This window comes from Mesorhizobium sp. M0106 (assembly GCF_040322715.1).
Taxonomy (GTDB): domain Bacteria; phylum Pseudomonadota; class Alphaproteobacteria; order Rhizobiales; family Rhizobiaceae; genus Mesorhizobium.
On sequence record NZ_JAMYUA010000003.1, the window covers coordinates 1 to 113,431 of the forward strand.

At 62.6% G+C, this 113,431-nt stretch carries 107 protein-coding genes (1 of these 107 cut by a window edge); 62 read left to right on the forward strand and 45 right to left on the reverse strand.

Annotated elements, in window-relative coordinates:
- Positions 1-249: 249 nt before the first annotated feature.
- The gene (locus tag NKJ55_RS03525) at positions 250-1,578 is read right to left on the reverse strand and encodes a DNA polymerase IV (RefSeq protein WP_352448685.1); all 1,329 of its coding nucleotides are present in this window, start codon (positions 1,576-1,578) and stop codon (positions 250-252) included.
- A gap of 68 nt (positions 1,579-1,646) precedes the next feature.
- Here NKJ55_RS03525 and NKJ55_RS03530 point away from each other — a divergent pair, with 68 nt between their 5' ends.
- Positions 1,647-2,222, forward strand: a complete 576-nt coding sequence (locus NKJ55_RS03530) for a GNAT family N-acetyltransferase (RefSeq protein WP_352448686.1) — start codon at positions 1,647-1,649, stop codon at positions 2,220-2,222.
- 286 nt (positions 2,223-2,508) lie between these two features.
- Positions 2,509-3,849 (forward strand): hypothetical protein, encoded by a 1,341-nt coding sequence (locus NKJ55_RS03535; RefSeq protein ID WP_352448687.1) that lies wholly within the window; start codon positions 2,509-2,511, stop codon positions 3,847-3,849.
- A gap of 193 nt (positions 3,850-4,042) precedes the next feature.
- Here the strand turns inward: NKJ55_RS03535 and NKJ55_RS03540 are convergent, their stop codons facing one another.
- A complete protein-coding gene (locus NKJ55_RS03540; RefSeq protein WP_352448688.1) occupies positions 4,043-4,342 on the reverse strand; it encodes a DUF3572 domain-containing protein in 300 nt (99 codons plus the stop codon).
- A 172-nt stretch (positions 4,343-4,514) separates the two neighbouring features.
- On the opposite strand from NKJ55_RS03540, the gene NKJ55_RS03545 reads away from it, so the two are divergent.
- The 8 genes from NKJ55_RS03545 to NKJ55_RS03580 all read left to right on the forward strand — a co-directional run bounded on the left by NKJ55_RS03545 (position 4,515) and on the right by NKJ55_RS03580 (position 13,084).
- Positions 4,515-4,931, forward strand: a complete 417-nt coding sequence (locus NKJ55_RS03545; protein WP_348625950.1) for a response regulator — start codon at positions 4,515-4,517, stop codon at positions 4,929-4,931.
- A gap of 33 nt (positions 4,932-4,964) precedes the next feature.
- Positions 4,965-6,338, forward strand: a complete 1,374-nt coding sequence (locus NKJ55_RS03550; RefSeq protein ID WP_352448689.1) for a PleD family two-component system response regulator — start codon at positions 4,965-4,967, stop codon at positions 6,336-6,338.
- A gap of 462 nt (positions 6,339-6,800) precedes the next feature.
- Positions 6,801-7,535, forward strand: coding sequence for a FadR/GntR family transcriptional regulator (locus NKJ55_RS03555; protein WP_023679986.1), 735 nt, complete (start codon positions 6,801-6,803; stop codon positions 7,533-7,535).
- On the forward strand, positions 7,532-8,719 hold the full coding sequence (locus NKJ55_RS03560; protein WP_352448690.1) for a PLP-dependent transferase: 1,188 nt from the start codon (positions 7,532-7,534) through the stop codon (positions 8,717-8,719). Before NKJ55_RS03555 ends, NKJ55_RS03560 begins: the two co-directional genes overlap by 4 nt.
- A gap of 29 nt (positions 8,720-8,748) precedes the next feature.
- Positions 8,749-10,026: an ABC transporter substrate-binding protein gene (locus NKJ55_RS03565; protein ID WP_352448691.1), complete on the forward strand. Its 1,278-nt coding sequence runs from the start codon at positions 8,749-8,751 to the stop codon at positions 10,024-10,026.
- Between the two features lie 214 nt (positions 10,027-10,240).
- The gene (locus NKJ55_RS03570; RefSeq protein ID WP_352448693.1) at positions 10,241-11,164 is read left to right on the forward strand and encodes a carbohydrate ABC transporter permease; all 924 of its coding nucleotides are present in this window, start codon (positions 10,241-10,243) and stop codon (positions 11,162-11,164) included.
- The gene (locus NKJ55_RS03575) at positions 11,164-12,012 is read left to right on the forward strand and encodes a carbohydrate ABC transporter permease (RefSeq protein ID WP_352448694.1); all 849 of its coding nucleotides are present in this window, start codon (positions 11,164-11,166) and stop codon (positions 12,010-12,012) included. Before NKJ55_RS03570 ends, NKJ55_RS03575 begins: the two co-directional genes overlap by 1 nt.
- Positions 12,013-12,016: 4 nt before the next feature.
- The gene (locus NKJ55_RS03580; protein WP_352448695.1) at positions 12,017-13,084 is read left to right on the forward strand and encodes an ABC transporter ATP-binding protein; all 1,068 of its coding nucleotides are present in this window, start codon (positions 12,017-12,019) and stop codon (positions 13,082-13,084) included.
- Positions 13,085-13,151: 67 nt separating this feature from the next.
- Here NKJ55_RS03580 and rpmG read toward each other — a convergent pair whose 3' ends face one another.
- From rpmG to NKJ55_RS03625, 9 genes are all read right to left on the reverse strand, one after another.
- Positions 13,152-13,319, reverse strand: a complete 168-nt coding sequence (rpmG, locus tag NKJ55_RS03585; RefSeq protein WP_006201775.1) for a 50S ribosomal protein L33 — start codon at positions 13,317-13,319, stop codon at positions 13,152-13,154.
- A 322-nt stretch (positions 13,320-13,641) separates the two neighbouring features.
- Entirely contained in the window at positions 13,642-13,917 is a 276-nt protein-coding gene (locus tag NKJ55_RS03590) for a YybH family protein (RefSeq protein WP_352448696.1), read from the reverse strand.
- Positions 13,918-14,060: 143 nt separating this feature from the next.
- Entirely contained in the window at positions 14,061-14,522 is a 462-nt protein-coding gene (locus tag NKJ55_RS03595) for a YqfO family protein (protein WP_352448697.1), read from the reverse strand.
- A gap of 110 nt (positions 14,523-14,632) precedes the next feature.
- Positions 14,633-15,808: an MFS transporter gene (locus NKJ55_RS03600; protein WP_352448698.1), complete on the reverse strand. Its 1,176-nt coding sequence runs from the start codon at positions 15,806-15,808 to the stop codon at positions 14,633-14,635.
- A gap of 16 nt (positions 15,809-15,824) precedes the next feature.
- Positions 15,825-16,559: an NUDIX hydrolase gene (locus NKJ55_RS03605; RefSeq protein ID WP_352448699.1), complete on the reverse strand. Its 735-nt coding sequence runs from the start codon at positions 16,557-16,559 to the stop codon at positions 15,825-15,827.
- 72 nt (positions 16,560-16,631) lie between these two features.
- On the reverse strand, positions 16,632-17,084 hold the full coding sequence (locus tag NKJ55_RS03610) for a DUF983 domain-containing protein (protein WP_023679976.1): 453 nt from the start codon (positions 17,082-17,084) through the stop codon (positions 16,632-16,634).
- Complete coding sequence (rnr, locus tag NKJ55_RS03615; RefSeq protein ID WP_502904449.1) at positions 17,084-19,390, reverse strand: ribonuclease R; 2,307 nt, start codon at positions 19,388-19,390, stop codon at positions 17,084-17,086. Before rnr ends, NKJ55_RS03610 begins: the two co-directional genes overlap by 1 nt.
- A 6-nt stretch (positions 19,391-19,396) precedes the next feature.
- Positions 19,397-22,012 carry a type I DNA topoisomerase gene (gene topA, locus NKJ55_RS03620; RefSeq protein ID WP_352448700.1) on the reverse strand — a complete coding sequence of 872 codons (2,616 nt, stop codon included), beginning with the start codon at positions 22,010-22,012 and terminating at the stop codon, positions 19,397-19,399.
- Positions 22,013-22,459: 447 nt separating this feature from the next.
- Positions 22,460-22,837 carry a COG4315 family predicted lipoprotein gene (locus tag NKJ55_RS03625; protein WP_352448701.1) on the reverse strand — a complete coding sequence of 126 codons (378 nt, stop codon included), beginning with the start codon at positions 22,835-22,837 and terminating at the stop codon, positions 22,460-22,462.
- Between the two features lie 187 nt (positions 22,838-23,024).
- Between NKJ55_RS03625 and NKJ55_RS03630 the strand changes: the two genes are divergently transcribed.
- A complete protein-coding gene (locus tag NKJ55_RS03630; RefSeq protein ID WP_352448702.1) occupies positions 23,025-23,771 on the forward strand; it encodes a cytochrome c biogenesis CcdA family protein in 747 nt (248 codons plus the stop codon).
- A 67-nt stretch (positions 23,772-23,838) separates the two neighbouring features.
- On the opposite strand, the gene NKJ55_RS03635 is transcribed toward NKJ55_RS03630, so the two are convergent.
- Positions 23,839-24,732, reverse strand: a complete 894-nt coding sequence (locus NKJ55_RS03635) for an SDR family oxidoreductase (protein WP_352448703.1) — start codon at positions 24,730-24,732, stop codon at positions 23,839-23,841.
- A 128-nt stretch (positions 24,733-24,860) separates the two neighbouring features.
- On the opposite strand from NKJ55_RS03635, the gene NKJ55_RS03640 reads away from it, so the two are divergent.
- On the forward strand, positions 24,861-25,808 hold the full coding sequence (locus NKJ55_RS03640) for an AraC family transcriptional regulator (RefSeq protein WP_352448704.1): 948 nt from the start codon (positions 24,861-24,863) through the stop codon (positions 25,806-25,808).
- A 129-nt stretch (positions 25,809-25,937) separates the two neighbouring features.
- Complete coding sequence (glmU, locus tag NKJ55_RS03645) at positions 25,938-27,299, forward strand: bifunctional UDP-N-acetylglucosamine diphosphorylase/glucosamine-1-phosphate N-acetyltransferase GlmU (RefSeq protein ID WP_352448705.1); 1,362 nt, start codon at positions 25,938-25,940, stop codon at positions 27,297-27,299.
- A gap of 1 nt (position 27,300) precedes the next feature.
- On the opposite strand, the gene NKJ55_RS03650 is transcribed toward glmU, so the two are convergent.
- Positions 27,301-27,654, reverse strand: coding sequence for an ADP-ribosylation/crystallin J1 (locus NKJ55_RS03650; protein ID WP_352448706.1), 354 nt, complete (start codon positions 27,652-27,654; stop codon positions 27,301-27,303).
- 228 nt (positions 27,655-27,882) lie between these two features.
- On the opposite strand from NKJ55_RS03650, the gene glmS reads away from it, so the two are divergent.
- Complete coding sequence (glmS, locus tag NKJ55_RS03655) at positions 27,883-29,706, forward strand: glutamine--fructose-6-phosphate transaminase (isomerizing) (RefSeq protein WP_352448707.1); 1,824 nt, start codon at positions 27,883-27,885, stop codon at positions 29,704-29,706.
- Positions 29,707-29,786: 80 nt separating this feature from the next.
- Entirely contained in the window at positions 29,787-30,539 is a 753-nt protein-coding gene (locus NKJ55_RS03660; RefSeq protein WP_023680026.1) for a DUF502 domain-containing protein, read from the forward strand.
- Here the strand turns inward: NKJ55_RS03660 and recG are convergent.
- Positions 30,491-32,599 carry an ATP-dependent DNA helicase RecG gene (gene recG, locus NKJ55_RS03665; RefSeq protein WP_352448708.1) on the reverse strand — a complete coding sequence of 703 codons (2,109 nt, stop codon included), beginning with the start codon at positions 32,597-32,599 and terminating at the stop codon, positions 30,491-30,493. The two genes, NKJ55_RS03660 and recG, sit on opposite strands and share 49 nt — an antisense overlap.
- A 91-nt stretch (positions 32,600-32,690) precedes the next feature.
- Between recG and NKJ55_RS03670 the strand changes: the two genes are divergently transcribed.
- From NKJ55_RS03670 to NKJ55_RS03695, 6 genes are all read left to right on the forward strand, one after another.
- A complete protein-coding gene (locus tag NKJ55_RS03670) occupies positions 32,691-32,978 on the forward strand; it encodes an FAD assembly factor SdhE (protein WP_023680023.1) in 288 nt (95 codons plus the stop codon).
- Positions 32,979-32,991: 13 nt separating this feature from the next.
- Positions 32,992-36,489, forward strand: coding sequence for a transcription-repair coupling factor (gene mfd, locus NKJ55_RS03675; protein WP_352448709.1), 3,498 nt, complete (start codon positions 32,992-32,994; stop codon positions 36,487-36,489).
- 180 nt (positions 36,490-36,669) lie between these two features.
- The gene (locus tag NKJ55_RS03680; protein WP_352448710.1) at positions 36,670-38,043 is read left to right on the forward strand and encodes a class II 3-deoxy-7-phosphoheptulonate synthase; all 1,374 of its coding nucleotides are present in this window, start codon (positions 36,670-36,672) and stop codon (positions 38,041-38,043) included.
- A gap of 149 nt (positions 38,044-38,192) precedes the next feature.
- Positions 38,193-38,612 (forward strand): GFA family protein, encoded by a 420-nt coding sequence (locus tag NKJ55_RS03685; protein ID WP_352448711.1) that lies wholly within the window; start codon positions 38,193-38,195, stop codon positions 38,610-38,612.
- 76 nt (positions 38,613-38,688) lie between these two features.
- Entirely contained in the window at positions 38,689-39,048 is a 360-nt protein-coding gene (locus NKJ55_RS03690; protein ID WP_352448712.1) for a diacylglycerol kinase, read from the forward strand.
- A 101-nt stretch (positions 39,049-39,149) separates the two neighbouring features.
- Positions 39,150-39,737, forward strand: a complete 588-nt coding sequence (locus NKJ55_RS03695; protein ID WP_352448713.1) for a hemerythrin domain-containing protein — start codon at positions 39,150-39,152, stop codon at positions 39,735-39,737.
- 3 nt (positions 39,738-39,740) lie between these two features.
- On the opposite strand, the gene NKJ55_RS03700 is transcribed toward NKJ55_RS03695, so the two are convergent.
- Positions 39,741-40,328, reverse strand: a complete 588-nt coding sequence (locus NKJ55_RS03700; protein WP_352448714.1) for a DedA family protein — start codon at positions 40,326-40,328, stop codon at positions 39,741-39,743.
- Positions 40,325-40,888, reverse strand: a complete 564-nt coding sequence (locus tag NKJ55_RS03705) for a DUF1003 domain-containing protein (RefSeq protein WP_023680015.1) — start codon at positions 40,886-40,888, stop codon at positions 40,325-40,327. The genes NKJ55_RS03700 and NKJ55_RS03705 overlap by 4 nt, the downstream gene beginning before the upstream one ends.
- Positions 40,889-40,971: 83 nt before the next feature.
- Here NKJ55_RS03705 and NKJ55_RS03710 point away from each other — a divergent pair, with 83 nt between their 5' ends.
- The 5 genes from NKJ55_RS03710 (at position 40,972) to gltX (ending at position 47,572) form a co-directional block, all read left to right on the forward strand.
- Positions 40,972-41,685: a DNA-3-methyladenine glycosylase I gene (locus NKJ55_RS03710; RefSeq protein WP_352448715.1), complete on the forward strand. Its 714-nt coding sequence runs from the start codon at positions 40,972-40,974 to the stop codon at positions 41,683-41,685.
- A 65-nt stretch (positions 41,686-41,750) separates the two neighbouring features.
- A complete protein-coding gene (locus NKJ55_RS03715; RefSeq protein WP_352448716.1) occupies positions 41,751-43,433 on the forward strand; it encodes an NAD+ synthase in 1,683 nt (560 codons plus the stop codon).
- Positions 43,434-43,460: 27 nt separating this feature from the next.
- Positions 43,461-43,874 carry a GNAT family N-acetyltransferase gene (locus tag NKJ55_RS03720; protein ID WP_352448717.1) on the forward strand — a complete coding sequence of 138 codons (414 nt, stop codon included), beginning with the start codon at positions 43,461-43,463 and terminating at the stop codon, positions 43,872-43,874.
- A gap of 389 nt (positions 43,875-44,263) precedes the next feature.
- The gene (locus NKJ55_RS03725) at positions 44,264-46,069 is read left to right on the forward strand and encodes an ABC transporter ATP-binding protein (RefSeq protein WP_352448718.1); all 1,806 of its coding nucleotides are present in this window, start codon (positions 44,264-44,266) and stop codon (positions 46,067-46,069) included.
- A 129-nt stretch (positions 46,070-46,198) separates the two neighbouring features.
- Positions 46,199-47,572 carry a glutamate--tRNA ligase gene (gene gltX / locus NKJ55_RS03730; RefSeq protein WP_352448719.1) on the forward strand — a complete coding sequence of 458 codons (1,374 nt, stop codon included), beginning with the start codon at positions 46,199-46,201 and terminating at the stop codon, positions 47,570-47,572.
- Here gltX and NKJ55_RS03735 read toward each other — a convergent pair.
- A complete protein-coding gene (locus NKJ55_RS03735) occupies positions 47,490-48,701 on the reverse strand; it encodes a DUF2865 domain-containing protein (protein WP_352448720.1) in 1,212 nt (403 codons plus the stop codon). The two genes, gltX and NKJ55_RS03735, sit on opposite strands and share 83 nt — an antisense overlap.
- 27 nt (positions 48,702-48,728) lie before the next feature.
- The gene (locus NKJ55_RS03740; protein ID WP_352448721.1) at positions 48,729-48,944 is read right to left on the reverse strand and encodes a hypothetical protein; all 216 of its coding nucleotides are present in this window, start codon (positions 48,942-48,944) and stop codon (positions 48,729-48,731) included.
- A 23-nt stretch (positions 48,945-48,967) separates the two neighbouring features.
- On the opposite strand from NKJ55_RS03740, the gene NKJ55_RS03745 reads away from it, so the two are divergent.
- Complete coding sequence (locus tag NKJ55_RS03745) at positions 48,968-49,588, forward strand: DUF1287 domain-containing protein (RefSeq protein WP_352448722.1); 621 nt, start codon at positions 48,968-48,970, stop codon at positions 49,586-49,588.
- Positions 49,589-49,600: 12 nt separating this feature from the next.
- Here the strand turns inward: NKJ55_RS03745 and NKJ55_RS03750 are convergent, their stop codons facing one another.
- The gene (locus NKJ55_RS03750) at positions 49,601-51,925 is read right to left on the reverse strand and encodes an NADP-dependent malic enzyme (RefSeq protein ID WP_352448723.1); all 2,325 of its coding nucleotides are present in this window, start codon (positions 51,923-51,925) and stop codon (positions 49,601-49,603) included.
- A gap of 398 nt (positions 51,926-52,323) precedes the next feature.
- Between NKJ55_RS03750 and NKJ55_RS03755 the strand changes: the two genes are divergently transcribed.
- Both NKJ55_RS03755 and NKJ55_RS03760 read left to right on the forward strand, forming a co-directional pair.
- Positions 52,324-53,724: a selenium-binding protein SBP56-related protein gene (locus tag NKJ55_RS03755; protein ID WP_352448724.1), complete on the forward strand. Its 1,401-nt coding sequence runs from the start codon at positions 52,324-52,326 to the stop codon at positions 53,722-53,724.
- Positions 53,725-53,748: 24 nt separating this feature from the next.
- Positions 53,749-54,414 carry a hypothetical protein gene (locus NKJ55_RS03760; RefSeq protein ID WP_352448725.1) on the forward strand — a complete coding sequence of 222 codons (666 nt, stop codon included), beginning with the start codon at positions 53,749-53,751 and terminating at the stop codon, positions 54,412-54,414.
- 141 nt (positions 54,415-54,555) lie between these two features.
- Here the strand turns inward: NKJ55_RS03760 and NKJ55_RS03765 are convergent, their stop codons facing one another.
- Positions 54,556-55,335 carry an SDR family oxidoreductase gene (locus NKJ55_RS03765; RefSeq protein ID WP_352448726.1) on the reverse strand — a complete coding sequence of 260 codons (780 nt, stop codon included), beginning with the start codon at positions 55,333-55,335 and terminating at the stop codon, positions 54,556-54,558.
- A gap of 119 nt (positions 55,336-55,454) precedes the next feature.
- Here NKJ55_RS03765 and NKJ55_RS03770 point away from each other — a divergent pair, with 119 nt between their 5' ends.
- A complete protein-coding gene (locus tag NKJ55_RS03770) occupies positions 55,455-56,276 on the forward strand; it encodes a UDP-2,3-diacylglucosamine diphosphatase (RefSeq protein ID WP_502904450.1) in 822 nt (273 codons plus the stop codon).
- 127 nt (positions 56,277-56,403) lie between these two features.
- Positions 56,404-57,621 (forward strand): MFS transporter, encoded by a 1,218-nt coding sequence (locus NKJ55_RS03775; RefSeq protein ID WP_352448727.1) that lies wholly within the window; start codon positions 56,404-56,406, stop codon positions 57,619-57,621.
- Here NKJ55_RS03775 and dgcA read toward each other — a convergent pair.
- Entirely contained in the window at positions 57,592-58,575 is a 984-nt protein-coding gene (gene dgcA, locus NKJ55_RS03780) for an N-acetyl-D-Glu racemase DgcA (RefSeq protein ID WP_352448728.1), read from the reverse strand. The genes NKJ55_RS03775 and dgcA overlap by 30 nt on opposite strands.
- A 78-nt stretch (positions 58,576-58,653) precedes the next feature.
- Between dgcA and NKJ55_RS03785 the strand changes: the two genes are divergently transcribed.
- From NKJ55_RS03785 to NKJ55_RS03800, 4 genes are read left to right on the forward strand one after another with little or no spacing between them, the layout of a single operon-like run.
- Positions 58,654-59,838, forward strand: a complete 1,185-nt coding sequence (locus tag NKJ55_RS03785; RefSeq protein ID WP_352448729.1) for an ABC transporter permease — start codon at positions 58,654-58,656, stop codon at positions 59,836-59,838.
- Between the two features lies 1 nt (position 59,839).
- Positions 59,840-60,658: an ABC transporter ATP-binding protein gene (locus tag NKJ55_RS03790; protein ID WP_352448730.1), complete on the forward strand. Its 819-nt coding sequence runs from the start codon at positions 59,840-59,842 to the stop codon at positions 60,656-60,658.
- A gap of 13 nt (positions 60,659-60,671) precedes the next feature.
- Entirely contained in the window at positions 60,672-62,045 is a 1,374-nt protein-coding gene (locus tag NKJ55_RS03795) for an MlaD family protein (protein WP_352448731.1), read from the forward strand.
- A gap of 37 nt (positions 62,046-62,082) precedes the next feature.
- Positions 62,083-62,736: an ABC-type transport auxiliary lipoprotein family protein gene (locus NKJ55_RS03800; protein WP_051406244.1), complete on the forward strand. Its 654-nt coding sequence runs from the start codon at positions 62,083-62,085 to the stop codon at positions 62,734-62,736.
- A 41-nt stretch (positions 62,737-62,777) separates the two neighbouring features.
- On the opposite strand, the gene NKJ55_RS03805 is transcribed toward NKJ55_RS03800, so the two are convergent.
- Both NKJ55_RS03805 and NKJ55_RS03810 read right to left on the reverse strand, forming a co-directional pair.
- Positions 62,778-63,233 carry a macro domain-containing protein gene (locus tag NKJ55_RS03805; RefSeq protein ID WP_352448960.1) on the reverse strand — a complete coding sequence of 152 codons (456 nt, stop codon included), beginning with the start codon at positions 63,231-63,233 and terminating at the stop codon, positions 62,778-62,780.
- A gap of 131 nt (positions 63,234-63,364) precedes the next feature.
- The gene (locus NKJ55_RS03810; RefSeq protein WP_352448732.1) at positions 63,365-69,751 is read right to left on the reverse strand and encodes an apolipoprotein A-IV repeat region-like domain-containing protein; all 6,387 of its coding nucleotides are present in this window, start codon (positions 69,749-69,751) and stop codon (positions 63,365-63,367) included.
- Between the two features lie 288 nt (positions 69,752-70,039).
- Here NKJ55_RS03810 and NKJ55_RS03815 point away from each other — a divergent pair, with 288 nt between their 5' ends.
- The 3 genes from NKJ55_RS03815 to NKJ55_RS03825 all read left to right on the forward strand — a co-directional run bounded on the left by NKJ55_RS03815 (position 70,040) and on the right by NKJ55_RS03825 (position 71,937).
- Positions 70,040-70,408, forward strand: a complete 369-nt coding sequence (locus NKJ55_RS03815) for an Hpt domain-containing protein (protein ID WP_292660938.1) — start codon at positions 70,040-70,042, stop codon at positions 70,406-70,408.
- A gap of 97 nt (positions 70,409-70,505) precedes the next feature.
- Positions 70,506-70,826 (forward strand): 2Fe-2S iron-sulfur cluster-binding protein, encoded by a 321-nt coding sequence (locus NKJ55_RS03820; protein WP_023674833.1) that lies wholly within the window; start codon positions 70,506-70,508, stop codon positions 70,824-70,826.
- A gap of 82 nt (positions 70,827-70,908) precedes the next feature.
- Entirely contained in the window at positions 70,909-71,937 is a 1,029-nt protein-coding gene (locus NKJ55_RS03825; RefSeq protein ID WP_352448733.1) for an NAD(P)/FAD-dependent oxidoreductase, read from the forward strand.
- 26 nt (positions 71,938-71,963) lie between these two features.
- Here the strand turns inward: NKJ55_RS03825 and NKJ55_RS03830 are convergent, their stop codons facing one another.
- Entirely contained in the window at positions 71,964-73,445 is a 1,482-nt protein-coding gene (locus NKJ55_RS03830) for an MDR family MFS transporter (RefSeq protein ID WP_352448734.1), read from the reverse strand.
- Between the two features lie 201 nt (positions 73,446-73,646).
- On the reverse strand, positions 73,647-74,264 hold the full coding sequence (locus NKJ55_RS03835; protein WP_352448735.1) for a DUF922 domain-containing Zn-dependent protease: 618 nt from the start codon (positions 74,262-74,264) through the stop codon (positions 73,647-73,649).
- Between the two features lie 96 nt (positions 74,265-74,360).
- On the opposite strand from NKJ55_RS03835, the gene folP reads away from it, so the two are divergent.
- The 3 genes from folP to folK are packed head-to-tail and all read left to right on the forward strand — an operon-like array spanning position 74,361 to position 76,077.
- Positions 74,361-75,206, forward strand: a complete 846-nt coding sequence (gene folP / locus NKJ55_RS03840) for a dihydropteroate synthase (protein WP_352448736.1) — start codon at positions 74,361-74,363, stop codon at positions 75,204-75,206.
- A 3-nt stretch (positions 75,207-75,209) separates the two neighbouring features.
- On the forward strand, positions 75,210-75,569 hold the full coding sequence (folB, locus tag NKJ55_RS03845; protein ID WP_023674838.1) for a dihydroneopterin aldolase: 360 nt from the start codon (positions 75,210-75,212) through the stop codon (positions 75,567-75,569).
- A complete protein-coding gene (gene folK / locus NKJ55_RS03850; protein ID WP_352448737.1) occupies positions 75,553-76,077 on the forward strand; it encodes a 2-amino-4-hydroxy-6-hydroxymethyldihydropteridine diphosphokinase in 525 nt (174 codons plus the stop codon). Before folB ends, folK begins: the two co-directional genes overlap by 17 nt.
- 24 nt (positions 76,078-76,101) lie before the next feature.
- Here folK and NKJ55_RS03855 read toward each other — a convergent pair whose 3' ends face one another.
- Together NKJ55_RS03855 and NKJ55_RS03860 are read right to left on the reverse strand one after the other, a co-directional pair.
- Positions 76,102-76,650 (reverse strand): DUF924 family protein, encoded by a 549-nt coding sequence (locus tag NKJ55_RS03855; RefSeq protein WP_352448961.1) that lies wholly within the window; start codon positions 76,648-76,650, stop codon positions 76,102-76,104.
- 20 nt (positions 76,651-76,670) lie between these two features.
- Positions 76,671-78,506 carry a monovalent cation:proton antiporter-2 (CPA2) family protein gene (locus NKJ55_RS03860; protein WP_352448738.1) on the reverse strand — a complete coding sequence of 612 codons (1,836 nt, stop codon included), beginning with the start codon at positions 78,504-78,506 and terminating at the stop codon, positions 76,671-76,673.
- A 132-nt stretch (positions 78,507-78,638) separates the two neighbouring features.
- Here NKJ55_RS03860 and NKJ55_RS03865 point away from each other — a divergent pair, with 132 nt between their 5' ends.
- Positions 78,639-78,788: a hypothetical protein gene (locus NKJ55_RS03865; RefSeq protein ID WP_352448739.1), complete on the forward strand. Its 150-nt coding sequence runs from the start codon at positions 78,639-78,641 to the stop codon at positions 78,786-78,788.
- 63 nt (positions 78,789-78,851) lie between these two features.
- Here NKJ55_RS03865 and NKJ55_RS03870 read toward each other — a convergent pair whose 3' ends face one another.
- The 4 genes from NKJ55_RS03870 to NKJ55_RS03885 form a co-directional block, all read right to left on the reverse strand.
- Positions 78,852-79,406 carry a hypothetical protein gene (locus NKJ55_RS03870; RefSeq protein WP_352448740.1) on the reverse strand — a complete coding sequence of 185 codons (555 nt, stop codon included), beginning with the start codon at positions 79,404-79,406 and terminating at the stop codon, positions 78,852-78,854.
- 86 nt (positions 79,407-79,492) lie between these two features.
- A complete protein-coding gene (locus NKJ55_RS03875; protein WP_352448741.1) occupies positions 79,493-80,587 on the reverse strand; it encodes a YcjF family protein in 1,095 nt (364 codons plus the stop codon).
- Positions 80,584-82,062 carry a YcjX family GTP-binding protein gene (locus tag NKJ55_RS03880; RefSeq protein WP_352448742.1) on the reverse strand — a complete coding sequence of 493 codons (1,479 nt, stop codon included), beginning with the start codon at positions 82,060-82,062 and terminating at the stop codon, positions 80,584-80,586. Before NKJ55_RS03880 ends, NKJ55_RS03875 begins: the two co-directional genes overlap by 4 nt.
- 62 nt (positions 82,063-82,124) lie before the next feature.
- Entirely contained in the window at positions 82,125-82,628 is a 504-nt protein-coding gene (locus tag NKJ55_RS03885) for a SixA phosphatase family protein (protein WP_352448743.1), read from the reverse strand.
- Positions 82,629-82,887: 259 nt separating this feature from the next.
- Between NKJ55_RS03885 and dksA the strand changes: the two genes are divergently transcribed.
- Positions 82,888-83,304, forward strand: coding sequence for an RNA polymerase-binding protein DksA (gene dksA, locus NKJ55_RS03890; protein ID WP_023674847.1), 417 nt, complete (start codon positions 82,888-82,890; stop codon positions 83,302-83,304).
- A gap of 83 nt (positions 83,305-83,387) precedes the next feature.
- On the opposite strand, the gene NKJ55_RS03895 is transcribed toward dksA, so the two are convergent.
- Positions 83,388-84,140, reverse strand: coding sequence for a hypothetical protein (locus NKJ55_RS03895; protein WP_352448744.1), 753 nt, complete (start codon positions 84,138-84,140; stop codon positions 83,388-83,390).
- Between the two features lie 203 nt (positions 84,141-84,343).
- On the opposite strand from NKJ55_RS03895, the gene cckA reads away from it, so the two are divergent.
- Positions 84,344-86,917, forward strand: coding sequence for a cell cycle histidine kinase CckA (cckA, locus tag NKJ55_RS03900; protein WP_352448745.1), 2,574 nt, complete (start codon positions 84,344-84,346; stop codon positions 86,915-86,917).
- An 83-nt stretch (positions 86,918-87,000) separates the two neighbouring features.
- Positions 87,001-87,711: a purine-nucleoside phosphorylase gene (locus NKJ55_RS03905; RefSeq protein ID WP_352448746.1), complete on the forward strand. Its 711-nt coding sequence runs from the start codon at positions 87,001-87,003 to the stop codon at positions 87,709-87,711.
- A gap of 49 nt (positions 87,712-87,760) precedes the next feature.
- Here the strand turns inward: NKJ55_RS03905 and NKJ55_RS03910 are convergent, their stop codons facing one another.
- Positions 87,761-88,156, reverse strand: coding sequence for a hypothetical protein (locus tag NKJ55_RS03910; RefSeq protein WP_352448747.1), 396 nt, complete (start codon positions 88,154-88,156; stop codon positions 87,761-87,763).
- Between the two features lie 300 nt (positions 88,157-88,456).
- Here NKJ55_RS03910 and urtA point away from each other — a divergent pair, with 300 nt between their 5' ends.
- The 6 genes from urtA to NKJ55_RS03940 all read left to right on the forward strand — a co-directional run bounded on the left by urtA (position 88,457) and on the right by NKJ55_RS03940 (position 94,644).
- Positions 88,457-89,767, forward strand: a complete 1,311-nt coding sequence (gene urtA, locus NKJ55_RS03915; protein WP_352448748.1) for an urea ABC transporter substrate-binding protein — start codon at positions 88,457-88,459, stop codon at positions 89,765-89,767.
- 100 nt (positions 89,768-89,867) lie between these two features.
- Positions 89,868-91,484: an urea ABC transporter permease subunit UrtB gene (gene urtB / locus NKJ55_RS03920; protein WP_352448749.1), complete on the forward strand. Its 1,617-nt coding sequence runs from the start codon at positions 89,868-89,870 to the stop codon at positions 91,482-91,484.
- Positions 91,481-92,713: an urea ABC transporter permease subunit UrtC gene (gene urtC, locus NKJ55_RS03925; protein ID WP_352448751.1), complete on the forward strand. Its 1,233-nt coding sequence runs from the start codon at positions 91,481-91,483 to the stop codon at positions 92,711-92,713. Before urtB ends, urtC begins: the two co-directional genes overlap by 4 nt.
- A 7-nt stretch (positions 92,714-92,720) precedes the next feature.
- A complete protein-coding gene (gene urtD / locus NKJ55_RS03930; protein ID WP_352448752.1) occupies positions 92,721-93,467 on the forward strand; it encodes an urea ABC transporter ATP-binding protein UrtD in 747 nt (248 codons plus the stop codon).
- 70 nt (positions 93,468-93,537) lie between these two features.
- The gene (gene urtE, locus NKJ55_RS03935; RefSeq protein WP_126041867.1) at positions 93,538-94,233 is read left to right on the forward strand and encodes an urea ABC transporter ATP-binding subunit UrtE; all 696 of its coding nucleotides are present in this window, start codon (positions 93,538-93,540) and stop codon (positions 94,231-94,233) included.
- Positions 94,234-94,443: 210 nt separating this feature from the next.
- The gene (locus NKJ55_RS03940; protein WP_023674857.1) at positions 94,444-94,644 is read left to right on the forward strand and encodes a hypothetical protein; all 201 of its coding nucleotides are present in this window, start codon (positions 94,444-94,446) and stop codon (positions 94,642-94,644) included.
- Between the two features lie 45 nt (positions 94,645-94,689).
- Here NKJ55_RS03940 and NKJ55_RS03945 read toward each other — a convergent pair whose 3' ends face one another.
- The 9 genes from NKJ55_RS03945 to NKJ55_RS03985 form a co-directional block, all read right to left on the reverse strand.
- On the reverse strand, positions 94,690-95,496 hold the full coding sequence (locus NKJ55_RS03945; RefSeq protein ID WP_352448753.1) for a DUF72 domain-containing protein: 807 nt from the start codon (positions 95,494-95,496) through the stop codon (positions 94,690-94,692).
- Between the two features lie 28 nt (positions 95,497-95,524).
- Positions 95,525-95,995, reverse strand: coding sequence for a GNAT family N-acetyltransferase (locus NKJ55_RS03950; RefSeq protein ID WP_352448754.1), 471 nt, complete (start codon positions 95,993-95,995; stop codon positions 95,525-95,527).
- On the reverse strand, positions 95,992-96,402 hold the full coding sequence (locus NKJ55_RS03955; RefSeq protein WP_352448755.1) for a DUF302 domain-containing protein: 411 nt from the start codon (positions 96,400-96,402) through the stop codon (positions 95,992-95,994). Before NKJ55_RS03955 ends, NKJ55_RS03950 begins: the two co-directional genes overlap by 4 nt.
- Positions 96,402-99,323 carry an excinuclease ABC subunit UvrA gene (uvrA, locus tag NKJ55_RS03960; protein WP_352448756.1) on the reverse strand — a complete coding sequence of 974 codons (2,922 nt, stop codon included), beginning with the start codon at positions 99,321-99,323 and terminating at the stop codon, positions 96,402-96,404. The genes NKJ55_RS03955 and uvrA overlap by 1 nt, the downstream gene beginning before the upstream one ends.
- Positions 99,324-100,017: 694 nt before the next feature.
- Complete coding sequence (locus NKJ55_RS03965; protein WP_352448962.1) at positions 100,018-100,314, reverse strand: hypothetical protein; 297 nt, start codon at positions 100,312-100,314, stop codon at positions 100,018-100,020.
- A gap of 93 nt (positions 100,315-100,407) precedes the next feature.
- A complete protein-coding gene (locus NKJ55_RS03970; RefSeq protein WP_352448757.1) occupies positions 100,408-101,013 on the reverse strand; it encodes an ATP-dependent Clp protease proteolytic subunit in 606 nt (201 codons plus the stop codon).
- Between the two features lie 26 nt (positions 101,014-101,039).
- Positions 101,040-101,564, reverse strand: coding sequence for an SRPBCC family protein (locus tag NKJ55_RS03975; protein ID WP_352448758.1), 525 nt, complete (start codon positions 101,562-101,564; stop codon positions 101,040-101,042).
- On the reverse strand, positions 101,561-101,875 hold the full coding sequence (locus NKJ55_RS03980; protein WP_352448759.1) for an ArsR/SmtB family transcription factor: 315 nt from the start codon (positions 101,873-101,875) through the stop codon (positions 101,561-101,563). The genes NKJ55_RS03975 and NKJ55_RS03980 overlap by 4 nt, the downstream gene beginning before the upstream one ends.
- A gap of 82 nt (positions 101,876-101,957) precedes the next feature.
- Positions 101,958-102,347: a cupin domain-containing protein gene (locus NKJ55_RS03985; protein WP_352448760.1), complete on the reverse strand. Its 390-nt coding sequence runs from the start codon at positions 102,345-102,347 to the stop codon at positions 101,958-101,960.
- 208 nt (positions 102,348-102,555) lie between these two features.
- Between NKJ55_RS03985 and NKJ55_RS03990 the strand changes: the two genes are divergently transcribed.
- Both NKJ55_RS03990 and NKJ55_RS03995 read left to right on the forward strand, forming a co-directional pair.
- Entirely contained in the window at positions 102,556-103,068 is a 513-nt protein-coding gene (locus tag NKJ55_RS03990; RefSeq protein ID WP_352448761.1) for a single-stranded DNA-binding protein, read from the forward strand.
- Between the two features lie 123 nt (positions 103,069-103,191).
- A complete protein-coding gene (locus NKJ55_RS03995) occupies positions 103,192-103,617 on the forward strand; it encodes an OsmC family protein (protein WP_352448762.1) in 426 nt (141 codons plus the stop codon).
- An 8-nt stretch (positions 103,618-103,625) separates the two neighbouring features.
- On the opposite strand, the gene NKJ55_RS04000 is transcribed toward NKJ55_RS03995, so the two are convergent.
- Positions 103,626-104,255, reverse strand: a complete 630-nt coding sequence (locus NKJ55_RS04000; protein ID WP_352448763.1) for a MarC family protein — start codon at positions 104,253-104,255, stop codon at positions 103,626-103,628.
- A gap of 74 nt (positions 104,256-104,329) precedes the next feature.
- A complete protein-coding gene (locus NKJ55_RS04005) occupies positions 104,330-104,860 on the reverse strand; it encodes a hypothetical protein (protein WP_352448764.1) in 531 nt (176 codons plus the stop codon).
- A gap of 86 nt (positions 104,861-104,946) precedes the next feature.
- Here NKJ55_RS04005 and NKJ55_RS04010 point away from each other — a divergent pair, with 86 nt between their 5' ends.
- Together NKJ55_RS04010 and gyrA are read left to right on the forward strand one after the other, a co-directional pair.
- Complete coding sequence (locus NKJ55_RS04010) at positions 104,947-105,774, forward strand: helix-turn-helix transcriptional regulator (RefSeq protein ID WP_352448765.1); 828 nt, start codon at positions 104,947-104,949, stop codon at positions 105,772-105,774.
- A gap of 148 nt (positions 105,775-105,922) precedes the next feature.
- Positions 105,923-108,733, forward strand: a complete 2,811-nt coding sequence (gene gyrA / locus NKJ55_RS04015) for a DNA gyrase subunit A (RefSeq protein ID WP_352448766.1) — start codon at positions 105,923-105,925, stop codon at positions 108,731-108,733.
- Positions 108,734-108,786: 53 nt separating this feature from the next.
- Here gyrA and NKJ55_RS04020 read toward each other — a convergent pair whose 3' ends face one another.
- The gene (locus NKJ55_RS04020) at positions 108,787-108,939 is read right to left on the reverse strand and encodes a hypothetical protein (RefSeq protein WP_352448767.1); all 153 of its coding nucleotides are present in this window, start codon (positions 108,937-108,939) and stop codon (positions 108,787-108,789) included.
- A gap of 194 nt (positions 108,940-109,133) precedes the next feature.
- Here NKJ55_RS04020 and coaD point away from each other — a divergent pair, with 194 nt between their 5' ends.
- The 7 genes from coaD to tgt all read left to right on the forward strand — a co-directional run.
- Positions 109,134-109,634, forward strand: coding sequence for a pantetheine-phosphate adenylyltransferase (gene coaD, locus NKJ55_RS04025; protein ID WP_352448768.1), 501 nt, complete (start codon positions 109,134-109,136; stop codon positions 109,632-109,634).
- A gap of 75 nt (positions 109,635-109,709) precedes the next feature.
- On the forward strand, positions 109,710-110,300 hold the full coding sequence (locus tag NKJ55_RS04030; RefSeq protein WP_352448769.1) for a peptidylprolyl isomerase: 591 nt from the start codon (positions 109,710-109,712) through the stop codon (positions 110,298-110,300).
- 29 nt (positions 110,301-110,329) lie between these two features.
- A complete protein-coding gene (locus NKJ55_RS04035; RefSeq protein ID WP_352448770.1) occupies positions 110,330-110,842 on the forward strand; it encodes a peptidylprolyl isomerase in 513 nt (170 codons plus the stop codon).
- Positions 110,839-111,237 carry a hypothetical protein gene (locus NKJ55_RS04040; RefSeq protein ID WP_352448771.1) on the forward strand — a complete coding sequence of 133 codons (399 nt, stop codon included), beginning with the start codon at positions 110,839-110,841 and terminating at the stop codon, positions 111,235-111,237. The genes NKJ55_RS04035 and NKJ55_RS04040 overlap by 4 nt, the downstream gene beginning before the upstream one ends.
- Before the next feature lie 12 nt (positions 111,238-111,249).
- The gene (gene queA, locus NKJ55_RS04045) at positions 111,250-112,335 is read left to right on the forward strand and encodes a tRNA preQ1(34) S-adenosylmethionine ribosyltransferase-isomerase QueA (protein WP_352448772.1); all 1,086 of its coding nucleotides are present in this window, start codon (positions 111,250-111,252) and stop codon (positions 112,333-112,335) included.
- Positions 112,325-112,594, forward strand: a complete 270-nt coding sequence (locus tag NKJ55_RS04050) for a hypothetical protein (RefSeq protein WP_352448773.1) — start codon at positions 112,325-112,327, stop codon at positions 112,592-112,594. The genes queA and NKJ55_RS04050 overlap by 11 nt, the downstream gene beginning before the upstream one ends.
- Before the next feature lie 8 nt (positions 112,595-112,602).
- Positions 112,603-113,431 carry the 5' portion of a tRNA guanosine(34) transglycosylase Tgt gene (gene tgt, locus NKJ55_RS04055; protein ID WP_352448774.1) on the forward strand. 302 nt of this gene lie beyond the right edge of the window, so 829 of the gene's 1,131 nt are visible here — the first part of the coding sequence; it begins with the start codon at positions 112,603-112,605; its stop codon lies beyond the right edge, outside the window.

The window sequence follows — 113,431 nt, forward strand, 5'->3', positions numbered from 1 at the left end:
CTCAAAGGCCGGACATATGGACGCAAGCGATCGAAAACGACGCAAAACAACCGTTGCAGGCAGGGCGCCGTCCACATATGGATCCCAGGGTCTCCGCGACGTCGCTTCGCTCCTGCTCCGCCCTGGGATGACGAAGACGTGGTGGCTTATCGCTAATCGCAACCTTGGAGATTGGCAGCCCGATCGGCAGGCTCCCATCCACAGCCCTTTCAGGCTCTGTCAAAGAACCAAAACCTCTGTGCAGAGGAACTAGTCCTCGACCGGTTCGGGCGGATGGGCATCGCGGCCCTTGCCGAAGGTGTAGCCAGTTTCCACCGCCCTGCGGCCGAACTTGCCGCGCAGCGTGTCGATGGCGCCTTCGGCCATGGCGCGCTTGCGTGACTGGACGTCGACCAGATCGGGCGGGTCCGCCCGGTCATCGTCGGAGAGATCGCTGACGCCAATGCCGAGCAGCCGGTATTTCGTGCCATCCGCTTCCTTGCGCAGCAGCTCGAGCCCGGTCTGAAAGATGCGGTCGGCCAGCCGGGTTGGATCGCCGAGCTGGCGATTGCGCGTGCGGATCCTGAAATCCTGCGTCTTCAGCTTGAGGACGACGGTGCGTCCGGCAATTCCGGATTTCTTCAGCCGGGCCGAGACTTTTTCCGACAGCGCCCTCAGCACCGAAACCAGTTCGTCGACGGAGGCGATGTCGGTATCGAAAGTGGTTTCCGCCGAGACGCTTTTCGCGTCCTGGTCGGGAACGACGCGACGGTCGTCCTCGCCGCGCGAAAGCCGGTAGAGCCGGTCGCCCATGACGCCGTAGCGGCGCATCAGATCGCCACGTTCCACACGCTGCAACTGGCCGATGGTGCGGATGCCGTCGCGCTCGAGCGTGGCGGCAAAGGCCTTGCCGACCCCCCAGATCAGCGTCACCGGCTGCTCGGCCAGGAAGCCGATAGCCTCGGCCTCGCCGATCACCGAAAAGCCGCGCGGCTTGCGGAAGTCCGATGCCACCTTGGCCAGGAACTTGCAGTAGGAAAGACCGGCCGAAACGGTGATGCCGATCTCCTTTTCCACGCCGAGTGCGAAGCGCGCCAGGACCACCGCAGGCGGCAGGCCATGCAGGCGCTCGGTGCCGGCGAGGTCGAGAAAGGCCTCGTCGATCGAGAGCGGCTCGACCAGCGGCGTCAGCGCCTGCATCATGGCGCGCACCTCACGGCCGACGCGGACGTATTTTTCCATGTCCGGCGGCAGGACCACCGCTTCCGGGCAGGCTTCGAGCGCCTTGAACATCGGCATTGCCGAGCGCACGCCGTGGATGCGGGCAATGTAGCATGCGGTGGAGACGACGCCGCGCTTGCCGCCGCCGATGATCAATGGCCGGTCCTTCAACGCCGGGTTGTCGCGCTTTTCGACCGCCGCGTAGAACGCGTCGCAATCGATATGGGCAAGGCGCAGCCGGTAGAGCTCCGGATGGCGGGCGAGCCGTGGACTGCCGCAGCGCTCGCAACGGCGTGCCTCGCTGCGCTGAAAACTCAGGCAGTCGCGGCAAAAACCGTGTTCGGGATTGTTGACAGGGGCCGCCATCGCTGCGAACATAAAGAGAACAAATGCAATGGTACGTCAGGACGGACGCCACGACAAGGCGGTGGGCCGGGAGAGAGCTCATGAATACGACCATAGCGCCGCTAGTGCCCGAGCTTTGGGCGGATTTCGAAGATCTTTTCGGTAGGCAAGGCGCCTGCTACGGCTGCTGGTGCACACATTTCCGGCTGTCGCCCGCAGCGCGCCGCGCGAGCAACCGGGAGCGCAACAAGGACCACATCAAGGCGCGGATCGAGGCCGGACCGCCGCCCGGCCTGCTGGCCTTGGAAGGTGGTCAGGCGATCGGCTGGATGCAGATCGGCCCGCGCGCCGACGTGCCCGAATGGAACAACCAGGGCAGGGGGTCGGCGCCGATCGACCCCGCCGACGCCAGCGATCCGGGCGTCTGGGCGATCTCCTGCTTCTTCATCCGGACCAAGGCGCGCGGCAGGGGCGTGTCGCACCGTCTGGTCGCGGGCGGCATCGAGTTCGCCCGCCAGAACGGCGCGCGGCTGATCGAAGCCTGCCCGATCGATCTATCGAAGGATTCGCGCTCGATCGGGCTGTTCGTCGGCTCGTCGCGGGTCTTCGAAAAGGCCGGGTTCCAACGGTTGGTCGAACGTAAGCCGGGCCGGCCGCTGGTGCGGCTGGTGCTTTAGGCAATGCCGCGGTCGACATCGATCCGTCCGGCTCGCCTTGCGGTTGTGATAGTAATTCCCTACGAAATGAGAAAGGGCAGAAAAGCGTGTCCTGCCAGTCGTCTTTGTTCTCGCGCTCAGCGCGCCTGCCTTCGGCCAAGCGGTCGACAGGCAAGGCGCGAAGCAGCTTTCCGACGATCTGGCGCACTACATCGGCAAGAAGCTGTTCGATATCGGGTTCGTCAAAATTTCAGTCGACGGCGATGCCTACAAGCTCGCTTTCGACTTCAAGCCAGTCACGGATTTGATGGCAAAGCAGCAAGCCTTCAAGTTCGACGTCACGCCTTACTTCGTTCTGGCGAAGCCGCGCAAAGATGGACACTGGGACGTTTCGGCGGACGTGTCCCCGAAGGGGTCTGTTGATTTCGTCGGTCCGGAGGGGCCGCAGCACATCGACTTTTCCATTTCAAACAACAAGTTCACCGCTATCTATGACCCCGATCTGGCGGCCTTTGTGAACGCCTCGGGTTCCACTTCGGGCGTCACGATGAGTGTAAAAAGCCCGCTGCAGAATGTGGAAGCCTCTGCGGATGGCGGCGCTGGCAGCATGAGCGCGACGAAATCAGCGAATGGCGGCATAGATTTTGCGTATTCACAGACAATGACCGCCTTTGCCGAAACCGTCAGACTGGACGATCCCAAGAGCGGTCTGAAATTCTTATACAATGTCAAATCGCCGCACGCGGCGGTGGATGCGACGGGCAAGGGCATGCGGACAAAGCCGCTGCTCGACCTGCTTGCTTTCATTGTGGCGACTGATGATGCAGCCAAATTCAAGGCGGATGAGGCGGAGTTCAAATCGCTTCTGACGGCAGCACTGCCATTGTGGGAGCGGATCGACGGCACCTACGGCTTCAAGGACTTTGTGGTGGAGAGCCCGGTGGGCAAGTTCGGTGCGACGCAACTGAATACCGCCGTCGGCATGGACGGCATCGCCAAGGACGGCAAGATCAACTACGCGTTCAAGGTTTCCGGCCTGACAATACCACAGCAGGTGCTGCCCAGCTGGAGCGTTGCGTTGCTGCCGACGGATATCGACCTCAACTTCGGCGGCGCCAACATCGATCTGGACAGCATGGCGAAGAAAACCATCGAAACCCTTGATTTCAGCAAGGATCCACCGCTGCCGGCAGATTTCGGCAACCAGATCTCCGCCGATTTCCTGGCCAAGACGCCAAAGGCCATTCTCGGACACAGCACGATCAAGAACGGCAACATCGAGATTGCCATGGAAGGTGAAATGACGTTCCCCGGCAAGAAGCCCGACGCGAGCATGACCATCGATGTCGCGGGCTATGACAAGATCGTGGAGGCCCTGCAGACGGCGGCCAAGACCGAACCGGAAGCGGCACAGTATTTTCCGTTCGCACTCGCTGTCAAAGGGTTCGGCAAGGCACTGCCGGATGGTCGACTGGAATGGGTCGTCAACGCTAAGGCAGACGGTTCGGTCACGGTCAACGGCGCCATGCTGAAGCCGGCCGATGCCGTTCAGGACAACCCCATCATGGACCCAAGCAAGGCTACCGTTCCGGATCATGGCTCGGGCGAGAATGACAATGGCGGGGCAGGGGCGAAGTTGAAACCCTAAGCGCCGAGCTTGAGCGGTTCATCGTTTCACGGAAACGCTGAACCGCTCCATGTCTTTGTTTTTTGCGCAATTCCGGACGGAAAACCGTTTCACACTTTTCCTGGAATTGCTTGTCTTATGACTTTCGCTGCCGGCGTCAAAGCCCGAGTGCACTCACGATTTTCGCCGCGGCGATCTGTCTCGGGATCGCCGCTTATATCGAATGCTCATGATTGTCGTCGCCGAGCGGCAGCGCCCGCAATGCCTTGCCGACTGCGGCGGGCGGCGTTCCGGTCTCCTCGGAAAAACGCATCAGCGTCGGCTCGTGGGCAAGGATGAACTGCAGCACGCCGGCCAGGAATCCCGGCTCGCCCGCCGCCTGGCGGATGGAATGGGCTTCGATGCCGGTGATCGCCAGGAAGCGGGGCAGAAGTTCCGGATCGGCGGCGACGAAGCCCAACGCCTTTACGGCAATGGTTTCCGCTTCCTCGCGCATTGACGCTGCGTTTGCCATCGCTACCTTCCTTCATGGGCGGAATCGTTCTGTTTTCGCAGTAGCGGCAAGTGTCGCCGGCAGCAAGCTCGCCGACCTGGAATCCGAACGCTTTTAGGGCGGCCGGTTTCCGTTTCGTCAATCATATTGCCGTATAGTGGGAACAGGTTTGGTGCGTGCCGACAAGGGGCGCATGACGGCACCCTTCGAGTGGAAGGCCAGCCGGGACGGGAAATCGATGCCAAAGAAGGTTATGATCGTCGAAGACAACGAGCTCAACATGAAGCTCTTTCGCGACCTCATCGAAGCGAGCGGCTATGAGACGGTGCGCACACGCAACGGCCTGGAAGCGCTGGATCTGGCGCGGCAGCACAGGCCGGACCTCATCCTGATGGACATCCAGCTGCCGGAAGTGTCGGGCCTCGAGGTCACCAAATGGCTGAAGGAGGACGATGATCTCCACGTCATCCCGGTCATCGCCGTCACCGCCTTCGCGATGAAGGGGGACGAGGAGCGCATTCGCCAGGGCGGCTGCGAGGCATATATCTCCAAGCCGATCTCGGTGCCGCGTTTCATCGAAACCATCAAATCCTACCTGGGCGATGCCTGATGTATCTTTCCAGCCGAGCCGGAGCTTTGTGAAATGACCGCGCGGATCCTCGTCGTCGACGACATCCCAGCAAATGTCAGGCTGCTGGAGGTTCGGCTGCTCGCCGAATATTTCGAGGTCCTGACCGCCACCAACGGGCCGGACGCGATCGAGATCTGCGAGAACGGCAAGGTCGACGTCGTGCTGCTCGACGTGATGATGCCCGACATGGACGGGTTCGAGGTCTGCCGGCGGCTGAAGGGCGACCCGGCGACATCGCACATCCCTGTCGTGATGATCACCGCGCTCGACCAGGTTTCGGACCGGGTGCGCGGCCTCGAGGCCGGCGCCGACGATTTTTTGACCAAGCCGGTCAACGATCTGCAGTTGATGACGCGCGTCAAGAGCCTGGTCAGGCTGAAATCGCTGACCGACGAGCTGCGGCTGCGCGCCTCGACGACACGCAATATCGGCATCGAGGAGCTTTTGAGCCGCAACTTCGCTGCCGACGATGCGGTGCCGAAGGTGCTGCTGGTCGACGAGCGCAAATCCTCGTTCGAGCGCATCCAGAAGATGCTGCGCGGCAGTGCCGATCTCGACGTCGCCAACGATCCGCATGCCGGCTTCTTCCAGGCCGCCGAGCAGCCGTATGAATGCGTGATGATCTCGACGGCCTTCGCCGATTTCGACCCGCTGAGGCTCTGCTCGCAATTGCGCTCGCTCGATCGCACCCGTTTCCTGCCGATCATCCTTCTGGCGGACGAGGGCGAGGAGGGGCGTATCATCCGCGGCCTCGAACTCGGCATCAATGATTATCTGATGCGGCCGATCGACCAGCAGGAGCTGACCGCGCGGCTGCGTACGCAGGTGCGCCGCAAGCGCTACAACGACCAGCTTCGCGCCAGCGTCACCCAGACCATCGAGATGGCGGTGACCGATGCCCTGACCGGCCTGCACAACCGGCGCTATCTCGACAGCCATCTGCAGACGCTGTTCGACCGCGCCGTGGCACGGCGCCGGCCGCTGTCGGTGATGATCACCGATCTGGACCGCTTCAAGAGCATCAATGACGCGCATGGCCATGACGGCGGCGACGACGTGCTGCGCGAATTCGCGCGGCGGCTGCGCAAGAATGTGCGCGGCATCGACCTAGCCTGCCGCTTCGGCGGCGAGGAGTTCGTCGTGGTGATGCCGGACACCGACGGCGCGGTGGCCGAAAAGGTCGCCGAGCGCATTCGCGCCGAAATCGCCCAACTGCCGTTTCCCGTCGGCGCCGAAGGCAAAGCCGTCGAAGTCACCGTCAGCGTCGGCGTTTCGTCGGTGCTGAAAGGGGTGGACACGGTCTCCGCGCTAATGAAACGCGCCGACCTTGCGCTCTACGAAGCCAAGAGCGGCGGCCGCAATCGCGTCGTCGCCAAGGCGGCTTAGCACCGAACACCAATTGCCGGGTCAACGCGACAAGGTTACGAATTTACCTTAATCCAAGCGATTTGCGAGGGTTGGTTAAGAAACGGTTGATTTCCATAAGTTGTTGCGCAAATGTGCAGCCCTTAGACGTAACCGGCACGAGGCTAGATCGCCGGTTCGACCCGAAGAATACCCCATGATGCTCAGGTCCGCCGCATCTCCTGGGTCCGTGGGGTCGGCCGGCCGGCGCTGGCACATAGTGGCCTCCTCGTACCGCTGCCAAACGCCGGCCGGCCCCCAATTTTCAGAACACATCAGGATTCTACGCCAAGACCCGGAAAACGCTTGGTTTTTGTTGCGGCAGCGACAGCGCGCCCTTTGAAATAGCCGGCTGGCAGGGCGTATGCGCCCGCAGTCGATTGACAGGGCCTGTCTTCTATGCAGAAATTGGTTGGACCATTGAGCCATTTGGGACCCGTTGGCATGACCGAATTCGGCCTTTCCCCCATACAGGCAACTGCTCGCGACGACGCGGTGCTCAAGGCGCTGGCCGGCTTTGTGATGCGGGAAGCCCTCGGGCCCGGCCAGAGACTGCCGACCGAACGCATCCTCGCCGAGCGCCTCAAGGTGAGCCGCAACACCGTGCGCGAGGCGTTGACGCGCTGGGAAGGGCTCGGCCTGGTCGAACGGCGGCAAGGCAGCGGCACCTATCTCAAGGGAGTGGTCTCGCTGGACATGCTGCACATGCCGCTGACGCTGGCCGGCGGCAATGATTTCACCAGCCTGATGCAGACGCTGGAAATCCGCCGCGCGCTGGAAGCGGAAGCCGCCGCCCTGTGCGCCGTCCGCGCGGGCCAGGCAGATCTCGTCGAGATCGGGCGCAAGCTCGACATTATGGAGCAGGCCTTCCACACTCGCGCCGGGATGTCGGCGGAGGAGGACTGGGAATTCCACCAGTCGATCTACCGCAGTTCCGGCAATCCGCTGTTCGAGCAGATCATCGCCGCCATGCACGAACTGTTCCATCGTTTCTGGGAGCATCCGCTCGGCGTGCGTGATTTCGGCCACGCCAGCTTTCCTTACCACCGCACCATCTACGAACGCATCGCCGCGCACGATCCGGAGGGGGCCCGGGCCGAGGCGCTCAAGCTGATCGCCACCGTCGAGGACGATCTGAAGCGCGGCGCGGCCAAACTCGAACTTTCAGGCCAGAAATGAGCGATCATCCCGCCGGTTTCGAAAACGACTATCTCGCCGAGGCAGCGACGCTTCTCGCCCATGACGAGCCTTTCCCCGGCGGCGCGGTGGTCCCGCCGATCTACCAGACTTCGCTCTTCACCTTCGCCAACTATTCCGAGATGGCCGACACATTCGCCGGCAGGCGACGTCAGCCGATCTATTCGCGCGGCGACAACCCGACGGTCATGGAGTTCGAGGCGCGTGTCGCCGCTCTCGAAGGCGCGGGGGCCGCGCGCGGCTTTTCCAGCGGCATGGCGGCGATCAGCGCCACGGTGCTTGCTTTCGTCGGTGCCGGTGAGCGCATGGTTGTCGTGCGCAATTGCTACGGCGATGCCTACCGGCTGTTCGAACGGCTTTTGCCACGGCTCAACATCAAGGTCGACTATGTCGACGGTTCGGATCCGGACGCGGTCGCGGCAGCACTTCCCGGCGCCAAGCTGCTCTACCTGGAAAGCCCGACGTCGATGATGTTCGAGCTCCAGGACATAACCCAGCTGGCGCGGCTGGCCAAAGAGCAGGGCATCATCACCTCGATCGACAATTCCTGGGCGACGCCGGTGTTCCAGAAGCCGATTTCGCACGGTGTCGACCTGGTGCTGCATTCGGCCTCGAAATATCTCGGCGGCCACAGCGACACCGTCGCCGGTGTGGTGGCCGGTTCGGCCGCCCATATCCGACAGATCAACGAGCAGACCTATTCCTATCTCGGCGGCAAACTTTCGCCTTTCGAGGCCTGGCTGTTGCTGCGTGGCCTGCGCACATTGCCGCTGCGGTTGCCGCATCACATGAAGAGCGGGCTGACCATCGCCGAACGGCTGAAAGCGCATGACCATGTCGAGCGGGTCAACCACCCGGCCTATTCCAACCATCCAGGCAAGGCGACGCTTGCCGGCTATGCCGGGCTGTTCTCGTTCGAAGTGACGGAAGACGTCGACATCCCGGCTTTCGTCGATGCCCTGAAACTCTTTCGCATCGGCGTCAGTTGGGGCGGCCATGAGAGCCTGGTCGTTCCGGCAAAGGCCTCGCTCGAGCAGACGCCGGGCCTGAATTCGATGGCGCGCTTCGGCGTCAGCCCACGAACCATCCGCTTCAGTGTCGGATTGGAAAGTGTCGAAGACCTGTGGGCGGATGTTGCCCAGGCCTTCGACAGAGCAAAAAGATAAAGGAGCCGTTCAAAATGGGAGTGCTGAACATGAAAAAACTGAGCATTCTTCTTGGTGCCGTCGCGGGTCTGGCGATTTCCGCCGGCAGCGTGCTGGCCGATTCCACGGTCAAGATGGTCGAGGTCATCACCAGCCCGCCGCGTACCGAATTCCTCAAGAAGCAGATCGCCGAATTCGAGGCGGCCAATCCGGGTGTCAAGGTCGAGCTGGTATCGCTGCCCTGGGGCCAGGCGTTCGAGAAGTTCCTTACCATGGTGCAGGCCGGCGACACGCCCGACATCGTCGAGATGCCGGAACGCTGGATGGGTCTCTATGCGACCAACGGCCAGCTCGAGGATCTCGGGCCATACATGGCCAAATGGGACGATGCCAAAACGCTGGGCGAGCGTGCCAAGCAGTTCGGCTCGACGGTCGATAACAAGCAGTACATCATCCCTTACGGCTATTACCTGAACGCGCTGTTCTGGAACAAGAAGCTGTTCAAGGAGGCCGGCTTGGACGGTCCGCCGGCGACGCTCGATGAATTCGTCGAGGACTCCAAGAAGATCTCGGCGATACCGGGCAAATACGGCTACTGCCTGCGCGGCGGCCCGGGCGCCTTCAACGGCATGCATATGTTCATGAACATCGCCGCCGGCAAGGGCGGCTATTTCAACGAGGACGGCACCTCGACCATCAACGAGGAAGGCTCGGTCAAGGGCCTGCAGATGCTCGCCGACATGTACAAGAACGGCCTGGCGCCGAAAGATGCGGTGAGCTGGGGTTTTAACGAGACCGTCACCGGCTTCTACAGCGGCACCTGCGCCATGCTGAACCAGGATCCCGACGCGCTGCTCGGCATCGCCGACAAGATGAGCGCCGACGACTTCGCCGTGGCGCCGATGCCGGTCGGGCCGAGCGGCAAATCCTATCCGACGCTCGGTTATGCCGGCTGGGCGATGTTCGCCAATTCCCAGCACAAGGACGATGCATGGAAGCTGATGGCGACGCTGTTGTCGCCCAAGGACAATCTGGAATGGGCAAAGGAAGTCGGCGTCATTCCAATCCACAACGGCGCCGACCAGGACGCCCACTTCAGGACCGAGCAGTTCAAAGGCTGGTTCGAGGAACTGAACAACGGCGACAAATACGAGATGGTGACGCCTCCGACGCATTTGGAAAATCTCGGCAATTTCGTCGACCAGGTGGCGATCAAGAATTTTCAGGAAGTGCTGCTTGGTCAGAAGGCGGCCAAGGACGTGGCCGACGAATGGGCCAAGTTCCTGACCAAGGAACAGCAGGACTGGCTGGCCAAGAACAAAAAATAGCTTTTGTTCCTTCTCCCCGTTCACGGGGAGGGGGTGTCACGACGTGACGAATGAGGGGCGGCGCCAATCCGTCGTGGCTCGTGTTGCCTCTCATCCGCCTGCCCGTCCTCCGCAGCAGCTGCGCTGCAGCTGCGGAGGGTGGACCGGCATCTCCCCGTAAACGGGGAAGGCGCTGTCGCCAGCCCGTGCTTACCCAGGAGACGATCAAGTACCAATGACCTATGCCGTGTCCGAAATCCGATCCGCCGGCAGGCCACGAAAGAAGCGGCTATCCCATGCCGCGATCGAGCCTTGGCTCTATCTCAGCCCGGCGATCGCGCTGCTGGTCGTCGTGCTCCTGGTGCCGCTGGTTATCGGTGTCGGCTACTCGTTCCGCAAATTCTCCGCTTTCAAATCCGAATATGTCGGGCTTGGGCAGTATCAGGCGATGCTGCCGGATCCCGTGCTCGGGCAGGCGCTCGTCAACACGCTGTGGTGGACGGCAGCCAGCCTGTTCTTCCAATTTTTCCTTGGACTTGGCTTGGCGCTGCTGCTCGATACGCCGTTCCGGGGCAGAAAGATCGTGCAGGCCGTGGTGTTCCTGCCTTGGGCGGTACCGTCCTTCCTCTCGGGCCTGACCTGGGCCTGGCTGTTCAACCCGATCATCGGGCCGCTGCCGCATTGGCTCTACGCCTTGGGGCTGAAAGCCGAGCCAACCAACGTGCTCTCCGATCCCTCGACAGCCATGTGGGGGCCGATCGTCGCCAATGTCTGGTTCGGCATTCCCTTTTTTGCCATCACGCTTTTGGCGGCGTTGAAGTCGATCCCGTCAGAACTGCATGAGGCGGCGGCGATCGACGGCGCCTCGCCGTGGCAGCGCTTCACCAAGGTGACGCTGCCGTTCCTGGCGCCGACCATCGTCATTACCGTCATGCTGCGCACCATATGGATCGCGACATTCGCCGACCTGATCTTCGTCATGACCGAAGGCGGGCCTGCCGGTTCGACCGCCACAGTGCCGGTCTATATCTATGTCAGCGCGTTCAAGTCGCTGGACAAAGGCTATGCCTCCGCAGTGGCGGTCCTGCTGCTTGTGCTGCTCATTGTCTATGCGGTTGCGCTTATCGGCATCCGCCGTTCGCTGGTGAGGCACGTCTGATGATTGCCGGACGCTCCGTCTCCTCGCGCATTCTCGGCGGCATCGGCCTTTACGGCGCCATCGCCGCCTATATGGCCTTCGCGCTGTTCCCGATCTTCTGGACGTTGAAGATCTCGGTCACGCCGGAGCGGCTGCTCTATTCCGAAGGCATCACTTTCTGGCCGTCGCAAACGACGCTGCAGAACTTCGTCACCGTGCTCGAAGCCACCGATTTTCCGCGCTATTTCCTGAACAGCGTTATCGTTTCGGTGTCGACGGCAGCCTTCGTAACGGTCATTGCCACGCTGGCCGGCTACGCCATTTCGCGATTTTCCTTCCGCGGCAAGGCGACCCTGGCCATCCTGCTTTTGCTCACCCAGACTTTTCCGCTGGTGATGGTCATTCCGCCGATCTACCGCATCATGGGGCAGATCGGCCTCATCAACAGCCTGACCGGCCTCGTCATCATCTACACCGCGTTCAATACGGCCTTTGCGACCTTCCTGATGCAATCTTTCTTCGACGGCATCCCGCGAGACCTGGAAGAGGCAGCCATGATCGACGGCTGCACGCGCCTGCAGGCGATGCGCAAGGTGATCGTGCCGCTGACGCTGCCCGGCATGGGCGCGACGCTCGGCTTCGTCTTTACCGCCGCGTGGAGTGAGTTGCTGTTTGCGCTGATGCTGATTTCCAGCGACGACCAGAAGACTTTCGCGGTCGGCCTGCTCACCTATATCGGCAAATTCGCGGTCGACTGGGGACAGATGATGGCTGCTTCCATCCTGGCGCTGATCCCGGTCTGCGTCTTCTTTGCCTTCCTGCAACGCTACCTCGTCACCGGCCTTACCGCCGGCGCCGTCAAGGGATAGATCGATGGCCTCCGTTACACTCGACAAAGTCCGCAAAGACTATGGAGCCGTGCGCGTTCTGCACGCGGTCGATCTCGAAATCGCCGACGGCGAGTTCGTCGTTCTGGTCGGCCCGTCCGGCTGCGGGAAATCGACACTGCTGCGTATGATCGCCGGGCTGGAGGAGGTCTCCGACGGCGAAATCCATATTGGTGAGCGCCTGGTCAACGACATTGCGCCAAAGGACCGCGACATTGCCATGGTATTCCAGTCCTACGCGCTCTATCCGCACATGGACGTATCGAAGAACATGGGTTTCAGCCTGATGCTGAGAAAGGCCGGCAAGCCGGCGATCGATGCAAGGGTGGACAGTGCCGCCAAGCGGCTCGGGCTCGATGCGTTTCTGCAGCGCCTGCCGCGGCAATTGTCTGGCGGCCAGCGTCAGCGCGTCGCCATGGGCCGTGCCATCGTGCGCGACCCGAAGGTCTTTCTCTTCGACGAGCCGCTTTCGAACCTCGATGCCAAGCTGCGCGTTCACATGCGTGCCGAGATCAAGGCGCTGCACCAGCAATTGAAGACCACTTCGGTCTATGTCACCCACGACCAGACCGAAGCGATGACAATGGCCGACCGCATCGTCGTCATGCATGACGGCCTCGTCCAGCAGGTCGGTGTGCCGCTCGATCTGTACGACCGGCCGGTCAACATGTTCGTCGCCGGGTTCATCGGCTCGCCCGGCATGAATTTTCTGCCTGCCGTGGTTGAAAAGGGCGCCAAGCCGGATGCCATCCTGGCCGACGGCCAGAAGCTGAGGCTGCCAGACGGCCTGCCGCTCAGGGATGGCGATACGATCACCGTCGGCTTGCGGCCCGAGCATATCCGGCTCGCCGACAATGGCGCGCTGAAAGGCGAGGTGGGTGTCGTGGAGCCGCTCGGCCTGTCCACCCAGTTCTATGCCAGGCTTGCCGGCCAGCAGGTCTGCGTGTTTGCCATGGGCCGGGCCAGCGTGAAGCCGGGTGAGGCCGTGCGCCTGTCGGCTGATCCGGCATCGCTCCATCTGTTCGATCCGGCAAGCGGCGATCGCATCGGCTAATCCTGCATCCCGAAATGAAAAACGCCGCCCGGAAGGCGGCGTTTCGGTACTGCGAGAGAAAACCCGATTACTTGATCTTGGTTTCCTTGAATTCGACGTGCTTCTTGGCGACCGGGTCGTATTTGCGGAACGACAGCTTGTCCGTCTTGGTGCGGCTGTTTTTGCTGGTCACGTAGAAGAAACCGGTGTCGGCGGTCGACAGAAGCTTGATCTTGATGTTTGCGGCTTTGGCCATGATGTTCGTCCGTTAAATGTTCGTGGAGTTTTGGCCGCTGGAGCACGGGGAAAACACCCGGACGCGGGAAACTTGCCGCGACACATAAAGAACGCGCCCGGAAAGTCAACCCTTGTCCAGGTTCTGTGTCGTAAGCAGATGAGTTGTCCGGATTAGGTGGCACATGAGTTGTCCGGGTTTGTTGCCAGCCGATGGAGGCTGGGGACGAAGCGGACATTGATGTGCTACCAAAACCCGACAATTTGATTGGGTGCCGACAGCCGCGGGAGGCTCCTGTGTGCCTCCGGCCGTCCTCCGGGTGGCGTCTCAGTTTGAATGCTGGCTATGAGTATCGAGCGATGGACGGCTGATCGATCACCCAAAGCCAGTTCCCGTCACCTTGCCGGCGAGCGATTTCCGCAGTAACGGTGCCATCGGCAAGGCGCGTGGAAGTGAGCGCCAAATCCCTGTTGATGATAGCCGGACGCTGATCTCCGAGATCAAACTTTCGTCCCGCTGCCACCAACTTGGCGTAAAATCGGCGGATGGCATCTCTGCCGCAGGCCAACCGCCCGTTGCCGGTATCGAGGATGGCACCGGGTTCGTAAAGAGCAGCCATTCCTTCCGCGTCTCCGCTTGCTCGCGAGAAACCAATAGCCGCGCCAGGTCCTGGGGATCGCTTGCCGGTTTGCGGTCTGCTTCATCATTCATCGGCAGGCTTCCTGACAGCCAAATTCAAACCGAGAGACGACCAGGTTCCGGTCACTCCGCCGCGACGGTTTCCGGTTGCAACGCCTTCTTCCAGTCTCCCGTCGTGTTCCACCAGCGGTTCGGGTTGGCGCGGTCGTCGAGACCCTTGGAGCGGCTGGCAAGCAGTGGCTGAATGCGGATCACCGGTTCCTGATAGCTGTGAACCTGATAAATCGCTTCGATGACGCGTGCGGCGAGCTTCTGGTCGTCGGGCAGTTCGAACGACACCTCGACAGTGCCCGACCGCCTGCGCAATTCCGTCTCGGCGCCGGCGGCGGCACCTTCAAGCGGCCGGTAGCGTTCGATGCCGTCCGCCGACTGGAAAGCATTGCTGTCATATTTGCCCATTCCGAGCGGTACGATCGCGACCACCGCCTCCATGATGCGGTCGACATCGGCTGCCGGTGCCTGAAAGGTCACCAGCAGCAGCAATTCCATCCGCAGCGATTTCGTTTCAAAGCCACTGTCGATCATCCGAGGTCTCCCTGCTAATGCACTTTGGGGGAGCATATACTCGAGCCCTCCTGACATGGTTGTGTCAGTAGTTGGTCAGCAGTGGGAGCGATGTCGGCAGCTGGGCCGACTCAGAGGATTTTGCGGAGCAGCCTGGTGCCGACCAGCACGATATAGCAGGCGAAGAACAGGCCGAGCGCCCAACCGAAGCCCGACGGCCCGAAAGCGTCCATGCCGATGCCGATTGCCTGCGGGCCAAGCACCATGCCGACGCCGTAGCAAAGCACGAAGGCGGCGTTGGCGGAGGCCAGTTCGTGGCCGGAAAGCTGGGAGCCGAGGTGAGCAAGACCGATTGTATACATAGCGGCGACCACACCGCCCCAGATGAACAGAAGCGCTGCCATCAAATGCCAGTTCTGCGCGAAGAACGGCATGAAGACCGTGCCGGCAAGCCCGACAGTGGCACAAGCCATCAGCAGATAGCGGCGGTCGCTGACGCGGTCGCTGATCATGCCGATCGGGATCTGCAACAGCACATTGCCAAGCCCGATCATGGTGAGCAAAAGGGCGGCGTCCGCCTCTGAGTAGCCGATGCGGCTACCGTAGACCGGGAACAGTGCAAAGCCGCCGGTCTCGACCGCGCCGAACACCAGCACGGCGGCGGTCGCCGTCGGCACCAGCCAGATGTAACGCAGGAAATTGCTGGTTTCGCCGTCGGAGACGATCGTTGGGCTTTCGTTGCGCGCCGCCAGAACCGGTATGGCAGCCAGTGTTACCAGCGCGATGGTGACGCCGAAGGGCAGGAAACCGCTGCTGCCGAGATGGGCGAACAGCCATGGCCCGGCGGCAAAGCCGAGAGACAGCACCGTGGCATAGATGCCGAGGACCAGTCCGCGCCGGTGTGGCGGCGCCGAGGTGCTGATCCAGAATTCCGACAGGATGAACAGCACCGTCAGCGCGATATGCAGCAGCACGCGCAGCGGAAACCACATCCAGAAAGCTGGCGCGAAATGGAAACCGACAAAGGCCAGCGCCCCGGCGGCGATCATGGCAAGCATCGTCCAGGCAACCCCGAACCGCATGGCGAGCGGAGTGGCGAGCGGCGCGCCGGCGATCGAAGCGAGGCCGGCGACCGCGGTGTTGAGACCGATCATCGACGCGGAATGGCCACGCGTTTCCAGGATCACACTGAGCAGCGGCATGCCAAGGCCGATGGCAATGCCGACGACGCTGATCGACGAGATCGCCGCGACCATCGGCAGCCAGTGTACGCGTTCCTTGCCCTGCGGCTGGATATCGACTGTCATGGAATGCCTGGCTGCTCTAGAGAATTTCGCGGACGAAGCGATTGCGGACAAGCCGGTAGAACGGCACGGGACCGCCGGGGCTCAGCAGCGGATCCCGGGCGAGCCGGGTTTCCAGCTCCTCCAGGACCGTGCGCGTGATGTCTGGAATATCGGCTTGCCGGGCCTTGGCCAGCGGCAGCCAAACGACGTCTTCCAACTCGTCGGTCGGACCGCCACCCGGCAGTTCAACGGCGACATCGTCGCGCCATGCGGCGAGAAAGCGCGTATCGAAGCGGCGCACCCGGTTGGGCGGGGTGATGGCGCGTGCGACGAAGCGCAGCGCTTGCAGTGATGGGATGACGCCGTGTTCGACAAAGCCCTGCCAGTCGCGCCTGGCGGTTACGAACACGCCTTTTTGACCGATCAGCAGGCCGGCCTCCTCATAGGTTTCGCGGATTGCCGACAAGGCAATGGCGCGGGCGCGAGCCGGGCTGGTGCGACCGATGCCAGCGGTCAATCTCGCCTCTTCCTCGGGATGAAGTGCGGTGGCTGTCGAGATGCGGCTGTCGGCCGGATCGGTGCGGCCGCCGGGAAACACGAATTTTCCCGGCATGAAGGCATGACCGGCGTGGCGGCGACCCATCAGCACCAGGAATTCGTCGCCTTTGCGGTCGAGCAGGATCAGCGTCGCGGCGTCGCGCGGGCGTATAGGCTTGGCCTCGAGCGCGATCCGCTCAACCTTGTCGACTTCCGCCTTGGTCATAACGTCCATGCGGTCGACCTAGCGGAATCTTCTCCGATGCGAAAGTGGCGTCCAGCCATGCCGATTGCGCCAGCCTCGGTTTCAAGCCTCGGGATGCGACTCGATCAGATCTTCTTCACCGCCAAAGCCGTGCATATAAAACGCCCATTGCAGGCCGATGACAGCGCCCTTGACCGGCTGCAGCAGGACGACGGCCAGAATGATGGTCAATGGCACCCAGATGGCGATGTGCTGCCAGGTAGACAGCGTCGAGGTCGCCTCGACACCCATGAAGGCCCCGAGCACGATGTGGCCGACAATGACGACCACGAGATAGGCCGGCAGGTCGTCGGCGCGATGGTGGTGGAGCTCCTCGCCGCAATGATCGCATTTGTCGACGGTCTTGACGAAGGCGCGAAACAGCTTGCCCTCGCCGCAATGCGGGCAGCGGCCGAGCATGCCGCGCTTCATTGCCGTCCATAGCGGCCGGGCGGTCCGGCCCGAGTGATGTTCGCCACCGAAAATCCGTTCTTCCACCTGCAGTTCTGTTGGCATTACCGTCTCCTGCCGCGCGAGCCTGGACGCGATTGCAACGCCCGGGCGCGGCCTTTGGCCTTTTGGAACGACCGTTTGGAGCCGGGCAGCGGCTTTGGCTCGGTCAGCATCTCGAAACGCATCGCGCCGGCCATCGGCGCCACCTCGATCAGGCGAACCTCGACGCGATCAGCAAGCTGATAGCCCTTGCCGGTGCGTTCTCCGAAAAGCGATCGAGCAGTTTCGTCGTATATATAGTAGTCGCCGCCCAGGGTTGAAACCGGAATGAAGCCATCCGCGCCGTACTGCGGCAATTGGACAAACAGGCCCGATTTGGTGACGCCCGAGATGCGGGCGTCGAAACGGTCGTCGATGCGCTCGGCGAGATAGGCGGCGATCAGCCGGTCGACCGTGTCGCGCTCGGCGGCCATCGCGCGCCGCTCGGTCGCCGAAATCAGGGCCGAGACCTCTTCCAGCCGCTCCGCCTCGTCCTGCGTCAGGCCCCCCGGACCAAGGCCGAGTGCGGCAATCAGCCCACGATGCACGATGAGGTCGGCATAGCGACGGATCGGCGAGGTGAAATGCGCGTAGCGCTTCAGGTTGAGGCCGAAATGGCCGATATTGGCGGGCGAATATTCGGCCTGGCTCTGCGAGCGCAGCACCACTTCGTTGACCAGCCCCTCATTGTCGGCGCCGCGCACGCGAGCGAGGATGCCGTTGAACTGGTTCGGCCGCATTTGCGCGCCGCGCGCCAGCGACAGGCCGAGCGTCTGCAGGAATTCACGCAGCGATTCCTGCTTGGCGAGCGAAGGCGCATCGTGGATGCGGTAGACCAGCGCCTGGCGCTTCGCCTCGAGTGTCTCGGCGGCGGCGACATTGGCCTGGATCATGAACTCTTCGATCAGCTTGTGCGCGTCGAGCCGCTCCGGCACGACGACCTTGTCGACGGTGCCGTCCTGCTTGAGCAGGATCTTGCGCTCGGGCAGATCGAGCTCAAGCGGCTGGCGCGTGTCGCGGCCGCGCTTCAGGATCGCGTAGGCGTCCCATAGCGGCTTCAGCACCGTATCGAGGATCGGGCCAGTCGTGTCATCCGGTGCGCCGTCGATCGCCGCTTGCGCCTGCTGATAGGCGAGTTTCGCCGCCGACTTCATCATGACGCGATGGAAGGAGTGTCTGAGTTTGTGGCCATCGGCCGAGAAAGTCATACGCACCGCTATCGCCGGACGATCCTGGCCCTCGCGCAGTGAACAGAGGTCGTTCGAGATGCGCTCCGGCAGCATCGGTACGACTCGGTCGGGAAAATAGACCGAATTGCCGCGCTTCAGCGCTTCGCGATCGAGCGCCGTGGCATAGCGCACGTATGCAGCGACATCCGCAATGGCGACGGTGACAACCACGCCGCCGGCGTTCTTCTCGTCGGTGTCGGGCATGGCGAACACCGCGTCGTCATGATCCTTGGCGTCGGCCGGATCGATGGTGAGTAGCGGCAGCTCGCGCCAATCCTCGCGGCCGGCAAGCGACGCCGGCTTGACCGCCTCCGCCTGGGCGATGACGTCGGCGGGGAAAATATGCGGAATGTCGTGTGCGTGGATAGCGATCATCGAGACCGCCTTTTCGCTGGTCAGCGACCCCAACACCGCCAGAACCTTGGCTCGCGGCAGCCCGTAGCGCGAGGCCCGTGCCGGCTCGACCTCGACCAGGTCGCCGTTCTTGGCGCCGTTCTGGAATTCCTTGTCGACGACCAGCTCCGGCTGACGCCTTTCCACCGGCTCGATGCGGAACGTGCCGTCCTTCAGCACACGGAAAACGCCGAGAACCGCATCGGTGCGCTTCTCGAATATCTTCATCACCCGGCCGGTATAGGCCGGGCCTGCCGGATCGTCGGTCGGAAAGGTCTTGGCCAGCACGCGGTCGCCGATGCCCGGCGTCGGGCCATTGCCGCCGCGCGACACGCGGATCGCTATGACCGGAGGTTCGCCATTGCCAATCGCTTCGGTCGGGTGCGCCAGCAGCACACCGTCGGCGTCACGGCCGAAGATGTCGAGCACCGCGACGTGGGGCAGCGCGCCGACACGGGCAAGCCGCTTGCGCTCCTTGGTCAGCAGGCCTTCATCCTGCAGGTCGCGCAAGACGTCCTTCAGCCAGATACGGTCTTCGCCGCGCAGCGCAAACGCCTTGGCGATGTCGCGTTTTCCGGCGCGGTCCGGATTTTCGGCGATGTAACGCAGTATCTCGTCGCGTGAAGGCCGGTAATTGTCCCTGACCTTGGCACGGGTATCGGCGGTGCGCAGATCGCCGTGGCTTCTTCCGGAGACTTTGCGCGCCAACCCGTCCTATCCCTTTTTCCTGGCCGCCGGTTTTTTGGCCGCAACCGATTTCTTCGCAGGCGCGGCCGCTTTGCGGAAGGGCTTCCTGGCGCCATTGCCGCCCTTGGCTTCCTTTTCCGCAATGAGCGCCACCGCATCCTCGATCGTCACCGATTGCGGATCCTTGCCCTTCGGCAGCGTCGCATTGACCTTGCCGAAATTCACATAAGGCCCGTATTTGCCGTCGCGCACGACTATCTTGCCGCCGCCGGCAGGATGATCGCCTAGTTCCTTGAGCGCAGCGGCTGTGCCGCCATTGCGGCCGCCTTTGCCCTTCAATTGCTTCTCGGCGATCACCGAGACGGCGCGATTGAGGCCGATCGAGAACACGTCCTCGATGCTGTCGAGATTGGCGTAGGTGCCGTCATGCAGCACGAACGGCCCGTAGCGCCCCAGCCCGGCCGAAATCATCTTGCCGGATTCCGGATGCTTGCCGACGTCGCGCGGCAGCGACAACAAGGCGAGCGCCTTTTCGTGATCGATCGAATCGACCGTCCAGCCCTTGGGCAGGCTGGAGCGCTTGGCATCCTTGCCGTCGCCGCGCTGGACATAGGGGCCGAACCGGCCATTGCGCAGCGTGATCTCCTCGGCGGTATAGGGGTCCTTGCCGAGCACTTTGGTGCCGTCTTCACCACCGCCGTTCTCGCCATTGGGATTGGCGGCGTCGCCGAGCTGGCGGGTGAAGGAGCATTCGGGATAGTTCGAACAGCCGACGAAGGCGCCGAACTTGCCGAGCTTCAGCGACAGGTTGCCGGTGCCGCATTTCGGACAGATGCGCGGGTTCGAACCGTCTTCCCGCGCGGGAAAGACCAGCGGCGCCAGTTCCTCGTTCAATGCATCGAGGACGTCGGTGACGCGCAACTCCTTGATGTCGGCGACGGCGCCGGAAAAATCCTTCCAGAAATCGCGCAGCACGTCCTTCCATGCGAGCTTGCCGTCGGAAATCTCGTCGAGCTTTTCCTCCAGCGAAGCGGTGAAGTCGTACTCGACATAACGCTCGAAGAAGCTTTCGAGGAAGGCCGACAATAGCCGGCCCTTTGCCTGCGGCACCAGCTTGCGCTTGTCGATGGTGACATAGTCACGATCCTCGAGCGTCTTCAGGATCGCCGTATAAGTCGACGGCCGGCCGATGCCCAACTCTTCCAGCTTCTTGATCAGCGAAGCTTCCGAATAACGCGGCGGCGGCTCGGTGGTGTGCTGGGTGGCGTTGATCGCCTCGCGTGTGAGCTGCTCGCCGGCACGAATCTCGGGCAGGCGGCGGCTTTCCTCGTCTTCCGAATCTTCTTCCTTCTGCTCGATGTAAGCGGCAAGGAAGCCGTCGAAGCGAACAACCGAGCCTACAGCGCGAAGCTCGGCGGTGCGCGGGCCGTTGACTGCCTCTATCTCGACCGTAGTGCGCTCTATCTCGGCCGGCTGCATCTGGCTGGCGATGGCGCGTTTCCAGATCATCTCGTAAAGCCGCGCCTGGTCGGCGTCGAGATACTGCTTGACGGAAGCCGGCGTGCGCATGAAATCGGTCGGACGGATCGCTTCGTGCGCCTCCTGGGCATTCTTGGCCTTGGCGGAATAGTAGCGCGGCTTTTCAGGCAGGTATTTAGGGCCGAATTCCTTGGCAATCGCATCGCGTGCGGCAGAGATCGCCTCCGGTGCCATCTGCACGCCGTCGGTCCGCATATAGGTGATCAGGCCGGTGGTCTCACCGCCGATCTCCATGCCCTCATAGAGCCGCTGCGCCACCTGCATGGTGCGGTTGGCCGAAAAGCCGAGACCCGATGAGGCTGCCTGCTGCAGCGTCGAGGTGGTGAAGGGCGGCCCGGGATTGCGCTTGGTCGGCTTCGCTTCGACAGACGCCGCCTTGAAGCTGGCGCCTTCGAGCATCGCTTTGATGTCGTCGGCCTGCGCCTTGTTGGAAATGTCGAGCTTTTGCAGCTTCTTGCGCTCGAAGGCGGTCAGCCGCGCCTCGAAATTATCCTTGCGCGGCGTACCGAGAATGGCGGCGACCTGCCAGTATTCCTCGCGGATGAAGCGCTCGATCTCGGATTCGCGGTCGCAGACCAGACGCAGCGCCACCGACTGGACGCGGCCGGCGGAGCGGGCGCCGGGCAGCTTGCGCCACAGCACGGGCGACAGCGTGAAGCCGACCAGATAGTCGAGCGCGCGGCGAGCGAGATAGGCATCGACCAGCGGCGCGTCGATCTGGCGCGGATTGGCCATCGCCTCCAGCACGGACGCCTTGGTGATGGCGTTGAAGACGACGCGGCTGACCGGCTTGTCCTTCAATGCGCGCTTTTGCTTCAGCACTTCCAGGACATGCCAGGAGATCGCTTCGCCCTCGCGGTCCGGATCGGTGGCGAGGATCAGCCCGTCGGCGTCCTTGACCGCCTTGGCGATATCGGCGAGACGCTTTCCAGACGCGGTGTCGACGGCCCAGGACATGGCAAAGTCCTCATCCGGACGCACCGAGCCATCCTTGGCCGGCAGATCGCGGACATGGCCGAACGAGGCCAGAACCTTGTAGTTCTTGCCGAGGTACTTGTTGATTGTCTTCGCCTTGGCCGGCGATTCGACGACGACGACGTCCATACGGTCTCATATCAGTTGTGATGCGGCAGAAGAATTCCGCTGCGCGCGACGAAATCTCGTTCAATGTGTCGCTCACATGGCCGCGCTTTTGCATCCGGTCAAGGCCAAGCAGTCAAAATGCGGCCCTGTACCGAATGCGCAACCCAACGGCGCGCCATGCGATTTCCGCAATCCTGGACAAGGGAAATGAGCAGCCTATCGCTGGACAAACCCGGCAATTGATCCTGGAGAACGGGACAAACTCTCCCGCGGATATAAGAGAAACATGGAGCACGCGCCAGCCCTGCTTGAACAGATGCTGTAAAGCGCGCAATCGCTTGCCCGGCATTTTGCTCGGACAGTCGCAAGGAAGTACCGTGCTGAAAAGCTGGCCGCCGGGGCGGTTGGGTCGAGTTCCCAGCGACCAGCCGTGTTATTGCCTGTTACAGCCGATTAGAAGCTCAAGGCCTAGTCGGCCTTGGCGATATGCCAGACGCCGCCGACACCCTCGCCGGTCACGTCGCCGGCCTTCTTGTCCTTGATGAACGTGTAGAGCGGCTTACCTTCGTAGGCCCACATCCTGGTGCCGTCGGTGCGGTCGACGATCGTCCACTCGCCCTCGGCCTTGGCGTTGGCGTCAGCCTTCAGCGGCGGCCAATTGGCGGCGCATTTGTCGTAGCAGTTCGACTTACCCGCCTCGTCCTTGTCGTAGGTGTAGAGCGTCATGCCGCTGGCGTCGGTGTAGATCTTGGTGCCGCCGACCTCTGCTTCCTTCCACGCCTCGGCGGCCAAGGACGCCGTGGTGCCGAGCAAAAGCGCGGCCATGCCAATTGCGATCGTTTTCATGGACTTCTCCCTGGATCATTCGAAGAGCGCGCGGAACAACGCAGCTTCGTTTGATCAACGCTGCCTGGCTGCCCTTTCTTCCCGGGCGGGCGTCGACTTGCTACCCAATGTGATGGGGCCACGCGATGGTGATTGGCGGACGGCCGTTGTCGCGGCTATATGGCTGCGCAGTCATCGGGAGACGGAAATGGCATTGGACGTCGGCTATGTCAGTGCGATCGGGGCGGGAGCGATTTCGTTCCTGTCACCCTGCGTGCTGCCGCTGGTGCCGCCTTACCTGTGCTATATGGCCGGCGTGTCGGTCGACGATTTCCGCGGCGAGGCCGGCATTGCGGCAAAGGCCGGTGCGCGAGGCGCGCTGGTTAATTCCTCCATCGCCTTCGTGCTCGGTTTTTCGACCGTCTTCGTCGCGCTCGGCGCCGGCGCCTCGACCATCGGCCATCTGCTGCGAGTCTGGCAGGAGCCGCTGGCAATGGCGGCCGGCGTGCTGATCATCCTGATGGGGCTGAATTTCCTCGGCGTACTGCGCATCCCTTTGCTTTCACGCGAGGCGCGCTTCCAGTCACAAGGCAAGCCGGCCAGCCTGATCGCCGCTTATGTCATGGGCCTGGCCTTCGCCTTTGGCTGGACGCCCTGTATCGGCCCGGTGCTGGGGCCGATTCTGACGCTTGCCGGCGGCCGCGAGACGGTGGGCGAGGGCGCGCTGCTGCTTGCCGCCTATTCGCTCGGCCTCGGTATTCCCTTCCTCGTTGCGGCGCTGTTTTCAGGCGCCTTCATGCGCTTTCTTGGGAAATTCCGCGTCCATCTCGGCCGCGTCGAAAAGGCCATCGGCGCGTTGCTGGTGGTCGCCGGCGTGTTTTTCCTGACCGGCGGCGTGCAGGCGGTGTCCTATTGGTTGCTCGAGAATTTTCCGGTGCTGGGGCAATTGGGATAGGTTTGCCGCCCGGCCGAAGCGCGAGGCCGTAGCTGCGGCGCAAGGGCACCGCAGCTAAGTGATCCGTTCAGCCTTCGAAATAGCCCGGCTGGTCGATATCGGCGATGAGCCCGGGTCCGCTCGGCGCCCACCCCAGCAGCGCGCGAGTCCGCTCGCTCGAGGTTGGGACATCCATCGCCGCGAACATCGCGAACCAGCCAAAATGATCGGCGGCTTCTTCCGCGGACTTGGCGACGACCGGCACGTTCAGGCGCCGGCCGATCACGCCGGCGATGTCCTTGAACGGCACGCCTTCTTCGGCGATCGCGTGATATCGCCCGCCATAGGCTCCATGCTCGAGCGCAAGCCGGTAAACGCGGGCGGCATCGAACCGATGCACGGCAGGCCAGCGATTGAGCCCTTCGCCGATATAGGCCGACACGCCCTTCTTGCGAGCGAGGTCGATGAGAATAGGAACGAAGGCGTGGTCGCCGTGGCCATGGACCGACGGAGGGAGGCGCACAACCGACGCGCGCACGCCGCGTGCCGCCAGCGCGGCGGCTGTCGCTTCGGAGGCGCGGGGATACGAAGCGGAAGAGGGGACAGGCGCATCTTCCTCGGTCGCGATACGGCCCCGCGCCTGGAGCGCGGTTCCGGAGGTGACGAGCAGGGGCCGCTCGGAGCCTTCGAGTGCACCGCCCAAGGCCTCGATGGCGCGCCGGTCCATCTCGCAATTTTGCGCGAATTTCGAGAAGTCGTGGTTGAAGCCGGTATGGATCACTCCATCAGCTGCCGCTGCGCCCCTGCTGAGGCTTTCGAGGTCTTCGAGGTCACCTCGATGCACCTCGGCTCCGGTGGCTGCAAGCGACTTGGCCGACGCCGCCGAGCGGGCGAGGCCGAGCACCTGATGGCCGGCGCCGATGAGTTCTTGAACGACGGCAGAACCGACGAATCCGGTCGCTCCGGTAACGAAAACACGCATCACGACTTCTCCTGTCCGTTTCTGACCACGACCATTTTCGCGGCTCAGTTGTGTCGTGATAGGCGCTTGAGAAAATACGATCTATGCGGTAAAGTCCGTATTATCTTCGCAATCGTCCGGAATGACCTGTGGATCCCCTTTCAGATGTGCTCTCGCTGCTGAAGCCGCGAAACTATATGTCGGCCGGTTTCGATGCTGGTGGTGAATGGTCGATCCAGTTCCCCGACCAGCAGCAAAGCATCAAGACCGGAGCGGTGGTCTCCGGCCGGTGCTGGCTATCTGTGGAGGGCGTTGCTGACGCAGTGCGCCTTGAGACGGGAGACTGCTTCCTGCTGCCGCGTGGACGGCCTTTCCGCCTTGCAAGCGACATGAGCTTGACGCCTGTTGAAGCCGTCAAGATTTTTCCGCCTGCGCGAGCCGGCGGTGTCGTGACCCACAATGGCGGTGGTGATTTCTTTCTGGTCAGCAGCCGCTTCGCACTTGGCGGCAATCATGCCGGCATCCTGTTGCGGATGCTGCCAGCCATTGTGCATATCCGCAAAGAGTCGGACCAGTCGGCGCTGCGCTGGTCGGTGGAGCGGATGATGCAGGAGCTGCGCAAGCCGCAGCCGGGCGGCTTTCTGATGATCCAGCACCTCGCCCACATGATGCTGGTTCAGGCGCTGCGGCTGCATCTTTCGGAAGGATTGAAAGGTGGCATCGGCTGGCTCTTTGCCCTCGCGGATAAACAGATCGGCGCGGCGATCAGCGCGATGCATGACGATCCGGCGCATGGCTGGACGTTACAGGAACTGGCGGAACGGGCCGGCATGTCGCGATCGACCTTTGCGCTCAGATTCAAGGAGACGGTCGGCGCGTCGCCGATGGACTATTTGACGCGCTGGCGAATGCTGCTGGCCGGCGAGCGGCTGACGAATTCCAGCGATCCCGTCGCCGTCGTCGCGCTGTCGCTCGGCTACGAATCCGAAAGCGCCTTCAGCACAGCCTTCAAGCGGGTCATGAACTGTTCACCACGGCAATATGGCCGTGGCCGGGCTCCGGCCTTCGCGTCACGTGACGAGGCGGAAGCTGCCTGAGCCGATCGGCTTGGGCGTGTCGCGGGTTGGAGATTCCACCGTCTCACCGGAATTTAACCGCATTGGTGCAGCATGGCGCCAGTGCTACTAACGCTTCGATTCCAGACCCCTTTCAACGGTTGCCATCCCATGAGCCAGAGAACCTGCCTGTCCGTTATCCTCGCTGCCGGCGAAGGCACACGCATGAAAAGTGCGGTGCCGAAAGTGCTGCACACAATCGCCGGCCTGCCGATGGTTGCCCATGTCGTCAAGGCGGCCGAAGCCGCCGGCAGCGGCGAGTTGGCGCTGGTGATCGGCCATGGCGCCGATGAGATGCGCAAGGCCGCACTCAAGTTTGCGCCGAAGGCCGAGGCTTTCGTTCAGGAAAAACGTCTCGGCACCGCGCACGCCGTGCTTGCCGCACGCGCAGCAATATCAAAAGGTTATGACGACATCTTGGTGATGTTTGGCGACACGCCGTTGATCGATCCGGAAGCGCTCGCGACGGCGCGGCTGAAGCTGGCGGAAGGTGCGGCCGTCGTCGTAGTCGGCTTCCGTACGGAAAATCCTTCGGGCTACGGCCGGCTTATCGAAAAGGCCGGCAAGCTCGTGGCCATCCGCGAGGAGAAGGACTGCTCGGACGAGGAGAAGAAAATCACCTTCTGCAATGGCGGGCTGATGGCGGTCGCCGGCAGGCACGCGCTGAAGCTGCTCGATCAAGTCGGCAGCAAGAACGCCAAGGGCGAGTATTATCTCACCGACATCGTCGAGATCGCCGCTGCGCAGGGATTTGATGTGGTCGCCACCGAAGCCAGTTTCGAGAACGCGCTCGGCATCAACAACCGTGCCGAGCTTGCCCAGGCGGAAGGTATCTGGCAGCAGCGCCGCCGGCGCGAGGCGATGCTTTCTGGCGTTACGCTGATCGCGCCCGAAACTGTGTTCTTCTCGCACGACACCGAGATCGGTGCCGACACGATCGTCGAGCCCAATGTCTGGTTCGGACCGGGCGTGAAAATCGCCACGGGCGCCAAGATCCATGCCTTCAGCCATATCGAAGGCGCCACCATCGCGTCGAATTGCGATGTCGGGCCGTTCGCGCGGCTGCGGCCCGGGGCCGATCTGAGAACCAAGGCCAAGGTCGGCAATTTCTGCGAGGTCAAGCAGGCGATCGTCGAGGAGGGCGCCAAGGTCAACCATCTGACCTATATCGGCGATGCTCGCATCGGCGCCGGTGCCAATATCGGCGCCGGCACCATCACCTGCAATTATGACGGCTATTCGAAATTCTTCACCGATATCGGCGAAGGCGCCTTCATAGGCTCGAACTCCTCGCTGGTGGCGCCGGTGTCGATCGGCAAGGGCGGCTACATCGCCTCGGGCAGCGTCATCACCGAAAGCGTACCCGACGATGCGCTGGCCTTCGGCCGCGCCCGCCAGCGGACTCTACCCGGCAAGGGCAAGGAGTTGCGAGAGCGTTTTTCTGAGGCCGCAGCGGCCCGCAAAAAAGGGTAGACTAGCGGAACTCGGCGACAAGCTGGATTTCGCCAACGATTGCATCGTTGAAGGCCGACAGGTCTTCGGCCGGGATCCAGTATTCCAGATGCGCCCGGCTGCCGGCATGCTGGACGCTGTAACGGTCCAGAAAGCTGCGACGCACCTCGAAACGCGTCACGAAACCTGATCCGCTCGCGGGCACATTCCAGTCTCGGGCGATCTGGGTGGCATAGGCCTCGCTGGTGACCGGATAGAAGATCGGCTGATCGGCAAGTCGAGGAGGAAAGGCGCGCATCCCTGCCCTCTGGATCAACTCCAGTTCGCGGGGCCCAACCGGACGCCAAAGCATCACCGTGTCAATTCGTTCGTTCATAGCCGCATCATGTCTTTGACTGATTTCCGGAGCCGTTGAGCCGAGATAGGATACATAAGCGGAGAAACTGAGCAATTGCAGTAACCGGATTGCAAGTGCGCCCTGTCATGGTGCATCTGTGCAGGATAGTCCGGCTGATACCGGACGAAATGGAATGTGATTTTTCGCGACAGCCCGGCAGTCTCTAAATAACGCCGGGTTTGAGGTCGGAATCGGGGGGCAAGCGCCATGTGCGGTATCGTTGGAATTGTCAGTAACTCGCCGGTCGCGCCGCTTATCGTCGATGCGCTGAAAAGGCTCGAATATCGCGGCTATGACTCGGCCGGCGTCGCCACGATCGAGCACGGCAGGCTTGACCGCCGCCGCGCCGAGGGCAAGCTGGTCAATCTCGAGCGCCGGCTGAAGGACGAACCGCTCGGCGGCATGATCGGCATCGGCCACACGCGCTGGGCCACACATGGCGTTCCAAACGAGAGCAATGCGCATCCGCATTTTTCCGACGGCGTCGCCATCGTCCATAACGGCATCATCGAGAATTTCGCCGAATTGCGCGACGAGCTGATGCGCGACGGCTACAGCTTCGCCTCGCAGACCGATACCGAAGTCGTCGCTCATCTGGTGGCGCGCGAACTGGCCAAGGGGCTGAAGCCGGTTGAGGCGGCGCACAAGGCGCTGAAGCGGCTGGAAGGCGCCTTTGCGCTCGCCATCATGTTCAAGGGCGACGAGGATCTGATCGTCGGCGCCCGCAACGGCCCGCCGCTCGCCGTCGGTCATGGCGACGGCCAGATGTTCCTTGGCTCCGACGCCATTGCGCTTGCCCCTTTCACCAATTCGATCACCTATCTGGAAGACGGCGACTGGGCGGTGGTGCGCCGCAACGAGGTCGATATCTTCGACATGGACGGCAACAAGGTCGACCGCAAACGCCAACAGTCGCTCAGCACGAGCTTCATGGTCGACAAAGGCAACCGCCGCCATTTCATGGAAAAGGAAATCCATGAGCAGCCGGAAGTGATCTCGCACACGCTGGCGCATTATGTTGATTTCGTCAGCGGCGTCTCGAAGCCGCTCGACCTGCCGTTCGATTTCGCCAAGATCGACCGGCTGGCGATCTCGGCCTGCGGCACCGCCTATCTCGCCGGGCTGATCAGCAAATACTGGTTCGAGCGCTATGCGCGGCTGCCGGTCGACATCGATGTCGCTTCGGAGTTCCGCTATCGCGAGATGCCGCTGTCGAAGAACGATGCCGCTTTCTTCATCTCGCAATCGGGTGAGACCGCCGACACGCTGGCGTCGCTGCGCTACTGCCGCAAGGCCGGCATGAAGATCGGCGCGGTCGTCAATGTGCGCGAATCGACCATGGCGCGCGAATCCGACGTCATCCTGCCGACGTTGGCCGGCCCGGAGATCGGCGTCGCTTCGACCAAGGCGTTCACCTGCCAGCTTTCGGTGCTGGCCTCGCTGGCGGTGCGGGCGGGCGTGGCGCGCGGAATGATTTCGCAGGAGCAGGAGAAAACGCTGATACGCGAGCTGTCGGAAGCGCCGCGTTATGCGAACCAGGTGCTAAAGCTCGACGGGCAGATCGAAAAGGTCGCGCGCGACCTCTCGCACTACAAGAATGTGCTTTATCTCGGCCGTGACACCAATTTTCCGCTGGCCATGGAAGGTGCGCTGAAGCTCAAGGAGATCTCCTACATCCATGCCGAAGGCTATGCTGCCGGCGAGTTGAAACACGGCCCGATCGCGCTGATCGACGAGAACATGCCCGTCATCGTCATCGCGCCGCATGACCGCATCTTCGAAAAGACCGTGTCGAACATGCAGGAGGTCGCGGCACGCGGCGGCAAGATCATCCTGATCACCGACAGCAAGGGCGCCGCACACGCTACGGTGAAGAGGATGGAGACGATCGTTTTGCCGGACGTGCCGGAAATCATCTCGCCGATCATCTACGCGCTGCCGATCCAGATGCTCGCCTATTTCACCGCCGTGTTCATGGGCACGGATGTCGACCAGCCTCGCAACCTGGCGAAATCGGTAACGGTGGAATAGGTCTCGTTTAAAAACTTCGCCATTCCAAAGCGCCTTGGGGTTCAGTAGTGTCGCGCTGCAAACACACGCTGCGGTGAACCATGTCGGATGCTCTCAAGACCTCAGGCATGACCCGGCTGAGAAACTATTTCCTGACCGGCTTCGTCGTTTGCGCGCCGCTGGCGATTACTGCCTACATTGCCTGGTCGCTGATCGGCTGGGTCGATTCCTGGGTGAAACCCTACATTCCGGTACGCTACAATCCGGACACCTACCTGCCGTTTCCAGTGCCGGGCTTTGGGCTGATCGTTGCCTTGATCCTCATCACCTTCATCGGCTTTATGACCGCCAATATCGTTGGCCGCGCCATCGTCAATTTCGGCGAGCGCCTGCTTGGCCGCATGCCGCTGGTGCGCGGCATCTACCGTTCGCTGAAGCAGATTTTCGAGACCGTGCTGTCGAACAAGGGCGACATGTTTCGCCAGGTCGGGTTGGTCGAATATCCGCGCAAAGGGGTCTGGTCGCTGGTCTTCGTCGCCAGCGAGAAGGAAACCGAGATCAACCAGAAGCTCGACCGGGAAGGCGATCCGCTGATTGCCGTATTCATGCCATGTACGCCCAACCCGACGACGGGCTTTTTGATGTATGTGCCGAAATCCGACATTGTGCTGCTCGACATGACAATCGAGGACGGAGCCAAGCTGATCGTGTCGGCCGGCTTGGTGGCGCCGGCGGTCAAAATGGTGACGGTGAACGGCGAGCAGATCCACGGCGCGCTTGCCAATCCTCCGCTCGACACGATGCCTCAGCCGGCACGCAGGAGCCGCACGGCCTCCTCGCGGCCGAACAGATAGAGCAACAGGCGCAGCGCCGTGCCGCGTTCGGACTGCAATTCCGGATCGCGCGACAGGATCAGCCGCGCATCGTCGCGAGCGGCCTCGAGCAGGTCGGCATGCGCCTCGATGCGCGCCACCTGGAAGCCCGGCGTGCCGGACTGGCGGGTGCCGAGCAACTCGCCTTCGCCGCGCAGCTTCAGATCCTCTTCGGCGATACGGAAGCCGTCCTCGGTCTCGCGCATTACCGACAAACGGCGTTTTGCCGTCTCGCCGAGCGGATCCTTGTAGAGCAGCACGCACGATGAAGGCTTGTCGCCACGCCCGACCCGGCCGCGCAATTGGTGCAGTTGGGCGAGGCCAAAACGCTCGGCATGCTCGATAACCATGATTGTCGCATCAGGCACATCGACGCCGACCTCGATCACTGTGGTGGCGATCAGGATACGGGTGTCACCCTGCTTGAAGGCGCGCATCGCCTCGTCCTTGTCGGCGCCTTTCATGCGACCATGCACCAGGCCGACGCGGTCGCCGAACAGCGGCTTCAGCGAGGCAAAACGGTCCTCGGCCGACATCAGCTTGATCTCCTCGGATTCCTCGACCAGCGGACAGATCCAGTAGATTTTCTGGCCATCGGCGACGGCGTCGAGCATGCGTCCGATCAGTTCGTCGAGCCGTTCAAGCGGCAAGGTGACAGTGCGGATCGGCTGGCGGCCGGCCGGCTTTTCCGTCAGCTTCGACACATCCATGTCGCCGAATGCAGTCAGCACCAGCGTCCGCGGTATCGGCGTTGCTGTCATCACCAGCATGTCGGGCGCATCGCCCTTGGCGGTAATGGCAAGGCGCTGATGGACGCCGAAACGGTGCTGCTCGTCGACGACGGCGAACACGAGGTCACGGAACGTCACCGTTTCCTGGAACAGCGCATGGGTGCCGACGACGATGTCGATGTCGCCATTGGCCAGCCCGGTCAGCGTGTCGGCACGCTCGCGGCCCTTTTCGCGACCTGTGAGGACGGCGACACGCAGGCCGGCCCGTTCCGCCAACGGCGCAATCGTTGCCAGATGCTGGCGCGCCAGGATTTCGGTCGGCGCCATCAATGCCGCCTGGCCGCCGGCCTCGACGGCACGCGCCATGGCAAGCAGCGCGACCACCGTCTTGCCGGAGCCGACATCGCCCTGCAAAAGGCGCAGCATGCGTTCGGGGTCACCGAGATCGGCGTTGATTTCGGCAAGCGCCATTTCCTGCGACATGGTCAGCGAATAGGGGAGTGCCACGCGCAGTTGTTCGACTATGCGGCCGTCGCCGACGAGTGGCCGGCCAGATAATCGGCGGACCTTGGCCCGCACCAGCGCCAGCGATACCTGGCCGGCCAAGAACTCGTCATAGGCAAGGCGCCGCCACGCTGCGCCGTCGACAGAGACGTCGATCGGGTCGGCAGGATTGTGGATGCGGTTGAGCGCATCGCTAAAAGCAGGAAAGGCATGGCGGCGCCGGAACTCACCGTCCTGCCATTCGGGCAGCACCGGCAGGCGGGCCAGCGCCTGGCCGATGGCCCGGCGCAGCACCTTGCCCGAGAGCCCGGCGGTCAGCGGATAGACCGGCTCGACCAGCGGCAGGTTTTCCGCGTCACCGGCAAGTGCGATATGGTCGGGGTGAACCATGGTCGGGCGGCCGTTGAACCATTCCATGCGGCCGGAGACGACGACATGCTCGCCTGCGGGCATTGCTTTTTCGAGATAGGCGGCATGGGCATGGAAGAAGGTCAGCGCGATCTCGCCGGTGTCGTCATGGGCGTAGACCCGGTACGGGACCGACCTGTTGCCGCGTGGCGGCGGCTGGTGGCGGTCGATGCGGACGTCGAGCGTAACGATGGCGCCTTCCGCCGAGCCGGCGATGCCAGGCCGGTTGCGGCGGTCGATGACAGTATGCGGCAGCACGAACAAGAGATCCCCGGCGCGCGCGGCCCGGTCGCCGAGGTCGGCTGCCACGACTTTTTCGATCAGGGCGCCAACTTTTGGCCCGACCCCGGCAAGCGAGGTGATCGGGACAAACAGCGGATCGAGGAGGGAGGGACGCATGATGTCAGCTTATGTTGCGGCGACTGTAGCGCAAGGCTGACACCGCCTTCTATCCACGCTATATGCGCCGCCTGGGCAAGGATGTTGCAAGATGACCGGAACGAAACGATCAAGCGAGGGGCTCGACGCCCGCCGCCGCAAGCTTCTGTTTCGTTCGTGGCACCGCGGCATGCGCGAGATGGACCTTATACTCGGCAGTTTCGCCGACGCGGAGATCGGCGCCTTGACCGGCGACGAAATCGACCAATATGAGAGGCTCCTCGACATTCCCGACACCGAATTCCTGCCTCTCGTCACTGGCGAACGCCCGGTTCCGGCGGATATCGACTGTGCCGTCCTGCAAAAAATCCTGGCTTCGCGCCGGGAGATGACCTTCTGAACAACGTGTAGCCATGAGCCTTATCCCTACGATCGGTCTGCCGAAAGGCCGCGCCGGCCAGTTCATCGTCGATGGCGTCGCCGACGGCTACGAAGCTTTTGCGCTGGTGCAGACTGCGCACGAGATCGCCCCTGACAAGCCGGTGCTGTTCGTGGCGCGCGACGGCCAGCGTCTGCCGGCGATCGTCGAGGCGCTTGCCTTTGCCGCGCCGGGCCTGCCTGTGCTGGAACTGCCGGCCTGGGACTGCCTGCCTTACGACCGCGTCTCGCCCGGCGCCGATGCCGCCGCAAGGCGGCTCGATGCACTGGCCGCAATGATTGCGCTGGCGAAGAAGCCGCACCGCGCCGTCGTCCTCACCACCGCGAATGCGCTGTTGCAACGCATTCCGCCGGCTGAACTCGTCGAGGCGCAGACCTTCCACGCCAAACCCGGCAACCAGATAGACATGAACGTGCTGGTGTCGCGGCTGGAGAATTCCGGCTTCGAGCGAGTGCCGACAGTGCGCGGCATCGGCGAATTTGCGGTGCGCGGCGGCATTCTCGATCTCTTCGCGCCCGGCTGGACGGAGGCACTGCGCCTCGATTTCTTCGGCGATACGCTGGAATCGATCCGCGTCTTCGACACCGCAACCCAGCGCACCATCGGCCAACGCAAATCGATGGCGCTGCAGGCGATGAGCGAGGTCGCGCTGACGCCGGAAACCATCAGCCGCTTCCGCCGCGCCTACATCGAAGCCTTTGGCGCGCCCTCCCGCGACGATGGGCTCTATGCGGCGGTCAGCGAGGGCAGGCGGTTTGCCGGCATGGAGCACTGGCTGCCGTTCTTCTATGAGCGGCTGGAAACCGTATTCGACTACCTGCCCGATGCGCCTGTGGTTTTCGACCATCTGGCGCATGAGGCACTGGCCGAGCGCCACACTCTGATCCTCGACCACTACGAAGCGCGCAAGAAGCAGGCCGACGGCGCCTTGAAGGACGCGGTGCCCTACAAGCCGGTGCCGCCGGATCTGCTCTATCTGTCGCCCGAGAACCTGATTGCCTCGCTTGGCCCGCGCGAAGCGATCGACTTCACCTCCTTCGACGCGCCCGATGCCGGTGCGAAAAAGGTGTTCCATGCCGGCTCGCGCCATGGCCGCAGCTTCGTCGAGGAACGCGCCGACCCTAACGCCAACGTCTTCGACGTCGTCGTCAAACACATTTCCGACGAGCGCGCTGCACGCCGCCGTGTCGTCGTCGCCGGCTGGACTGAAGGTTCGCTCGACCGGCTCGGCCAGATCCTGGTCGAGCATCACCTTGGCAACCTGAAACCGGTGGCGACGCTTGCCGAAGCCGAAAGGCTTGAGCCAGCGCAGGCGGCGCTGGCCGTGCTGCCGCTCGAATCCGGCTTCGAGACAGAGAAACTGGTCGTCGTCGCCGAGCAGGACATTCTCGGCGACCGGCTGATCCGGCGCTCGAAGCGCAAGAAGCGTGCGTCCGACTTCATCGCCGAGGCTTCGGCCTTGTCGTCAGGCGATATCGTCGTCCATGCCGACCATGGCATTGGCCGTTTCATCGGGTTGCGCACCATCGAGGCGGTTGGTGCGCCTCACGATTGCCTCGAGATCCACTATGCCGGCGACGATCGGCTATTCTTGCCGGTGGAAAACATCGAGCTGCTGTCGCGCTATGGCTCGGATTCGGCCGAGGCGACGCTCGACAAGCTTGGCGGTGGCGCCTGGCAATCGCGCAAGGCGCGGCTGAAGAAGCGCCTGCTCGACATGGCCGGGCAGCTGATCCGCATTGCCGCCGAGCGGCAAATGCGGGCAGCACCGGCGCTGGTGCCGGCGGAAGGCCTCTATGGCGAGTTTGCAGCGCGTTTTCCCTATGAGGAGACCGATGACCAGCAGACCGCGATCGATTCAGTCATGGATGATCTAGGCGCCGGAAAGCCGATGGACCGGCTGATCTGCGGTGACGTCGGCTTCGGCAAGACCGAAGTTGCACTTCGCGCCGCCTTCATTGGGGCGATGGAAGGCTTTCAGGTGGCCATAGTGGTGCCGACGACATTGTTGTCGCGCCAGCATTTCAAGACTTTCTCGCAGCGCTTCTCCGGCCTGCCGATCCGCGTCGCCCAGGCCTCGCGGCTGGTCGGCGCCAAGGAACTGGCCGAGACCAAGAGGGGCGTCGCCGAAGGCCAGATCGACATCGTCGTCGGCACGCATGCACTGCTCGGCTCCTCGATCTCGTTCAAGAATCTTGGTCTGCTGATCATCGATGAGGAGCAGCATTTCGGCGTCAAGCACAAGGAGCGGCTGAAGGATCTCAAGACCGACGTCCACGTTCTGACTTTGTCGGCGACGCCGATCCCACGCACGCTGCAGCTTGCCTTGACCGGCGTGCGCGAGTTGTCGCTGATCGCTACGCCGCCGGTCGACCGCCTGGCGGTGCGCACCTTCATCTCGCCCTTCGATCCGCTGGTCATCCGCGAGACGCTGCTCAGAGAACGCTACCGCGGCGGCCATTCCTTCTACGTCGTACCGCGCATCAGCGATCTCGCGGAAATCCATGATTTTATGCGCGAATCTGTACCTGAGCTGAAAGTGGCGGTGGCCCATGGCCAGATGCCGCCGGGCGAGCTCGACGATATCATGAATGCCTTTTATGACGGCCAGTACGACGTGCTGCTGTCGACCACCATCGTCGAATCTGGCCTCGATATTCCGACTGCCAACACGCTGATTGTGCATCGCGCCGACATGTTCGGCCTGTCGCAGCTCTATCAGTTGCGTGGCCGCGTCGGCCGTTCGAAGGTACGCGCCTATGCGCTGTTCACTCTGCCCGCCAACCGCAAGCTAACCGATACAGCCGAGCGTCGGCTGAAAGTGCTGCAGTCGCTCGATACGCTAGGCGCCGGTTTCCAGCTGGCCAGCCACGACCTCGATATCCGCGGCGCAGGCAATCTGCTTGGCGAAGAGCAGTCGGGCCACATCAAGGAGGTCGGCTTCGAGCTCTACCAGCAGATGCTGGAGGAGGCGGTGGCCGAAGTGAAGGATTCCGGCGAGGTGCAGGACGGCGGCTGGTCGCCGCAGATCGCCGTCGGCACGGCGGTGATGATCCCGGAAAGCTACGTCCCGGATCTGCAGCTCAGGCTGGCGCTCTATCGCCGTCTTGGCGATCTCGAAAATACGGAAGAGATCGATGCTTTCGGCGCCGAGCTGATCGACCGGTTCGGGCCGTTGCCGGAAGAGGTTGAACATCTTTTGAAGATCGTCTTCATCAAGGCGCTTTGCCGCAAGGCCAATGTCGAAAAACTCGACGCCGGGCCGAAGGGCGTCGTCATCCATTTCCGCAAGCGGGAATTCGCCAATCCGGTCGGGCTGGTCAAGCTCATCGGCGAACAGGGCTCGCTGGCCAAGATCCGGCCCGACCAGAGCGTCGTCTTCAGCCGTGACTGGGCGACGCCCGAGAAGCGGCTGGCTGGCTCAGCGGTTGTCATGACGCAGCTGGCGCGGCTGGTGGAGAAGGCGGTGTAGCAGCGCGTCGGTGGTGCTCTGGGCACAGCCGCACCGGCACTTTCGCCGTGCCGTGCTCATTCGCCACGCGACCACTTCCGGTCTAGAATAGGAAATCGGCTTCGTGTATGGAGCCGCGACCCCCATATGGGGCGGATTGGCGGGCGATGGCGTCCGTGTGAAAGAGCGTTAGGTGCTTCGATGACGAAATGGTCGCCGAATTCGTGGAGAGCTAAGCCGATCCAGCAGGTTCCTGCCTATCCGGATCTTGCCGCGCTGAGGAACACGGAAGCCCAGCTTGCCACGTTTCCGCCGTTGGTTTTTGCAGGTGAGGCACGCAAGCTGAAGAAGCAGCTTGCAGCCGTCGCTGCCGGTGACGCATTCCTTCTGCAGGGCGGCGATTGCGCCGAGAGCTTCGCCGAGCATGGCGCCGACAATATCCGCGACTTCTTCCGCGTCTTCTTGCAGATGTCGGTGGTGCTGACCTTCGCCGGCGCGCAGCCGGTGGTGAAGGTCGGCCGTGTCGCCGGCCAGTTTGCCAAGCCGCGCTCGTCCGACAATGAGACCAAGGGCGGTGTGACGCTGCCCAGCTATCGCGGCGACATCATCAATGGCATCGAGTTCGATGCCAAGTCGCGCATTCCCGATCCTGCAAGACAGGAGATGGCGTACCGCCAATCGGCGGCAACGCTCAACCTGTTGCGCGCCTTCGCCCAGGGCGGCTACGCCAGTCTGGAGAACGTGCATCAATGGATGCTCGGCTTCGTGTCCGACAGCCCGCAGGGGGAGAAGTACGAGTCGCTCGCCAACCGCATCACCGAGACGATGGACTTCATGAAAGCCGTCGGCATCACCTCGGAGACCAATTACGCGCTGCGCGAGACCGATTTTTACACCAGCCACGAAGCGTTGCTGCTCGGCTATGAGGAGGCGCTGACCCGCGTCGATTCGACCTCCGGCGACTGGTACGCCACCTCCGGCCACATGATCTGGATCGGCGATCGCACGCGCCAGCCCGACCATGCCCATGTCGAATACTGCCGTGGCATCAAGAACCCGCTCGGCCTGAAATGTGGCCCGTCGCTGACGCCGGATGGCCTGTTGCAGCTCATCGACCTGCTCAATCCGGAGAACGAGCCCGGCCGGCTGACGCTGATCGCGCGTTTCGGTTCCGACAAGGTTGCTGACCACCTGCCGAAGCTGGTGCGCGCGGTGCAGAAGGAAGGCCGCAGCGTGGTGTGGTCGTCCGACCCGATGCATGGCAACACCATCGAGGCCGCCGGCTACAAGACACGGCCGTTCGACCGCATCCTGAAGGAGGTGCAGACCTTCTTCGAGGTGCATCGCGCCGAAGGCACGCATCCGGGCGGCATCCATGTCGAGATGACCGGCAAGAACGTCACGGAATGCACCGGTGGCGCCCGCGCCATCACCGCCGAAGAGCTGCAGGATCGCTACCACACCCATTGCGATCCGCGCCTCAACGCTGACCAGGCGATCGAGTTGGCGTTCCTGGTCTCCGATCTGCTCAAGAAGACCCATCCGGTGCAGCACAAGCAGGCCGTCAATGGCTGATACGATCTGAACTGTGATGTCATTGAAGAAGCGCCGGGCGAAAACCGGCGCTTTTTCTATTCAATCCCGCCGGTGTCGCATTTGCTCGTGCCTAACGCGCGCAAAACTGGAATCCTGCCAGGCGATGGCAATTGCATCGGGAGGCCGACATGACTGACAGTCACTGCGGATCATGCTTGTGCGGGGCAGTGCGGTTCCAGACACGAGGACCGCTACGCGGTGTCGTCTACTGCCATTGCTCGCAGTGCCGGAAGCAGAGCGGGCATTTTTATGCGGCGGCCAACGTTGCCGACCGCGACATCACAATCACCGGCGCGGAGAGCATCACCTGGTACGAGGCCTCTTCGTTCGCCAGGCGCGGCTTCTGCAAGACATGCGGCTCTCTGCTGTTCTGGAAGCCGAGCGATGACGGCTATGTTTCGGTCATGGCAGGGCTGTTCGACGCGCCAACCGGGCTTCAAGGAGAATGCCATATCTTCGTCGGCGACAAGGGCGATTATTACGCCATCGATGATGGGCTGCCGCAGTTCGAGAAGTCGACGCCGTCGATCAAGGTGGCAGGCGACTGATTTTGAAGAGGTCGCCTTATTCCCTTGGTCCAGCCATTGCGCTAATCCCCTGCCGGTGATTCCGAAGGGTTTTGGTATGCAGCGGCTGATCGACGCTTTTTACAATTCGGTGCGGGCGTTTCGCAAACTGGCGGCCAGCGAGGAGGCTTTCCAGTTGGAGCTGACACTGCTCGTGCTTGCCTTGCCGCTCGGCTGGTTCCTTTCGGAATCGTGGCGCGGCTATGCGTTGCTGATCGGCGCGGTGCTGCTCATGATCATGATCGAGGTGTTGAACACCGGCATCGAGGCGGCATGCGACGCGTTCAGCCGCGAGTTCAACGTCGATATCCAGCTGGCCAAGGATTGCGGTTCGCTGGCGGTGCTGATTTCGGTGGTGATCGCTGCCGGCGTCTGGGGCGTCGCCGTCATCGAACGGATCCTCGGGGTACCGATCTGAGGTTTCAGACAGTACATGCCGTCACTGCATTTTTCGTTTTGACCATGATCTTTTCCGAAAACCGGTACCACTTTTCGGGATCATGGTCTGAGGAAACCGATATGGCCGATACCGCCGGATTTCTGCTGCTCGAACGTGAGGGCCTGCCGGACGATCTTCGCTGGCTGGTTGAAAAATTTCCACGCGAGGTCTGGCAGGCGCATGCCAACATCCACGGCATAGCCAATATGTGGCTGCAGCGGCACGACATGTTCCGCGAGCTTGGCGGCATGCTCACCAGTGGTATTGGCGATTATCGGGATGGTAGGCTGAACGCGCAGGAATTCGCGCGCTGGTTCGCGCCGCGCCTCAACCATTTCCTCGGCAATCTCGACGGCCACCACAATGTCGAGGACCATCATTATTTCCCGGTCTTCGCCAGGGCCGAGACCCGTCTGAAGCGCGGCTTCGAAATCCTGGATGCCGATCACCACACAATCCATGAGGGACTGGAGCGCAATGCCCAGGCGGCAAATGCCTTCATCCGCACGCTTCAGGAGAGCGAAGACAAACAGCGTTTCGCCGCCGATGCCTATGCTGACGAGAACAGCCGGCTGATCGCCATGTTGACCCGGCATCTTGCCGACGAGGAAGACCTGATCATTCCGCTGATCCTCGAGAAGGGTGATCGTGCGCTCGGCATTGATTGACGATCAGCTTCCCTTGTGGAGTTCCTTCTTGGCGACGATATGGGCCGCGAGCCAGCCGAGGATGGCCACAACGAGGCCGATTGCCAGAGCGATCAGCAACCGCTCGTGGCGGGCCAGCGCCTGGCCGACGATGTGCTCCGCGCCCAGCCCGAAGACATAACCGACAGTGCAGAACAGTGCCGCCCAGACTACCGACGAGATGGCGTTGAGGATGATGAAGTGCGCCGCGGCGATGCCCGACAGCCCGGCCGCGATTCCGCCGACCAGTCGCAGGCCATAGATGTAACGGTTCGACAGCACGAAAATGTTGGGATGAGAGGTGACAAGGCGGTAGGCGTGGCTGAAGCCCGGCCGGGCTCGGAGCCTGATCACGAATTTATGGTCGGCGAAGCTCCGTCCCAAGATGAAGAAGAACGTGTCGCCACCGAAGGCGCCGAGCGCCGCCGCGAGGAAGGCCTGCCACGGGACGAAGACATGCTGATGCGCGAAAAAACCGCCGAGAATGGCGGCGCTTTCGCCCTCGGCGACGCAGCCCAGAAAAACCGCGACCAGCCCATATTGCTCAATGAGACGATGGATGACTTCCGTCATGAAGACGTTCGCTGCTTCGACAGAATGTCGTCGATGCGCTTCACCTGCTCGGCCAGCCGGGCGATCTCGTCTCGCATGCCGATGATCTGGCTGTGGCGCAGTTCGTCGAGCTTTTCGTGTAACGCCATGATCTCGATCTCGGCCTTGAGATTAACCTCATAGTCGTGCGCGGCGTCGATTCGATCGCGCTCCGTCTGGCGGTTCTGCGCCATCATGATCACTGGCGCCTGCAGGGCGGCAACCATGGAAAGCACGAGATTGAGGAAGATGAAGGGATAGGGATCGAAGGCGGCGCGCGACAAGAGCCAGACATTGCCTGCCGTCCACAGGATCAGGAAGCCAATGAATGCCAGGATGAAGGACCACGAGCCGCCGATCCGGGCGATGGTGTCGGCCAGGCGATCTCCAAACGTCTGGTGAAAGGCGACGGCCTTGTTGGTGTCCTTGGAGATCGTGGTGCGCTCGAGCGTAGATTGCAGTACCCGACTTTCGAGCGCGCTGAGGCCGTCCGGCTTTCGCTTCAGCCAGCGGCTTGCCAGGTCCTCGATCGTTTTGTTCATCGTCGCCTCCGTCGTCAGCGATGAGGTAGAAGCTGCCGGTTCATACGGGAAGTGGTAGATTGACGCGATGGGATCAGGAAACAATGGTGGATTTTCAGAAAATTCGCGCCCGTGCAGCGAAGCGCAAAGGCGGTGAGGCAGCGCTGACGTCGCTGCTGGGTCCTATGCCCGATAATGCCGCGGTGGCAAAGATTGCGGACGACCGGATCCTGTCGACCATGGCCGAGCGGGTTTTTGCCGCCGGCTTTGTCTGGCGCGTCATCGAGCAGAAATGGCCGGGTTTCGAGGAAGCATTTCTTGGCTTCGAGCCGAAGCGGCTGCTGTTCCAGCCTGACGATTTCTGGCACGATCTCACAGCCGACAAGCGCATCGTCCGCAATCCGCAGAAGATCAAATCCGTACGCGACAACGCAGCCTTCGTCGAGCGCGTGTCGAAGGAGCATGGCAGCTTCGGCAAGTTCCTGGCCAATTGGCCGGCGGATGACCAGGTCGGATTGATGGCCTATCTCGGCAAGCACGGCAGCCGGCTCGGCGGCAATACCGGCCAGTATTTTCTGCGCTGGCTGGAGTGGGACGCCTTCATCGTCTCGGCCGACATGGCGGCAGCGCTGCGCGACGCCGGGCTCGACCTCCCGCGGAGCCCGACATCGAAGAAGGACCTGGGCAAGATCCAAGTGCAGATAAACGCCTGGGCGGCGGAAACCGGGCTGCCGCGCCGGCACATTTCGCGCATTCTGGCAATGTCGATCGGCGAGAACCATCCGCCGGAAGCCTTGCGCGAATATATGGGCGAATAGGATCGACTGTTTGGTCCAAACGAACGCCATTGCCCGACGAATTTTGCCGCGCTAAACCCACGGGCATGACAGACAAGACCGCTCCAGACATATTGCGCATCGCCGTCGCCCAGCTCAATCCGACGGTCGGCGACGTCGCCGGCAATCTTGCCAAGGCACGCGAGGCGAGGGCGGATGCCGCCCGCCAAGGCGCCGACCTCGTGCTGTTTACCGAGCTTTTCCTTGCCGGCTATCCGCCTGAGGATCTGGTGCTGAAGCCCGCCTTCCTGAAGGCCTGCGAGCGGGCGGCGGAGGATTTCGCCGGCGATACCGGCGACGGCGGCCCGGGTTTCGTCATCGGCACGCCGTTGAAGCGCAAGACCGGCACGCACAATTCGATCATCTTTGCCGATGGCGGCAAGATCCTTGCCGAACGCTACAAGCTCGATCTGCCGAATTACGGTGAGTTCGACGAGAAGCGCGTCTTCCAGGCCGGCCCCGAGATCCAGGGGCCGGTCAATTTCCGCGGCGTGCGCGTGGGAGTGCCGATCTGCGAAGATATCTGGGGCGAGGTTGCCGTCTGCGAGACGCTGGCCGAAAGCGGCGCGGAAATCCTGCTGGTCCCGAACGGCTCGCCCTATTACCGCGGCAAGGTCGACGTCCGCCACCAGATCGTCATCCGCCAGGTCATCGAATGCGGACTGCCGATTATCTATGCCAACCAGCTTGGCGGCCAGGACGAGCTGGTTTTCGATGGCGCATCGTTTGCCATAGGTTCTGACAAGACGCTGGCCTTCCAGATGAGCCAGTTCGAGGAGACGGTCAACGTCACCACCTGGAAGCGAAAGAATGACATCTGGGTCTGCTCTGACGGACCGATGTCGAAAATCCCGGAAAAGGAGGAGGCCGACTATCGCGCCTGCATGTTGGGCCTGCGCGATTACGTCAACAAGAACGGCTTCAAGAATGTCGTGCTCGGCCTCTCCGGCGGCATCGATTCGGCGATCTGCGCGGCACTTGCCGTCGATGCGCTCGGCGAGGAACGGCTGCGCGCCGTGATGATGCCTTACCGCTACACTTCGAAGGACTCGCTCAAGGATGCCGAGGACTGCGCCCGCGCGCTCGGCTGCCGCTACGACATCGTGCCGATCTTCGAGCCAGTCGAGGGTTTCCTGCACACGTTGACACAGCTTTTCGAGGGCACCAAGGAAGGCATCACCGAGGAAAACCTGCAGAGCCGGGCCCGCGGCACCATCCTGATGGCGATTTCCAACAAGTTCGGCTCGATGGTGGTCACCACCGGCAACAAAAGCGAGATGTCGGTCGGCTACGCGACGCTCTATGGCGACATGAATGGCGGCTTCAATCCGATCAAGGACCTCTACAAGATGCAGGTCTATGCGCTGTCGCGCTGGCGCAACGCGCATGTGCCGCCGGGTGCGCTCGGTCCGTCCGGCGAGGTGATCCCGAACAACATCATCGACAAGGCGCCCTCGGCGGAACTGCGAGAGAACCAGACGGACCAGGATTCGCTGCCGCCCTATCCGGTGCTCGACGACATATTGGAGTGCCTGATCGAAAACGAGATGGGTGTCGACGACATCGTCGCGCGCGGCCATGACCGGGCGACGGTGACGCGCGTCGAGCACCTGCTTTACGTCGCCGAATACAAGCGCCGGCAGGCGGCGCCCGGCGTGAAGATCACCAGGAAGAACTTTGGCCGCGACCGCCGCTATCCCATTACCAACCGGTTCAGGGATGGCGGGTAGGCGATTGGCCTGTTTAACGGTTTAGCCATGGCCAACCTTGAAATCAGCTTCGACCCGTCGCGGATCGACTTCCGGGCGACGTCCGACATTTTGAAGGAGAGCTATTGGGGCAGTGGCCGCAGCGACGAACTGCACCGCCGCGCCTTCGCCAACTCACTGTGCGTCGGCGCCTATGTCGGCGGCAATCAGGTCGGCTTCGGGCGGGCGATCACCGACCGTACGGTATTTGCCTATCTCGCCGACATAATTGTCTGGCCCGGGTATCGCGGACAAGGCACCGGAACCCGGCTTGTCCAGGCGCTTATCGACCACTCGGACGTCAAGACGGTCACGCATTGGAGCCTGTCGACCAACGACGCCCATGCGGTTTACGAAAAGCTCGGCTTCAGGCCTTCCGCCGACGGCCGCTATATGCGCTTCGACCGTATCCCGGCAACCTGAACAGAGGCAGCGCACAACCCGCGATTGTTGCAAAATCGTCTCACTGCTTGGACCAGATGCGCTTTTGGCTATCTACTGACTTGGCGCGGCGTTGAGGCGTCTCTATAAACGCCTTTCCGCGATCCCCTTGGGGAGGACCGAATGCCAGGATTTGACATCGCTATGCGAGGCCGGGAAGCCTAGGTCTCAATCGGCAAGCCAGAAGGTCCTTACCTTTGCGGCAAAGCCGAGCTGAGAACAGGCGTTCGTCGATGCCGGTCGCCGCCCGTATTCGGGCGAGCCGCCAAATGTGCCGAACCTCCGCATTCCTTGGGTGCTAATTCGCCCGACGCGGTTTTTTTCAATTTCGACCTTTCCGGGATCGGGTTCGTTTGCGCCCGAATGAGATCATGGCTCGTTTTCGAATAGATTTACGCGCGGGCGCCTTTCGCAGCGTTCTTGGCTTCACGCTCAGCCATTGGCGACGTCAGCCGCGGCGGCTTTTGCTGATCATGGGCGCGTTCCTGCTGTCGACCCTGGCCGACGTGCTGACGCCGCTCTATTCCGGCCGGCTGGTCGACGCCGTTGCCAGTAGTGCCACTGCCGACGATGCCGCATGGAATGCGGCGATGGCTGCCTTTTCGATGCTGGCGGCGCTGGCGCTCACCGGTGTCGTGCTGCGCAATCTCGCCTTCATGGCCATTGTCGAGCTGACGTTGAAGATGATGGCGGATATCGCCGCCGACGCCTTCCACCGCGTCCAGTGCTTCTCCACCGACTGGCACGCCAACAGCTTCGCCGGATCGACGGTGCGCAAGATAACGCGCGGCATGTGGGCGCTCGACCTGCTCAACGACACGATCCTGATCGCGCTGCTGCCATCGGTCGTCATGCTCGTCGGCTCGACGCTGCTGCTTGGCTGGTTCTGGCCGCTGATGGGTGCTGTCGTCGCCACCGGTTCGGTTCTGTTCATCGCGGTGACGACGATGCTGTCGCTTGGCTATGTCGCGCCCGCGGCAAGGCTTGCCAATGCGTGGGATACACGGCTCGGCGGCTCGCTGGCCGACGCGGTGAGCTGCAACGCCGTGGTCAAGGGTTTTGGCGCCGAGGAACGCGAGGAGACACGGCTTGCCGAGGTCGTCGCTAAATGGCGCGGCCGCACGCGCCGCACCTGGATGCGCGGCACTGTCAACGGCACCACGCAAGGGACGATGCTGCTGCTTTTGCGGGCAGCGGTCATCGGATTCTCCCTGCTGTTGTGGTCGTGGGGGCAGGCGAGCGCCGGCGACGTCGCCTTCGTGCTGACCTCATTCTTCGTGCTGCAAGGCTATTTGCGCGACATCGGCACGCATATCCGCAATCTGCAGCGCTCGATCAACGACATGGAGGAACTGGTCGACTTCCAGTCCGAACCACTCGGCATTGAGGATCGGCCCGGCGCCAAACCGATCCGGATCACCGATGGCCGTATCACCTTCGACAATGTCATGTTCCATTATGGCAGCCACCGCCTGCCGCTCTATCGCGACTTTTCGGTGGACATCGCGCCGGGCGAGCGGGTTGGGCTGGTTGGCCATTCGGGCTCCGGCAAGACGACATTCGTCAAGCTGATCCAGCGCCTCTATGACGTGACTGCGGGCAATATCCTGATCGACGGCCAGGATATTGCCAATGTGGCGCAGGCGTCGCTGCGCGCACAGATCGCGATTGTCCAGCAGGAGCCGATCCTGTTTCACCGGTCGCTGGCCGAAAACATCGCCTATGCCCGGCCGGCCGCCACGCAGGCCGAGATCGAGCACGCGGCGCGGTTGGCCAGCGCGCATGACTTCATCGCCAATTTGCCGAAAGTGTATGGCACGCTGGTCGGCGAGCGTGGCGTAAAGCTATCGGGTGGTGAGCGTCAGCGCGTTGCAATCGCACGCGCCTTTCTTGCCGATGCGCGCATTCTCATCCTGGATGAGGCAACGTCGAGCCTCGATTCGGAATCGGAGGTGCTGATCCAGCAGGCGATGGAGCGGTTGATGGTCGGCCGCACGACGCTGGTCATTGCCCACCGGCTGTCGACGGTGCGGGCGCTGGACAGGCTTTTGGTGTTCGATCGCGGCCGCATCGTCGAAGAGGGCTCGCATGACCAGCTGATCCGGCTACAAGGCGGCATCTACCGCCGGCTGTTCGAACGCCAGGCGCTTGAGCTGACCAAAGGCATGGTGATCTGATGCGGCGCCGCGCGTCCTGATGGACGCGTGGCGCTGCAGTCTTTTCTTCGCCTTCGTCATGTTCTATGTCTGCCGCCGAGCGCGGGGGCGCGTCTTGTCAACAGCAAAACCATCCGGTACGCCCCGCTCATGACAGTTACCGTCCGTTTCGCCCCGTCACCGACCGGCCGCATCCATATCGGTAATGCGCGCACCGCTTTGTTCAATTGGCTGTTCGCCGTCAAGAACAAAGGCCGCTTCATCCAGCGCTTCGACGACACCGACGTCGCCCGTTCGACGCAGGAGTTTTCCGACGCTATCCTATATGACCTGCATTGGCTGGGCATCTTCCCCGACGCCACGGAGTATCAGTCGCGGCGGGTCGAAATCTATGATGCCGCACTGGAAAGACTGAAGGAGGCGCGCCTCGTCTATGCCTGCTATGAGACACCTGAAGAGCTCGACCTGAGGCGCAAGGTGCGCCGCACGCGTGGCCTGCCGCCAGTCTATGGCCGCGAGGCGCTGACGCTGGCACCCGAGCAGGTCGCGGAATATGAGGCCGATGGCCGGCGGCCGCACTGGCGCTTTCTGCTGCCCAACTTCAGCAGCGATCCGCTGCAGCCGGAGCGCACCGAAATCCACTGGAATGACCTGGTGCGCGGCGAAGAGACCGTCGACCTCGCCTCGCTTTCAGACCCGGTTCTGCGGCGTGAGGACGGCACCTACCTCTATACATTGCCTTCGGTTGTCGACGACATCGACATGGGCGTCAGCCATGTCATTCGCGGCGACGACCACGTCACCAATACCGGCGTCCAGATAGCCCTGTTCCGAGCACTTGGCGCGGAGCCGCCGGTGTTCGGCCACCACAATCTCCTGACAACGGCATCAGGCGAGGGGCTTTCCAAGCGCACCGGCGCGCTGTCCATCCAGAGCCTGCGTGAGAGCGGCATCGAGCCAATGGCGGTCGCTTCGCTGGCGGTGCTCGTCGGTACCTCGGAAAACGTCGTGGCGGTGCCAACGATGGCCGAGCTAGCCGAGCGCTTCGATCCGGCTGCAACATCGAAATCCGCCGCCAAATTCGACCCGGACGAGCTCTTCGTGCTCAACCGCACGCTGCTGCATCACATGCCCTTTTCCGAGGCGCGCGACCGGCTGATCGTGCTCGGCATCTCTGGCGAACAGGCCGAGCCTTTCTGGCTGGCGGTGCGCGGCAATCTCGACAGGCTGGCCGATGCGGCGATCTGGTGGCGTACGCTTCGAGACGGTCCAGAGGAGCCGGCGGAGTTTTCCGACGATGACCGCGACTTTCTTCGCCAGGCGTTCGAACTGCTGCCGGAGGAGCCTTGGAACGGCACCGTCTGGAAAAACTGGACCGGCAAGATCCGAGAGGCGAGCGGCCGTAAGGGCAAGGCGCTGTTCATGCCGCTCAGGCTGGCGCTTACGGGACAGCCTTCGGGTCCGGAGCTTGCAGATCTGTTGCCGCTGCTGGGTCGGGAAGGAACGTTGGCCCGACGACCCTGACCTTGCGCTGTTCTGGCGGGGGCAGGGACGTCGGCGAAGGCACGGGCTTGACGGCAAGGCGTCTGATCGCCTCACGGTCGAGGCCGCCTTGCGCATTGGCCAAGGACTCCGGGTCGGCGCCCGGATCAGGCTTGGCAACCGGCAGCGGCATGAACGGGGTACTCTCTACATTCGACTCAGATTGTTCCCGGGTTGGCGGGTTGCCGGCGATGATCTCGAAATTCTGCGCGGCATTGCAGCCGCAGGCCGGCGGCCGCGGCATGTCGGACTGCTTGTAGAGGTAGGCCGTCGGCAGTTCGATATAAGGCCTGCCGGTCACCGAAGACGTCATGGACGCCGAATCGCCATTCATGCCGCGCGTGTAGAAAACCTGCATTTCGGTGCCGGGGCAGCTCGATTCGCAATTCTTCTGGTCGCGCTCGAAATCGCCCAGTGAGGCGGCATTCGACATCGGGAAGAAATAACCGTCGCAGGTGCGCACGCACATGGTGCGGAATTCGCCTTGGGGCTGGCCCATGTCGGCGTTGTTGAGCATGCTGCGGATGTTGCCCGGCTGGCTTAGCTCTTCGGCCTGGCTGGGCCCTTCAGGCTGGTCGGGCGCGCCCGGTTCACTTGTGTCACTGCCCAAAAGCTGGTCGAGCAGGTTTCGGTGGCCGTTTTCACGGCTGGCTTCGCGGACCGGTGCGGGCGTCGGCGGCGCCGCATCATCGCGGCAGCCATTGGCGTCAAGCAACGTCAATATGCGCGCGCGATCGCGTCGCGAACCACCGCCGGCAAGGTCGGCGCGCTTGGCCTGCAGGGCGTCGAGATTGGCTGCCATGCGATCGATGGTGGCGTCGAGTGCCGCGCATGCGTTGGCGTTGCGGCGAGACAGCGAAAAGCCGCAGCCGGCGCTGCTGGCCTGGCTGACGGCCTTTGAAATCTGCTGGCGTTGCCGGACGATTGCGTCGTCATATTTCCTGAGCAAGGCCGGTTTGCCGCCGCCACCACGAGACGCGGCGGCAAGATCGGCTTCAAGCTGGCGGCAGAGGCGCGGAGCGGCCTGCGCCTGAGTGACGGCAATGTCGCACAGTAGCAGGGCACCGAGCAGCGCGGCGGCACGCGTCAGCTTCCAACATGCGCCCGTCATCCCTCCGAAACTCCGCCTGCCTGTCGTTCAGAAAGCTACCGCGCTTGCGGTTAACCGTTTGTTTAGCATACCGCCGATTCCGGCTTCAGCCCAAATCGGCGATGGCTTGCGCCAGTGCGCGGCTTCGATCACGACGGTGCTGTCATATCGACCACGCCACACGACATATTCGGACAGAGCCAGAACCGCGACATCCTGGCGTTGCACGAAAAAAGGCGTATTCGCCCAGAAGAATGCCTGCATCCAGCAATGCCCGGAGGCTTGGCATGACCGCGATTACCCGTCGAGCCGCACTGCAATTTGGTCTTTTGTGCCTGGCGATGCCGGTTGCCATGGCGCAGCAAAAGCCCATCACGCCGGATTGGGGCACCAAATTGGTCGAAGCCGCCCGTGAGCAGATCGGCGTCACCACACTCTACGATCCGACCTATACACGCCTGGCCTATCCGGGCGGGGACGTTGAGCCCGAGCGGGGTGTGTGCACGGATGTCGTGATCCGTGCCTATCGCCGCGCCTTCGATGTCGATCTGCAAGAGCTGGTGCATGAGGATATGCGGGCCAATTTTGCCGCCTATCCGAAGGCTTGGGGCTTGAAGGCGCCCGACCGCAACATCGACCACCGCCGTGTGCCTAACCTTGCGGTCTATTTCGAGCGGCGCGGTGCTGCCTTGCCCGTCAGCCAAGACCCGGCCGACTATCGGCCAGGGGATCTCATCGCCCAGATGCTGCCCGGCAATCTGTCGCATATTGCCATCGTGTCGTCCAATCGCTCCACTTTGGTACCGACAAGAAGACTGGTCATTCACAATATCGGCGGCGGCGCCAGGGAAGAGGACACTTTGTTTGCCTTCAGGCAGACAGGGCATTTCCGGTTCAAGCCAGTCTGAGAAGGTCCTTGGCTAGCCCAGTTCGACGACGGCCTGCGCCTTATGCGCGGCTTCGACCACGGCCAGGGCGGTCATGTTGACGACGCCGCGCGACGTCACCGACGGCGTCAATATGTGCGCCGGGCTGTCGGTGCCGAGCAGGATCGGGCCGACATGCAGCGCGTCCATCATCGTGCGCAGTGCCGTCAGCGTGATGTTCGCCGAATCGAGATTGGGAAACACCAGCAGATTGGCTTCGCCTTTCAGCCGCGAATGCGGATAGACGCGTTGGCGCAGCTGTTCCGACAGTGCCGAGTCGGCATGCATCTCGCCGTCGCATTGCAGGTCGGGCGCGATGCGCGCCAGGATTGCCGCTGCCTGCCGCATCTTCATGGCGCTTGGCGAATCGCGGGAGCCGAAATCCGAATGCGAAAGCAGGGCTGCCTTGGGCTCGATGCCGAAACGCTGAATCTCCTCGGCCGCCAGAACGGTCATTTCCGCAATCTCCTCGGCGGTCGGGTCGACCGAGACATGGGTATCGGTGAGGAAAATGATGCCTCGCTGCGAGATCAGCATCGAAAGCGTCGACAGGTCGCGATCCCTAATGCCGGCGCGCGGTCCGATGATCAGCGTGACGTTGCGCAAATGGCGCTCGAAACGGCCTTCGAGGCCGCAGACCATGGCGTCGGCATCGCCGCGTTTCAGGGCAAGGGCGGCGATCACCGTATTGTCGGTGCGCACCATGGTGCGCGCCGCTTCCGTCGTCACGCCACGCCGGCCGGCAAGCTCGATCAAGAGATCGACGTAGTGACGGTAACGCGGATCGTCTTCCGGGTTGATCAAGCCGAAATCGACGCCCGGCTTGATGCGCAGCCCGTAGCGCTTCAGCCGCACCTCGATGACATGCGGGCGGCCGATCAGGATCGGTTCGGCAATGCCTTCCTCGAGCACGACCTGCGCGGCGCGAAGCACGCGCTCGTCCTCGCCGTCGGCATAGATGACGCGCTTGGCGCTCGACGTCTTGGCCATCGAGAATACCGGCTTCATGACCAGGCCGGAGCGGAAGACGAAGCGGTTCAGCTTGTCGATATAGGCGGCGAAATCGGTGATCGGCCGGGTCGCGACGCCGGTCTCGCAGGCTGCCTTGGCGACGGCAGGGGCAATGCGCAGGATCAGCCGCGGATCGAAAGGCGAGGGGATCAGGAACTCAGGACCGAAGATCGGCGTCTCGCCGGAATAGGCGCGGGCGGCGACATCGGACGGCTCTTCGCGGGCAAGGGCTGCGATCGCCCGCACCGCAGCCATCTTCATCTCCTCGTTTATGGCGCTGGCTCCGCAGTCCAGCGCGCCACGGAAGATATAAGGAAAACAGAGTACGTTATTGACTTGATTGGGGAAATCGGAGCGGCCCGTGCAGATCATCGCGTCGGGCCGTGCTGCACGTGCCGCTTCCGGCATGATCTCGGGATTGGGGTTGGCCAGCGCCAGGATGAGCGGCTTGGGCGCCATGTGGTGCAGCAATTCCGGTTTCAGCACGCCGGCGGCAGACAGGCCGAGAAACACGTCGGCGCCGGGCAGAACGTCGGCCAGCGTGCGCGCTTCGGTGTCCTTCACATAAGGGTCTTTCCAGCGGTCCATCTCCTCGACGCGGCCCTTATGGGCGACGCCGAACCGGTCGGTGACCCAGATGTTTTCGACCCGCGCGCCGAGCGAGACCAGAAGGTTGAGGCACGCAAGCGCCGCAGCGCCGGCGCCTGACGTGACGATCTTGATGTCCGAGATGGACTTGCCGGCGAATTCCAGCCCGTTGAGCACGGCGGCGGCGACGATGATGGCGGTGCCGTGCTGGTCGTCATGGAAGACCGGTATGCCCATGCGCGCTTTCAACTGCTCCTCGACCTCGAAGCATTCAGGCGCCTTGATGTCTTCCAGGTTGATGCCGCCGAAGGTTGGTTCCAGCGCCGAGATCGTCTCGACCATGCGCTCGATGCCCGGTGCGTCGATCTCGATGTCGAAGACATCGATGCCGGCGAACTTCTTGAACAGCACCGCCTTGCCTTCCATCACCGGCTTGGAGGCGAGCGGGCCGATATTGCCGAGGCCCAACACCGCCGAACCGTTGGAGACGACGCCGACCAGATTGGCGCGCGCCGTATAGTCGGCCGCGGTTGCCGGATTGTCGCGGATCTCCAGACAGGGCGCCGCCACGCCGGGCGAATAGGCGAGCGCCAGGTCGCGCTGGTTGCCGAGGGGCTTCGTTGCCTGGATTTCGAGCTTTCCGGGCCTCGGGTGCTTGTGGAAGTAGAGGGCGGCTTCGTCGAGGTCGGATCGGGCCGCCTTCTTGCTTTCGCCTGTCATGACGGCCGCCTCCTCAGTTCAGTCCGTTTGATGTTTTGAGTCTCTTAGCATGCAGCCGAGCCTTTTCGAGGGGTGATATGTCGCAAGCGCGAGCTTACGGCTTGCACCCCCGCCCTCCTGTGCGGTCTGCCATTGAGATGTTGGGGCGATAGGCGGGGTGCTGCGGCGAGGTACGCCGCCCAGTTCGAATGTCTGGTGGCGCTCGTCACTCACAGAGGCCTCGCGGCGAAACAAGTCGACATTGCAGTTCTCCAAAATCCGTGAGATTCTTCGAAAAGTCGCACGAAATAGCGTGCGAACAACAAGCGCCCCGACGTTTTCGGCGGACATCCAAACGCGTCACAGATCGTGCCCCTGATTGTCGGTCGGACTGCTTAACCTGCCAAGGGAGGACGACAATGACTGTACGGCCAGACCCGACTTTCCACGCGACTGCCAAGCTCGCAATGCAGGCGCCAGTCGAAAATTTTGCCTACACTTTGATGTTGAGTCCCGACTTCTCTCAGCCAGATGGACTAGCCATAGTTGACGTAAACCCGAAGTCGAAGGACTACGGCAAGGTCGTCCATAGCGTGATAATGCCGAACAAAGGCGACGAGTTTCACCATTTCGGCTGGAACGCGTGCTCGTCGGCCCTTTCGCCGCTGAATGGTCACCCGTTTCTCGAGCGCCGCTTTCTGATCATTCCCGGTATTCGATCTTCGCGCATTTACGTCATAGACACCAAGGGCGGACCGACCAAGGCCAAGATCCACAAGGTCATCGAGCCAGAAGAGGTGTTTGCCAAGACGGGCTATTCCAGGCCTCATACGATTCACTGCGGTCCGGAAGGTATTTATGTCTCGACGCTTGGGGGCGGTGGCCCTGACGGCACCGACGGACCTCCCGGCATCTTTGTCATGGATTGCCAGACGTTCGACGTCATCGGGCGCTACGAGATCGATCGCGGGCCGCAGGACAAGCAATATGATTTCTGGTGGAACCTGCCACGCGACTACATGGTGTCGAGCGAGTGGGCCCTTCCGCCCCAGTTCGAGCAGGGCATCGTGCCTGAAGACCTCCTGTCGAACAAATATGGACACCGGGTGCATTTCTGGAATTTGCGCGAACGTAGGAACGTGCAGACCATCGATCTGGGCGCCAACCACCAGATGGCGCTGGAAGTCCGCCCCGCCCATGACCCGGTCAAGGAATACGGTTTCCTTGGAGTGGTCGTCGACACGACAAACCTCGAGGGATCGATCTGGACCTGGTGGCGCGAGGGCGGCAAATTCCATTGCGAAAAGACGGCGACCATCCCGCCCGAGGCAGCCGCCAAGGATGACCTGCCGCCGTTGCTTCAGGGCTTCGAGGCGGTGCCGCCGCTAGTAACCGACATCGACCTGTCGCTCGATGACCGATTCCTCTACGTATCCTGCTGGGGCACCGGCGAGATGCGCCAATACGATGTGACCGATCCGATGAAGCCTAAGCTTGCAGGGTCCATCCATATTGGCGGCATCACGCGCAAGACCAAGCATCCCGGCGGCGGCGACTACAGGGGCGGACCGCAGATGGTCGAGATCAGCCGCGACGGCAAACGCGTTTACTGGACCAACTCCCTGTATTCGACTTGGGACGACCAGTTCTATCGCGATGGTATTCCGGCAGCCATGGTCAAGGCCAATGTCGGCGAGAACGGTGGGATCACCCTGGACAAGAACTTTTATGTCGAATTCCCCGAGGGGTATCGCTCCCACCAGATTCGTCTGGAAGGCGGCGATTGCTCGACGGATTCGTTCTGCTATCCGTCGGTGTAACCGACTGCCCGGGTCAATGAAGCGATGAGCGAGTGGACGACGGCCGGTCTCTGGCTGGCCGTCGTCGCCAGCGGTATTTATCACGGTATCAATCCTGGCATGGGCTGGCCGTTGGCCGTTTCGACCGGACTTTTGGACAGACGTGCCGGCGAATTGTTCCGGGCGCTCGGCCTTTTGGCAATGGGCCACTTTGTGGCGATGATCGGTATCCTGCTGCCCTTCGGCGCGATGCTGACGCTCATCGTCTGGGAACGACAGATTCGCATCGCGGCGGGATTGATTGTGATCGCAGCCGGGATCTATCTCCTGATCAACCGGCGCCACCCGCGTGTTCTTGCCCGTATCCCGCCGGCACAACTGGCCTTGTGGTCCTTCGCGGCCGCCACCGCGCATGGCGCCGGGCTGATGCTGGTGCCGATTTATCTCGGCCTGTGCCAGGCAGGCGATCTCGATGTTGGACACCAGGCGGCTATCACGCTCATGGCAGGTAATCTGATCACCGCCACCGCCGTCTCCGTAGTCCATACGGCCGCGATGATTGTAAGCGGCGGTGTTATCGCCATTGCCGTCTATCGATGGCTCGGACCCAAGTTCATCTCACAAAGCTGGTTCAATCTCGACACTGTGTGGGCCGTGAGCCTGATCCTGGTGGGGGGAATTGGGATCGCGAGTATCGGATTCGCTCGGTAGGTTGCATGCATTGGCAAAGGAATTCTCCCTTCTCCGGATGTCAGGAAAGATCAGATCGCATCATGCGGCGCTCGCAACCCAACAACCGCAAAGGGTCGTTCTTCCGCCGTCCAGAGGGTAACCAAGCCTTGGATTCTGCCACTAAAACGCGCTGACGTAGAGGCCGCCGTCGACCGGTATGTTCTGCCCGGTCAGGTAACCGGCATGAACCGAGCACAGGAAGGCGCAGATCTGGCCGAATTCCTCCGGTGTACCGAGCCGTTTGGCCGGAACGTTGGCTGCTGCTTGCGCTTTGCGCGCGGCGGCGGCGGCCGGATCTTCGGGCGTGCCGGCCTCGTGCGGGCCGCGCAGCCGGTCGGTATCGAGTTTTCCCGGCAGCATGTTGTTGATCGTCACATTGCGGTCGATCACCGTGCGCGCGACGCCGGCGAGGAACGAAGTGAGGCCGGCGCGGGCGCCGGACGACAGGTCGAGGCCGGGGATAGGCACATAGACCGACAGCGAGGTGATGTTGACGATGCGGCCGAAGCCGCGCGCCGCCATGCCGTCGATCACGGCCTGAACCAGTTCGACAGGGGTCACCATGTTCTGGGTGACGCCCTCGAGGATCTTTTCGCGGTCGAGCGCGCGGAAATCGCGAAACGGCGGACCGCCATTGTTGTTGACGAGGATGTCGGGATCGGGGCAGGCGGCAAGCAGCGCCTTCTGGACATCGGGCTTGGATACGTCGCCGACGATCTCGGTCACCTTGACGCCGAATTTCTCGCGCAGTTCAGCGGCGGTTTTGGCCAGCACGTCGGCGTTGCGGCCATTGACGACCAGATCGCAGCCTGCCTCTGCCAGTGCCATGGCGCAGCCGCGTCCCAAGCCTTTGCTCGAAGCGCAGACGATGGCCTTCTTGCCGCGAATGCCGAGATCCATGGTGATTTTCTCCTCTGATTGCCGCGGCAACCTATCCGGATGGCTGGACCAATCGCAACCGTCATACGGTTGTTGCATGAATCGGGGCATAGCCTCACCGAAAGCAACGGTGACAAATGATGTCCGGCGCAGAGCCCTGCACTTTCCGCAGCATGTTCATCTCCGACGTCCATCTCGGATCGAAGGCGGCGAAGGCCGAGTTCCTGATCGATTTCCTGCGCCATCACGATGCCGATATCATCTATCTCGTCGGCGACATCGTCGACGGCTGGCGCTTGAGACGGAGCTGGCATTGGCCGCAGAGCCACAATGACGTCGTCCAGAAGTTGCTGCGCAAGGCGCGCAAGGGCGCCAGTATCACCTACATCGCCGGAAACCATGACGAGTTCGCGCGCCAGTTCCAGGGCGTTCATTTCGGCGGCATTGTCGTCGCCGACCGCGCCATCCATGAGACCGCCGATGGCAAACGCCTTCTTGTCATCCATGGCGACCAGTTCGACACCGTCGTCCATAATGCGCGCTGGCTGGCCTATCTCGGCGACTACGCCTATGACGCGGCGATGCTGGTAAACCGCGTCATCACGCGCCTGCGCCAGGTGCTCGGCCTGCCTTACTGGTCGTTCTCGTCCTGGGCCAAGGTCAAGGTCAAGAAGGCGGTGAATTTCATCGGCTCGTTCCAGACCGTGCTGACCGAGGAGGCGCGCCGCTCGCATGTTGACGGCGTGATCTGCGGGCACATCCACCATGCCGCGATCGAAAGCTATGAGGACGTGCAATACATCAACACCGGCGATTGGGTGGAGAGCTGCACGGCGGTGGTCGAGCATTTTGACGGCCGGATGGAGATCCTGCACTGGGCGCATGTCCTGCCTGAGACGCCGGTCGGCAGCGAAGTGCTCGTGCCGATCGACATCAAGGGCAGGGCAGTCCAGGCGGCTTGACCAAATCCGGCCGCATCTCGCTTCAATCGGTTAGTCCAGCGGTTTCATCGACTTTTTCGCCGTGTTAAGCAGCGGCAGGTGTGGCGGGCCGACCCGGCTGAATGCCGTGCCGACGGATCGCCTGTCAATGTCCTCGCTGCCGCCGCTTTCGCCCGAACAGCTCGTCAAGCCACGCCATTTCGAACTGCGCATGAGCTTGATCTTCTTTACGCTCTTCGTTCCGCTCGGAACGCATGTGCCCTATTTCCCGCTGTGGCTGCAGGCAAAAGGGTTCCACGCCGAGCAGATAGCCGTGATGCTCGCCGCGCCGATGTTCCTGCGCGTAGCGACGACGCCTTTTCTTACTGCGCTGGCAGACAAAGCGAGCGACCGCGCCAATGTCTATGTTGCGCTGGTCGCCGCATCGCTGATCCTGTCCGCCGGCTACCTCCTGCCGCCGACCTACGCAACGGTACTTGCCGTGTCGTTGGCCCTGACGGTCGTCTGGACGCCGCATTCGCCGATTGCCGATTCGCTCGCCCTTTCAGGTGTTCGCCGCTTCGGCTCGAATTACGCAAGCATGCGCAAATGGGGCTCGATCTCCTATCTCTGCGCCAATCTCGCCGGCGGTTTCATCCTGTCGGCGAGCGGTGCCCAGGCTGTCCCGGTGATCATCTTCGCGGCGCTGTTTGCCGCGCTAGCCGCCGGACTGATTGCGCCGCGCCTCGGCCGTCCACGCCGCGCCTCGCCGCTTTCGGCCGCCGATATCCAGCAATCGGCACCGAAACTCCTCAACCGGTACTTCCTCTATTTTTCGACAGGCGTCGGCGTCATCACCGCCAGCCACGCATTTCTCTACGGTTTCGTGTCGATCTACTGGAAGTCGATCGGCATCAGCGATTCGGTTGTCGGGCTTCTGTGGGGGTGGGGCGTCGTCGCCGAGATATGCATGTTCGTCGTTTTCACCCGCGCTTTCGCCTCCTTCTCGGTCGTCTCGATCATGCTGATTGCCGGGATTGGCGCAATCGTGCGCTGGTTCGCCTTTCCGCTGATCTGGCCGCTTGGGCTTGGCGTTGGCGGGTTTTTCGCGATCCAGACGCTGCACGCGGTTTCGGTGGCGCTGGTGCTGATCGGCCTGCAAAAGATGATCGGTGAGACGGTCGCGGAAGAACGCACCGGGGCGGCGCAAGGCATCGCCTACTTCTCCAATGGCTTCTTCATGGCGGCGGCGACGCTGATTTCCGGTCCTCTTTACGACCGCTTCGGCGCGAATGGCTTCTTTGCGATGATCCCGATCGCTCTGACGGGCCTGGCTCTGATCGGGCTTGCCGCGCGTTCAGCCCCACAGCGCCCGCTCGGGCGGTGACACCAGCGAACCTTGGTAGACGAGACCGGGAACGCGGTCGCTGGCCAGCAGCAGCGGACCGTCGAGATCGACGAAATCGGCATCCTGCGCCAACAGCACGGCCGGCGCCATCGCAAGCGATGTGCCGACCATACAGCCGACCATGACACCAAGACCCAGTTCCCGGGCGCGGTCGCGAAGCACGAGTGCAGCGGTCAGGCCACCCGATTTGTCGAGCTTGATGTTGACGGCGTCGTAAAGGCCGACAAGCGCTTCAAGGTCCTTCGCCTCGTGCACGCTTTCGTCGGCACAGATCGGTACCGGATGTGCGATGTGGCGAAGAATACCGTCATGTCCCGCCGGCAGCGGCTGTTCGATCAAGGCGATACCGTGCTCGGCGGCAAAGGCGAGGTTTGCGACGATATTGTCGTCATTCCAACCCTCATTGGCGTCGAGAATGATTCGGCTGTCGGGTGCTGCCGCCGTCACTGCACGGATGCGCGCGATGTCGTTGTCGCCGCCGATCTTGACCTTGAGTAGCGGGCGCTGGGCGTTAGCGCGGGCCTGCGCCGCCATCGCCTCCGGCTCGGCGAGCGACAATGTATACGCCGTCTCAAGCGGTCGTAACGGAACGGTTCGTATCGTATGCGCCACGGGTGTTCCGCTGATCTTCGCTTCCAGGTCCCAGAGCGCGCAGTCGATGGCACTGCGTGCCGCGCCGGCAGGCATGGCATCGAGCAGGGCGATGCGGCTGATGCCGCGCGCGATCTCGCTGCGCATCGCCTCGATCGCGTCGCGCACACCCTCCATGGTTTCGCCATAGCGCTTGTAAGGGATGCATTCGCCGCGTCCTGTACGGCCGTTTTCGGCAATGGCACAGGAAATCACCTCCGCTTCCGTCTTCGAGCCGCGCGAAATGGTAAAGGTCCCGGCTATCGGAAAGCGCTCGGCCTCGACCGAAATGACACGCGCCATATTTTTCTGCTCCGGCTGTGCAACAAGGAGGATATCGGCAAATCGACAGGTCGGCCCCGTCAGGCTAAACAGGACGCCATGTTGACCATCCGCAAACGCGACGCAAGCGGCCCTGCCAAGGAGCCCGACCACCAGCCGCGCATCGCGATCGGCGAGGAGGGCGGCGTTCTCGGCTGCGCTTTCTCGGGAACCTGGACGACACGTACTGTTGCCCTGGTCGATGCCGAGATGCGTAAGATCGAGAAGCGCGGCGGCTTCAAGACGCTGGCGCTCGACCTTTCACAAATCGAGAAGATGGACACTGCCGGGGCGTGGCTGATCGACCGCCTGGTCAGCAGCTTCGAAAAAAAGGGCGTCGAGATCACGATGCAGGGGCAGAGCGAGATCGCCTCGATCCTGCTTGGCGCCGTCGGGGACGCCGTTCGTCGCGAGCCCGAATCAGGTCCAGCAAAGCCGCCCAACTTCATGATTCGCGGGCTCGAGGCGGTTGGCCGGCGCGTTTATGAGATGCGCGACGATTTCCTGGCCGCAATGAATATCCTCGGCGCCACGATACGCGGCTCTCAGATGAAGCTTGGCCGCGGCCATGCCGTCAACATGGCGGCGATCTTCAACCAGATCGATCGCATGGGTGTCGGCGCCATACCGGTAGTCGTGCTGATGTCGGCCATCGTCGGTGCGATCGTCGCCCAGCAAGGCGCTTATCAGCTCAGCTATTTCGGCGCCGACATCTTCGTCGTCGACCTGGTCGGGGTGCTGATCCTGCGCGAGCTCGGCGTGCTGATGACGGCGATCATGATCGCCGGCCGCTCCGGCAGTGCGATCACCGCCGAGATCGGCTCGATGAAGATGCGCGAGGAGGTCGATGCGCTGAAGGTGATCGGTCTTAATCCAATCGGCGTGCTGGTGTTTCCGCGGCTGGTCGCGCTGGTCGTCGCGCTGCCTTGCCTGACGATCATCGCCAACTTTGCCGCGCTGGGCGGCGGCATTTTGGCTGCATGGCTCTACTCCGATATTGCACCGGCAGCGTTCATCGACCGGCTGCGTGTCGCAATCGACCTCAGCACCATCTTTGCCGGCCTGATCAAGGCGCCGTTCATGGCCATGATCATCGGCATAATTGCCTCGGTCGAGGGCATGAAGGTTGGCGGCAGCGCCGAATCGCTTGGCCAGCATGTGACCGCCTCCGTGGTGAAGTCGATCTTCGTGGTCATTATCCTCGACGGGCTTTTCGCCATGTTCTATGCAGCGATCGAGTTCTGAGATGGCGCTGCCGGGCACAAACACGACCAAGGTGGCGGCGAAAGCCAAAGAAGACGAGATCGTGCTGTCGGCGCACGACGTCACGGTGTCGTTCGCCGATCAGGTCGTTCTCGACAAACTGTCGCTCGATATCTGGCGCGGGGAGATTCTCGGCTTCGTCGGTGCCTCCGGTGCCGGCAAATCTGTTCTCTTGCGCACCATCCTTGGCTTGACGCGCAAGCAATCGGGAACAATCAAACTGTTCGGCGTCGACGTCGAGAAGGCAACCGAAAGGGAGCGCCTTCGCATCGACATGCGGCTTGGCGTGCTGTTCCAGCATGGCGCCCTTTTTTCGGCGCTGACGGTCCTCGAAAACGTTCAGGTGCCTATGCGCGAATATCTCGATTTGCCGAAGAAGCTGATGGACGAACTTGCCATGCTCAAGGTCGAGCTGGTCGGACTGCCTCCGGAAGCGGCGCAGAAATTCCCCTCCGAGCTCTCCGGCGGCATGATCAAGCGTGCTGCGCTGGCGCGCGCCCTGGCACTCGACCCGGACATCGTTTTTCTCGACGAACCGACGTCCGGGCTCGATCCGATCAGCGCGGCTGAGTTCGACGAATTGGTCGTCAAGCTGCGCGATACGATGGATTTGACCGTGTATATGGTCACGCACGATCTCGACACGCTGTTTACGGCGTGCGACCGCGTGGCGGTGCTTGGCAAAAAGAAAGTGCTGGTCGAGGGCACGATCGACGACATGCTCAGGAGCGAGGAACCCTGGGTAAAATCCTATTTCCGCGGAAAACGCGCCCGGCAACTTGATCTTGCGGCGCGCGCATAGCCATAAGTGAGCAATGGAAACCAGGGCCAACTACGTCATTGTCGGCATTTTCACGCTGGCCGCGATCCTCGCGGCTTTCGCTTTCGTCTATTGGACGGCCGCGATCGGCGACAGGGGTGAGACGGCGATGCTGCGCGTGCGCATCCCGGGCTCGGCTTCCGGCCTTGGCCGCGGCAGCTTCGTGCTGTTCAACGGCGTCAGGGTCGGTGAGGTCAAGCGCGTCTATATCGACGTCAACAATCCGACCGCCGCCATCGCCGACACCGAGATCGGCCGGAATACGCCGATCACCAAGTCGACGCAGGCCGATATCGGGATCGTCAGCCTCGCCGGCCAGGCCAGTATCGAATTGAAGGGCGCCGACCCCAAGGAAGTGAACCTTCTCGACCAGGCGGAAGCGGAGGGCAAGGTCGCCGAGATCGTCGCCAATCCGTCGGCGGTCACCAACCTTTTGCAAACGGCGCAGAACATCTTCACCCGCGCCGACAAGGTCCTTTCGGAGCTCGAAGGCTTCACCAAGGATGTTCGCGGGCCGCTGACGCAAACCGTCAACAATGTCCAGACCTTCTCCGATGCACTGGCCAGGAATGCGGACGGCGTCGACAAGTTCCTGGCCAGCGTCAGCTCGCTGGCGGACGAACTGAAGGGTGTTTCGGGCAAGCTCGACGGCACCCTGAAGGCGGCGGAAGGGCTACTCAACGCCGTCGACAAGGACCAGATCAAGAGCATCGTCGCCAATGTCGACACAGTCACTTCCAACCTGAAGGAAACCAGCAAGCAGTTCGACACGGTCATCAAGAACGTGGACACCGCGGTCGGCTCGATCAACGACTTCGCCCAGAAGACGCAAGGCACGCTGGCCAAGGTCGACGGCGTTCTCGACGGCATCGATCCGGCTGAGGTTCGCACCGCGCTGGCCAATATCCAGAAGGCCAGCGAAAACGCCAACGAGGCTGCCGCCGACATCGCCAAGGTGACCAACAAGTTCGCAAACCGAGCCGACGACATCGATGAAACCATCAAAGACGCGCACCAGCTCGCAGGACGCCTCAACGATGCCTCGGTGCGAGTCGACGGTATCCTTGCCAAGGTCGACAAACTGCTCGGCTCCGGTCAGGCCGACGGCGTCATGGCCGATGCGAGGGCGACGCTCAAATCGTTCAAGCAGGTCGCCGACACGCTGAACGCCCGCCTCGGCACCATCACCGACAATCTGGCGCGGTTCTCGGGACAGGGGCTGCAAAACGTCGAATCGCTGGTCCAGGACAGCCGTCGTTCGATCAACCGCATCGAAGAGGCGGTGACCGACCTCAGCCGCAATCCACAGCGGATCCTGTCCGGCGGCGAGGGTGAGGTCCGGCAGTTCGACGGCAGGGTGCGCCGTTGACTTCGGCCTGCGCCCACCGCAAGAACATAGCTTGCGGATGCGCGTTGTTTCCACGATCCGGGGGGGATCGCGTTTGAAGTCGATCAGTTCAGGCAGCGTCAGATCGAGTGGGTTCAAGGCCGGAGCGGCACTGCTGGCGCTTTCGCTCGCCGGCTGCGCGGCGCTGGGCGGCAAGCCGGCGCCGCTGGATACGTTCGAGCTTTCGGCGCCGTCGCTGGAAGCGCGTGCCCACAGCCGCCGCCAGATCCTCATCGCCCAGCCATCGGCGCTCAAGGCGCTGGACAGCCAGAACATCGTCATCAAGCCATCGCCGCGATCGATCCAGTATCTCAAGGGCGCGCAATGGGCCGACCGGCTGCCGATGATCGTACAGGCGCGGCTGGCAGAGACGTTCCAGCGCTCGGGCAGCTTCACCGGCGTCGGCAAGCCAGGCGAGGGGCTGGCGATCGACTATCAGGTGATCGTTGAGATCCGCTCGTTTGAGGTGCGTGTCGATGGCGGCGAACATGCCGAGGTCGAGCTGTTCGTGCGCCTATTGAATGACCGCAACGGTGAAGTGCGCGCTTCGAAGACGTTTAGCGCCATCGCGCCCGTTTCGGGCAATGGCAACCAGGCCTATGTCGGCGCGCTCGATGCCGCGTTCGGCGATGCGGCCGGGCAAATCGTCCGCTGGACGGACACCGTGATCTGAACCGGGCTAGCTGCTGTGAGGCGGCTGGAGACCGAAGCAGCTCACGGAGCGTATTCGACAAGCGTATGATCTTCGCCCGCGAGTTCATCGTTGATGATTGAGGCTATGGTTTCCCAATCACCTCCAGCCAGCCCTGCGCCAATTTTCGGGTAGCCGATTCTTTTGCCCGCGAATTTACCTTTGACGGCCTGCATGACTTTTCGAATTGCCTGGTAGTCGGCTTTCACGCCTTTGCCCTGCCAATGGAACTGAGTGTAGCCGTTGACAACATGGAAAATGCGGCTGCCTCGCTTGATTTCGGCAACGGATATGCTTCCCAGCTTGGCTGGGTCACCCTTCAATGTCGCGCAATCCGCAGCATATGCTTCGGGAAAACGCTGCTTTATGGAAAGAGCAATTCCTTTGCCCATCTGGCACTGGCAGTTGCATCCATGCACAATGACATCGAACGTTCCGTCGAGCGCAAGCTGAAGCAGATCACCGCGAATTGTCTGCATTGCCACGAGATACCGGCCTCTGCTCTGGGCGCAAACATCCGACCAAATCAGGAGATTTGCGGACTATCTTTTTCAGTATCGGGTCTAAGCAGAAAGGGCAGAGTGCACTTTCTGTTTTCCTGTCCCGCCGCTTAGTGCAGACGGCCGCTAGCATGGGCAAGCATGGTGTAGACCTTGCCGGTGTCCGACGTCAGGTAGGTCTGCGCCATGATGTTGTCGCGGTCGTTGCGCGACACGTCCTTGAGCAGCTTTTCGAAATCGTCGCAGTAACGATCGACAGCAGCGCGGAACTCCGCCTCTGACTGATATTTGCGGCGGATCTCGTCGAACGTCTGCTGGCCCTTCAGCGTGTAAAGTCGGCGCGTGAAGACGTCGCGCTCGCCGCGCCGGTAGCGGTTCCACAACTCGATCGAGGCGTCGTGATCGATGGCGCGTGCGATATCGACCGAGAGCGAGTTCAGCGATTCCACGACATGAAGCGGCGAACGCGCAGCGGGAGCCGGGCGCGGCGCTTCGGCAGGCGCTGCCGGCTTGGCGTCGTCTTCGCGTGATGCACCGGTCAGGAGGTCACGCACCCAACCGCCCTGCGGCGTGCGGCCGTTGGGGTCGCGCTGGCGCGGCGCTTGGTCTGCGGGACGTTCGAGGTCGAGCGTGCCGCGCAGCGCCGTCTCGCCCGAAGGCGCCTGCGGTGCACGGCGCTGTTCGGGAGCCGGAGCCGGGCGACGTGGCGGTTCGGCGGGGCGTGCGGCAGGCGCTTGCGGCGCCGGACGCAGGTTGCGCTGTTCCGAACTGTCGGCGCTGCGGCCAGATTTCGCAACGATTTCAGAAAGTTCCTTCAGCGCGTTGATCTGCTCTGAAACGGCACGGCGGATAGCCGTGGTTGATTCCTTTGCCTCTTCCGGCATCTCGATGACGCCTTTCTTAAGCTCGGCCCGGGTGAGGTCGAGCTCGCTCTTGATCGAGCCGGCGGTACGCCGCATCTCCTCGGTCGCATCGGCAAAGCGCTTGGTTGCCGAATCGACCACTTCGGAAATCGCGGTACGGATCTTGTCGGCGGATTCCAGCGTCTTGCCCTCGGCGTTCTGCAGCGTCTGGCCGACCAAATTCTCGAACGAGCGCATGACCCTTTCGAGATCTTCCGACTTCTTGACAAGGCCGACGGCGAGGTCCTCCAGCGACGATTGCCTTTCGAGCGTGTGCTCAAGATTGCTCTGGGCCGAGCTCAACAGGTCCGAGGCACTGGAAAGCAACCGGCTGTGCTCGTCGAACTTGGTGGCGATTGAAGCAACCTCGCGTAAGGTCGACGACGACAGCTCGGTGAGCCGCGTCGTGTTCGAATCGACCAGACGCGCCGAACTGGCGAAGGTCTGCGCGGTCTTTTCCGTGGTCGCCGCGAAGCTTTGCGTGCTCCCGGTCAGGCGTTCGTCGACCTGGCCGAGATTGGTCGCCGCCTGCTCGATCAATTGACCGAGCTGCGAGCTGGAGGTGGTCATGCGGCCGATGAGGTCGGCAACGCTGTCGGCAAGCGTCGAGCGCGCGCCTTCGACGGCCGACAGGGTTTCGGCCGTGCGGCTGGCGATGGCGTCGACGAGGGCGGCGTTTTGATTGCGCAGCTTCTCGGTCGCACGTTCGGTGACCTCTTCCATGCTCTTTTGCAGCTCGGAGCCGCCCTGGGCGAAGCGCTCGACCAGAGGCCGCGCCGTCTCGTCCAGGATTTTCGATATTTCTGCCGAACGGGCCGCAAGCATCGTACTGAGCTCGCGAGTATTGGCACCGATGGTCTTTGCAGCGTCATTGGTGCTCTGACCGATATGCTGGCCGACCGCGGTGAAGGTTTCGGCGATGGTGTTGGCACGCGAGACCAGTTGCGCTTCGGCACCCGAGACTTGTTCGTTGAGCTTTTGGCCCATTGTCTCGGCGGAGTAGGCGAGGCGGTTCTCGACGGTGGCGACCTGCTCCTCGACGCGGGCCGCAGTGGCGGCAGCACTCGATGCCAGGCGTTCGTCGGCACCGGCAAGCAGCTGCTCGATTTCACGGGCATGGACGGCGAGTTCCTGGCCAGTCTGCCTGGCGCGTTCGGCAACCCGCTGCTCGGTGCTGGTGAAGGCACCGACAATGGTGTCGGCATGTTCGCCGATTGCGGTGCTGCTGTCAGCGATACGGGCCACCAGGCGATGATCGGCCTCCTCGAAGATGCGGCCGATCTCGGACGCACGGGCCGAAAGTGCTTCAGAGCCTTCGGCAATGCGCGAAATAAGTTGCTGGTCGGCGGCATCGAAAATGCGACCGAGATCCGACGCACGTGCCGCGAGAGCTTCGGCGGATTCGCCGATGCGCACGCCCAGCCGCTCGTCGGCTGTTTCGAAATTGCGCAGGATGTCGCCGGCACGCGCAGCCAGCGACTGGGCCGTTTCGATGGCGCGAGAGACCAGCCTGTGGTCCGCCGCGTCGAAGGTACCGGCAATCTCACTTGCCCGGGCTGCCAGCTGATCGGCCGTTTCCTGGGCACGCGCGAACAAGGTGTTCGACGTGTCGTCGACGCGGGCAATCAGTGCGCTCGACGTATCCTCGGCGCGGGCGGCGAGGCGACGATCCGCCTCCTCGAAGGTGCGGGCGATGTCCTCCGCCCTGGCGAGCAGGGCGGCCGAGGTCTGCTCGGCGCGCTCGGCGATCTTGCGGTCGGCATCGCTGAATGCCGCGCCCGCCTGCTCATGCAGCGCGCTGGTAACTTCCATGACCTTCTCGCGCAGCGCGCCGGCGACGAAGACCGCGCTTCTTTCGAGCACACTGCGCACGTTGTCGACACCCGTCGACAGCGCCCGCTCCATTGTGCTGGCGCGCTCTTCAATGATGCCTGTCTGCCGGCTGAACGCCTGCTCGATCTTTTCTACGTCCGCAGCGATCGCATCGGAGATGTCGGTGCTCCTGGCGGCGATCTGGTCGATATGGCCGGACAGCGAACGGTCGACATCCTTGCGCGTTTCGGCGAGCCTGGAGAGATCGTCCTGCAATGCGCGGGTCAGCATGTCGCGGCCCTCGCTCAGCTTGCCGACATGACCGGCGACGATCTCGTCGACTTCGCTGCGGCTCATTGCAAGCCTCTCCAGATCGGCTTCCAACGCGCGCCTGAGTATGTCGCGGCCTTCGGCCAGTTTCTCGACCTGACCGGCAACCAGCCCGTCGATGCTCGAGCGGCTTTCGGCCAGCTTGGCGAGATCGTCCTCGAGCGCCTTCGACAGGGTCGAGCGGTCCTGGACGAGCTTCTCTGCGTGGGTTGCGACAAGGCTGTTCACGTTGCCGAGATCGGCTTCCAGCGCACGCGAAAACTGCGCGCGATTGTCGGTCAATAGCTGCGACTGATCGGCGATGGCGCCCCTGATCGTGCTGAGATCGGCCTCCAAGGCGCGCTTGAGGATGTCGCGGCCTTCGGCCAGCTTCTCGACCTGGCCGGAAACCAGTCCGTCGATGCTCGAGCGGCTTTCGGCCAGCTTGGCAAGATCGTCTTCCAGCGCGCGCTTGAGGATGTCGCGACCCTCGGCCAGCTTCTCGACCTGGCCTGCGACCAGGCCGTCTATGCTCGACCGGCTTTCTGCCAGCCTGGCGAGATCGTCCTCGAGCGCCTTCGACAGGGCCGAACGGTCCTCGGCGAGCTTGTTCATATGTTCGGAGACGACGCCCCGCACGGTCTCGAGATCGGTCTCCAGTGCCCGTGACAGCTGACCGCGATCCTCCGCCAGCTTCTCGGATTGACTGGCTATAACGCCCTTGACGGTGCTCAGATCGGCTTCGAGCGCGCGCTTGAGGATATCGCGGCCCTCAGCCAGCTTTTCCACCTGGCCGGCAACCATCACATCGATGCTCGAGCGGCTTTCGGCCAACTTGGCGAGATCGTCTTCGAGCGCCTTCGAAAGGGTCGAACGGTCTTCGGTGAGCTTGTTCATGTGATCGGAGACAACGCCCCGCACGGCCTGCAGGTCGCTCTCCAGTGCCCGCGACAACTGGCCACGGTCTTCCGCCAGCTTTTCAGACTGGCTGGCGATGACGCCCTTGATCGCGTTCAGGTCCGATTCAAGCGCGCGCTTGAGGATGTCGCGGCCTTCGGCCAGCTTCTCGACCTGGCCGGCAACCAGCCCATCGATGCTCGACCGGCTTTCGGCCAGCTTGGCAAGATCGTCTTCAAGCGTCTTCGAAAGCATGCTGCGGTCATCGGCGAGCCTGCCAGAATGATCGGCGATCAGGCTCCTGATGTCGGACAGGTCGTTATCGAGTGACTGGGAAAGGCCGCTGCGGTCTTGCGCCAGTTTCGCCGAATGGGCCTCGATGAGGCCATTGATGCCGGCGATGTCGGCTTCCAGCGCGCTGGCGAGTATGGCGCGACCCTCGGCGATCTTTTCGACCTGACCGCCGACGAGGCCGTCGATGCTGGCGCGACTCTCTGCCAGCTTGCCGAGGTCGGCCTCGAGCGCGCGCGAAAGGATGCTGCGGCCTTCGGCGAGCTTGCCGACATGCCCGGCAACCATTTCATCAATTATCGTGCGGGTTTGCACGAGTTTTCCAGAGTCTTCGTTCAAGGCCTGGGCAAGCCTGTTGCGACCCTCTTCAAGGCTTTCGAGATGGCTGCCCAGCGAAGCGTCGATCGCTGCGCGCGATTCGTTGACCTTGCGCAGATCCTCTTCAAGGGCGCGCGAGATCAGGCCGCGGCCTTCGGCTAGCTTCTGCACCTGGTTAGCCACCGCTGCGTCGATTTCGGCGCGACCTTCGGCGAACTTCGCCAGATCGGCCTGCATTGCCGCCGCCATCCGGTCGCGGCTTTCGGAAAGCTTGCGGCTGTGGTTCTCGACGGCTTCCTCGATGCCGGCGCGAGCATCGGCAAGCCGCTCGATGTCCGTATCGAACGAACGCGATACGACATGGCGCGCCGCTTCCATGCGCCCGGCGAAATCGCCGGCGCGGGCTTCAAGCATGGTCGAGGTCGATGAAATGATGTCGGCCATGTCGGCGCCGATCTGGGTCTTGCCCTGATCGATCATCGCAGACAGCGTCTCCTTGCTATCCTGGAAGGTGTGGGCGATTTCGCGGGCGCGCTCGACCAGCGTCTCGTTGATCTGGCGTGCGCGAGCCTCCAGCGCGGCGTTGAGCTTCTGCGTGCCGGTGTCGAGCGCCTCGGCGCGGGTCTGGAACTCGCTGATCAGCGCCTGGCCACGTTCGGCAAGCGTCCGCTCGATGCCGTTGAGGCTGGCTTCGAATTCCGAATTGAGTGTGCGGGCGGCACCGCCGAGCAGCGACACCATGCCGCTCGTGCGGTCGTCGAGCAGGTCGGTCAGTGACCGTGTCAGGCCATCGGTGGTGTCCGTCAGCTTGGCGATCCGGGTGTCGAGCAGGCTGGCGAAGGCCTCGCCCGACGTCGACAGCCGATCGGTGATCGATTCGAGCCGGCCTTCCACCGAATCGAAGATCGACATCGAGCTTCCGTTGATCCTGTCGATCAGCGTGTCGCCGGATTCGTTGATCGTCATCGACAGCTTGGTCGAGGCGTTGAGAATGCTGTCGCGAATGATATCGCTGGCGGCGTTGATCTCGTCTTTCAGTGTCTCGTGGGCGCCGGTGATCGAGGCGCGCACGCGCTCGGCATGAGTGACGACCGCTTCGCGCTCGCTGCCCAGCCCGTCGACCAGCGAGCGGATGCGGGACTCGTTCTCTGAATAGGAGCGCTCGATCTGGTTCACCTCGCTGTGGACCAGCGTTTCGAGCTCGACGGCACGCGCAAGCGTGCGTTCGATGCCTTCGCCCATGGCTGCCACCTCGCGGCGAACCGCTTGGCCGATCATCATGACGCGATCCTGGGCAAGATTTTCCGGCTCGGCCAGACGGAAGGCCACCTCGGTCATCGACTGCGCGGCAAGGCGCATCTCCTGAGCGCGGCGAATCATCACTGCGAATGCCCAGAACAGGATGACGGGCACGATTGCCGCGACCGCCAGGCCGATCAGCTCCGGACGGGCGAAAAACTGATCGAAGGTGCGGATGTTCCAGATGCCAGGTCCGAACAACAGGTTCGCAAGGCCGCCAGCGCCGGCGATCCAGGCCAGCGAAACGAAAGCCACGACCCAGTAGATCGTGTTCGAGGCGCGCCGATTGAGGGTGTGCAGGAGCGTCTTATAGTCTTTTTGACGATCGTCGTTGGCCGGCGAGAAAGCTGCCGGCTGCGAGCCATTGCGCGTTGCGACAGGACGCAACTCAGCCGGCTTGGCCTTTGGCGCGGGATTTGCGATCTGGCTTTGATTGGCGGCAGGTGCCGCGTTCTGGGTCTGGTCCGGGGCAGGCGCTTCGTTCTGGCTGCGACCTTCGCGCGCCAGCTCGTCGGCGGCTTGCGATATTTGCGCTTCGAGATCTTCCATGGATGCAGCCATGTCGAAGTCGCCGCCGGCATCGCCGCTCAGATCGATATCAAGTGCCTTTTCAAGTTCCCTGGCTACGTCGCTGTCGAGCGTTCTTGTCGTCGTTGGTTTCTTCGCCATGCCTTCGCTACCCTGTACAAGCTGCCGCGGGACTTATGGTTCTGCTTATTGATTCTGCCTAGCGTGTCCCGCGCAGGAGGCTGAAAATGGACCTGTCGTATCGTAATGACACAGCCGGGTAAAGAAAACATGCATTCCGCCCGATACGTAAAACTTTAAATATAAGGTTAACACAGCCGTGATTCCGGCGCCGTTATCGCGACATTTTTCCGGGCCAATCATTAACCCGTTGTCCACCGGATACGCCTAGTTTTTGCGGCGGTCGAAGAAGAACGGAGTCTCAAAGTGATACGTGGCGAAAACGGCATTGCCTTCTCGATGCCCGGCGGCGACGTGTCGGGGACAGCCGGGGCGCGGCCGATCGACCTGGCGCATCTTGCGCGCCAGACGATGGGCGATCGGAGCCTCGAGCAGGAGGTGCTGGCTCTGTTCGTGCAGCAGGCGCTGTCGGTGCGCGACAAGATCGTCGATGCGGATGTCAGGCAGCGGCTGCTATTGGCACACGGGCTCAAAGGCTCGGCGCGCGGGGTCGGCGCCTTCGCCATTGCCGATTGCGCCAGCGCGATCGAATGCCGGCCCGAAGACGCCAGCACGCTGAAGCGGCTTGGCTCGCTGATCGAAGAAGTGCGCGACTTCGTCGCCGCCATCAGCCGGTAGCGCTTATTCCCAAAACGCCACACAGCGGCGCTTTGGCGCCGCAGTTGACTTGTCCGGCAGAGTGATTATGTCGGCTCAGACTCCCTTCAGGTGACAAATGACCAAGCTGACCTTCATCGCCCATGACGGCACGCATTTTGACGTGGATGCCGAAAACGGCTCGACCGTCATGGAAAATGCGATCCGCAATGCGGTGCCGGGAATAGAAGCGGAATGCGGCGGCGCCTGCGCCTGCGCGACCTGCCATGTTTATGTCGACGAAGCCTGGACGGCGGAGGTCGGCGAGCCGGAAGCCATGGAAGAGGACATGCTGGATTTCGCCTACGAGGTCCAGCCGAACTCGCGGCTGTCATGCCAGATCAAGGTGCGCGACGCCCTCGACGGGCTGGTCGTGCGTGTGCCGGCCCGCCAGGGCTGAAGCCGATTTTTGCGGCTGCCGCTTGGCAGCGGACCAATGGTCATGCAGTGTCGCGCCGTTTTCCCATAAAGGCGCATGCTTCATGACCGCTATCACCAAGACGGACGTACTCATTGTCGGGGCAGGGCCTATCGGCCTGTTTGCCGTATTCGAGCTCGGCCTCTTCGACATGAAGTGCCATCTGATCGACATACTCGACCGGCCCGGCGGGCAATGCGCCGAACTCTACCCGGAAAAGCCGATCTACGACATTCCGGCTTGGCCCTCGATCTCGGCGCAAGGCCTGGTCGACAAGCTGCTTGAGCAGATCGCGCCGTTCAAGCCCGAATTCACCTATAGCCGCATGGTTTCGAGCCTGGAAAGGCTGGACGACGGCAGCTTCCGCGTCATTACCGACGAAAACGAGGTGTTCGAAACCAAAATTGTGGTGATTGCCGCCGGCGGCGGTTCGTTCCAGCCGAAGCGGCCGCCGATTCCAGGCATCGAACCCTATGAAGGCAAGAGCGTGTTCTACTCGGTGCGCCGGATGGAGGACTTTCGCGGCCATGACCTCGTCATCGTCGGCGGCGGCGATTCGGCGCTCGATTGGACGCTGAACCTGCAGCCGGTCGCCAAGAGCGTGACGCTGGTGCACCGGCGGCCCGAATTCCGCGCAGCGCCCGACAGTGTCAACAAGATGTATGCCATGCAGGAGATGAAGCAGCTGGAATTCCAGGTTGGACAGGTGACTGGCCTGACCGGCAGCGACGGCCAGCTAGTCTCGGCCACGATCAAGGGGCCGGAGGGCGATGTCGAAGTGCCGTGCACGCGGATGCTGCCGTTCTTCGGCCTGACGATGAAGCTCGGCCCAATCGCCGAATGGGGGCTCAACCTCCACGAGAACCTGATCCCGGTCGACACCGAAAAATTCCAGACGTCGGTTCCCGGCATCTTCGCCGTCGGCGACATCAACTGGTACCCCGGCAAGCTGAAGCTGATCCTGTCGGGCTTCCACGAGGTCGCCTTGATGGCGCAGGCAGCCAAGCGCATCATCAGCCCCGGCGAGCGCATCGTATTCCAGTATACGACCTCGTCGACCAGCCTGCACAAGAAGCTCGGCGTGGTCGACTGAAGCTCGCCGGATTTCGCCGGACAGGTCTATTCGGCCAGGGTTGGGGCCACAGCCTCGGCATGGCCGCGAAGCGTTTTCTCCGGCATCAGCCAGAGCGTGATGAGCGACAACAGCAAGATCGCGGCCGCGGCAAGAAAGATCATCACGAACGGCATGGCCGAGGCGATATGGCCGGCCGGCTGCGTGCCTTCGCTGGCCAGCGGCAGCCCGTAACCAAGGGCGACGGCACCGAGCATAGCGACGCCAAGCGCGCTGCCCAGCGAGCGCAGGAAGGTGAGAACGCCGGTCGCCACGCCAAGGTGCATACGATCGACGGCGTTCTGGACCGAGACGGTGGCAACCGGAAAGGTCGTGCCTGTGCCCAGGCCTACGCAGGTCGTCAACACCTCGACGAGCAACAGTGAGGCATGCCCGGCGACCAGGCTGAGCACGCTGAGGCACAGGATCGAGAAAACAGTTCCGATCATGGCAATGCGTTTATAGTGAAAAAAGCGCGGGATCATTCGCGCGCTGAAGGTCGCACCGGCCACCGTGCCGAGCATCAGCCCAAGCAACGCGGTGCCCGATTGACTGACTGACAGGCCGACGACCGACTGCAGGTAGACCGGCAGATAGACCGACAAGCCGACATTGGCGGCCTGCAGCAGGAACATCGACAATGTGCCGGCGAGAACGATCGGATTGCCGAGCACTTCGAGCGAGATCAGCGGTTCGGCCGCGCGCATGAGTCGCAGCGCGAACGCGCTCCAGAACACCGCCGAGCAGGCGAGCAGTCCAAGGATTTCAGGCGACAGCCACGGATACTCGCTGCCGCCCCAGTTCAAGGCAAGCAGCAGCAGCGAGGTGGCCGCGACCAGAAGCAGCGCGCCGAGGCCGTCGATGCGGTGATGTTTTGCGGCGATCGGCAGCTTCTTGAGCGGGTTGTTGATGATCGCCATGGCCAGCAGGCCCAGCGGAATGTTGATCCAGAAGATCAGCGACCAATGCAGATGTTCGGCGAAGGTGCCGCCGAGCAGCGGCCCGGCGATGCTGGCGACGGCCCATGTGCCCGAGATCCAGGCGGCGTATCGGGCCCGCTCGCGCGGCGGCACGAGGTCGCCGATCACGGTCTGCGTCAGGGCGAACAGACCACCGCCGCCGGCGCCCTGGATCGCCCGGCCGACAACCAGGACCAGCATGTTGGGGGCCGTGGCGCTGACCAGCGAACCGGCGAGAAAGATCAGGATTGCAGCATAGACGGTCGGCCGGCGACCATAAATATCGGAGATCTTGCCGTAGAGCGGCGCCACGGCGGTCGCGGTCAGAAGATAGCCGGTCACGATCCATGGCAGATATTCGGCATGCCCGAGCAGACGTGCCATCGTCGGCATCGCCGGCGCGACGATGGTCTGGTCGAGCGCCGCCAGCAGCATCGACAAAAGCACGCCGCCGATGATGGCGTTTTTCTCGGTTTCGGTCAGCGGCGCGCTGGTTTCCACCATCGTTTGCTTGTCGACAGCCTGGTCCATATCCGTTCATCCATTATGCCTGCGTGCACGTCCGCGACGGGCTGGGAAGCATCTAGTACGCCGATTGGCGTTTGCCGGAGGCTGATCCCTGCGAACCTGGCATATGTCGTTCGCTATAGGCCGATTTCGACAGCGGCTCGAAAGTTTTCCGAAGCTGGCACTATGTTTCGGCAAAATTGGCTTTGTCCGACGACGCGGAGTTCAGCCGGGAGCGAGCCGGCCGTTCTCAATGCGCTCGATGCGATAGTGCAAAAGCCGCAGGATGCGGCTTTGGAAATTGGCGCTTTCGACGCGATCGAAGCGCATCTGGTCCTGGTCGTGTTTGGCAAGCATGGCCGCAGTGATTTTTGCGGCTTGGGCCTTTGCCAGTTCGCAGGTCATTTCCGGGTAGCTCGCCTTCAAGGCGTCTTCTAGTTCGCGGCCGTGGTTCTTGGCAATCTCGACGTGGCGTTCCTCATGGCGCTTGATGTCGGCGGACAACGTATCCCAGAACAGCCTGACGCCGGCATCGGCTTTGCGCGGGCGGCGCCACTCAGGAAGGATGACCTTGACCTTGACGGTGACGACAGCGTCGGCAATCCAGCACGAGCCCGGCTTTTGCGCATAGCTGACGCGGGTGGTGAACGCCATCTGGGTAGCTCCCGGATGCCGCGACCCGGTGCTTTTCACCTGAGGCCCGAGTTTCGACAGCTGGGTCTCGATGTCGTCGAGCGTCCTGCCGCCGATCGGGAAATAACTATATGTCTTGACGAGAGTTGCAGCGCCGGCCGGGAATGCGGTCAGAGCGAGCATCAGGGCGCAAAGGAGGGATCGTTTCATCGTGTTGCCTCTTTCCCCACCTTGCTTTACCGCCGTCCTCGGCGCAACGGAATTGATCCCCCGCCATGCCGCGGGATCGAACATGGTTGATGGGCAATGATGACAGGGCGATGGCAGTTGGCGCACGGACGCCATCTCGACCTTGACGGCAAGGCCGTGATCGTCGGCATCCTCAACATCACGCCGGACAGTTTTTCCGACGGCGGCCTGTTCGATGCGCCGGAAAAAGCAGTGGCCCAGGCGCGCCGCATGGTCGAGGAGGGGGCCTCCGTCATCGACATCGGCGGAGAATCGACACGTCCCGGGGCGTCTGCGGTCTCCGCAAAGGAAGAGCAGGCTCGCATATTGCCGGTCATCGAGGCGCTCGCGACGTCTGGCGGAACGCTGATCTCGGTCGATACCTATCGCGAGGATACGGCCCGGCTTGCCGTCCAAGCCGGCGCGCATATCGTCAATGACGTCTGGGGCCTGCAGCGCGAACCGGGCATTGCCCGCGTCGCGGCCGAAACCGGCGCTGGCCTTGTCGTCATGCACACGGGACGGGACCGGCAGAAACTGCCCGACGTGATTGCCGATCAGCTCTTCTTCCTCAGGAAGTCGCTGGAAATCGCGCGGCGGAGCGGTGTTGCCGACGATCATATCGTGCTCGATCCGGGCTTCGGCTTCGCCAAGGAGACGGCCGCGGAAAATCTTGACCTGATGGCACGGTTTTCCGAACTTCATGCGCTGGGTTTTCCACTGATGGCCGGCACATCGCGAAAGCGCTTTATCGGCACAGTCACCGGCCGCGACGCAGCCGCAAGAGGCGCCGGGACCGCGGCCACCAGCGTCATCCTGAGGCTCAAAGGCGCGCATCTCTTTCGCGTCCACGATGTCGCAATCAACGTGGATGCGCTGGCCATCGCCGATGCTATGCTGGCACGTGAGATCGGGGAAAGCTGAGCCATGTATGTCATCCGCATGAAGAACTGCGCCTTCTTTGCCCGGCACGGTGTGCTGGACGAAGAAGAGACGCTCGGCCAGCGCTTTTATGTCGATGCGGCACTCACGGTGGATCCCGGGCGGGCGCTGGTCGAGGATTCCATCGAGGACACCGTCAATTACGGCATCGCCTTTGCGGTCATCGAGAAGATCATTACCGGCGAACGGCGCTTTCTGATCGAAGCGCTGGCGCTCGAAGTGGCGAGGGCGCTGACGGCGCGGTTTCCGCAGATCAAAAAGGCCGAGATCACCGTGCGCAAGCCGAACGCCCCGGTGCCGGGTGTGCTCGATCATGTCGAGGTGACCGTTGTCTGGCCAGAATAGTAACAACAACAACACCGTCTATCTCAGCCTTGGCGGCAATCTCGGTGATCCGGCGACGTCGATGGCTGCGGCACTGGGCATTCTGGATGCCAACGAGAGAACGCGCGTCGTTGCCGTTTCGTCGCTCTACCGCACGCCGCCCTGGGGCAAGCTCGATCAGCCGGATTTCCTCAATGCTGCGGCCGAAATCTCGACCGCGCTCGCGCCACGGGCTTTGCTCGACCTTTGCCTCGACGCCGAGCGAAAACTGAAGCGGGTGCGCGAGGAGCGCTGGGGTCCACGCCTGATCGATATCGACATTCTGGTGTTCGGCGACCGCATCATCCACGAGACCGGACTGGAGGTGCCGCATCCGCGCATGCTGGAGCGCGCCTTCGTGCTGGCGCCGCTGGCAGAAATTGCGCCGGAGCTTGTGGTCGACGGCAAGAGCGTATCGGAGCGGCTGGCCGCCGTCGACACATCGGGCATTGAACGGCTGCCGTCAGGCCGGGATTGGTGGAAAACCTGACGCTGCCGCCATCGGTGCCTGAAATCAGCCGGAGAACCCACCTCCGTCGAGGAACATTTGTTCGTCCGGTGTCGTCTCGCGGCCAAGCATCCTGTTTCGATGCGGAAAGCGGCCGAAGCGCTGGATGATGTCGCGATGCTCGATCGCATATTTCAGATAGATCGGGGCTTTGGCGGCGGTAAGCTCTACCGATTTGAGCTGATCGGCGAGGTCCTCCGAATGCTCATAGGGCAGATAGAGAAAAACGCGGAGCTCTTCGTCGAGTGCCAGGTCATGGCCGGCAGCGATCGCTTTCCCGGCGAAATGCCGCGCCAGCGGGTCCGTGGCGTACATGTGGCCGGTGGCGCGAAAGCAGTTTCGCGGAAACTGGTCGAGCAGGATCATCAGTGCCAGCGACCCTTCGGCGTGTTCGGACCAGCCGTCGCATTCGCGGCGGGCGGCGGCAAAGTGCAGATCGAGAAACCGGGTGCGGAAGTCGGCATCAAAGGCGTCGTTCTTCTCGAACCACGCGTCCTCCCCGGCGTCGCGCCAGAATCTGGTGATCGAGACAGCGCGCTCGTCCAGTTCGTTCATCATTCGCGTCTTTCCAACGTTTAATCGGCCGGTTCGGATTTCTGCAGCACGCCGGCGGTCTCCTCGTTGAGCGCCTGGCCCACGCGCCGTGGCGTGCTGAGCGGCGTCGGGATGGGGGTGCCGATATTGCCTTTGAGGAAGCGCCGCCCGGCGCGGATGCCTTCTGCCTGTTGAAGTTCGAAACGGGCAGCATCGCGGCGGCGGACGTCCTCGACTACCTCGGCGACCTCTTCCGGATCGACGCCGAGAGCTTCCAGTGTCGAGCCGCCGAAGACAAGCGCCGATTCGAACGTCTCACGGAGCTGATAGTCGACGCCGGCACGAATGAGCTGCAACGCCGTGCCGCGGTCGAAAGCCCGCGCCAGCACCGTCAGCAACGGAAACTCCGCCTTGATGAGCTCGGCGATGCGCACGGCGGCATCGGGCTTGTCAACGCAGATCAGCACGGCGCGTGCGCGCCCGGCGCCCGCGGCACGCAGGATGTCCAGCCGCGTGCCGTCGCCGTAATAGACCTTGAAGCCGAAATCGGCCGCCGCCTGGATCATCTCGACCTCATTGTCGATGATCGACACATCAATCCCGCGCAACAAAAGCGGCTGGCTGGCGATCTGGCCGAACCGGCCAAAGCCGATGATCAGCACGCTGCCGGTCAGGCCTTCGGCGACATCGACGCCTTCAAGCGACTGCTCGTCGCGTGGCGTCAGATACCGCAATGCTATGATCGCTAAGGGCGTCAGCACCATGGAAATGATGACGATGGCGGTCAGCATCGCATTGGCCTGGCTATCGATGATACCGACAGCCGCCGCTGCGGAATAGAGGACGAAGGCGAATTCGCCGCCTTGCGCCATGAAGACCGCGCGCTCGAGTGCTTCCCGGTGGCCGGTTTTGAGAATGCGGGCGACGATATAGATGCCGATCGCCTTCATCATCATGTAGGCGACGACATAGATGGCAATGAGCTGCCAGTTGACGACGACCACATGCAGGTCGAGCGACATGCCGACGGCGAGGAAGAACAGTCCGAGCAGAATGCCGCGGAATGGTTCGATGTCGGCCTCCAGCTGGTGGCGGAAGGTCGATTCCGACAAAAGCACGCCGGCCAGGAAGGCGCCCATCGCCATCGACAGGCCGGAAAGCTGCATGGCGAGCGCCGACCCGAGCACGACCAGAAGGGCGGCTGCGGTCATCACCTCACGGGCGCGCGCATCCGCCAGAATACGGAAGAACGGATTGAGCAGATAGCGTCCTGCAAGCACCAGCCCGACGATCGCGGCAAGGCCGATGCCGACCTCCGTCAACCGATCCGACAGGCTCATATCGGCGCCGCCCGGCGCGAGGAAGGCGATCAGCGCCAGCAATGGCACGATGGCCAAGTCTTCCAAGAGCAGGACCGAGACGATGCGCTGGCCCTTGGGCGTGGCCAGTTCGCCGCGTTCTTCCAGCAATTGCATGACGATTGCCGTCGAGGTGAGCACGAAACCGGCGCCGGCGACGAAGGATTGCGCGATAGGAAAACCTCCCGCCAGCCCGACGGCGGTCAGCAGGACCGCGCAGACGCCGACCTGCAGCGCGCCAAGCCCGAAAATCTCGCGGCGCATGCCCCATAGCCGTGACGGCTGCATCTCCAGCCCGATGATGAACAGGAACATGACGACGCCGAGTTCGGCGACATGAAGAATGGCTTCCGATTCGGAAAAGATGCGCAGCCCGAACGGACCGATCACGACGCCGGCCGTCAAATAGCCGAGGATGGAGCCAAGTCCGATGCGCCTGAAGATCGGCACCGCAACGACGCCGGCGGCGAGCAGCGCCACCACCTGGATCAGATCGCCGTTCGATGCCTCTGCCGCCATGCCTGCCGTTCCGCTCTCCTGGGAGTCAAGCGGCCAAGATAGGGGCTTCGGAGCGGATCGAACAGTGCGAATCCGGCGCGTTGTGAAGGCGATATTGCAGGCGCACTGCACAGGATAATGGGCTCCCGGGCGTTGCTTCAGGTTGCGATTACCAAGGGTCCGGCCAAGGCAGCCGACCTCGGGGCCAAGGTCCAGGCGGTCACAACCAAGTACCAGGGCGGCACGACAGCAGCCGAGGCCTGCAAGGCCTATGACGAAGTGATTGCCGCGATCAAGGGTTGAGCACCCATTTGCATATCAAAGAGGGCGGCGCCGTTTGGTTGCCGCCTTTTTCACGCCGAAAGCTCAGTTCGGAGTTATGGAGCCGACCTCGACTGCATCGACCCGCTTCAACTTCATGCCGATGACCGGGACCAGCTGCTGGTCGACGCGCACGGCAACGGTCACCGTCATCGAATTGTCGTCGGGGACAAGCGCCTGCATAACGCCGCGCAACTGATTGCGATTGATGGTGAAAACCACCTTGTGCGCATCGACGACATTGCCGCCGATAATGTCGAGGCCGGAGCCGGCGGCCCCGCCCATAAAGCTGCCCTTGTAGCCCTGCCGGCCCTTGTGTTCGATCGTTGCCGACATCTGCTGGGTGAACATGCCTACCCGGCAGCCGCCGTCGAGCGACATGCCGACCTTGCCGTCAGGCGTCGAGCCGATGAAGCTGCAGGTGAATTTCGTGCCCTTGTATTTGCCGGCAACGATTTCCCCGGGGCCGACCCATTTGCCTTCGACCGACCGAAAGAACTGCTTGTCCGGTTCCGCCGCCGAGGTCTTTCCGGCAATGCCGACGGTTGCGACAAGCGCGAGCGCCACGGGCAGCCCGCTGGACAGAATAACGCTTTTCATCGACGACACCCGGCAACAAAGAGACTGGTTGGACGCTTCCGACCATGGACAAGATTGGTTAATGCTTTGTCACCCCAAGGCAATAGTCACGTTCCGGAAGCGGACGTTTCTTTTTCTTTCTTTGCTGCAAAGGAGGTCAGCGCGGAGAGGAAATCGCCCAATCCGGGCCGCCTGACTGCGTAAAAGGGCAGGGGCCTTGCGGTTTCCATCGCTGCAATGCCGATGCGCGCAGTCATCATGCCGTTGACGACGCCTTCGCCGAGCTTGGCCGAGAGCCGGGCGGCAAGGCCGTGGCCGACGATCTGCTGGACGAAACTGTCGCCGACGGCGATCGACCCGGTGACCGCGAGATGGGCCAGAACGCTGCGCGCCAGGCGAAAAAAGCCAAGCGTGCCGGGGCGGCCGCCATAAAGCTCCGACAGCCGGCGAATCAACCGGCCGGCTTCGAACACGACATAAGCGACGTCGACCAGCGCGCGGGGGCTGACCGCGGTCACCAGGGAGACGCGCTTCGCCGCTTCGAGGATCATCACCCTGGCGCGGGCATCGAGCGGGCCGAGTATCTCGGTCTCGGCCAGCCGCACCAGATTGCCGCCGTCAATGATCTCGCCGCGCAATTCGGCCAGCGAGCGCCTGCCTGCCGCGGTTTCAGGCTTGGCCGAGACAAAGACCGACAACTCGTCGACCACGGCGCGGGCGGCCTTCGGATCGTCACGGGCAATCGCATCGAGCGCCCGCTTCTGCAACTTTTCGACCTCGGCAAGGCGGGCAATCGCCATGAATTCGCGCACGAGGATGATCAGAAGCGCCAGGATGGCGATCGCGGCCATAGCGGCAGCCAGCCAGCCCAGCCACTCGGCGCGCTCGAACAGGTCGCGAATCAGCTGGTCGGTCCAGAGGCCGACGGCGAGCGAAACCAGAACGCCCAGCGCGCCGAAGAACAGGCTGCCAAGCGGCGAACGTTTTCGCGGCGCAATCGCCGGCGGCGGTTCGGCAGCGACGATATCAGGCTCGTCGAAGACGTCGATCTCCGCCGGTGTGACCACGGCAAGATCCGCCGTCACGGTACGCGGCTTTCGCGCCGGCGCGGCCTCGGACGCAGCATGGTGAGCCGTCGAATCTTCCTTCTGCTGGGGCTCCGGCTCTATGCGAAAGGCCGCCGGTCTGCGGGGCGCACTCATGCGAGATGATCTCCGATCAGGAACTGCAGCGCGCGGTCGAGCCTGATATGCGGCAGCGACAGCGTCACACCCTCGGCGGTGCGCTCGAGTTTCGGCGGGCGAAAGCGCACGAAGCGGATCGCGGGGTCGTCATTGTTCTGCGGGCGGGTCGATTCGGAAACGTCGAACACCGCATCAACGTTCTCCGGCAAGTCACCGGGAAATATGGCTGTTTCGGTCTTTCCGTCAAAGGTTTTGCCATCGATTTTTTCGCCGCGCAATGGCGTGCCGATAATGACCGGCAAAGTCTCGCGGCCCTGCTTGACCGTGCCTTCCCGGGTCGCGCGCATGGCAGCCATAGCGACGACGTCGACGTCGGCGCCGGTGAAATTCGCCCGCGCCACGGCTCGGTCGGCTAGCCGCCGCACGATCGCCTGCAGCCGGTCGTGGCTTTCGTGGTGCAGATGGTCGGCCTTGGTCGCGGCCACCAATATGCGGTCGATACGCCTCGAAAACAGGTCGGTCAGGAAGTTGCCCCGGCCGGGCCGGAAACAGGACAGGATTTCGGTGACCGCGCGCTCCAGATCGGCCATCGCACCGGGGCCGGCATTCAATGCCTGCAATGCGTCGATGAGCACGATCTGGCGGTCGAGACGCGTGATGTGTTCGCGAAAGAACGGCTTGACGACATGCGTCTTGTAAGCCTCGTAGCGCCGCTCCATCATAGCCTGCAGCGATCCCGAGCGGGCGCGCCGGCCGCCCAGATTCGGCAGCGGCGCGAAGGTGAGAGCGGGCGAGCCTTCAAGATCGCCGGGCATCAGGAAGCGGCCGGGCGGCAGGGTCGAAAGCGCCCGCTCGTCAAGTTTGCAGGCCTTGAGATAGGCGGCGAAGCTCTCGGCGAGACGGCGCGCCGTCATCTCGTCGGCGTCGGCGTTGGGGTCGACGGAGGCGGAGAGCGCCTGCCATTCCCGCGAAAGATCGACACGCACCGGCAACACGGCCATCTCGAAGGCCTCACGCGAAAAATCGGCGTAGGACTTGCCGAGCAGCGGCAGGTCGAGCAGCCATTCGCCGGGATAATCGACGATGTCGACCGACAATTTGCCGGCGGAAAACATGCGGCTCCAGCCAGAGGCCGATTCGTATTCGATGGTCAGCCTCAGTTCGGAAATCGCACGCGTCGAATCCGGCCAGACGCGGTCGTCGACAAGAGCCGCGATGTGATCCTCGTACTGGAAGCGTGGTACGGCGTCGTCCGGCTGCTCTTCGAGAAAAGCGCGGGCGATGCGCCCCGATTTTTGTGCCTCAAACAGCGGCAAGCGTCCGCCATGGACCAGATTGTGCACAAGGGCCGAGATGAACACCGTCTTGCCGGCGCGAGACAGCCCGGTCACGCCAAGACGCAGTGACGGAGCGAAAAGCCCGGCAGCGCGGCCTGACAACGTATCCAAGGCAATCTTCGCCTCGTCGGTAAAAGTCGTCAGCGATGATGCCAAATCTGTTCTCGCGGGCCGGTCAGGATCCGATATAGGCTTTGATGCGCGGCTTTGAAATGGCCTCAGATATCGGCAGGCGTCAGGAAGGCTTCGAGATAGCCGGTGCCTGGCGCAGCCTCGGCAAGTCTGCCGTTGAACCGGACCACCGCAAGTGCGGAGGTCGGGAAGCCGTGGTTCAGCATGGCCCGCGCGGTCTCGTCGCCGTCGCCTGAGAGCGCCATGGCGAGATCCTCAATCATCGGATTGTGGCCGATGACGAGCAAGGCATCCAGCCCGCCATTCTGCCGGATGGCAGTGAGGTATGCGGCGGCATCGTCGCTGTAGAGGGTGTCACAGAACAGCACCCGGCCCGTGTCCGTATGGCCAGCCAAGCTTTCCAGCGTCTGGCGGGCGCGCCTGGCGCTTGAGCACAGGGTGAGGGCCGGTGCATATTTGCGCGAACGCATCAGCACGCCCATCGCTTCGGCATCGGCGAAGCCGGATGGATCGAGCGGGCGGTCGAAGTCAGCCACGCCAGGCAGCGCCCAGCCGGCCTTCGCATGCCTCAGGAGGTAAAGTCTGATCACCGGGTCCCCGTTGTGCCGGGCACCGAACCCGTCAGCACGCCGCAGGATTTGCCATCAGAAGAGCTCCGTGCGCAATGGCAAGCACCCTCAAGCATAGCGAATCATGTACGGATTCGGTCGTATTCTTCGCAAAAAGGGCATCGCCGATGCTGGTTTGTCCGAGACTAACAATTGCGTGAAACTGTTGTCGATTGACCTTGTGCAGCTTTCGGTCCGCGAATATATAGGCGCCAAATTTGGGGTTTGTTGGGTGAGTCGAATGAACGACATCGTTACCGCCGATTACGTGCCCTCCGAAGACGAGCCGTTCATGAACGAGCGGCAGAAATCCTACTTTCGCATGAAGCTCGTCACCTGGAAGAACGACATCTTGCGCGAAGCGCGCGAAACTCTCGAAATCCTGCAGCAGGAAAACGCCAACCACCCCGACCTCGCCGATCGCGCCTCCTCCGAAACCGACCGCGCCATCGAACTTCGCGCCCGCGATCGCCAGCGAAAACTCATCTCCAAGATCGATTCGGCCCTCCAGCGCCTTGACGAAGGCACTTACGGTTATTGCGAGGAGACGGGCGAGCCGATCGCGCTGAAGCGGCTCGACGCGCGCCCGATCGCCACCTTGTCGATCGAGGCACAGGAGCGCCATGAGCGGCGCGAGAAGGTCTACCGCGACGACTGAGTCGCCGGGAAAAACAGCGGCATCGGTAAAGCGTTCACAATGGCCGGTTTTCCGGCCATTTTCATTGGCCGTTCGCTATCGGCCTATCTTTTCTGATTGGACAACTCGCCGAGGAGCTTCGTCATCTCGTCGTCGAGAGAGGGCGATGCCTTCGCCACCGGCTTGCTCGGCGTTTGGCTGAAGCGTGGCTCGTCGAGGGAAACCTCCAGCTCCTTCATCAGCGCATCGTCAATCGACTCGTGCTGTGCCGGCGGCTCGTATCTTGCCGGGGAGTCCTGTCTTGCCGGCGGCTGCGCATGCCGCGAGGCATTGGCGTTGACGGATCCATAACTTGGCAACGGTGTGACGTTCGATGCCGGTTTCGGCGCCGGCGCCGGCATTGTTACCGGCATCGTCGCCGTCTGGCGGGCTCGGACAGGGGTCGCGGTTACGCTTGCCGGCTGCGGTGGCGCTTGCCTCACCGGCGCGGCTGTGGTCGAAGCAGACCTTGCTGCCGGCTGGTGGCCGTTGTCTCCGGTCAATGCCGGGCGCCGCAGCGCCGAGAGCCTGATGTCGCGCTCGACAACGACGTCGGTCGGACCACCGATCAAGAGCAGGTGCTCGATATCGTCACGGCGCACCAGCACCAGCCGCCGGTGACTGTCGACCGCTGTGGCATCCATGACAGCCAGCCGCGTCTTGGGGTTCCTGCCGCCGGCGACGAATGTCCCGAACGTCAGGCTGCGGACCAGCCTGATGATAAGAAGAATGATGAGCAGAAGGACAAGTACTGCAAACGTCCATAGGATTGCTGCGGCATAACCAGGACCCGCCACGCCATCCAGCCATTGCAGCATTGGTTCCCCCAAAATCAGCTTTCGAAGAGAAGCGACACTAGACTGTTGCGGCAGGCCACCGCAAGTTGCCTTTCACGCTTCGTGAACAGCTTGAAACGCCGGGAGCCGAACGGCGTCATTTTTAGCGGACATCTGCAGCCGGGCCTTTTCCCAACCCTGAGAATATGATTCAACCGACACCGGAATTCACGAGCAGGGGGCACATGGCCAAGGAAGCGCGCGGCGATTTCTATCCGGTACCTATCGTCGACCAGAACACGCGACCGGGAGCGGTCACCCGGCTTATCGTCTTCATCGTCGTCCTGACTGGGGCAGCGATCGTCTTCGGCCTTTTCCGCGAGCGCCTTGGCGATCCATTCCTGCTTGGCATGCTTGGCGTGCTGGCGATGATCGGCGTCGGCTTTCTATTCGCCACTGCGATCGGCTTCGTGCACATCACGCCGCGCTCGACAAGCGACGAACTGTCGAAAGCTTTCGTCGATTCGATGTCGCAAGGTCTCCTGGTCACCGACACCAAAGGCCGTATCATCTACGCCAACCGGACCTATGCCGATATGACGGGTGCCGAGTCGGCCGCCGACCTCAAGACGGTCGAAGGTTTGCTTTCAGACGTTCCCGAGGCCTCGGTGACCATATACCGGCTGGCGTCCGGCCTGCGTGACGGCCAGCCTGGCGACGGCGAGTTTCGGCTCGCGCAGTCCATTCGGCCAGGCGCCGAACCGGGCGCTCGCTGGTACCGCGTTCGGGCCCGCGCCTTCAGCGTTCCCGGCCAGCGGCTGCCCATGCTTGCCTGGCAGCTTGCCGACATCTCGCAGGAACGAGCCGAGCAGGAGCGGTTCTTTCTCGACCTGCAAAAGGCGATCGATCACCTCGACCATGCGCCGGCCGGCTTCTTTTCGGCCGACCAGGAAGGCCGCGTCACCTATGTCAACGCGACCCTTGCGGAGTGGCTGGGCATCGACCTGGCCAGCTTCACTCCCGGCGCCATCACGCTGCCGGAGATCGTCGCCGGCGACGGCATGGCGCTGGTCCGTTCGGTCAAGGCCGACGCTGGTACCACGCGCAATGCCGTTATCGACCTCGATCTGACGACGATGACCGGCGAGGCGCTGCCGGTGCGCTTCATGCATCGTGTCTCGGCCAGCCGAGAGGGGCTCAACGGCCCGACTCGCACCATCGTGCTCAACCGGACGCAAGGCGAGGACGCTTCGGCCGACCTCCGCGCATCGGAAATACGCTTCACGCGGTTCTTCAACTCGACGCCGATGGCGATAGCCGGCGTCGACCATGCCGGCCGCATCCTGCGCACCAATGCGCCGTTCCTGTCGCTGTTTTCCTCGGTCGTCGACCGCGACGCGGTCGATCGGCGTGTGCGGCTGGATACGGTGATCCACGAGCGCGACCGGCCGGCTTTCGCCGCGGCGTTCGAAAAGGCACGCCAGCAACAGGCTGACATCGAGCCGATCGATACGGTGCTGCCCGGCAATGAGGAGCGCCACATACGCTTCTACGTCAACGCGGTCGCAGACGGTACCGGTGGCGAGGGCGCCGAGGAATCGGCCATTGTCTATGCCGTGGAGACCACTGAGCAAAAGGCCCTCGAGGGCCAGATGGCGCAGAGCCAGAAGATGCAGGCGGTCGGCCAACTCGCCGGCGGCATCGCGCATGATTTCAACAATGTGCTGACCGCCATCATCATGGCCTCGGACCTGCTGTTGACCAACCACCGGCCGTCCGATCCGTCGTTCCCGGACATCATGAACATCAAGCAGAATGCCAACCGGGCGGCCTCGCTGGTGCGGCAGTTGCTGGCCTTCTCGCGCAAGCAGACGCTGCGGCCGGAGGTGCTCAACCTGACCGATGTGCTCGCCGATCTCAGGATGCTGCTTGCCCGGCTGGTCGGCAACGACATCAAGCTCAAGATCGACCATGGCCGCGACCTGTGGCCGGTCAGGGTCGATATCGGGCAGTTCGAGCAAGTGGTGGTCAATCTGGCGGTCAATGCGCGCGATGCGATGCCGGCCGGCGGCGACCTCACCGTACGCACCCGCAACGTCAGCGCCGGAGAGTGCAAGACCTTTTCCTACCGCGAACTTACTCCGGCCGACTATGTGCTGGTCGAGGTCGAGGACAGCGGCAGCGGCATCGCGCCTGATGTGCTGAAAAAGATCTTCGAACCCTTCTTCACGACAAAGGAGGTTGGCAAGGGAACCGGCCTCGGCCTGTCCATGGTCTATGGCATCATCAAGCAGACAGGCGGCTTCATCTTCTGCGATTCCGAAGTCGGCAAGGGATCCGTGTTCCGCATCTTCCTGCCGCGGCACATTGCGGAGGCAAGGAAGGCGGGCGAGGCTGGAGAAGTGCCGGCCGCCCCTGCCAAGATCGCCGACTCAGCCAAGGATCTGTCGGGCTCGGCCACGGTGCTGCTGGTCGAGGACGAGGACGCCGTGCGCATGGGCGGCATGCGGGCGCTGAAATCGCGCGGCTACACCGTCCACGAGGCGTCGTCGGGCGTCGAGGCGCTTGAAGTCTACGAAGCGCTCGGCGGCAAGGTCGACGTCGTGGTGTCGGACGTGGTGATGCCGGAAATGGATGGCCCGACGCTGCTTGGCGAATTGCGCAAACGGCAACCCGACATCAAGTTTATCTTCGTGTCCGGCTATGCCGAAGACGCGTTCGCCAAGAACTTGCCGGCCGACGCGCATTTCGGCTTCTTGCCGAAGCCGTTTTCGCTCAAGCAATTGGCCACGATCGTAAAGGACATGCTTGAATCCTGACCCTTCCAACGCTCCGCTTGCGCAATGTCGTGAGACTGCCATGATTGCAGGCGAAACGGGCGACGGGTTTTGGAAAGCATGCCGTGACGCCACACAACGAGGCTAGCAAAGGCGACTACGCAAGCACGGTGCTGCTGCCGGGTGACCCGCAGCGCGCTGAATGGATGGCGGAGACCTTTCTGGAAGCGCCGCGCTGCGTCAACCGCCGCCGCGGCGCGCTCGGCTTTACCGGGTTGTTTCGCGGCAAGCCTGTCAGCGTCCAGTCCACCGGCATCGGCGTCCCGTCATTCCTGGTCTACGTGCACGAGCTGCTGGATTTCTACGGTGCGAAAACGTTGATCCGCACCGGCACCTGCGGCGGCCTGACCGCTGAGGTGGTGCTGCGCAGCCTGGTGATCGCGCAATCGGTGCGTGGCGAAAATGCGGAGAGCGGCCAGGTTTTTGGGCTCTATCGTGCCGATGCCGGCCCCGATCCGGCATTGTTGGCCCAGGCGTTGGCCCGGGCTGCGGAACTCGGCATCGACCATCGGGCCGGGCTGACCATCTGCAGCGATATTTTTTATCATCCGCTGGGGCGCGAACGCTTTGCCGAAGCACAGGCACAGGGGGCGCTCGCCGTGGATATGGAAACCAGCGCACTCTACCGCATTGCGGCCGATTTCGGCGCCCGGGCGCTGTCGATCCTGACCGTCGTCGACAATGTGGCAACCGGCGAGCAGACCGACTATTCCGAACGCCAGGGGCTGTTCACCGATATGACCCGGCTAGCGCTCGACATGGCGGCGGAGAGCTAGGCGGCTTTCTGCTTCGGAGTATGGCACCTCGCCAGGTTCCGCACTTTTTTCAACGCTTCGTGCAGGTCGAGGCGGTAAAGGCGCCGTCTGGCTGCTTCATGATGATGTCGAAGGACGGGGTGGTTCCGCTTTCCAGCGTCGCCTGCGTAAGCGAGATCGAGTTGCCACCGCTGGTGTAACCGCCCAGCGGACCCAGCCAGGTAATCACACCGTCTGCATCCATCTGGTAGTTATAACTCTGCGGCGCGGTGCCGAAGCTAACCGGACCGCTATAGACGTTTCCCTTGATGGCGATGTCGCCGAGGCTGAGGAACATGCCTAGCAGATAGACTTCGCAATGATAGGAGCCGTCCGGCAGCTTGCCGTCGCTGAAGCCGGCGCGCGCTACGGTCGTCGTCGCCAGCAGAAGCATGGTGATGAAAATGCAAGACGTTCGGAAGGCCATGGCGTCGCTCGTTTAAGGGTCGAACTTGCCCCATTTCGCTGCGGCGCTGCAATCCTCGCCAGCGCTCATATGATGCTGCTCAAAATTCGGGCATTGGCCTGTATATGAGTAAAACTTAGGCTGATACGAGTGATCTTTTTTCATTTCAAACCAAGCAGGCGAGGTTCATATCCTGCGGCTAATACATTAACCGACTGACAGGGCTGGGAAATCTCAAACCCTCCGATCTTTCGCCGGTGATTGGCACAGCCGTTGCATGGTCTGTTCCGATGCAGTTAACCAGCTTGGGAGTTTAAAAGTATGAGGGGCAGTTTCTCGACAATAACAAAAATGTTTTCGGCCGGCGTGGTCACCGCCGGCCTGCTGATGAGCATTCCCGCCAAGGCGGCCGACGACACCATCAAGGTCGGCATCCTCCATTCGCTGTCGGGAACCATGGCGATCTCGGAGACGACGCTGAAGGACGCCATGCTGATGCTCATCGAAGAGCAGAATGCCAAGGGCGGCCTACTCGGCAAGAAGCTCGAGGCGGTCGTCGTCGATCCGGCTTCCAACTGGCCGCTATTCGCCGAAAAGGCGCGCGAGCTGATCTCGAAGGACAAGGTCGCGGCGGTGTTCGGCTGCTGGACCTCGGTGTCGCGCAAATCGGTGCTGCCCGTGTTCAGCGAGCTCGACAACATCCTGTTCTACCCCGTCCAGTACGAAGGCGAGGAAAGCGAGCGCAACGTGTTCTACACCGGTGCGGCGCCGAACCAGCAGGCCATTCCCGCGGTCGACTATCTGATGAGCGAGGACGGCGGTTCGGTGAAGCGCTGGGTGCTCGAAGGCACCGACTACGTCTACCCGCGCACCACCAACAAAATCCTCGAGGCCTATCTGAAGGCGAAGGGCGTTGCCGCCGAAGACATCATGGTCAACTACACGCCGTTCGGTTTCTCCGACTGGCAGACCGAAGTCTCGGCGATCAAGAAGTTCGGCTCGGCCGGCAAGAAGACCGCCGTCGTTTCGACTGTCAATGGCGACGCCAACGTGCCATTCTACAAGGAGCTCGGCAACCAGGGCATCAAGGCCGAGGACATCCCGGTCATGGCGTTCTCGGTCGGCGAGGAAGAGCTTGCCGGTCTGGACACTGCGCCGCTGGTCGGCCATCTCGCCGCCTGGAACTATTTCGAAAGCGTCGATACGCCCGAGAACGCGAAGTTCATCGCCGACTGGCACAAGTTCATCAAGAACGACAAGCGCACCACCAACGACCCGATGGAAGCCCATTATATCGGCTTCAACATGTGGGTGAAGGCGGTCGAGAAGGCCGGCACCACCGATCCGGACAAGGTCATCGACGCCATGGTCGGCGTCTCGGTGCCGAACCTGACCGGCGGTTATTCGACGATGATGCCGAACCATCACATCACCAAGCCGGTGCTGATCGGCGAAATCCAGGCCGACGGCCAGTTCGAAACCGTCTCGCAGACGCCGGGCCTAGTGATGGGCGACGAGTGGTCCGACTATCTGCCTGACTCCAAGGACCTGATCTCCGATTGGCGCGCGCCTCTGTCCTGCGGCAACTTCAACGTTGCCACCGGCAAATGCGGCGGCAAGGGAACCAACTGATCCTCCCGGTCTGTCCTCCCAGACCCGCAAGCCTCCGGGCAGGCTCCTCCTCCAGCCTGCCCGGAGGCGACATTCAATCTTCAAGAGCCACCAGAAACCAATGATCCTGATCCGCGCGATTGGCCTGATGCTGCTCCTTCTCCTGGGGACGCTGCTGCCGTCGAACGCCAGCGAAGCAGATCTGCGCGTGGTCATCGCCAAATTCGCCACCGCCGCCAATTTTCCGGCGATAGAAGCCGTGGTGCGCGAGCTTGCGGCTTCCGGCGATCCGGCCGTAGAACGGCCGCTTGCCGCGCTTGCGGAGGGCAGCCTTTACGTGCGCAAGGCCGATTCACTGGTCTTTGTCGGCAAGGAGAGCGGCGACGGCATCGAGCTGCTCGATGCGCTTACCGGCGAAAGATCGGGCGAAGCTGCCAAGGCCGACATCAGCAAGATCAAGGTCAACAACACGCTGCGCCGCGTCATTCGCGACGCGCTGGGCACACTGACGCTTGGCTCCAAGGATCCGGCCGTGCGCATTGCCGCCGCCGACACAATGTTCAAGACGCCGGACGCGGCAAACATCGAGCCGCTCGACACCGCGATCGCCAATGAGAGCGTGGCAAGCGTCAAGGCGCTGCTAGAACAGGCCCGCGCCGCGTCGATTCTCGTTTCCGACAGGCCGGAGGCCGACAAACTGGCGGCGATCGCGCTCATAGGTGCGCGCGGCGACCGCGATGCGGTGTCGCTGCTCACGTCGGTAGAGGCCAGTTCCGAAGGTGCGGTGAAGGACGCGGCGACCGCGGCGATATCCAACATCAATTCGACGCTGGCGCTGTGGGATGCCGGCCAGAACGTCTGGTACGGCATATCGCTCGGATCGGTGCTGCTGCTGGCGGCGATTGGCCTTGCCATCACCTTCGGCGTCATGGGCGTCATCAACATGGCGCATGGCGAGATGGTCATGCTCGGCGCCTACACGACCTTCGTCGTGCAGGAGGTTATCCGCAATTCCTTTCCCGGCCTGTTCGACTGGTCGCTGGTCATCGCCCTGCCGCTGGCCTTCCTGGTGGCGGCGCTCGTCGGCCTTGTCATCGAGCGCGGGCTGATCCGCTTCCTCTACGGCCGGCCGCTGGAGACACTGCTGGCGACATGGGGTGTGTCGCTGATCCTGCAGCAAGCCGTACGCACCATCTTCGGGCCGACCAACCAGGAGGTCGGCAACCCGTCCTGGATGTCCGGCTCGTTCAATATCGGCCAGCTTGCCGTGACCTGGAACCGGCTCTGGATCCTGGTATTCGCGCTCGGCGTGTTCGCTGTGCTGCTCTACGTGATGAAACGCACGCCCTGGGGGCTGCAGATGCGTGCCGTCACCGCCAATCGCCGCATGGCCGCCTCGATGGGCATCAGGACGCCTTGGGTCGATGCGCTAACGTTTGCACTCGGCTCCGGCATTGCCGGCATCGCCGGTGTCGCGCTCAGCCAGATCGACAACGTCTCGCCCAATCTCGGCCGCGGCTACATCATCGACAGCTTCATGGTCGTCGTTTTCGGCGGTGTCGGCAATCTCTGGGGCACGCTGGTCGGCGCTTTCTCGCTCGGCATCGTCAACAAGTTCCTCGAGCCTTATGCCGGAGCAGTGCTCGGCAAGATTGTCGTCCTGGTGCTGATCATCCTGTTCATCCAGAAACGCCCGCGCGGTCTGTTCGCGCTAAAGGGCAGGTCGGTGGAAGCATGATCACGGGACGCTTCTTTGCCGCCGGCGCCGACCGCCGTGTCGCCATCACCATCTTCATCCTGCTGGCGGTCGCCATCATCGTGCCGCTGCTCAATCTTGCGGTCTCGCCGACAAGTGCGTTTTACGTGCCGTCCTATATCGTTGCGCTCACCGGCAAATACCTCTGCTACGCGCTGCTCGCCTTGGCGCTCGATCTCGTCTGGGGCTATTGCGGCATCCTCTCGCTCGGCCACGGCGCCTTCTTCGCGCTCGGCGGTTATGCGATGGGCATGTATCTGATGCGCCAGATCGGCTCGCGAGGCGTCTATGGCAATCCGTTGCTGCCGGATTTCATGGTGTTCCTTAACTACAAGGAATTGCCATGGTTCTGGTATGGTTTCGACCATTTCTGGTTTGCCGCGATCATGGTGCTTGCGGTGCCCGGCCTGCTCGCCTTCGTCTTCGGCTGGTTTGCCTTCCGCAGCCGCGTCACCGGCGTCTACCTGTCGATCATCACCCAGGCGATGACCTATGCGCTGCTGCTTGCCTTTTTCCGCAACGACATGGGTTTCGGCGGCAATAACGGCCTGACTGATTTCAAGGACATTTTGGGCTTCAACGTGCAGGCCGACATGACGCGCTCGGCGCTGTTCGCGGCCAGCGCCGTCATGCTGGCGTTTGCCGTCTTCGTCACCTGGGCAATCGTCGGTTCCAAGTACGGCAAGCTTTTGATGGCGGTGCGCGACGCCGAAAGCCGCACACGCTTCCTCGGCTGGCGGGCGGAGAACGTCAAACTGTTCGCCTTCACCGTGTCGGCGGTGATGGCCGGCATCGCCGGTGCGCTTTACGTGCCACAGGTCGGCATCATCAACCCTGGCGAATTCGAGCCGTCCAATTCGATCGAGGTGGTGGTGTGGGCGGCCGTCGGCGGGCGCGGCACCATCGTTGGGCCGATCATCGGCGCGCTTCTGGTCAATGCCGGTAAATCCTGGTTCACCGGCGTGCTGCCTGAATTCTGGCTGTTTGCGCTGGGCGGACTGTTTGTCGCCGTCACGCTGTTCCTGCCCAAGGGCATCATCGGCATGTGGGATTCCTGGCGCGGCAACGCCAAGGCGCTGCGGGCGGCCTCGGTTGCCGAAGAAGCCGGCATCGATCCCGATGCGCCGGTGCCGCCGAAAACCGACCGCTCGGCGGCGAGAAGGCCGGGCGACTGGTCGGCCTCCGGCGCCGAACCGCAGCCGGCGGAGTGATGGCCTGATGTCGAAGAGCAACACCATCCTCTATCTCGACGGCGTGTCGGTTTCCTTCGACGGGTTTCGCGCCATCAACAACCTTTCGCTGGTGCTCGACAAGGGCGAGATGCGGGCGATCATCGGCCCCAACGGCGCCGGAAAGACGACGATGATGGACGTCGTCACCGGCAAGACGCGGCCCGACGCGGGTGAAGTTTTCTTCAATGGTGAGGTCGACCTAACCAAACACGACGAGGCCGAAATCGCCATGATGGGCATCGGCCGTAAATTCCAGAAGCCGACCGTCTTCGAAAGCCACATGATCGAGGACAATCTGATGCTGGCGCTGAAAGGCCCGCGCTCGATCTTCCCGGCACTGTTCCATCGTCGCTCGGCCGCGGACGTGCGGCAGATCGACGACATCCTCGGCATCATCCGGCTTGGCGACAAGCGTGACGAACTCGCCGCCAATCTGAGCCACGGCCAAAAGCAATGGCTCGAGATCGGCATGCTTCTGGCGCAGGATCCGAAGCTGCTGCTGGTCGACGAACCGGTTGCCGGCATGACCGACGCCGAGACCGAGGAAACCGCGCGGCTGCTCCGGGATATCGCGCGCGACCATTCTGTCATCGTCGTCGAGCACGACATGCATTTCGTGCGCGAGCTCGGCGTCAAGGTTACCTGCCTGCACGAAGGCTCGGTGCTTTCCGAGGGCAGCCTCGACTTCGTTTCGGCCGACGAGCGCGTCGTCGAAGTCTATCTGGGGAGATGAACATGGTCTGGCGCGTTCCGTTCCATCATTTCGACCTTTCGTTCTTCACGCGTTGGAGAAAGCGCTGACCATGCTCGAAGTCTCCAATGCCACGCTGCACTACGGCGCTGCCCAGGCGCTGCGCGGCGTCTCGCTGAAGGCCGGCGCCGGCAAGATCACCTGCGTGCTCGGCCGCAACGGCGTCGGCAAGACCAGTTTGATGAGATCGATCGTCGGCCATCACCGGCTGACGAGCGGAAGCGTTGCCTTCGAGGGGAAGGCGCTCGACCGGAGCGCGGCGTATGATCGCGCCCGGTCGGGCATCGCATTCGTGCCGCAGGGCAGGGAGATATTTCCGCTGCTTACGGTGCGGGAAAACCTCGAATCGGGTTTTGCGCCGTTGAAGCGCGCCGATCGCAACATTCCCGGTCACGTCTTCGAATTGTTTCCGGTGCTGAAGCAGATGCTCGCGCGCCGCGGCGGCGATCTTTCCGGCGGCCAGCAGCAGCAGCTTGCCATCGGCAGGGCGCTGGTGATGCGGCCGAAGCTGCTGGTGCTCGACGAGCCGACCGAAGGCATCCAGCCGTCGATCATCAAGGACATCGGCCGCGCCATCCGCTATCTGCGCGACCAGGCCGGTATCGCCGTGCTTCTGGTCGAACAATATCTCGACTTCTGCCGGGAATTGGCCGACGAGGTCAACATCATGGACCGCGGTCAGATCGTCCATACCGGCCCCGCCGAGGATCTCGACCGGGCGGACGTCCGCAAATTCCTGACTGTCTGAATTCTTATTGATTCCATTACTTTGCAACTCTGGCGCGCTGCAGATTGCGTGCTAGATTTTGCTTGGCCTGGTGAGTCGGCCGCTTTCCGTAGCAGTTTCAACTTGGCAGATCAGGGGAAGGCGCGGCTGCGTCCGCACGCTTGCGCGCAAGCCCTTCCAGCGATCTGTTGTCGTCCAACATTTCGGGTGCTTGGGAGCCAGGGCCAGACGATGGAGCGCTATGTCGAGGACTACCAGAAACGACGGCTCACGGAGCGCGTCGATATCCTGACAGCCATCAACATTCTGAAATCGCAGGGGTATGACCATGACGAACTCATCGCGGAGATCACCAAGGTCTTCTATGTCGATCTCGATGCTTTCAACGAGATCGTCAGGGTTGATCGGCGTCCGGACGAACGCGCCGCATAGCCGGTAGTTTAGGACCAAGCCAGGCGGACCACCGACAGCGGGGCGTCAGCCTGCGACCCGCTTCATCAGCGCGATGGCGCCGAATGGAGCGCGGACCTTGCCCTCGGTGATGAAGTAGACAAACACATCGCGTGGCTTGACCGGCGCGTCGGTTGAAGGATCGGCGCGCGACAGGTCGGCCGGCACCTTGCCTTCCGCCCAGGTTTTTGCGCGCGCCGCCCATTCATCGAGCGCCTTTGGCGTGTAGCAATCGGGATTGTCGTCGCTGCCGGTCTGCAGCCGGGTATAGATGAAATCGCCGGTGACGTCGGCAATCCCCGGATATTTGGCGTGGTCGGCATAGACGATGGCGGCCTTGTGCTTTCGCGCCAAGGCGGCGAACTCCGGCACGACGAAGCTGTCGTTGCGCACCTCGACGGCGTGGCGCAGCGCAACGCCGTCCTGCTTTTCCGGCAACAGCTTGAGGAAGGCCTCGAAATCGTCCGGGTCGAATTTCTTGGTCGGCGCGAACTGCCACAGGATCGGCCCGAGCTTGTCGCCAAGTGCCGCGACGCCCGACCCGAGGAAGCGCATGATCGATTCCCCGGCCTCGCCGAGCACGCGGCGGTTGGTGACGAAGCGGTTGCCCTTCAGCGAATAGACGAAACCATCCGGCGCCTCGTTGGCCCATTTGACGAAGGTCGGCTCCTTGAAGCTCGAATAATAGGTGCCGTTGACCTCGACAGTGGGCACCTGCCGGCTGGCATAATGCAGTTGCTTGGCCTTCGACAATTTGTCCGGGTAGAAGGACGTGTCCCACGGCTCGAAGGTCCAGCCGCCCATGCCGGCGCGGATTGTTCCTGATTGAGTCATGGTCGTCCTCCCGGTTTGCAGAAAAGGATCACGCGATGGCGGTCGTCTCGACGGCTTTCGCCATGTCGACGACCGTCCATCCTGGCCGATATGGATTGGGCCGGCGACCCGTTTCGCGAAAGCCGTAGGCATTATACAACGAAACGTTCCGTTCCATTCTGGCATTGGTGTAGAGTCGGATTTCAAGCAAGCTCCACAGGCGCGTCTGTTGCTCGGCCCAGTCGAGCAGCCCGATGCCGAAACCCTTGCCCTGAAAGGCGGGCGCAACGGCGACGCTGAAGATCATTGTATGGTCCGCATGTCGTTCGAGAACGATCAAGCCGGCCGGCTTTCCGTCGTGCTCCGAAAGCCAGACCTCGCCGCGTTCGATGCGCGGCGCATAATCCTCGGTGACGGGGATCGGCGGCGCTCCGAACAGGGCAGTGTAGGGCGCGTAGGCGTCGGTGGTGAGCGAGATCACCGTGGGGAGATCATCGGCCCGAGCGGCTCTCATGATCAAAACTGGCCCGCGCCGGCAGCGGCCGCAATCACCTTGTCCATGCCGGCCGCTATCGCGGCGACGGCATTGCGACTGGCGTCGCCCAAGCCGTGGCGCTCAGCGAGCCAGTGCGCGTCATTGTAGGAGAGCCAGACCTTGCCTTGCTTATCCTCCCAAGCCAGTGCCTTGACCGGCAGATCAATGCCGGCAAGCTGCCGGTCCTGCATCAGCGGCGTCCCGCCTTTCGGGTTGCCAAAAATCAGAAGCTGGGTCGGACGCAGGGAAGCTTCGACACTGCGCGCACCGGCGGCGTGGTCAATGCGGGCGAAGACCAGCAATCCTGCACCTTCCACAGTCCCGACCAGGCGATCGATCGTCTCGGCCACGCCGAAGCGGCTTTGGACCGTGATGAGACCGTTCTTTGCCATCACTCCGCCGCTTCGCGCTTGCCTCCGGGGCGCCGCTCCAGCAATTCCCTCAAGAACTGGCCGGTATAGCTGCGTTTTTCGCGGACGATGTCCTCCGGCATGCCGGACGCTACCAGCTCGCCGCCGCCGTCGCCACCTTCGGGGCCAAGATCGAGCACCCAGTCAGCGGTCTTGATCACCTCTAGATTGTGCTCGATGACGACGACCGTGTTGCCCTGGTCGACCAGCTCGTGCAGCACTTCAAGCAGCTTGGCGACGTCGTGGAAATGCAGGCCGGTGGTTGGCTCATCGAGAATGTAGAGCGTCTTGCCGGTCGCCTTGCGCGACAGTTCCTTGGCAAGCTTGATGCGCTGCGCCTCGCCGCCCGACAAAGTCGTTGCCTGCTGGCCAACATGGATGTAGCCGAGGCCGACCCGTTTCAGCGTCTCCAGCTTGTCGCGCACGCCGGGCACGGCGGCGAAGAAATCGACGCCTTCCTCGACCGTCATGTCGAGAACGTCGGCGATCGACTTGCCCTTGAACAGGACGTCGAGCGTCTCGCGGTTGTAGCGCTTGCCGTGGCAGACGTCGCAGGTGACATAGACGTCGGGCAGGAAATGCATCTCGATCTTGATGACGCCGTCGCCCTGGCAAGCCTCGCAGCGGCCGCCCTTGACGTTGAACGAGAAGCGGCCCGGCTGGTAGCCGCGCGCCTTCGCCTCCGGCAAGCCGGCGAACCAGTCGCGGATCGGCGTGAAGGCGCCGGTGTAGGTGGCGGGGTTGGAGCGCGGGGTGCGCCCGATCGGCGACTGGTCGATGTCGATGACCTTGTCGAGGAATTCCAACCCCTCGATGCGGTCATGCTCGGCCGGATGCTCGCGCGAGCCCATGATGCGGCGCGACGCCGCCTTGAACAGGGTCTCGATCAGGAAGGTCGACTTGCCGCCGCCGGATACGCCGGTGACGGCGGTAAACGTGCCGAGCGGGATTTCGGCGGTGACGTTCTTCAGATTGTTGCCGCGCGCGCCGACGACCTTCAGCCGGCGGTTCTTCTTGGCCTCACGCCGCGCTGCCGGCGTCGCCACTTCGAGCTCGCCCGACAGATATTTACCGGTGATCGAAGCGGGCGTCGCCATGATCTGCTGCGGCGTGCCCTGGGCGATGATGTGGCCGCCATGAATGCCGGCCGCCGGGCCGATATCGACGACGTAGTCGGCATGCAGGATGGCGTCCTCGTCATGCTCGACGACGATGACCGTGTTGCCGATGTCGCGCAGATGCTTCAGCGTGTCGAGCAGGCGGGCATTGTCGCGCTGGTGCAGGCCGATCGACGGCTCGTCGAGCACATAGAGCACGCCGGTCAGGCCGGAGCCGATCTGCGAAGCCAGCCGGATGCGCTGGCTCTCGCCGCCCGACAACGTGCCGGAGTTGCGCGACAGCGTCAGATAGTCGAGACCGACATCGTTGAGGAAGCGCAGCCGCTCGCGGATTTCCTTGAGCACGCGCACCGCAATCTCGTTCTGCTTGTCGTTGAGCGAAGCGGGCAGATCGGTGAACCACTGGTCGGCCTTGCGGATGGACAGCTCGGTGACCTCGCCAATGTGCTTGCCGGCGATCTTGACCGCGAGCGCCTCGGGCTTCAGCCGATAGCCGCGGCAGGCCGGGCAGGGCGTGGCCGACATGAAGCGCTCGATCTCCTCGCGCATCCAGGCGGATTCGGTTTCCTTCCAGCGGCGCTCGAGATTGGGGATGACGCCCTCGAAGGTTTTCGTCGTTTTGTAGGAGCGCAGACCGTCATCATAATGGAAGGTGATTTCGCGCTCGCCGGTGCCGTGCAGGACGGCTTGCTTTGCCTCCTCGCTCAAATCCTTGAACTTGTCGCCGAGCTTGAAGCCATAGGCAATGCCCAGCGCTTCCAGCGTCTGCGCATAGTAGGGCGAGCTCGACTTCGCCCAAGGGCTGACGGCGCCGGCGCGCAGCGAGACATTCTCGTCGGGCACGACCAGGCTGGCATCAATGGCGCGTTGGCTGCCGAGCCCGTCGCAGGTCGGGCAGGCGCCGAACGGATTGTTGAAGGAGAATAGCCTGGGCTCGATCTCGGGAATGGTGAAGCCGGATACCGGGCAGGCGAACTTTTCCGAGAACAGCATGCGTTCATGCGTCTCGTTCTTCGATTTGTTGACCGAATCCTCGCCGGTCTGGCTGGCGTCGAGCGGCTTGTCGGCAAATTCCGCCACTGCCAGCCCGTCGGCCAGCTTCAGCGCGGTCTCGATGGAATCGGCGAGCCGCGTCGCCAGATCGCCGCGCACGACGATGCGGTCGACGACGACGTCGATGTCGTGCTTGTACTTCTTGTCCAGCGCCGGCACGTCGGCGATCTCATAGAAGACGCCATCGACTTTGACGCGCTGAAAACCCTTCTTCTGCAGCTCCAGCAGTTCCTTGCGGTACTCGCCTTTGCGGCCGCGCACCATCGGCGCCAGAATGAACAGCCGGGTGCCTTCCTCGACAGCAAGCACCCGGTCGACCATCTGCGAAACCGTCTGGCTCTCGATCGGCAGGCCGGTGGCCGGTGAATAGGGTACACCGACGCGGGCGAACAAAAGCCGCATATAATCGTAGATCTCGGTGACGGTGCCGACCGTCGAACGTGGGTTCTTCGAGGTGGTCTTCTGCTCGATGGAGATGGCCGGCGACAGGCCGTCGATCTGGTCGACGTCAGGCTTCTGCATCATTTCGAGGAATTGCCGTGCATAGGCCGAAAGGCTCTCGACGTAGCGGCGCTGGCCCTCGGCGTAGATGGTGTCGAAGGCAAGCGACGACTTGCCCGACCCCGACAGGCCGGTCATGACGATCAGGCTGTCACGCGGCAGGTCGAGATCGACATTCTTCAGATTGTGTTCGCGTGCCCCGCGAATGGAGAGATATTTATGGTCGGCCATCGCCGGTCGCCGCCTCAGAATCTGGAATTCGTGGGATGGGCGGGTTTTCCCGACCATCCCCTATGTAGGTAATTTCGCCGCCTTTTCGAGAGACGCCACAACTCTCGACCAAAGCGTTTAACCGCCTTTCGCGCGAACGGGCAAGCGGAAAGAACAAAGGCCGAACACGCTCCTGACAAAAGCTGCCCGCGCAGCCGGCTTCACAAAGCGTCTCGCGATCACATTTTTCGGCAACCCGGCTATTCAAGGTTGACGTCCCCGCGTCATGGGGGCAGAATCCAATTGTCAACGAAGCCGGCCGTCTTTCGATGGCCTCGCGGCCTGGGGCTAGCCTGCGAGACGCCGCGGGTTATGCGATGAGCGCTTCGACGACAGTCGCAACGAACAGAAGGAGAGCAGAGGCATGACTCCACCGGATTGTTCCTTGAGGCTCCACGTGTCGCTGGAGCCGCGGCAGGTATAAGTGGCCAGGGTCAGGCGTTTTCGCTGCCCGCCAAACGGACCTGCCGATCCCCATAAAATCAGAGACTGCTAGTCGGATCGTCGGCTGAATGCCGCGAAGCATCCGAAATAAAAAGCCGGCAGTACACTCCCGGCAATTTGGATTTCAGATCCAAGAAGCCCCGTCAGTTGCAAAAGCAATGGCGGGGCTGTTCGTTTGAAGCGCAATATTTGTGGTTCACACCAGGCGAACTTAGCGGCTGGAGGGCCTGATCCCGCCGGTAGCGACATCGATGGTGATGCTGCCGGAAATCCGAACGTCGGTATCGCCAATCTTGAAGGTGCCGTTGCCGTTGCCTGGAGCCACGTCGTCAGGCTCAGGCTGCGGCGCTGGCTCGGCGATGCGATAATCGCTGGTCACACCGGGCAGGGCGCCCTTTTGCGAAGACGTCGAATTATCTTGGGCAAGTGCCATACCCACCAGCATGTTCGTGCCGGCAACGGTGGCGACGGCAAGGCATAACACGCTGGATAAACGGTTCGCGATCATCACCGGACTATAGTGCGGCGATAGCGCCGAAGCCAGACCAACGGCGCTGAAAGTTGCCGGCGCTCATATCGCTCAGTTCCGTTGGAAGGTGCCTCACGCGGCCTGTTTGCGAGTACCGAAAACATGGTCGACGAGGCCCCAATCCTTGGCCTCCTGCGCGGTCATGAAAAAGTCTCGGTCGAGCGTGCGTTCCACTTCATCGTAGGTGCGGCCGCAATGGTGGGCGTAAAGATCGGTCATGCGCCGCTTGGTGCGAAGGATGCCCTCGGCATGGCGCTGGATGTCGGAGGCTTGGCCCTGGAAGCCGCCGAGAGGCTGATGCAGCACGATGCTAGTGTTGGGTAGCGCGATGCGCCGCCCCGGTGTGCCGGCCATCAAAAGGAACGAGGCCATCGAGGCGGCGAAGCCCATACAAACGGTGGAGACCGGGCAGCTGATATACTGCATCGTATCGTAGATGGCGAAACCGCTGGTCACCACGCCGCCCGGCGAGTTGATGTAGAGCGAGACCTCCTTGTCGGGATTGTCGGATTCCAACGACAGAAGCTGGGCGCAGACCAGCGCCGAGGTGCCGTCGTCGATCGCCCCGTTGATGAAGACGATGCGCTCGCGCAGCAGCCGCGAAAATATGTCGAAGGCACGTTCGCCGCGGCTCGACTGCTCGATCACCATCGGCACCAGATTGGCAAGGCCGCTCATCGGTTGTCTCCGTTGACTGTTGTCGTTCAGGCCGCGCGCAGGAAGAGGCGCGGGGTGTTTGCGGCGACCTGCTTGTGCCTGGGAGTGCGCGCTTCAAAGGAAAGCCGGCAACCGGCGCCTGCCATCGCGATCTCCGGCACTGCTGCCCGAGCAAAACCATCATGGACGATACGCAGATGCGTGCCGCCGGAAACGGTGCGGTAGAGCGTAAAGGTGACGATGCTGTCCACTGGGCTGTCGTTCATTGCGCTGTCCAGGGGGCTGCCGGGCGGCACCTGCGTATCGCCGGGCGCCGGCCGCTCCCGCCAGGAATAGCGCAGCAGCCGTCCGGGATCCGCGTCGAGGATTTCGCACTCGATCGGCGCATTCGGCGCTTTAAAGGCAAAGCGGTTGCCGATTTCGGGCTTGATGTCGTTCGGCATCATCCAGGCCGCGAGCAGGTCCGGCACCGTCAGCGCCCGCCACACCTTTTCCGGCGGTTCGGGCAGCTCGCACTCGAACTCGATCTTGTCTGCGGCCATTTCGGCGCGTTCTTTGCCTCGGCTGGTCATTGGTCCATGTCCTTCAAAACCGTCTTGAGCCTTTCGATGCGCTCTGGCCAGAACGCACGGTAGCGTTCGATCCAGCCGAGCAGTGGCGCAAGCCCCTTCGGATCGACGCGGTAATAGGCGTTGCGACCGGCCCGGCGCTCGACCACGAGGCCGGCGCCGCGCAGCACTGCGAGATGTTGCGATACCGCCGGCTGCGATACCGGTATGCCAGTGCGCAGTTCCGACACCGTCATCTCGCCGTCGGCGAGCCGCTCATAGACGGCGCGACGCGTTGGATCCGCTAGTGCCCGAAAAATGTCTGCTTCGATCATGCCGAAAGCATAAGTCAATACTTATCTGTTTGGCAAGCCGTGTTTTTTAAGACAGGCGGTGTTTTTTAAGACAGGCGAGGTTTTACAAACTCGCCGGAAGCCAGCGTCTCACCATGTCCGGGGATCCCTTGAACGTCGCCTCGAAAACTGGTGACGCGAGCACGGCATGGATGTGAAGCAATTCGGAGCCGATGTTTCGGAAGCCATGTTGCCTGTGCGCGGCGACAACAAGCGACTGTCCCGCAGTCAAGACGAGATGCTCTTCGTCGATCCACATCTCGGCCCTGCCAGCGATGACGGTAAGCACTTCCTCGACCGGGTGCCAATGTGTCGGGGCGCCAACCGCCGGTTCGACCCACTGTTCGAATATGCAAAGTTGAGTTGCGCCGTTGCGGGCAGAGACATGCATGCGGGTCTTTACTCCCGTCCGCCATTCTTCTTGCGGCTGATCGTCATGCTCGACCATCTTCATGCGGTCGCCTCGATCCCATGGTCTGTGGAAATTCGACGCCAAGACACTACTTCTTACTGACAACTATTGACAGTGCAGGGCCTCTCCTATAGAACGAAAAGAGAACAAAAACCTTGTGGGAAAAGGCAGCGACGGCAGGCAGGGATTGTCCATAGCCTGTAAGGTGCGGCGACAAAAATTCGGTTTCGGATGAGCGCGGAGAAGTATCATGGCGGGTAGCGTCAACAAGGTCATTCTGGTGGGCAACCTCGGGGCGGACCCTGAAATCCGCCGCCTGAATTCGGGTGACCCGGTCGTCAACATCCGCATCGCGACGTCGGAAAGCTGGCGCGACAAGACATCCGGAGAGCGCAAGGAAAAGACCGAGTGGCACAATGTCGTGATCTTCAACGACCAGATCGCCAAGGTGGCCGAGCAGTATCTGAAGAAGGGCATGAAGGTCTATGTCGAGGGCCAGCTGCAGACGCGCAAATGGCAGGACCAGACCGGCAATGACCGCTATACGACCGAAATCGTGTTGCAGAAATTCCGCGGCGAGCTGCAGATGCTCGATGCGCGGGGCGAGGGCGGCGGCCAGGTCGGCAACTATGCCGGTGGTGGTGCGAGCCGCGGTTCCGATTTCGGCCAGTCCGGCCCGGGCGAAAGTTTCAATCGCGGTGGCGCCAACAAGGGCGGCGGCGGCGGTTCGTCGCGCGAGCTGGACGACGAAATCCCGTTCTGATTTCTCGGGGCGGACTGCCCTTGCGACGAAAAGCGCCGGCACCTTGGCCACGAAATGGCGTCCCGAAAATCTGTCTTGGATTTTCGGGACGTTGTGCGTTTGAGCGGTGAAAGGACGTATCAGGTGAAGGCAAGGGTCAAGTGGGTCGAGGAGCGCACTTTCGTTGGCGAGTCCGCCAGTGGGCACAAGCTGGTGCTAGGCACTGCGTTCGGGCCGGAGGGCAAGACGCCGGGGCCGAGCCCAATGGAACTGGTGCTGATCGGCACTGGCGGCTGCTCGGCCTATGACGTGGTCCATATCCTCGAAAAGGGGCGCGAGGCGGTCGAAGATTGCGTGGTCGAACTCGATGCCGACCGTGCAGAAGCCGATCCCAGGGTGTTCACCCGCATTCACATGCATTTTGTCGTCAAGGGCCGGGCGCTATCACACGACAAGGTGAAGCGGGCGATTGGGCTTTCGATCGACAAATACTGCTCGGCCTCGTCAATGATGGCCAAGACTGCCGAGATTACCCACGACTTCGAAGTCATTGAAACGACAGCGAAGTAGGGCTGTTCCTACGTCGCCATCAGCGCCTTGATGCCGTCGGCGACGAACTGTACGGCGAGCGCCGCCAGGATGACGCCGAGCAGCCTTGTCAGGATCGAACGGCCGGTTTGGCCGAGGATACGGTCGATGCGCTCTGACAGCACGAACACCAGGTAGGTGATGACGAGGCAGATGGCGATGATGCCGACAAGGGCTGTCTGCGCGCCCAAACCCTGAAACGAGCTTGAGAGCAGGACGGTCGCCGAAATCGCGCCGGGACCGGCAATAAGCGGGATCGCCAGCGGAAAGGCGGCGATGTTGTGGATCATGTCCCTGGTGATGGCGACGTCGCCGATCTTCTCCTTGCGGTCCTGCCGGCGCTCGAACACCATTTCGAAGGCGATGAAGAACAGCAGAAAGCCGCCGGCGACGCGGAAGGCCGGCAGAGTGATGCCGAAGACTGACAGGATCGACCCGCCGGCGATTGCGAACAACGCCATTACCAGGAAGGCGATGACCGAGGCGCGCACGGAGACCTGGTTGCGCTCCTCGCGGTTCATGCCGCGGGTCACGGCGAGGAAGAGCGGCGCCAGGCCGGGCGGATCGATCGTCACCAGTATGGTGACGAAGGCGTTGAACAGGCTGTCGAAGCTCGGCATGCTGACCCTCCCCGCCGGCAAAGCCGGATAACGGGATTGGTAGAGCAAAGCGGAGCCAGTGGAAACCGTGCGGATCAGGGGCTGACGGCCCGGCGCGCCAGAAACTCGACTTCGAGACGCCAGGTGGCGCCGTCGTCCTGTGAGCGTTCGCCCAGCCAGCGGAACGAATGTTCGGTGATGCGCGAAAAGCTCCAGCGCACAGCAGATCCGGTGCCGTCTGCGCCTTGCTGGATAATGGTGTCGTCCTCGGCACGGCCGAGCTGGCGGCTGTAGTACTGATTGCGCGGATCGCTCCAGAAGATGTGCCAGGCGTCAACGCCGGGATCGTAGACGCGCAACGTCGTGCCATAGAAGGTCCATTTGCCGAGCGAGGGCGAGGGGCCGGCGTCACGGGCAGGCAGGATCCATACGTCCTGGATCGCGCGGCCTTCGAGCACCCAGCCGAAATGCACTTCGCCGCGCCCGGTCAGCACCTGACCGTCCTCGAGATGGCGCGTGGCGTCGAACGTCCAGGCGCCGACGAAGCGGCCATAAAGATTCAGTTTCTCGGCAAGGGCCGGTACGGGCCCATCGCTGTGCAGGGCCTTGGCAAAGGAATTGGACATGGCTTCGCTCTCATCTTGTCAGGAGACCGGCAAGCATAGAGGCCGACAGGGGTTCTGCGCTTGGGAAAAGTTGCTATGTTTCGGCGATGACGACGAGCGCGCACAGGCTGGCGTCGGGCCGAGGCTGGCAGGTGTCGGATGTCATCTGCACCGCCAGCGCCGCCGACAGGCCATTCGAGGAGGAGCATCGGGATTTCTGCGTTGCCGCCGTAACCAACGGCACCTTCCGCTATCGTACGCGCGAGGGCACGGCGATGCTGGCGCCGGGCGCGCTCCTGCTCGGCAATCCCGGCACATGCTATGAATGCGGTCACGAGCATGGCGCCGGCGACCGCTGCCTCTCCTTCCATTTCGGGCCGGCCTATATGGAGCGGATCGTCGCCGACGTGCCGGGCACGAAGACGCTCGATTTCGGCACGCCGCGCCTGCCGCCCTTGCCGGCGCTGGTGCCGCTGCTTGCCGAAGCGGAGGCGGCGCGCGAGATGGCTGACACCGGCGCGTTCGAGGAACTCGCCCTGCGCATTGCCGGTGCCGCGGTAACAGCGGCTTGCAGCGCTACGGATCGGGGACGGACGCCGAGCCGCCGTGACCAGAAGCGTGTCGCCGAAGCGGTGCGGCGCATCGAAGTCGATGCCGACCGGCCGATCTCGCTTGCCGAACTCGCCGACGAGACCGCCACCAGCCCTTACCATTTCCTGCGCACCTTCCGGCACGTTGCCGGCATGACGCCCTACCAGTTCCTGCTGAGAGCGCGGCTGCACAGGGCAGCCGTGCGGCTGCGGACGTCGGATCAGGCGATTTCGGCGATTGCCTTTTCGGCGGGGTTCAACGATCTATCAACCTTCAATCGCCGTTTCCGGCGGCTGATGGGCGAGGCGCCGGGTACTTATCGCGCCCGCCGGCGACGCCCGTGAAAGGGTGCCACGGCCATATCGTCGCAATTGGTTTATCCTTTTGAATTTGCCGCTAAAAACCACACTGGAAAACTGCCACGATTGTTGGAGTTTCGGGCCGGCTTCCTATATAAGCACCAAGTGATTCCTGATTAGATTGTGATCCGATTTGACCGACCAAAAGACACCGCGCGGCGCCGACGGCGGCCCCACCGGCATCGAGCCGATATCCATCATCGAGGAGATGCAGCGCTCCTATCTCGATTACGCCATGAGCGTGATCGTCAGCCGCGCGCTGCCGGACGTGCGCGATGGCCTCAAGCCGGTGCATCGCCGCATCCTCTACGCCGCCTATGAGAGCGGCTATCACTGGAACCGCAAATATGTGAAATCGGCACGCCCGGTCGCCGACGTGATGGGTAAATACCATCCGCATGGCGACGCCTCGATCTACGACGCTTTGGTGCGCATGGCGCAGGATTGGTCGCTGCGCGTGCCGCTGATCGACGGGCAGGGCAATTTCGGCTCGATCGACGGCGATCCGCCGGCGGCGATGCGCTACACGGAATCGCGGCTGACCAAGGTCGCGCATGAGTTGCTGGAAGACATCGACAAGGACACCGTCGATTTCCAGGACACTTACGATGCGTCGGGCAGCGAACCGAAAGTCCTGCCGGCGCGCTTCCCGAACCTGTTGGTCAACGGCTCCGGCGGTATCGCCGTCGGCATGGCCACCAACATCCCGCCGCACAATCTGGGCGAGGTCTGCAACGGCGCCATTGCCCTCATCGATAATCCGGCCATCGACCTTCCGGCGCTGATGGAGATCATTCCGGGGCCGGATTTCCCGACCGGCGGCATCGTGCTCGGCCGCTCCGGTATCTACAGCGCCTATTCGACCGGCCGCGGCTCCATCGTCATGCGCGGCCGCGTCAACGTCGAGGCGCGCGGCAACGATCGTGAATCGATCGTCATCACCGAGGTTCCCTATCAGGTGAACAAGGCGTCGATGATCGAGAAGATGGCCGAGCTGGTGCGCGACAAGCGCATCGAAGGCATTTCCGACATTCGCGACGAGAGCGACCGCCAGGGCTACCGCGTCGTCATCGAACTGAAGCGCGACGCGGTCGCCGATGTCATCCTCAACCAGCTTTACCGCTTCACCCCGCTGCAGACGTCCTTCGGCGCCAACATGGTGGCACTGAACGGCGGCAAGCCGGAATTGCTGACTCTGACCGACATGCTGAAGGCGTTCGTCGCCTTCCGTGAGGAGGTGATCAGCCGGCGCACGAAATTCCTGCTGCGCAAGGCGCGCGACCGCGCCCATGTGCTGGTCGGCCTTGCCATCGCTGTTGCCAACATCGATGAAGTCATCAAGCTGATCCGCAGCGCTCCGGACCCGCAGACGGCGCGCGAGCAGTTGATGGAGCGGCGCTGGCCTTCGGGCGACGTGGAATCGCTGATTCTTCTGATCGACGACCCGCGCCATCGCATCAACGAGGACGGTACCTACAATCTCTCCGAGGAGCAGGCGCGCGCCATCCTCGAACTGCGCCTGCAGCGCCTGACCGCGCTCGGCCGCGACGAGATCGCCGACGAGCTGAACACGATCGGCGACGAGATCAAGGACTACCTAGACATCCTCTCGTCCCGCGCCCGCGTCCAGCAGATCGTCAAGGACGAGCTCATGGCAGTGCGCGACGAGTTCGGCACGCCGCGCCGCACCGAACTCGCCGAGGGCGGGGCGGACATGGAAGACGAGGACCTGATCCAGCGCGAGGACATGGTCGTCACGGTCAGCCATTCCGGCTACATCAAGCGCGTGCCGCTGTCGCTGTACCGGGCGCAGCGCCGCGGCGGCAAGGGCCGCTCCGGCATGTCGACCAAGGAAGAGGATTTCGTCACCCGGCTGTTCGTCGCCAACACGCACACGCCGGTGCTGTTCTTCTCCTCGCGCGGCATCGTCTACAAGGAAAAGGTCTGGCGCCTGCCGATCGGCAACCCGCAATCGCGCGGCAAGGCGCTGATCAATATGCTGCCGCTCGAACAGGGCGAGCGCATCACCACGATCATGCCGCTGCCGGAGGATGAGATGAGTTGGGGCGAACTCGACGTCATGTTTGCCACCACGCGCGGCACCGTGCGTCGCAACAAGCTGTCAGACTTCGTCCAGGTCAACCGCAACGGCAAGATCGCCATGAAGCTGGACGAGGAGGGCGACGAGATCCTCGGCGTCGAGACCTGCACCGACAATGACGACGTGCTTTTGACGGCAAGTTCCGGCCAGTGCATCCGCTTTCCGGTCAGCGACGTACGCGTCTTCCAGAGCCGCAATTCGGTCGGCGTGCGCGGCATTGCGATGGCCGATGGCGACCGGGTGATCTCGATGGCGGTGATCGAGCATGTCGATGCGCCGCCGGCGGAACGTGCCGCCTACCTCAAGCGGGTGGTGGCCGAACGCCGGCTCGCTGCTGACATCGCGGCCGGCGAGGAGGAAGAAATCCAGCTCACCAATGAAGAGGTCGGCGAAGAGGCGGAGCTTTCCGACGACCGCTATGAATTCCTCAAGGCGCACGAGCAGTTCGTGTTGACGGTGACGGAATATGGCTACGGCAAGCGTTCATCGTCCTACGATTTCCGCCTGACTGGCCGTGGCGGCAAGGGTATTCGCGCCACCGACGTCTCGAAAACGGCCGAAATCGGCCGCCTGGTGGCGACCTTCCCGGTCGGCAATGACGATCAGATCATGCTGGTTTCGGATGGCGGCACCGTTATCCGTGTTCCAGTGAACGGCATTCGTTTCGCCAGCCGCGCCACCAAGGGCGTTACCATCTTCAATACCGCAGAGGGCGAGAAGGTCGTTTCGGTGGAGCGAATTTCAGAACCGCAAGCGGATGAAGAGATCGAAGAGAGTGTCGATGCTGAAAGCGGCGCTGTTGCCGATGCCGAAGGTAGGGAGCCCGATACATCCGTCGAGTGAGTTTGGCACGACGACGCCAGCCCTATGGGCCGGCGTGTGAAGACACCCGCAATCTAGAGGTGGCGATAAGGCTTGCGGTTGCCGAAGCCTTCGAACCGCTTGGTATTGGCCTTGGCGCGGACGCGCTGTGCTTCCTGATGCAACCCGAATACGGTAGCGATCAGCATGGCGGCGGTCATTGCGGTGGCGAGCATGTAGATCAGCATGTGCGTGTTCTCCTGCGCCTAACAACGATTAGATGGGTGTTTGGTTTCATCTCCTGCAGCTGCAACTTAGTGAACACTGCGTGAAACTGTTGTGAGCGGCACATTCATCTGTCGTTCACGTCGGCCAAAGGTTCATGGGGCGGGCTGGCGATCGGATTTGCCTTTAGGGGAGAGGCTCGCTAGAAGCACCTGCCATGACCGAACGCATCGCCCTTTATGCCGGCTCTTTCGACCCGCTGACCAACGGCCATCTCGACGTGCTGAAGGCGTCGCTGGCCGTGGCGGATACAATCTATGCGGCGATCGGCATCCATCCCGGGAAGAAGCCGTTGTTTTCCTTCGAGGAACGGGTTGGCCTGATCGAAACGGCCGCGAAGGCGGAATTCGGCAGCGACGGTGCGCGTATCAAAGTAGTCGCCTTCGACGGGTTGGTCATCGATGCGGCCAGGAAGCATGGCGCCTCGATCATGATCCGCGGCCTGCGCGACGGCACCGATCTTGACTATGAGATGCAGATGGCCGGCATGAACGAGACCATGGCGCCGGAGCTGCAGACGGTGTTCCTGCCCGCCAGCCCTTCAGTGCGCACCATTACCGCCACACTTGTGCGCCAGATAGCTTCGATGGGAGGCGACATCCGCCCCTTCGTGCCGGCGGCCGTGGCCGGTGCGCTCACCGCCAAATTCGCGAAATAAATGCATGTCACCCAAAAGTGGAACCCGGCTTTGGGTAACGACATGCATGAACGAAGATATTCGGAGAAGGATCCCATGCAGCTGAAAAAGCTTGCCTTCTTGCTTGCCGTGCTTGCCGGTCTTGTGACCGCATCCGTGTCGGCCTTTGCCGCCGATCCGGAAAACACCATGATCGTAACGCTGAAGGACGGCGACGTGACCATCGCGCTGAGGCCCGACCTTGCGCCGAAGCACGTCGCGCAGATCAAAAAGCTGGTGCGCCAGGGCGCCTACGACAACGTCGCCTTTCACCGCGTCATCGACGGCTTCATGGCGCAGACCGGCGACGTCAAGTTCGGCAACATGAAGCGCGGCTTCAATGCCGACGCTGTCGGCACCGGCGGCTCCGATCTTCCCGACCTGCCGGCCGAATTCTCCAGCACCGAGCACTACCAGCGCGGCGTGGTCGGCATGGCCCGCTCCGACGATCCGAATTCCGCCAATTCGCAATTCTTCATCATGTTCGCCCCGGCACCGCCGCTCGATGGCCAGTACACCATCGTTGGCAATGTCGTCAGCGGCATGGAGCTGGTGGACCACATCAAGAAAGGCGACGAGGCGCAGAACGGGACGGTGACCGACCCCGATCGCATGATCAAGGTGCGCATCGCCGCGGACGGCAAGTAACCCCAATTGTTCAAAAGGATATTTCTGACATGGCCGAAATCAAGGACCGCGAGAACGCGCTTATCATGGACACGACCAAGGGCAAGGTCGTCATCGAATTGTATCCAGATCTGGCGCCCGGCCATGTCGGCCGTATCAAGGAGCTGGCCCGCGAAGGCGCCTATGACGGCGTGGTCTTCCACCGCGTCATCGACGGCTTCATGGCGCAGACCGGCGACGTGAAGTTCGGCAATTCCAACAAGCCGTCTTTCGCGCCATCGCGCGCCGGCACTGGCGGTTCCGACAAACCCGATCTGAAGGCCGAGTTCTCCAACGCCAACCACGGCCGCGGCACCTGCTCGATGGCGCGCTCGCAGAACCCGAACTCGGCCAATTCGCAGTTCTTCATCTGCTTCGACGATGCCGCCTTCCTCAACCGCCAGTACACGGTATGGGGCCAGGTCATCGAAGGCATGGACAACGTCGACAAGATCAAGCGCGGCGAACCGGTGCAGGATCCTGACAAGATCGTGTCGCTCAAGGTCGCGGCCGACGTGAAATGACCGGCCGGGCTGTCGCGGCCATCGCATTTGTGCTCGTCGCGGCGGCCACTCCGGCGCTGGCGACGGAATCGATCGTCTGCAGCGCCGACGGCGGCGCGGCATCGATTGATGTTTTGATGGGACACACGGCCGTCATTGCGGTGGCGCGTGTGTGGCTGGATGCCGGCGGCAAGACATGGACCACGGACGGACAGCCAGGCTCAACGAAAGTCATCGTGGGACAGGCATTCGAAGACGACGAGCGCATGCTGATCGATCTCACTGATGAGGGCCTCAGCTCGATCGTGGCCAAATCGCGGCTGGTCAAGGCCAGCGAGCAGTCCAGCTTCGCAATGGGCGGTACGCTGAGCATAGACAGTGTCGGCGCCTGGGCGGTGACCTGCCCGGAACCTTGAGGCGGGGATTTCTTGCGCGTCGATCTTTTCGATTTCGATCTGCCGGAAGAGCGCGTCGCGCTTCGCCCAGCCGAACCGCGCGACAGCGCCAGAATGCTGGTGGTCAGGCCGGCTGAGGGGCTCGAGGACCGGACGGTGCGCGACCTGCCGTCCCTGCTCAAGGCCGGTGATGTGCTGGTCTTCAACGACACCAAGGTCATTCCGGCGCAGCTGAAAGGCATCAGGCGGCGCGGCGAAGCAGCAGCGCAGGTCGAAGCCACGCTGCATATGCGGATGGCGCCCGACCGGTGGCTAGCCTTCATGCGTCCGGGCAAGCGCATCGCCGCCGGCGATCGCATCCATTTCGGTCATGACGCCAATTCCTGCTTTCTCGGCCAGCTCGATGCGACAGTGATCGAGAAGGGGGAAGGCGGCGAGGTGCTGCTCGGCTTCGACCTGTCAGGTCCGTTCCTCGACGAGGTGCTGCACGCTGTCGGCCACATCCCGCTGCCGCCCTACATCGCCTCGAAGCGTGACGACGACGAACGCGACCGCAGCGATTATCAGACCATTTATGCGAGGGAGGAGGGCGCGATCGCCGCGCCGACGGCAGGGCTGCATTTCACGCCGGAGCTGTTTGCGAGGCTCGACGCCAAGGGCATAGAGCGCCGTTTCGTCACGCTGCATGTCGGCGCCGGTACGTTCCTGCCGGTGAAGGCGGACGACACCGCCGACCACAAGATGCACGCCGAAACCGGTTCGGTCAGCCCGGAAACCGCCGAGGCGCTGAATGCGGCGAAAGCAAAAGGAGGGCGCATTATCGCTGTCGGCACGACATCGCTGCGCTTATTGGAGAGCGCGGCCGGCGAGGACGGCTGGCTGGCCGCATGGTCAGGCCCGACAGACATCTTCATCACGCCCGGCTATCGTTTCAAGACCGCAGACATGCTGATGACCAATTTCCATCTGCCGCGTTCGACGCTGTTCATGCTGGTTTCGGCCTTCTGCGGTTTGCAGACGATGCGGGCGGCTTATGCGCATGCCATCGAGAACCGCTACAGGTTTTATTCCTATGGAGACGCAAGTCTTCTGTTCAGGGAGGATAGTAATGGACGATGACCTGGAAACCTTCGACCGGGAAGCCTTGATCGCCGAGGTCAGGAAACTGCGCGCCGGCATCCGCCAACACCGCGACGCCACCGGCCATGATCTGTGCTGGCATCATCCCGACCTCTGGTCACTTTTGCCCGAAAAGACCGAGCCGGCGATTGCCGTGCCGCCGTGGCCGAAATTCATGCGCGGCTGCATCCGCTACCGGCAATCACTCGACAAGCAAGCCCCGGACGCGCCGGTATTCGACAAGGAGTTCGATGGCTAGGGAATTCAATGACTGACGCATTCACCTTCAAGGTGCTGGCGACCGACGGCAGGGCGCGGCGTGGTGCAATCACCATGCCGCGCGGGGAAATCCGCACGCCTGCCTTCATGCCGGTCGGTACCGGCGGCACGGTGAAGGCCATGTATATGGATCAGGTGCGCGGCGTCGGCTCGGACATTATCCTCGGCAACACCTACCACCTGATGCTAAGACCCGGCGCCGAGCGCGTGGCGCGGCTCGGCGGCCTGCATGAATTCGCCCGCTGGCCGCATCCAATCCTGACCGACAGCGGCGGCTTCCAGGTGATGTCGCTGTCGAAGCTGCGGAAACTGACCGAGAACGGCGTTACCTTCCGTTCGCATATCGACGGCGGCGCCTACGAGATGTCGCCGGAGCGTTCGATAGAGATCCAGGGGCTGCTCGATTCCGACATCCAGATGCAGCTCGACGAATGCACGGCGCTGCCGGCCAAGCAGAACGAGATCGAGCGTGCCATGGAGTTGTCGTTGCGCTGGGCCGAGCGTTGCAAGACGGCATTCGGCGAGCAGCCCGGCAAGGCGATGTTCGGCATTGTGCAAGGCGGCGACGTGCCGGATCTGCGGCTGCGCTCGGCGCAGGCGCTGAAGGCAATGGAGCTGAAGGGCTATGCGATCGGCGGGCTGGCTGTCGGCGAGCCGCAAGCGGTGATGCTGGAGATGCTCGACATCACTTGCCCGGAGCTGCCGGCTGACCGGCCGCGCTACCTGATGGGCGTCGGCACCCCGGACGACATTTTGAAGTCGGTGGCGCGCGGCATCGACATGTTCGACTGCGTGATGCCGACGCGGGCAGGGCGCC

Bases quoted from the DNA above. Each gene is read 5' to 3' on its own strand.
- NKJ55_RS03525 (WP_352448685.1), bottom strand. From the start codon at position 1,578: ATGTTCGCAGCGATGGCGGCCCCTGTCAACAATCCCGAACACGGTTTT.
- NKJ55_RS03530 (WP_352448686.1), top strand. From the start codon at position 1,647: ATGAATACGACCATAGCGCCGCTAGTGCCCGAGCTTTGGGCGGATTTC.
- NKJ55_RS03535 (WP_352448687.1), top strand. From the start codon at position 2,509: ATGGCAAAGCAGCAAGCCTTCAAGTTCGACGTCACGCCTTACTTCGTT.
- NKJ55_RS03540 (WP_352448688.1), bottom strand. From the start codon at position 4,342: ATGGCAAACGCAGCGTCAATGCGCGAGGAAGCGGAAACCATTGCCGTA.
- NKJ55_RS03545 (WP_348625950.1), top strand. From the start codon at position 4,515: ATGACGGCACCCTTCGAGTGGAAGGCCAGCCGGGACGGGAAATCGATG.
- NKJ55_RS03550 (WP_352448689.1), top strand. From the start codon at position 4,965: ATGACCGCGCGGATCCTCGTCGTCGACGACATCCCAGCAAATGTCAGG.
- NKJ55_RS03555 (WP_023679986.1), top strand. From the start codon at position 6,801: ATGACCGAATTCGGCCTTTCCCCCATACAGGCAACTGCTCGCGACGAC.
- NKJ55_RS03560 (WP_352448690.1), top strand. From the start codon at position 7,532: ATGAGCGATCATCCCGCCGGTTTCGAAAACGACTATCTCGCCGAGGCA.
- NKJ55_RS03565 (WP_352448691.1), top strand. From the start codon at position 8,749: ATGAAAAAACTGAGCATTCTTCTTGGTGCCGTCGCGGGTCTGGCGATT.
- NKJ55_RS03570 (WP_352448693.1), top strand. From the start codon at position 10,241: ATGACCTATGCCGTGTCCGAAATCCGATCCGCCGGCAGGCCACGAAAG.
- NKJ55_RS03575 (WP_352448694.1), top strand. From the start codon at position 11,164: ATGATTGCCGGACGCTCCGTCTCCTCGCGCATTCTCGGCGGCATCGGC.
- NKJ55_RS03580 (WP_352448695.1), top strand. From the start codon at position 12,017: ATGGCCTCCGTTACACTCGACAAAGTCCGCAAAGACTATGGAGCCGTG.
- rpmG (WP_006201775.1), bottom strand. From the start codon at position 13,319: ATGGCCAAAGCCGCAAACATCAAGATCAAGCTTCTGTCGACCGCCGAC.
- NKJ55_RS03590 (WP_352448696.1), bottom strand. From the start codon at position 13,917: ATGGCTGCTCTTTACGAACCCGGTGCCATCCTCGATACCGGCAACGGG.
- NKJ55_RS03595 (WP_352448697.1), bottom strand. From the start codon at position 14,522: ATGATCGACAGTGGCTTTGAAACGAAATCGCTGCGGATGGAATTGCTG.
- NKJ55_RS03600 (WP_352448698.1), bottom strand. From the start codon at position 15,808: ATGACAGTCGATATCCAGCCGCAGGGCAAGGAACGCGTACACTGGCTG.
- NKJ55_RS03605 (WP_352448699.1), bottom strand. From the start codon at position 16,559: ATGGACGTTATGACCAAGGCGGAAGTCGACAAGGTTGAGCGGATCGCG.
- NKJ55_RS03610 (WP_023679976.1), bottom strand. From the start codon at position 17,084: ATGCCAACAGAACTGCAGGTGGAAGAACGGATTTTCGGTGGCGAACAT.
- topA (WP_352448700.1), bottom strand. From the start codon at position 22,012: ATGGACGTCGTCGTCGTCGAATCGCCGGCCAAGGCGAAGACAATCAAC.
- NKJ55_RS03625 (WP_352448701.1), bottom strand. From the start codon at position 22,837: ATGAAAACGATCGCAATTGGCATGGCCGCGCTTTTGCTCGGCACCACG.
- NKJ55_RS03630 (WP_352448702.1), top strand. From the start codon at position 23,025: ATGGCATTGGACGTCGGCTATGTCAGTGCGATCGGGGCGGGAGCGATT.
- NKJ55_RS03635 (WP_352448703.1), bottom strand. From the start codon at position 24,732: ATGCGTGTTTTCGTTACCGGAGCGACCGGATTCGTCGGTTCTGCCGTC.
- glmU (WP_352448705.1), top strand. From the start codon at position 25,938: ATGAGCCAGAGAACCTGCCTGTCCGTTATCCTCGCTGCCGGCGAAGGC.
- NKJ55_RS03650 (WP_352448706.1), bottom strand. From the start codon at position 27,654: ATGAACGAACGAATTGACACGGTGATGCTTTGGCGTCCGGTTGGGCCC.
- glmS (WP_352448707.1), top strand. From the start codon at position 27,883: ATGTGCGGTATCGTTGGAATTGTCAGTAACTCGCCGGTCGCGCCGCTT.
- NKJ55_RS03660 (WP_023680026.1), top strand. From the start codon at position 29,787: ATGTCGGATGCTCTCAAGACCTCAGGCATGACCCGGCTGAGAAACTAT.
- recG (WP_352448708.1), bottom strand. From the start codon at position 32,599: ATGCGTCCCTCCCTCCTCGATCCGCTGTTTGTCCCGATCACCTCGCTT.
- NKJ55_RS03670 (WP_023680023.1), top strand. From the start codon at position 32,691: ATGACCGGAACGAAACGATCAAGCGAGGGGCTCGACGCCCGCCGCCGC.
- mfd (WP_352448709.1), top strand. From the start codon at position 32,992: ATGAGCCTTATCCCTACGATCGGTCTGCCGAAAGGCCGCGCCGGCCAG.
- NKJ55_RS03680 (WP_352448710.1), top strand. From the start codon at position 36,670: ATGACGAAATGGTCGCCGAATTCGTGGAGAGCTAAGCCGATCCAGCAG.
- NKJ55_RS03685 (WP_352448711.1), top strand. From the start codon at position 38,193: ATGACTGACAGTCACTGCGGATCATGCTTGTGCGGGGCAGTGCGGTTC.
- NKJ55_RS03690 (WP_352448712.1), top strand. From the start codon at position 38,689: ATGCAGCGGCTGATCGACGCTTTTTACAATTCGGTGCGGGCGTTTCGC.
- NKJ55_RS03695 (WP_352448713.1), top strand. From the start codon at position 39,150: ATGGCCGATACCGCCGGATTTCTGCTGCTCGAACGTGAGGGCCTGCCG.
- NKJ55_RS03700 (WP_352448714.1), bottom strand. From the start codon at position 40,328: ATGACGGAAGTCATCCATCGTCTCATTGAGCAATATGGGCTGGTCGCG.
- NKJ55_RS03705 (WP_023680015.1), bottom strand. From the start codon at position 40,888: ATGAACAAAACGATCGAGGACCTGGCAAGCCGCTGGCTGAAGCGAAAG.
- NKJ55_RS03710 (WP_352448715.1), top strand. From the start codon at position 40,972: ATGGTGGATTTTCAGAAAATTCGCGCCCGTGCAGCGAAGCGCAAAGGC.
- NKJ55_RS03715 (WP_352448716.1), top strand. From the start codon at position 41,751: ATGACAGACAAGACCGCTCCAGACATATTGCGCATCGCCGTCGCCCAG.
- NKJ55_RS03720 (WP_352448717.1), top strand. From the start codon at position 43,461: ATGGCCAACCTTGAAATCAGCTTCGACCCGTCGCGGATCGACTTCCGG.
- NKJ55_RS03725 (WP_352448718.1), top strand. From the start codon at position 44,264: ATGGCTCGTTTTCGAATAGATTTACGCGCGGGCGCCTTTCGCAGCGTT.
- gltX (WP_352448719.1), top strand. From the start codon at position 46,199: ATGACAGTTACCGTCCGTTTCGCCCCGTCACCGACCGGCCGCATCCAT.
- NKJ55_RS03735 (WP_352448720.1), bottom strand. From the start codon at position 48,701: ATGACGGGCGCATGTTGGAAGCTGACGCGTGCCGCCGCGCTGCTCGGT.
- NKJ55_RS03740 (WP_352448721.1), bottom strand. From the start codon at position 48,944: ATGCAGGCATTCTTCTGGGCGAATACGCCTTTTTTCGTGCAACGCCAG.
- NKJ55_RS03745 (WP_352448722.1), top strand. From the start codon at position 48,968: ATGACCGCGATTACCCGTCGAGCCGCACTGCAATTTGGTCTTTTGTGC.
- NKJ55_RS03750 (WP_352448723.1), bottom strand. From the start codon at position 51,925: ATGACAGGCGAAAGCAAGAAGGCGGCCCGATCCGACCTCGACGAAGCC.
- NKJ55_RS03755 (WP_352448724.1), top strand. From the start codon at position 52,324: ATGACTGTACGGCCAGACCCGACTTTCCACGCGACTGCCAAGCTCGCA.
- NKJ55_RS03760 (WP_352448725.1), top strand. From the start codon at position 53,749: ATGAGCGAGTGGACGACGGCCGGTCTCTGGCTGGCCGTCGTCGCCAGC.
- NKJ55_RS03765 (WP_352448726.1), bottom strand. From the start codon at position 55,335: ATGGATCTCGGCATTCGCGGCAAGAAGGCCATCGTCTGCGCTTCGAGC.
- NKJ55_RS03770 (WP_502904450.1), top strand. From the start codon at position 55,455: ATGTCCGGCGCAGAGCCCTGCACTTTCCGCAGCATGTTCATCTCCGAC.
- NKJ55_RS03775 (WP_352448727.1), top strand. From the start codon at position 56,404: ATGTCCTCGCTGCCGCCGCTTTCGCCCGAACAGCTCGTCAAGCCACGC.
- dgcA (WP_352448728.1), bottom strand. From the start codon at position 58,575: ATGGCGCGTGTCATTTCGGTCGAGGCCGAGCGCTTTCCGATAGCCGGG.
- NKJ55_RS03785 (WP_352448729.1), top strand. From the start codon at position 58,654: ATGTTGACCATCCGCAAACGCGACGCAAGCGGCCCTGCCAAGGAGCCC.
- NKJ55_RS03790 (WP_352448730.1), top strand. From the start codon at position 59,840: ATGGCGCTGCCGGGCACAAACACGACCAAGGTGGCGGCGAAAGCCAAA.
- NKJ55_RS03795 (WP_352448731.1), top strand. From the start codon at position 60,672: ATGGAAACCAGGGCCAACTACGTCATTGTCGGCATTTTCACGCTGGCC.
- NKJ55_RS03800 (WP_051406244.1), top strand. From the start codon at position 62,083: ATGCGCGTTGTTTCCACGATCCGGGGGGGATCGCGTTTGAAGTCGATC.
- NKJ55_RS03805 (WP_352448960.1), bottom strand. From the start codon at position 63,233: ATGCAGACAATTCGCGGTGATCTGCTTCAGCTTGCGCTCGACGGAACG.
- NKJ55_RS03810 (WP_352448732.1), bottom strand. From the start codon at position 69,751: ATGGCGAAGAAACCAACGACGACAAGAACGCTCGACAGCGACGTAGCC.
- NKJ55_RS03820 (WP_023674833.1), top strand. From the start codon at position 70,506: ATGACCAAGCTGACCTTCATCGCCCATGACGGCACGCATTTTGACGTG.
- NKJ55_RS03825 (WP_352448733.1), top strand. From the start codon at position 70,909: ATGACCGCTATCACCAAGACGGACGTACTCATTGTCGGGGCAGGGCCT.
- NKJ55_RS03830 (WP_352448734.1), bottom strand. From the start codon at position 73,445: ATGGACCAGGCTGTCGACAAGCAAACGATGGTGGAAACCAGCGCGCCG.
- NKJ55_RS03835 (WP_352448735.1), bottom strand. From the start codon at position 74,264: ATGAAACGATCCCTCCTTTGCGCCCTGATGCTCGCTCTGACCGCATTC.
- folP (WP_352448736.1), top strand. From the start codon at position 74,361: ATGATGACAGGGCGATGGCAGTTGGCGCACGGACGCCATCTCGACCTT.
- folB (WP_023674838.1), top strand. From the start codon at position 75,210: ATGTATGTCATCCGCATGAAGAACTGCGCCTTCTTTGCCCGGCACGGT.
- NKJ55_RS03855 (WP_352448961.1), bottom strand. From the start codon at position 76,650: ATGAACGAACTGGACGAGCGCGCTGTCTCGATCACCAGATTCTGGCGC.
- NKJ55_RS03860 (WP_352448738.1), bottom strand. From the start codon at position 78,506: ATGGCGGCAGAGGCATCGAACGGCGATCTGATCCAGGTGGTGGCGCTG.
- NKJ55_RS03870 (WP_352448740.1), bottom strand. From the start codon at position 79,406: ATGAAAAGCGTTATTCTGTCCAGCGGGCTGCCCGTGGCGCTCGCGCTT.
- NKJ55_RS03875 (WP_352448741.1), bottom strand. From the start codon at position 80,587: ATGAGTGCGCCCCGCAGACCGGCGGCCTTTCGCATAGAGCCGGAGCCC.
- dksA (WP_023674847.1), top strand. From the start codon at position 82,888: ATGAACGACATCGTTACCGCCGATTACGTGCCCTCCGAAGACGAGCCG.
- NKJ55_RS03895 (WP_352448744.1), bottom strand. From the start codon at position 84,140: ATGCTGCAATGGCTGGATGGCGTGGCGGGTCCTGGTTATGCCGCAGCA.
- cckA (WP_352448745.1), top strand. From the start codon at position 84,344: ATGGCCAAGGAAGCGCGCGGCGATTTCTATCCGGTACCTATCGTCGAC.
- NKJ55_RS03910 (WP_352448747.1), bottom strand. From the start codon at position 88,156: ATGGCCTTCCGAACGTCTTGCATTTTCATCACCATGCTTCTGCTGGCG.
- urtA (WP_352448748.1), top strand. From the start codon at position 88,457: ATGAGGGGCAGTTTCTCGACAATAACAAAAATGTTTTCGGCCGGCGTG.
- urtB (WP_352448749.1), top strand. From the start codon at position 89,868: ATGATCCTGATCCGCGCGATTGGCCTGATGCTGCTCCTTCTCCTGGGG.
- urtC (WP_352448751.1), top strand. From the start codon at position 91,481: ATGATCACGGGACGCTTCTTTGCCGCCGGCGCCGACCGCCGTGTCGCC.
- urtD (WP_352448752.1), top strand. From the start codon at position 92,721: ATGTCGAAGAGCAACACCATCCTCTATCTCGACGGCGTGTCGGTTTCC.
- urtE (WP_126041867.1), top strand. From the start codon at position 93,538: ATGCTCGAAGTCTCCAATGCCACGCTGCACTACGGCGCTGCCCAGGCG.
- NKJ55_RS03940 (WP_023674857.1), top strand. From the start codon at position 94,444: ATGGAGCGCTATGTCGAGGACTACCAGAAACGACGGCTCACGGAGCGC.
- NKJ55_RS03945 (WP_352448753.1), bottom strand. From the start codon at position 95,496: ATGACTCAATCAGGAACAATCCGCGCCGGCATGGGCGGCTGGACCTTC.
- NKJ55_RS03955 (WP_352448755.1), bottom strand. From the start codon at position 96,402: ATGGCAAAGAACGGTCTCATCACGGTCCAAAGCCGCTTCGGCGTGGCC.
- uvrA (WP_352448756.1), bottom strand. From the start codon at position 99,323: ATGGCCGACCATAAATATCTCTCCATTCGCGGGGCACGCGAACACAAT.
- NKJ55_RS03965 (WP_352448962.1), bottom strand. From the start codon at position 100,314: ATGATCGCGAACCGTTTATCCAGCGTGTTATGCCTTGCCGTCGCCACC.
- NKJ55_RS03970 (WP_352448757.1), bottom strand. From the start codon at position 101,013: ATGAGCGGCCTTGCCAATCTGGTGCCGATGGTGATCGAGCAGTCGAGC.
- NKJ55_RS03975 (WP_352448758.1), bottom strand. From the start codon at position 101,564: ATGACCAGCCGAGGCAAAGAACGCGCCGAAATGGCCGCAGACAAGATC.
- NKJ55_RS03980 (WP_352448759.1), bottom strand. From the start codon at position 101,875: ATGATCGAAGCAGACATTTTTCGGGCACTAGCGGATCCAACGCGTCGC.
- NKJ55_RS03985 (WP_352448760.1), bottom strand. From the start codon at position 102,347: ATGAAGATGGTCGAGCATGACGATCAGCCGCAAGAAGAATGGCGGACG.
- NKJ55_RS03990 (WP_352448761.1), top strand. From the start codon at position 102,556: ATGGCGGGTAGCGTCAACAAGGTCATTCTGGTGGGCAACCTCGGGGCG.
- NKJ55_RS04000 (WP_352448763.1), bottom strand. From the start codon at position 104,255: ATGCCGAGCTTCGACAGCCTGTTCAACGCCTTCGTCACCATACTGGTG.
- NKJ55_RS04005 (WP_352448764.1), bottom strand. From the start codon at position 104,860: ATGTCCAATTCCTTTGCCAAGGCCCTGCACAGCGATGGGCCCGTACCG.
- NKJ55_RS04010 (WP_352448765.1), top strand. From the start codon at position 104,947: ATGACGACGAGCGCGCACAGGCTGGCGTCGGGCCGAGGCTGGCAGGTG.
- NKJ55_RS04020 (WP_352448767.1), bottom strand. From the start codon at position 108,939: ATGCTGATCTACATGCTCGCCACCGCAATGACCGCCGCCATGCTGATC.
- coaD (WP_352448768.1), top strand. From the start codon at position 109,134: ATGACCGAACGCATCGCCCTTTATGCCGGCTCTTTCGACCCGCTGACC.
- NKJ55_RS04030 (WP_352448769.1), top strand. From the start codon at position 109,710: ATGCAGCTGAAAAAGCTTGCCTTCTTGCTTGCCGTGCTTGCCGGTCTT.
- NKJ55_RS04035 (WP_352448770.1), top strand. From the start codon at position 110,330: ATGGCCGAAATCAAGGACCGCGAGAACGCGCTTATCATGGACACGACC.
- NKJ55_RS04040 (WP_352448771.1), top strand. From the start codon at position 110,839: ATGACCGGCCGGGCTGTCGCGGCCATCGCATTTGTGCTCGTCGCGGCG.
- NKJ55_RS04050 (WP_352448773.1), top strand. From the start codon at position 112,325: ATGGACGATGACCTGGAAACCTTCGACCGGGAAGCCTTGATCGCCGAG.